At 54.8% G+C, this 114,696-nt stretch carries 103 protein-coding genes and 1 tRNA gene (2 of these 104 cut by a window edge); 47 read left to right on the top strand and 57 right to left on the bottom strand.

Going from position 1 to position 114,696, the window contains the following annotated elements; genetic code table 11:
- A protein-coding gene (locus PYL13_RS13845; protein WP_275641710.1) for a TonB-dependent hemoglobin/transferrin/lactoferrin family receptor crosses the window boundary here: on the top strand, window positions 1-1,823 show its 3' portion. It extends 451 nt beyond the left edge of the window; 1,823 of the gene's 2,274 nt are visible here — the last part of the coding sequence; the start codon falls outside the window, past its left edge; the stop codon is at window positions 1,821-1,823.
- 86 nt (window positions 1,824-1,909) lie between these two features.
- Here the strand turns inward: PYL13_RS13845 and PYL13_RS13840 are convergent, their stop codons facing one another.
- Complete coding sequence (locus PYL13_RS13840) at window positions 1,910-2,749, bottom strand: extensin family protein (protein ID WP_275641709.1); 840 nt, start codon at window positions 2,747-2,749, stop codon at window positions 1,910-1,912.
- A gap of 278 nt (window positions 2,750-3,027) precedes the next feature.
- Here PYL13_RS13840 and PYL13_RS13835 point away from each other — a divergent pair, with 278 nt between their 5' ends.
- From PYL13_RS13835 to queF, 5 genes are all read left to right on the top strand, one after another.
- Window positions 3,028-5,217 carry an anthranilate synthase gene (locus tag PYL13_RS13835; protein ID WP_275641708.1) on the top strand — a complete coding sequence of 730 codons (2,190 nt, stop codon included), beginning with the start codon at window positions 3,028-3,030 and terminating at the stop codon, window positions 5,215-5,217.
- A 72-nt stretch (window positions 5,218-5,289) separates the two neighbouring features.
- Complete coding sequence (locus tag PYL13_RS13830; RefSeq protein ID WP_275641707.1) at window positions 5,290-5,970, top strand: TIGR02117 family protein; 681 nt, start codon at window positions 5,290-5,292, stop codon at window positions 5,968-5,970.
- A gap of 18 nt (window positions 5,971-5,988) precedes the next feature.
- Window positions 5,989-6,402: a glyoxalase superfamily protein gene (locus PYL13_RS13825; RefSeq protein ID WP_275641706.1), complete on the top strand. Its 414-nt coding sequence runs from the start codon at window positions 5,989-5,991 to the stop codon at window positions 6,400-6,402.
- A gap of 136 nt (window positions 6,403-6,538) precedes the next feature.
- Window positions 6,539-7,456, top strand: a complete 918-nt coding sequence (locus PYL13_RS13820) for a cation diffusion facilitator family transporter (RefSeq protein ID WP_275641705.1) — start codon at window positions 6,539-6,541, stop codon at window positions 7,454-7,456.
- Window positions 7,453-7,911: a preQ(1) synthase gene (gene queF / locus PYL13_RS13815; RefSeq protein ID WP_192488385.1), complete on the top strand. Its 459-nt coding sequence runs from the start codon at window positions 7,453-7,455 to the stop codon at window positions 7,909-7,911. The genes PYL13_RS13820 and queF overlap by 4 nt, the downstream gene beginning before the upstream one ends.
- An 18-nt stretch (window positions 7,912-7,929) precedes the next feature.
- Here the strand turns inward: queF and PYL13_RS13810 are convergent, their stop codons facing one another.
- Window positions 7,930-8,697 (bottom strand): DUF2076 domain-containing protein, encoded by a 768-nt coding sequence (locus PYL13_RS13810; RefSeq protein ID WP_275641704.1) that lies wholly within the window; start codon window positions 8,695-8,697, stop codon window positions 7,930-7,932.
- Between the two features lie 97 nt (window positions 8,698-8,794).
- The gene (locus tag PYL13_RS13805) at window positions 8,795-9,370 is read right to left on the bottom strand and encodes a HupE/UreJ family protein (protein WP_275641703.1); all 576 of its coding nucleotides are present in this window, start codon (window positions 9,368-9,370) and stop codon (window positions 8,795-8,797) included.
- Between the two features lie 227 nt (window positions 9,371-9,597).
- Between PYL13_RS13805 and PYL13_RS13800 the strand changes: the two genes are divergently transcribed.
- From PYL13_RS13800 to leuA, 3 genes are all read left to right on the top strand, one after another.
- Entirely contained in the window at window positions 9,598-10,179 is a 582-nt protein-coding gene (locus PYL13_RS13800; protein ID WP_192488388.1) for an ATP-dependent Clp protease proteolytic subunit, read from the top strand.
- Window positions 10,180-10,361: 182 nt separating this feature from the next.
- Window positions 10,362-11,546 (top strand): benzoate/H(+) symporter BenE family transporter, encoded by a 1,185-nt coding sequence (locus PYL13_RS13795; RefSeq protein WP_275641702.1) that lies wholly within the window; start codon window positions 10,362-10,364, stop codon window positions 11,544-11,546.
- Between the two features lie 302 nt (window positions 11,547-11,848).
- Entirely contained in the window at window positions 11,849-13,564 is a 1,716-nt protein-coding gene (gene leuA, locus PYL13_RS13790) for a 2-isopropylmalate synthase (protein ID WP_250981971.1), read from the top strand.
- A 153-nt stretch (window positions 13,565-13,717) separates the two neighbouring features.
- Here leuA and PYL13_RS13785 read toward each other — a convergent pair whose 3' ends face one another.
- Window positions 13,718-14,668, bottom strand: a complete 951-nt coding sequence (locus PYL13_RS13785) for a metallophosphoesterase family protein (RefSeq protein ID WP_275642038.1) — start codon at window positions 14,666-14,668, stop codon at window positions 13,718-13,720.
- A 65-nt stretch (window positions 14,669-14,733) separates the two neighbouring features.
- Here PYL13_RS13785 and PYL13_RS13780 point away from each other — a divergent pair, with 65 nt between their 5' ends.
- A complete protein-coding gene (locus PYL13_RS13780) occupies window positions 14,734-15,222 on the top strand; it encodes an NUDIX domain-containing protein (protein ID WP_275641701.1) in 489 nt (162 codons plus the stop codon).
- Between the two features lie 9 nt (window positions 15,223-15,231).
- Here the strand turns inward: PYL13_RS13780 and PYL13_RS13775 are convergent, their stop codons facing one another.
- Window positions 15,232-16,224, bottom strand: coding sequence for a glutathione S-transferase family protein (locus PYL13_RS13775; RefSeq protein ID WP_275641700.1), 993 nt, complete (start codon window positions 16,222-16,224; stop codon window positions 15,232-15,234).
- A 296-nt stretch (window positions 16,225-16,520) separates the two neighbouring features.
- On the opposite strand from PYL13_RS13775, the gene PYL13_RS13770 reads away from it, so the two are divergent.
- Complete coding sequence (locus PYL13_RS13770; protein ID WP_275641699.1) at window positions 16,521-17,090, top strand: GNAT family N-acetyltransferase; 570 nt, start codon at window positions 16,521-16,523, stop codon at window positions 17,088-17,090.
- Window positions 17,091-17,179: 89 nt separating this feature from the next.
- On the opposite strand, the gene PYL13_RS13765 is transcribed toward PYL13_RS13770, so the two are convergent.
- The 4 genes from PYL13_RS13765 to PYL13_RS13750 are packed head-to-tail and all read right to left on the bottom strand — an operon-like array spanning window position 17,180 to window position 24,015.
- Window positions 17,180-19,249 carry a hypothetical protein gene (locus PYL13_RS13765; protein ID WP_275641698.1) on the bottom strand — a complete coding sequence of 690 codons (2,070 nt, stop codon included), beginning with the start codon at window positions 19,247-19,249 and terminating at the stop codon, window positions 17,180-17,182.
- A 1-nt stretch (window position 19,250) separates the two neighbouring features.
- Window positions 19,251-22,061 carry a DUF4159 domain-containing protein gene (locus PYL13_RS13760; RefSeq protein ID WP_275641697.1) on the bottom strand — a complete coding sequence of 937 codons (2,811 nt, stop codon included), beginning with the start codon at window positions 22,059-22,061 and terminating at the stop codon, window positions 19,251-19,253.
- Window positions 22,058-22,978, bottom strand: a complete 921-nt coding sequence (locus tag PYL13_RS13755) for a DUF58 domain-containing protein (RefSeq protein ID WP_275641696.1) — start codon at window positions 22,976-22,978, stop codon at window positions 22,058-22,060. The genes PYL13_RS13760 and PYL13_RS13755 overlap by 4 nt, the downstream gene beginning before the upstream one ends.
- 26 nt (window positions 22,979-23,004) lie before the next feature.
- Window positions 23,005-24,015: an AAA family ATPase gene (locus tag PYL13_RS13750; RefSeq protein WP_192488397.1), complete on the bottom strand. Its 1,011-nt coding sequence runs from the start codon at window positions 24,013-24,015 to the stop codon at window positions 23,005-23,007.
- A gap of 283 nt (window positions 24,016-24,298) precedes the next feature.
- Here PYL13_RS13750 and PYL13_RS13745 point away from each other — a divergent pair, with 283 nt between their 5' ends.
- From PYL13_RS13745 to PYL13_RS13735, 3 genes are read left to right on the top strand one after another with little or no spacing between them, the layout of a single operon-like run.
- Entirely contained in the window at window positions 24,299-24,922 is a 624-nt protein-coding gene (locus tag PYL13_RS13745; protein ID WP_275641695.1) for a DUF1285 domain-containing protein, read from the top strand.
- Complete coding sequence (locus PYL13_RS13740; RefSeq protein WP_275641694.1) at window positions 24,919-25,551, top strand: CoA pyrophosphatase; 633 nt, start codon at window positions 24,919-24,921, stop codon at window positions 25,549-25,551. Before PYL13_RS13745 ends, PYL13_RS13740 begins: the two co-directional genes overlap by 4 nt.
- Window positions 25,548-26,804: a CCA tRNA nucleotidyltransferase gene (locus PYL13_RS13735; protein WP_275641693.1), complete on the top strand. Its 1,257-nt coding sequence runs from the start codon at window positions 25,548-25,550 to the stop codon at window positions 26,802-26,804. The genes PYL13_RS13740 and PYL13_RS13735 overlap by 4 nt, the downstream gene beginning before the upstream one ends.
- 4 nt (window positions 26,805-26,808) lie before the next feature.
- Here the strand turns inward: PYL13_RS13735 and PYL13_RS13730 are convergent, their stop codons facing one another.
- From PYL13_RS13730 to hemF, 3 genes are all read right to left on the bottom strand, one after another.
- Window positions 26,809-26,994, bottom strand: a complete 186-nt coding sequence (locus tag PYL13_RS13730; protein ID WP_192488401.1) for a DUF1059 domain-containing protein — start codon at window positions 26,992-26,994, stop codon at window positions 26,809-26,811.
- 90 nt (window positions 26,995-27,084) lie between these two features.
- Window positions 27,085-27,360 (bottom strand): hypothetical protein, encoded by a 276-nt coding sequence (locus PYL13_RS13725; protein ID WP_192488402.1) that lies wholly within the window; start codon window positions 27,358-27,360, stop codon window positions 27,085-27,087.
- A 261-nt stretch (window positions 27,361-27,621) separates the two neighbouring features.
- Entirely contained in the window at window positions 27,622-28,533 is a 912-nt protein-coding gene (gene hemF, locus PYL13_RS13720) for an oxygen-dependent coproporphyrinogen oxidase (RefSeq protein WP_250981962.1), read from the bottom strand.
- A gap of 145 nt (window positions 28,534-28,678) precedes the next feature.
- Between hemF and PYL13_RS13715 the strand changes: the two genes are divergently transcribed.
- Window positions 28,679-28,954, top strand: a complete 276-nt coding sequence (locus PYL13_RS13715) for a hypothetical protein (protein WP_192488404.1) — start codon at window positions 28,679-28,681, stop codon at window positions 28,952-28,954.
- Window positions 28,955-28,969: 15 nt separating this feature from the next.
- Here the strand turns inward: PYL13_RS13715 and PYL13_RS13710 are convergent, their stop codons facing one another.
- On the bottom strand, window positions 28,970-29,428 hold the full coding sequence (locus PYL13_RS13710) for a tRNA (cytidine(34)-2'-O)-methyltransferase (RefSeq protein ID WP_250981961.1): 459 nt from the start codon (window positions 29,426-29,428) through the stop codon (window positions 28,970-28,972).
- A gap of 377 nt (window positions 29,429-29,805) precedes the next feature.
- Here PYL13_RS13710 and PYL13_RS13705 point away from each other — a divergent pair, with 377 nt between their 5' ends.
- Together PYL13_RS13705 and PYL13_RS13700 are read left to right on the top strand one after the other, a co-directional pair.
- Window positions 29,806-31,671 (top strand): ABC transporter ATP-binding protein, encoded by a 1,866-nt coding sequence (locus PYL13_RS13705; protein ID WP_259143839.1) that lies wholly within the window; start codon window positions 29,806-29,808, stop codon window positions 31,669-31,671.
- A gap of 107 nt (window positions 31,672-31,778) precedes the next feature.
- Complete coding sequence (locus tag PYL13_RS13700) at window positions 31,779-33,641, top strand: ABC transporter ATP-binding protein (protein WP_275642037.1); 1,863 nt, start codon at window positions 31,779-31,781, stop codon at window positions 33,639-33,641.
- Between the two features lie 19 nt (window positions 33,642-33,660).
- Here the strand turns inward: PYL13_RS13700 and PYL13_RS13695 are convergent, their stop codons facing one another.
- Window positions 33,661-34,593, bottom strand: a complete 933-nt coding sequence (locus tag PYL13_RS13695; RefSeq protein WP_275641692.1) for an endonuclease/exonuclease/phosphatase family protein — start codon at window positions 34,591-34,593, stop codon at window positions 33,661-33,663.
- Window positions 34,594-34,938: 345 nt separating this feature from the next.
- Here PYL13_RS13695 and petA point away from each other — a divergent pair, with 345 nt between their 5' ends.
- From petA to PYL13_RS13670, 5 genes are all read left to right on the top strand, one after another.
- Window positions 34,939-35,517, top strand: a complete 579-nt coding sequence (gene petA, locus PYL13_RS13690) for a ubiquinol-cytochrome c reductase iron-sulfur subunit (RefSeq protein ID WP_192488408.1) — start codon at window positions 34,939-34,941, stop codon at window positions 35,515-35,517.
- 14 nt (window positions 35,518-35,531) lie between these two features.
- Window positions 35,532-36,854 (top strand): cytochrome b, encoded by a 1,323-nt coding sequence (locus tag PYL13_RS13685; protein ID WP_250981958.1) that lies wholly within the window; start codon window positions 35,532-35,534, stop codon window positions 36,852-36,854.
- A gap of 27 nt (window positions 36,855-36,881) precedes the next feature.
- Complete coding sequence (locus PYL13_RS13680) at window positions 36,882-37,742, top strand: cytochrome c1 (RefSeq protein ID WP_275641691.1); 861 nt, start codon at window positions 36,882-36,884, stop codon at window positions 37,740-37,742.
- Window positions 37,743-37,880: 138 nt separating this feature from the next.
- Window positions 37,881-38,270, top strand: coding sequence for a GFA family protein (locus PYL13_RS13675; protein WP_275641690.1), 390 nt, complete (start codon window positions 37,881-37,883; stop codon window positions 38,268-38,270).
- Between the two features lie 112 nt (window positions 38,271-38,382).
- Window positions 38,383-38,925, top strand: coding sequence for an adenine phosphoribosyltransferase (locus PYL13_RS13670; RefSeq protein ID WP_192488412.1), 543 nt, complete (start codon window positions 38,383-38,385; stop codon window positions 38,923-38,925).
- 21 nt (window positions 38,926-38,946) lie between these two features.
- Here PYL13_RS13670 and PYL13_RS13665 read toward each other — a convergent pair whose 3' ends face one another.
- From PYL13_RS13665 to PYL13_RS13655, 3 genes are read right to left on the bottom strand one after another with little or no spacing between them, the layout of a single operon-like run.
- Window positions 38,947-39,564, bottom strand: a complete 618-nt coding sequence (locus PYL13_RS13665; RefSeq protein ID WP_275641689.1) for a class I SAM-dependent methyltransferase — start codon at window positions 39,562-39,564, stop codon at window positions 38,947-38,949.
- 58 nt (window positions 39,565-39,622) lie between these two features.
- Window positions 39,623-40,090 (bottom strand): MaoC family dehydratase, encoded by a 468-nt coding sequence (locus PYL13_RS13660; RefSeq protein ID WP_259143874.1) that lies wholly within the window; start codon window positions 40,088-40,090, stop codon window positions 39,623-39,625.
- Window positions 40,087-40,548 (bottom strand): MaoC family dehydratase, encoded by a 462-nt coding sequence (locus tag PYL13_RS13655; protein ID WP_275641688.1) that lies wholly within the window; start codon window positions 40,546-40,548, stop codon window positions 40,087-40,089. The genes PYL13_RS13660 and PYL13_RS13655 overlap by 4 nt, the downstream gene beginning before the upstream one ends.
- Window positions 40,549-40,765: 217 nt before the next feature.
- On the opposite strand from PYL13_RS13655, the gene PYL13_RS13650 reads away from it, so the two are divergent.
- The gene (locus PYL13_RS13650; RefSeq protein WP_275641687.1) at window positions 40,766-41,860 is read left to right on the top strand and encodes a hypothetical protein; all 1,095 of its coding nucleotides are present in this window, start codon (window positions 40,766-40,768) and stop codon (window positions 41,858-41,860) included.
- An 80-nt stretch (window positions 41,861-41,940) separates the two neighbouring features.
- Here the strand turns inward: PYL13_RS13650 and ychF are convergent, their stop codons facing one another.
- From ychF to PYL13_RS13625, 5 genes are all read right to left on the bottom strand, one after another.
- Window positions 41,941-43,044 (bottom strand): redox-regulated ATPase YchF, encoded by a 1,104-nt coding sequence (gene ychF, locus PYL13_RS13645; protein WP_192488417.1) that lies wholly within the window; start codon window positions 43,042-43,044, stop codon window positions 41,941-41,943.
- Window positions 43,045-43,198: 154 nt separating this feature from the next.
- A complete protein-coding gene (gene pth, locus PYL13_RS13640) occupies window positions 43,199-43,918 on the bottom strand; it encodes an aminoacyl-tRNA hydrolase (RefSeq protein ID WP_192488418.1) in 720 nt (239 codons plus the stop codon).
- A 69-nt stretch (window positions 43,919-43,987) separates the two neighbouring features.
- Window positions 43,988-44,737 (bottom strand): substrate-binding periplasmic protein, encoded by a 750-nt coding sequence (locus PYL13_RS13635; RefSeq protein WP_250981951.1) that lies wholly within the window; start codon window positions 44,735-44,737, stop codon window positions 43,988-43,990.
- A gap of 28 nt (window positions 44,738-44,765) precedes the next feature.
- Window positions 44,766-47,147, bottom strand: a complete 2,382-nt coding sequence (locus PYL13_RS13630; protein ID WP_275641686.1) for an EAL domain-containing protein — start codon at window positions 47,145-47,147, stop codon at window positions 44,766-44,768.
- Between the two features lie 337 nt (window positions 47,148-47,484).
- Entirely contained in the window at window positions 47,485-48,087 is a 603-nt protein-coding gene (locus tag PYL13_RS13625) for a 50S ribosomal protein L25/general stress protein Ctc (protein ID WP_192488420.1), read from the bottom strand.
- 282 nt (window positions 48,088-48,369) lie between these two features.
- Between PYL13_RS13625 and PYL13_RS13620 the strand changes: the two genes are divergently transcribed.
- Window positions 48,370-49,329 (top strand): helix-turn-helix domain-containing protein, encoded by a 960-nt coding sequence (locus PYL13_RS13620; protein ID WP_192488421.1) that lies wholly within the window; start codon window positions 48,370-48,372, stop codon window positions 49,327-49,329.
- 343 nt (window positions 49,330-49,672) lie between these two features.
- Entirely contained in the window at window positions 49,673-51,187 is a 1,515-nt protein-coding gene (gene adh / locus PYL13_RS13615) for an aldehyde dehydrogenase (RefSeq protein ID WP_250981949.1), read from the top strand.
- A 242-nt stretch (window positions 51,188-51,429) separates the two neighbouring features.
- Here the strand turns inward: adh and PYL13_RS13610 are convergent, their stop codons facing one another.
- The 7 genes from PYL13_RS13610 to lgt form a co-directional block, all read right to left on the bottom strand.
- Window positions 51,430-53,700, bottom strand: a complete 2,271-nt coding sequence (locus PYL13_RS13610; RefSeq protein WP_275641685.1) for a methyl-accepting chemotaxis protein — start codon at window positions 53,698-53,700, stop codon at window positions 51,430-51,432.
- A 169-nt stretch (window positions 53,701-53,869) separates the two neighbouring features.
- Window positions 53,870-54,802, bottom strand: a complete 933-nt coding sequence (locus tag PYL13_RS13605) for a ribose-phosphate pyrophosphokinase (protein ID WP_192488423.1) — start codon at window positions 54,800-54,802, stop codon at window positions 53,870-53,872.
- A gap of 208 nt (window positions 54,803-55,010) precedes the next feature.
- A complete protein-coding gene (locus tag PYL13_RS13600) occupies window positions 55,011-55,796 on the bottom strand; it encodes a hypothetical protein (protein ID WP_275641684.1) in 786 nt (261 codons plus the stop codon).
- A gap of 100 nt (window positions 55,797-55,896) precedes the next feature.
- Complete coding sequence (locus PYL13_RS13595; protein ID WP_275641683.1) at window positions 55,897-57,048, bottom strand: M24 family metallopeptidase; 1,152 nt, start codon at window positions 57,046-57,048, stop codon at window positions 55,897-55,899.
- Between the two features lie 2 nt (window positions 57,049-57,050).
- On the bottom strand, window positions 57,051-57,845 hold the full coding sequence (gene pgeF, locus PYL13_RS13590; RefSeq protein WP_275641682.1) for a peptidoglycan editing factor PgeF: 795 nt from the start codon (window positions 57,843-57,845) through the stop codon (window positions 57,051-57,053).
- Between the two features lie 144 nt (window positions 57,846-57,989).
- Window positions 57,990-59,090, bottom strand: a complete 1,101-nt coding sequence (locus PYL13_RS13585; RefSeq protein ID WP_275642036.1) for a class I SAM-dependent methyltransferase — start codon at window positions 59,088-59,090, stop codon at window positions 57,990-57,992.
- Between the two features lie 15 nt (window positions 59,091-59,105).
- Window positions 59,106-59,954, bottom strand: a complete 849-nt coding sequence (gene lgt / locus PYL13_RS13580; protein WP_441296643.1) for a prolipoprotein diacylglyceryl transferase — start codon at window positions 59,952-59,954, stop codon at window positions 59,106-59,108.
- Between the two features lie 237 nt (window positions 59,955-60,191).
- Between lgt and PYL13_RS13575 the strand changes: the two genes are divergently transcribed.
- From PYL13_RS13575 to PYL13_RS13560, 4 genes are all read left to right on the top strand, one after another.
- Window positions 60,192-60,452 (top strand): accessory factor UbiK family protein, encoded by a 261-nt coding sequence (locus tag PYL13_RS13575; protein WP_275641681.1) that lies wholly within the window; start codon window positions 60,192-60,194, stop codon window positions 60,450-60,452.
- A 462-nt stretch (window positions 60,453-60,914) separates the two neighbouring features.
- On the top strand, window positions 60,915-61,415 hold the full coding sequence (locus tag PYL13_RS13570; protein ID WP_192488427.1) for a YbjN domain-containing protein: 501 nt from the start codon (window positions 60,915-60,917) through the stop codon (window positions 61,413-61,415).
- 1 nt (window position 61,416) lies between these two features.
- A complete protein-coding gene (gene proC, locus PYL13_RS13565; RefSeq protein WP_275641680.1) occupies window positions 61,417-62,235 on the top strand; it encodes a pyrroline-5-carboxylate reductase in 819 nt (272 codons plus the stop codon).
- A 74-nt stretch (window positions 62,236-62,309) separates the two neighbouring features.
- The gene (locus tag PYL13_RS13560) at window positions 62,310-62,651 is read left to right on the top strand and encodes a tRNA-binding protein (protein WP_275641679.1); all 342 of its coding nucleotides are present in this window, start codon (window positions 62,310-62,312) and stop codon (window positions 62,649-62,651) included.
- A gap of 66 nt (window positions 62,652-62,717) precedes the next feature.
- On the opposite strand, the gene PYL13_RS13555 is transcribed toward PYL13_RS13560, so the two are convergent.
- The 4 genes from PYL13_RS13555 to PYL13_RS13540 all read right to left on the bottom strand — a co-directional run bounded on the left by PYL13_RS13555 (window position 62,718) and on the right by PYL13_RS13540 (window position 66,226).
- Window positions 62,718-64,097 (bottom strand): ATP-binding protein, encoded by a 1,380-nt coding sequence (locus PYL13_RS13555; protein WP_275642034.1) that lies wholly within the window; start codon window positions 64,095-64,097, stop codon window positions 62,718-62,720.
- Window positions 64,098-64,156: 59 nt separating this feature from the next.
- Window positions 64,157-64,870, bottom strand: coding sequence for a response regulator (locus PYL13_RS13550; protein ID WP_192488430.1), 714 nt, complete (start codon window positions 64,868-64,870; stop codon window positions 64,157-64,159).
- 1 nt (window position 64,871) lies between these two features.
- On the bottom strand, window positions 64,872-65,369 hold the full coding sequence (locus PYL13_RS13545) for a MarR family winged helix-turn-helix transcriptional regulator (RefSeq protein ID WP_192488431.1): 498 nt from the start codon (window positions 65,367-65,369) through the stop codon (window positions 64,872-64,874).
- A 245-nt stretch (window positions 65,370-65,614) separates the two neighbouring features.
- Window positions 65,615-66,226 (bottom strand): DUF1236 domain-containing protein, encoded by a 612-nt coding sequence (locus PYL13_RS13540; protein WP_192488862.1) that lies wholly within the window; start codon window positions 66,224-66,226, stop codon window positions 65,615-65,617.
- 214 nt (window positions 66,227-66,440) lie between these two features.
- Here PYL13_RS13540 and PYL13_RS13535 point away from each other — a divergent pair, with 214 nt between their 5' ends.
- On the top strand, window positions 66,441-67,085 hold the full coding sequence (locus PYL13_RS13535) for an MBL fold metallo-hydrolase (protein WP_259143924.1): 645 nt from the start codon (window positions 66,441-66,443) through the stop codon (window positions 67,083-67,085).
- Window positions 67,086-67,263: 178 nt separating this feature from the next.
- Here the strand turns inward: PYL13_RS13535 and PYL13_RS13530 are convergent, their stop codons facing one another.
- The 5 genes from PYL13_RS13530 to PYL13_RS13510 form a co-directional block, all read right to left on the bottom strand.
- Window positions 67,264-67,479: a cold-shock protein gene (locus PYL13_RS13530; RefSeq protein ID WP_003494703.1), complete on the bottom strand. Its 216-nt coding sequence runs from the start codon at window positions 67,477-67,479 to the stop codon at window positions 67,264-67,266.
- Between the two features lie 447 nt (window positions 67,480-67,926).
- Window positions 67,927-68,823 carry a DMT family transporter gene (locus PYL13_RS13525; RefSeq protein WP_250981941.1) on the bottom strand — a complete coding sequence of 299 codons (897 nt, stop codon included), beginning with the start codon at window positions 68,821-68,823 and terminating at the stop codon, window positions 67,927-67,929.
- A gap of 196 nt (window positions 68,824-69,019) precedes the next feature.
- Window positions 69,020-70,213, bottom strand: coding sequence for a PQQ-dependent sugar dehydrogenase (locus PYL13_RS13520; protein WP_275641678.1), 1,194 nt, complete (start codon window positions 70,211-70,213; stop codon window positions 69,020-69,022).
- Window positions 70,214-70,418: 205 nt separating this feature from the next.
- The gene (locus tag PYL13_RS13515) at window positions 70,419-70,739 is read right to left on the bottom strand and encodes a hypothetical protein (RefSeq protein WP_275641677.1); all 321 of its coding nucleotides are present in this window, start codon (window positions 70,737-70,739) and stop codon (window positions 70,419-70,421) included.
- A 130-nt stretch (window positions 70,740-70,869) separates the two neighbouring features.
- Entirely contained in the window at window positions 70,870-71,793 is a 924-nt protein-coding gene (locus tag PYL13_RS13510) for an EAL domain-containing protein (RefSeq protein WP_275641676.1), read from the bottom strand.
- 254 nt (window positions 71,794-72,047) lie between these two features.
- On the opposite strand from PYL13_RS13510, the gene PYL13_RS13505 reads away from it, so the two are divergent.
- Together PYL13_RS13505 and PYL13_RS13500 are read left to right on the top strand one after the other, a co-directional pair.
- On the top strand, window positions 72,048-73,250 hold the full coding sequence (locus PYL13_RS13505) for a pyridoxal phosphate-dependent aminotransferase (protein WP_192488863.1): 1,203 nt from the start codon (window positions 72,048-72,050) through the stop codon (window positions 73,248-73,250).
- A 206-nt stretch (window positions 73,251-73,456) separates the two neighbouring features.
- Window positions 73,457-73,723: a DUF2188 domain-containing protein gene (locus PYL13_RS13500; RefSeq protein WP_192488437.1), complete on the top strand. Its 267-nt coding sequence runs from the start codon at window positions 73,457-73,459 to the stop codon at window positions 73,721-73,723.
- 47 nt (window positions 73,724-73,770) lie between these two features.
- Here the strand turns inward: PYL13_RS13500 and PYL13_RS13495 are convergent, their stop codons facing one another.
- From PYL13_RS13495 to trxB, 5 genes are all read right to left on the bottom strand, one after another.
- Window positions 73,771-74,712 carry a LysR family transcriptional regulator gene (locus PYL13_RS13495; protein ID WP_250981936.1) on the bottom strand — a complete coding sequence of 314 codons (942 nt, stop codon included), beginning with the start codon at window positions 74,710-74,712 and terminating at the stop codon, window positions 73,771-73,773.
- Between the two features lie 180 nt (window positions 74,713-74,892).
- Window positions 74,893-76,005 (bottom strand): alkene reductase, encoded by a 1,113-nt coding sequence (locus PYL13_RS13490; protein WP_275641675.1) that lies wholly within the window; start codon window positions 76,003-76,005, stop codon window positions 74,893-74,895.
- Between the two features lie 13 nt (window positions 76,006-76,018).
- A complete protein-coding gene (locus PYL13_RS13485; RefSeq protein WP_192488440.1) occupies window positions 76,019-76,312 on the bottom strand; it encodes an ArsR/SmtB family transcription factor in 294 nt (97 codons plus the stop codon).
- 593 nt (window positions 76,313-76,905) lie between these two features.
- Complete coding sequence (locus tag PYL13_RS13480; RefSeq protein ID WP_352230544.1) at window positions 76,906-77,802, bottom strand: LysR family transcriptional regulator VtlR; 897 nt, start codon at window positions 77,800-77,802, stop codon at window positions 76,906-76,908.
- A gap of 29 nt (window positions 77,803-77,831) precedes the next feature.
- Window positions 77,832-78,806, bottom strand: a complete 975-nt coding sequence (gene trxB / locus PYL13_RS13475; protein WP_192488442.1) for a thioredoxin-disulfide reductase — start codon at window positions 78,804-78,806, stop codon at window positions 77,832-77,834.
- A gap of 243 nt (window positions 78,807-79,049) precedes the next feature.
- Here trxB and PYL13_RS13470 point away from each other — a divergent pair, with 243 nt between their 5' ends.
- Window positions 79,050-79,517, top strand: a complete 468-nt coding sequence (locus tag PYL13_RS13470; protein ID WP_275641674.1) for an Lrp/AsnC family transcriptional regulator — start codon at window positions 79,050-79,052, stop codon at window positions 79,515-79,517.
- A gap of 50 nt (window positions 79,518-79,567) precedes the next feature.
- Here PYL13_RS13470 and PYL13_RS13465 read toward each other — a convergent pair whose 3' ends face one another.
- From PYL13_RS13465 to greA, 3 genes are read right to left on the bottom strand one after another with little or no spacing between them, the layout of a single operon-like run.
- The gene (locus PYL13_RS13465; protein ID WP_275641673.1) at window positions 79,568-80,776 is read right to left on the bottom strand and encodes a capsular polysaccharide export protein, LipB/KpsS family; all 1,209 of its coding nucleotides are present in this window, start codon (window positions 80,774-80,776) and stop codon (window positions 79,568-79,570) included.
- Window positions 80,763-81,842 carry a glycosyltransferase family 4 protein gene (locus PYL13_RS13460; protein ID WP_275641672.1) on the bottom strand — a complete coding sequence of 360 codons (1,080 nt, stop codon included), beginning with the start codon at window positions 81,840-81,842 and terminating at the stop codon, window positions 80,763-80,765. Before PYL13_RS13460 ends, PYL13_RS13465 begins: the two co-directional genes overlap by 14 nt.
- A gap of 30 nt (window positions 81,843-81,872) precedes the next feature.
- Window positions 81,873-82,349 carry a transcription elongation factor GreA gene (greA, locus tag PYL13_RS13455; protein WP_192488446.1) on the bottom strand — a complete coding sequence of 159 codons (477 nt, stop codon included), beginning with the start codon at window positions 82,347-82,349 and terminating at the stop codon, window positions 81,873-81,875.
- Between the two features lie 222 nt (window positions 82,350-82,571).
- On the opposite strand from greA, the gene PYL13_RS13450 reads away from it, so the two are divergent.
- Window positions 82,572-83,804 (top strand): putative DNA modification/repair radical SAM protein, encoded by a 1,233-nt coding sequence (locus PYL13_RS13450; RefSeq protein WP_275641671.1) that lies wholly within the window; start codon window positions 82,572-82,574, stop codon window positions 83,802-83,804.
- Window positions 83,804-85,270 carry a UdgX family uracil-DNA binding protein gene (locus tag PYL13_RS13445; RefSeq protein WP_275641670.1) on the top strand — a complete coding sequence of 489 codons (1,467 nt, stop codon included), beginning with the start codon at window positions 83,804-83,806 and terminating at the stop codon, window positions 85,268-85,270. Before PYL13_RS13450 ends, PYL13_RS13445 begins: the two co-directional genes overlap by 1 nt.
- Window positions 85,271-85,277: 7 nt before the next feature.
- Here the strand turns inward: PYL13_RS13445 and PYL13_RS13440 are convergent, their stop codons facing one another.
- The 3 genes from PYL13_RS13440 to carB form a co-directional block, all read right to left on the bottom strand.
- Window positions 85,278-86,822, bottom strand: a complete 1,545-nt coding sequence (locus tag PYL13_RS13440) for an MFS transporter (protein WP_275641669.1) — start codon at window positions 86,820-86,822, stop codon at window positions 85,278-85,280.
- Window positions 86,823-86,942: 120 nt separating this feature from the next.
- The gene (locus PYL13_RS13435; protein ID WP_275641668.1) at window positions 86,943-87,389 is read right to left on the bottom strand and encodes an SRPBCC domain-containing protein; all 447 of its coding nucleotides are present in this window, start codon (window positions 87,387-87,389) and stop codon (window positions 86,943-86,945) included.
- Window positions 87,390-87,478: 89 nt separating this feature from the next.
- Window positions 87,479-90,964, bottom strand: coding sequence for a carbamoyl-phosphate synthase large subunit (carB, locus tag PYL13_RS13430; protein ID WP_259144009.1), 3,486 nt, complete (start codon window positions 90,962-90,964; stop codon window positions 87,479-87,481).
- A gap of 271 nt (window positions 90,965-91,235) precedes the next feature.
- Here carB and ypfJ point away from each other — a divergent pair, with 271 nt between their 5' ends.
- On the top strand, window positions 91,236-92,156 hold the full coding sequence (gene ypfJ, locus PYL13_RS13425; RefSeq protein ID WP_275641667.1) for a KPN_02809 family neutral zinc metallopeptidase: 921 nt from the start codon (window positions 91,236-91,238) through the stop codon (window positions 92,154-92,156).
- A 3-nt stretch (window positions 92,157-92,159) separates the two neighbouring features.
- Here the strand turns inward: ypfJ and PYL13_RS13420 are convergent, their stop codons facing one another.
- The 3 genes from PYL13_RS13420 to mcpU all read right to left on the bottom strand — a co-directional run bounded on the left by PYL13_RS13420 (window position 92,160) and on the right by mcpU (window position 95,508).
- A complete protein-coding gene (locus tag PYL13_RS13420) occupies window positions 92,160-92,621 on the bottom strand; it encodes an SRPBCC family protein (protein WP_275641666.1) in 462 nt (153 codons plus the stop codon).
- A 145-nt stretch (window positions 92,622-92,766) separates the two neighbouring features.
- On the bottom strand, window positions 92,767-93,249 hold the full coding sequence (locus tag PYL13_RS13415; RefSeq protein ID WP_275641665.1) for a DUF2938 domain-containing protein: 483 nt from the start codon (window positions 93,247-93,249) through the stop codon (window positions 92,767-92,769).
- Between the two features lie 168 nt (window positions 93,250-93,417).
- Entirely contained in the window at window positions 93,418-95,508 is a 2,091-nt protein-coding gene (gene mcpU, locus PYL13_RS13410) for a methyl-accepting chemotaxis protein McpU (protein ID WP_275641664.1), read from the bottom strand.
- Between the two features lie 341 nt (window positions 95,509-95,849).
- Between mcpU and PYL13_RS13405 the strand changes: the two genes are divergently transcribed.
- Window positions 95,850-97,250, top strand: a complete 1,401-nt coding sequence (locus PYL13_RS13405) for an MATE family efflux transporter (RefSeq protein WP_275641663.1) — start codon at window positions 95,850-95,852, stop codon at window positions 97,248-97,250.
- Between the two features lie 79 nt (window positions 97,251-97,329).
- Here the strand turns inward: PYL13_RS13405 and carA are convergent, their stop codons facing one another.
- Window positions 97,330-98,535, bottom strand: coding sequence for a glutamine-hydrolyzing carbamoyl-phosphate synthase small subunit (gene carA, locus PYL13_RS13400; protein ID WP_275641662.1), 1,206 nt, complete (start codon window positions 98,533-98,535; stop codon window positions 97,330-97,332).
- Between the two features lie 332 nt (window positions 98,536-98,867).
- On the opposite strand from carA, the gene PYL13_RS13395 reads away from it, so the two are divergent.
- The 4 genes from PYL13_RS13395 to PYL13_RS13380 all read left to right on the top strand — a co-directional run bounded on the left by PYL13_RS13395 (window position 98,868) and on the right by PYL13_RS13380 (window position 105,174).
- A complete protein-coding gene (locus PYL13_RS13395) occupies window positions 98,868-99,317 on the top strand; it encodes a GatB/YqeY domain-containing protein (protein ID WP_192488864.1) in 450 nt (149 codons plus the stop codon).
- A 209-nt stretch (window positions 99,318-99,526) separates the two neighbouring features.
- The gene (dnaG, locus tag PYL13_RS13390; protein ID WP_275641661.1) at window positions 99,527-101,536 is read left to right on the top strand and encodes a DNA primase; all 2,010 of its coding nucleotides are present in this window, start codon (window positions 99,527-99,529) and stop codon (window positions 101,534-101,536) included.
- A 398-nt stretch (window positions 101,537-101,934) separates the two neighbouring features.
- Window positions 101,935-103,983 carry an RNA polymerase sigma factor RpoD gene (gene rpoD, locus PYL13_RS13385; protein WP_192488459.1) on the top strand — a complete coding sequence of 683 codons (2,049 nt, stop codon included), beginning with the start codon at window positions 101,935-101,937 and terminating at the stop codon, window positions 103,981-103,983.
- 159 nt (window positions 103,984-104,142) lie between these two features.
- Window positions 104,143-105,174: a DUF930 domain-containing protein gene (locus PYL13_RS13380; RefSeq protein WP_275641660.1), complete on the top strand. Its 1,032-nt coding sequence runs from the start codon at window positions 104,143-104,145 to the stop codon at window positions 105,172-105,174.
- Window positions 105,175-105,185: 11 nt separating this feature from the next.
- Here the strand turns inward: PYL13_RS13380 and PYL13_RS13375 are convergent, their stop codons facing one another.
- A complete protein-coding gene (locus PYL13_RS13375) occupies window positions 105,186-107,741 on the bottom strand; it encodes an HWE histidine kinase domain-containing protein (protein WP_275641659.1) in 2,556 nt (851 codons plus the stop codon).
- The gene (locus PYL13_RS13370; protein WP_250981920.1) at window positions 107,728-107,940 is read right to left on the bottom strand and encodes a hypothetical protein; all 213 of its coding nucleotides are present in this window, start codon (window positions 107,938-107,940) and stop codon (window positions 107,728-107,730) included. The genes PYL13_RS13375 and PYL13_RS13370 overlap by 14 nt, the downstream gene beginning before the upstream one ends.
- A gap of 85 nt (window positions 107,941-108,025) precedes the next feature.
- Between PYL13_RS13370 and PYL13_RS13365 the strand changes: the two genes are divergently transcribed.
- Both PYL13_RS13365 and PYL13_RS13360 read left to right on the top strand, forming a co-directional pair.
- Complete coding sequence (locus PYL13_RS13365; protein ID WP_275641658.1) at window positions 108,026-108,448, top strand: secondary thiamine-phosphate synthase enzyme YjbQ; 423 nt, start codon at window positions 108,026-108,028, stop codon at window positions 108,446-108,448.
- A gap of 184 nt (window positions 108,449-108,632) precedes the next feature.
- Complete coding sequence (locus tag PYL13_RS13360) at window positions 108,633-108,974, top strand: hypothetical protein (protein ID WP_192488462.1); 342 nt, start codon at window positions 108,633-108,635, stop codon at window positions 108,972-108,974.
- Between the two features lie 166 nt (window positions 108,975-109,140).
- Here PYL13_RS13360 and PYL13_RS13355 read toward each other — a convergent pair.
- A tRNA-Ile gene (locus tag PYL13_RS13355) sits at window positions 109,141-109,216 on the bottom strand.
- A gap of 183 nt (window positions 109,217-109,399) precedes the next feature.
- On the opposite strand from PYL13_RS13355, the gene PYL13_RS13350 reads away from it, so the two are divergent.
- The 3 genes from PYL13_RS13350 to PYL13_RS13340 all read left to right on the top strand — a co-directional run bounded on the left by PYL13_RS13350 (window position 109,400) and on the right by PYL13_RS13340 (window position 111,453).
- Window positions 109,400-110,146 carry an SIMPL domain-containing protein gene (locus tag PYL13_RS13350; RefSeq protein WP_405049365.1) on the top strand — a complete coding sequence of 249 codons (747 nt, stop codon included), beginning with the start codon at window positions 109,400-109,402 and terminating at the stop codon, window positions 110,144-110,146.
- A gap of 206 nt (window positions 110,147-110,352) precedes the next feature.
- Entirely contained in the window at window positions 110,353-110,796 is a 444-nt protein-coding gene (locus PYL13_RS13345; protein ID WP_275641657.1) for a PACE efflux transporter, read from the top strand.
- 93 nt (window positions 110,797-110,889) lie between these two features.
- Window positions 110,890-111,453, top strand: coding sequence for a dual specificity protein phosphatase family protein (locus PYL13_RS13340; protein ID WP_441296642.1), 564 nt, complete (start codon window positions 110,890-110,892; stop codon window positions 111,451-111,453).
- Between the two features lie 64 nt (window positions 111,454-111,517).
- On the opposite strand, the gene PYL13_RS13335 is transcribed toward PYL13_RS13340, so the two are convergent.
- Complete coding sequence (locus PYL13_RS13335) at window positions 111,518-112,765, bottom strand: AGE family epimerase/isomerase (protein WP_275641655.1); 1,248 nt, start codon at window positions 112,763-112,765, stop codon at window positions 111,518-111,520.
- Between the two features lie 183 nt (window positions 112,766-112,948).
- Here PYL13_RS13335 and metH point away from each other — a divergent pair, with 183 nt between their 5' ends.
- A protein-coding gene (metH, locus tag PYL13_RS13330; protein WP_275641654.1) for a methionine synthase crosses the window boundary here: on the top strand, window positions 112,949-114,696 show its 5' portion. The gene runs 2,026 nt beyond the window's last position; 1,748 of the gene's 3,774 nt are visible here — the first part of the coding sequence; it begins with the start codon at window positions 112,949-112,951; its stop codon lies beyond the right edge, outside the window.

Below are 114,696 nucleotides of genomic sequence, written 5' to 3'. Positions count from 1 at the left end.
CCCGCGTCGATGTTTTGCGTGGTTCGGATTCCAGTCGCATTGGCCCTGGTGCTCTTGGTGGTGCTTTGGTGTTGCGGACGCTTGAGCCTGAAGACCTGATTGAAGAGGGTCGCGATTGGGGCGGCGTTGCCAAGCTTACCTATGACAGCGAAGACAGAAGCTTCGGTGGTAATGTCGCCGTCGCCAAAAAAGTACAGAATACGTCTGTCCTTTTCCAAGGTGGCTACAAGAAGGGCCATGAGCGCAGAAATCAGGGTACGGCCGACATTATCGGCGTGAACCGAACCGAGGCAAATCCTGCCGACTACGATCAGTACAACTTGCTTTTCAAGGTTCGTCAGGACTTGGAAGGTGGCCATCGCATAGGTCTGACGGCGGAACGGTTCAATCTCGACACAAAAACCGATCTTAAAACCTTGCAGACCTCTACGTTTACCGCTGGCACTGCCGGGTCAACCAACAGAGTTGGCGACTATTGGGGCTATGACGATACGCGTCGTGATCGCGTCTCGCTGGATTATGAATATGAAGCGCCATCCGCCGATGCGCTGATCGACAGTGCAAATCTGACGCTCTATTGGCAGCAGCTTGCCAAAGACGCTGGCTCCTATGGCCGCCGCAACAACGGCACGAATTATGGTCGTTACAACCAGATGGAAGAAAGCTCCATCGGTTTGACCGGCGGCGCGTTGTCCGAATTCAGCACCGGTAATCTGAACCACGAAGTTCGGTTTGGTGGAAACCTCCAGTTCTTCCAAACGGAACAGTTTATTCGTGTTGTGCCGGTAACGACAGTTGTTTCGCAGTCCGACATCCCAGACGTCGATGGTCGTCGTCTCGGTCTGTATCTTGATGACCGTATCTCCTTCGGAGATTCAGGTTTTGCGCTGACACCCGGCGCTCGCCTGGATTGGTATGACTACGATCCAAAAGCATCCGCAGGCTTTAGCAACAATACTGGCTTCCCTGTCTTCGGTTTGCCGGATGGACAGGATGGCATTCGTATTTCGCCTAAGCTGCTCGCAACGTATCAGCTGACGCCTGAAGTCGAACTGTTTGGCCAGTGGTCTATGGCGTTCCGTCCCCCGACGGTCAATGAACTGTACATTGATTTCCGGAATGGAAGCTTCTACGCGAACGTTGGTAATCCGGACCTCAAGCCTGAAACCTCTCAAGGTTTTGAAATGGGTGCGAGCTATCAGAGTGATGATCTGACGGGTAAGCTCACCCTGTATCACAACATCTATTCGAATTTCATCGATGTGTTTGGGACGCCAGGTGGCGTTGGGCAGCCAACGACCCTCTATACGTGGCGCAACCGAAACAAAGTTGAGATTTCAGGTGTTGAAGTCAGTGCTCGCAAAGACTTCGCAAACGGAATCTTCCTGCATGGTTCGCTTGCCTATTCTTACGGCAAGGACAAGGATACAGGCGAATTCATCCGCACTGTTGCACCGGTCAAATCGGTTCTCGGTATCGGTTATGAACAGGAAACCTGGGGCGCGGATCTCTCGACCATCTTGTCAGGTGGCATGAGAGAAGATGGACGGGTGATACCGATTACTGGTCCAGCATTTGCGTATGACACGTTCGATGCTCCCGGATATGGCATCGTTAATCTGACGGGTTGGTGGGAACCCGAGCAGACCAAGGGCCTGCGCATTCAGGCTGGTGTCTACAACATCTTTGATAAGACCTACTACAATGCTGTAGGTGTCCGTGATGTCAGCACTAGCGGAGCTGCGTCGACGTCCAATCAGCCTGTTGCGTTCTATTCAGAACCAGGTCGTTCATTCAAAATTTCTCTCACCCAGAAATTCTGATCGCAAAAACGGGCGGGGGCCAGGGAAAGAAAGGGCGGTGCGAAAGCGCCGCCCTTTTGTTTGATTGGTTGTGGCAGTCTTTTGCCTTACCGGCAGTAGAGATAATCGCCTTTGCGCTCCAGTACATCGAGATGGAGGTGATCCTGATGGGTCGCGTCGCTGCCGGGCGATAGCACGGTCTTGAAAAACAGGCAGGCGGCCGTGGTGATGGTGCGTTGAAATGCACCTTCAACAGTGCCGTCTTTATCGCGTGGTTTCATGATCAGCGGCTCACCCTTGTCAAAAGCAATGGATGAGACATCGACGGCATTGCCTTTGGCATGTTCGGATATCTTGCCATTTTCAGCGCTGTTGCGGTTTCTGCACACATAGGTGGATGCATTGGCAATTGCGGTGATCTTGCGCTCCGGCATCGACAGTTTTGCCGCTGGCACAAGCATATCCTTTGCCCAGCGGCTGAGAGCAAGCGCGGTTTCGCAGCGCATGGGGCCTGGCGGATCAAGCTTGATGCCCTGTCCTATGGAGGACAACTCAATAGGAGATGCTATGCCACAGCCATTTTCTTCATCCTTGATGGCATCCAGCGTCTTGAACTCAGCACCCAGTGTTTTGAGTTCTGCAAGACAGGCCTGCAATTCCTCAGGGTTTTCCTGCTCTACCGGAATAACGGCTTCCGGTTTTTCCTCAGGTTCTGCTTTTTTGTCTTCAGCTTTGCTTTCGGGTTCAGTGGCAGGTGAGGGCGCTTCCTTGTCCTCCGGCTTGGGTTGAGGTTTTGGCGTTTCTGCCTCAGCTGTGGTTTCCACGGGTTTGGTATCTTCGCTCTGTTCCTGTGCAGGTTTCTGTTGTGGAACGGGAACGGTTTCAGGTGGCTTAGAGGCTGAGATCAGCAGCAGGCTCGCTGCCAGAATAACAAAACGATGAGGCATTTTGCCGGGCACTCCTTCGTATCGGTGAAGGGTCAACGCCTTTGCCGGCATTCCGGTTCACTGCATGCTTGGAAAGCACTTGCCATATGATTTTCTGCACGCTAACAATTGCCGCCATGAACACAACGTCTAAGAACATCGGTAACTGGTGGTGGGGCAGCTAACGCGGCCTTGACCAGTCATGTCTTCAGACGACGACCAAGCCGCCCGAATTCTCAGGCGGCTTTTTTGTTATCTTGCCGCCTGCCATCGGGTCTGAACAAACGGGGAAGTAAGAAATGGTAACGATCATTCAGGATGATGGCAGTGAAATCTACGAGACGAAAGGCGGCGTGAAAGTGACACGCCAGCGTCGTGCCACCGACTATGCTGGTGCAATCGACTCTTATATCGAACGGCTGGACGAACGTCGCGGCGCGGTATTTTCCTCCAACTATGAATATCCCGGTCGTTACACCCGTTGGGACACTGCAATCATCGATCCGCCACTTGGTATTTCCTGCCTCGGGCGCACAATGTGGATCGAAGCCTATAATGGGCGCGGTGAAGTTCTGCTGTCCTTTATTCGTGAAAAACTGGCGGGGACACCGGATCTGACACTCGGTGTATCGTCGGAACGTCGTCTCGATCTGGTGGTCAATGAGCCAGACCGTGTCTTCACTGAAGAAGAGCGCTCAAAAATCCCGACGGTATTTACGGCACTGCGGGCGGTCGTTGACCTGTTCTATTCCAGTGCCGATTCAGCCATCGGCCTGTTTGGCGCCTTCGGTTACGACCTCGCATTCCAGTTTGATGCCATCAAATTGTCGCTGCTGCGATCTGAGGACCAGCGCGACATGGTCTTGTTCCTGCCGGATGAAATTCTGGTCGTTGACCACTATTCCGCCAAGGCATGGATTGACCGGTATGACTTTGAAAAAGCTGGCGTCACAACGACTGGCAAGGCTGAAGACATCGCCCCTGAGCCTTTCAAGCCAACCGACGTTATTCCGCCAAAGGGCGATCATCGCCCGGGTGAATATTCCGAACTGGTGGTCAAGGCCAAGGAAAGCTTCCGTCGTGGTGACCTGTTTGAAGTGGTGCCGGGCCAGAAGTTCATGGAACGTTGCGACAGCAAGCCGTCCGACCTGTCGCGTCGTCTGAAAGCCATCAACCCGTCGCCTTATTCCTTCTTCATCAATCTCGGCCATCAGGAATATCTGATCGGCGCGTCGCCGGAAATGTTCGTTCGCGTATCCGGTCGTCGCATTGAAACCTGCCCGATTTCCGGAACCATCAAGCGTGGTGATGATCCGATTGCTGACTCGGAGCAGATCCTCAAACTGCTCAACTCCAAGAAAGACGAATCCGAGTTGACCATGTGCTCGGACGTTGACCGCAACGACAAGAGCCGCGTTTGTGAACCCGGCTCAGTCAAGGTTATCGGTCGCCGTCAGATTGAGATGTATTCGCGGCTTATTCATACGGTTGACCATATCGAAGGTCGCCTGCGTGACGGCATGGATGCGTTTGACGGCTTCCTCAGCCACGCATGGGCTGTCACGGTTACCGGTGCGCCGAAGTTGTGGGCCATGCGCTTTATCGAAAGCCATGAAAAGAGCCCGCGCGCCTGGTATGGCGGTGCCATCGGCATGGTTGGCTTTAATGGCGACATGAATACCGGTCTTACCCTGCGCACCATTCGTGTGAAGGATGGCATTGCTGAGGTGCGGGCAGGGGCAACACTGCTCAACGATTCCAACCCGCAGGAAGAAGAAGCTGAAACCGAACTGAAGGCGTCGGCAATGATCGCGGCGATCCGTGATGCCAAGGCTGCCAATTCTTCTGCTTCCAAGCGCGATGCTGCCAAGGTCGGCGCCGGTGTAAAAATCCTGCTGGTCGACCACGAAGACAGCTTCGTGCATACGCTGGCCAACTATTTCCGCCAGACAGGAGCCACGGTGTCCACTGTGCGCACGCCAGTGCCAGCAGAAGTTTTTGATCGCTTCGATCCTGATCTGGTTGTGCTGTCGCCCGGCCCGGGCAATCCGAGCGACTTCGATTGCAAGGCAACCATCAAGGCGGCGCGAGCCCGCGACCTGCCAATCTTCGGTGTGTGCCTGGGCTTGCAGGCATTGGCGGAAGCCTATGGCGGCGAGTTGCGGCAACTGGCTGTACCGATGCACGGCAAACCGTCGCGCATTCGCGTCCTTGAGCCAGGCCTGGTGTTCTCAGGTCTTGGCAAGGAAGTCACCGTTGGCCGTTACCATTCGATCTTTGCCGATCCAGCAACCCTGCACCGTGATTTCATCATCACCGCAGAAAGCGAAGATGGCACGATCATGGGTATCGAACATGCCAAGGAGCCGGTTGCTGCCGTCCAGTTCCATCCGGAATCGATCATGACGCTTGGGCAGGATGCTGGCATGCGGATGATCGAGAACGTGGTTGCACATCTGGCGCGCCGGTCGAAAACCAAGGCTGCTTAAGCCAGTTACAGACGGCGGCGTTGACAAAACGCCGCCGTTTTCATTTGCAAACCAGCCGGGTGATACGCAGCCGTGAAATTTCTCAGATATCTCTGTGTTGGTCTGGTTTTGATTGCATTTGCGGTTGCGGCCGGAACAGTGCTGCCACGAGGTCACGCTGATGATATCGCGGCAAATTCACGCCCCATTCTGGTGCTGAAAAATCCCATCCACACGGATATCGCGCTTCCCGTAGATGCTGAGTTGCTGGCGCGTTTTGGTTTCCTGCGCGAGGGTGGTCTCGATATCGATCATCCCGGCCTTCGTTATCTGATTATCGGTTGGGGCGGGCGGTCGTTTTACACGGAAACGCCAACCTGGGCGGATTTGAAGCCTATGCCGGTGTTGAAAAGTTTCACACTCGATCAGTCGGTCATGCATGTCGCGCTTGCCGGCGAAATTCCTCTTACGGACGCGAGTGTTACGGCGCTCAACATTTCCGATAACGGATATCGATCGCTGCTGGGCTTTATCGAGGCCAGTTTTGCCAGGTCACAAGGTAATCCCGTTCCACTCTTGGGAAAATCCTACGGCTCCGACGATGCGTTTTTCGAAGCCAATGGTTATTTCAACGCCTTGCTGGGCTGTAACACCTGGACGGCAGCTGCCTTGCGTGCTGCGGGTATCAAAACCGGATGGTGGACGCCATTGCCGCCCTTGCTGATGACATCATTGCATTTGCATAATGATGTCGCAGCCGCGCCGCCACAGTGATTGGAAAGAGGAAGACCGATGAGCGACATTCGTGATGCCGACCAGCTTGTCATCTCTTTTCAGCGCACTTGCCCGATCATCCGTATTTTTGATGAAGACAAGGCACGAGAATTCTACGTGGACTTCCTCGGTTTTCAGCTTGATTGGGAACACCGCTTTGGCGACAAGTTCCCGCTCTACATGCAGGTATCCCGTGCAGGCCTCGTCCTGCACTTGAGTGGCCATCATGGTGATGCCTCACCCGGCTCCAATACTTTCGTGGTGATGAAAGGTGTTCAGGCCTACCAGAAAGAGCTGATCGCGAAAGATTACACCTATATGAAACCGGGCGTTGAGACCTTGCCTTGGGGATTGCAGATGGAGGTCACTGATCCTTTCAGCAACCGAATACGGTTCTGTGAGCAGGATGTTGGTGGCGAGGCGTCTGTCTAGCGAGACTTGACGTTTTCATACGATTGAACGATAGAACATGAAAATCAGACCGCGTGCACGCTACCCCGTGCGCGCGGTTTGGCGTTTCAGGGGCGAATTTTCTGCAATTCGCTCGCATCTGCACGAGGTTATGATCATGAGTGACGGCAAGGGGCTGGTTCGAACATTGGCGTTTTGGGGCATTCCGCTTTCAATCGGGGTGCTTGGGCTAAAGCTTCTTGCATGGTGGGTAACCGGCTCGGTTGCGCTGTTGTCTGACGGTCTGGAATCGACCGTCAATGTGGTCGCGGCCTTCATTGCCTATTTCGTCATTCGTTATGCGCAAAAGCCGGCCGATGAAGACCACCAGTTCGGCCATCACAAGGCGGAGTATCTTTCCGCGGTGGTGGAGGGCGTGCTGATCGTTCTGGCCGCGCTGCTGATCGTGAAGGAAGCCTGGGCCGGGCTGTTTGAACCACGCCTTCCGGAGGCGCCGGTGCTTGGTCTTGCTATCAACGCTGCTGCCGGTGTCATCAATGCCGTCTGGGCAACCATCCTTATGCGTGTCGGCAAACAGTATCGGTCACCGGCACTGGAAGCAGACGCTCATCACATCATGTCGGATGTGGTGACATCGATCGGCGTTCTCATTGGTCTGGTGCTGGCTATCCTCACCGGTTACGCGATCCTCGATCCTATCCTCGCTATCGTGGTGGCCATCAACATCCTGTTTCAGGGCTGGAAGGTCATTTCAAATTCCATTGGTGGTTTGATGGACCGCGCTGTGACACCGGAAGAGGAAGAGCAGATCAAGGAGGCGATTAGTGCCAATGCCAACGGGTCGGTTGGCGCACATGATTTGCGGACTCGCCGGGCAGGCGCTGCCGCTTTCATCGATTTCCATCTGGTGGTTCCTACCGAGATGAGCGTGGGAAAAGCACATGAAATTTGCGACCGCCTTGAAGATGCCATACGCGCGGTGATACCGGGTGCCAGCCTTGCCATCCACGTAGAACCGGAAGGCGAGAAGGCACACGGCGTCATGGTAAAAGTTCGCAAAGGAGAAAAAATATGACCGATGTTTCAGGTCTGTCTCAGCTCGGCACCAAGGTCGACACTCCGGAAAGCCCAGAAAAGGCCGTGCTGGAAAAGGTGCCAAACGGCAATGCCGGAACCGATTATGTGGTGCGCTTTACGGCGCCTGAGTTCACATCGCTGTGCCCGATGACTGGCCAGCCGGATTTTGCGCATATCGTTATTGATTACATTCCCGGCGATTTTCTGGTGGAATCGAAATCACTGAAGCTGTTTCTGCATTCCTTCCGCAATCATGGTGCATTCCATGAGGATTGCTCGGTCTATATTGCCAAGCGACTTGTCGATCTGCTGCAACCAAAATGGCTGCGCATCGGTGCTTATTGGTATCCGCGTGGTGGCATTCCTATCGATGTGTTCTGGCAGACGGGTGCTGTACCGGAAGGTGTCTGGCTTCCGGATCAGGGCGTGCCGACCTACCGTGGTCGTGGCTGACAATCGAGCAAAATGGGTTCAGGCGAATGAACTGTCGTCGCCTGAATCAAAATCCATGTCTGCACTGTCGTCATCATTGTCGCTGTCGTCATTGGTTTGCTGGATGTCATTACCACTGTTGTCAGCGCCTGCGGTCTGATCTGGCGTGTCGTTGCCGTAGTAATTGTTGACGACGGTTTCTTCGACCGGTGCGTTGCCGGACACGGGCGATCCTAGGCCCAGAGACGACATGTGATTGCCGAAAATCCCGCTCAAGGAGTTGGCGAGCAGCATGCCGCCCGCAACACCTGCTGCCGTGCCTAACGCACCCTGCAGGAAACTGCCACTCGCAGAACGGGCTACGGGTTGCTGGCTCCATGGGCCAGTTGGTTGTTGTGCTTGTGGTTGCTGGCTTTGCGCGCGACCCCACGGACCGGCAGTTGGTGCGGCTGTGTCATTGCGATAGTTTGTCGTCGGTGGTGCGGCGGCTGGGGCAGGGGCTGTTGCCTGTGGTTGACTGGAACCGAATATTGAACTCAGGAAGCCACCTTGCTGGGTGTGGTGCGGACCAGCGTTGCCGGATTCCAGTTGATGAATACGCTCTTCAAGTCGCGCAATATGAGCAGCGGCGGCTTCAAGCCCCTTTTCCTGCACGATGACCGCTTGCGCCAGATAATAGGGAGCGGTTGGCTGATCGCGCACGGCGCGTTCAATCAAGATCTCCGCATCGCTGTCTCGCGGTGTGGATGATGCGGTTCTGACCCTGTCGAACAGGGCGGTCAGCAGTTTGGTTTCTTCCGGCGACATGTATGCCTCCTTACCGAACAAAGAAACGTATCGATAAGGAGGTAGGCGCTAAATCCGACTTTTCAAAGCTGCCGGAGGTTTAAATTTTTGTAATGCTTCAGCCGCCGAAGGCCAGTGTCAAGCCACCAAGTGCCGTGAGCGCGCCGATGATACGGCTGGCGACTGTGCCAAGGCGGCTGACACCGAGACCGGCAGCAATACCAGCCACATGCAGCAGCGCTGTGGCGATAACAAAGCCGACGCCGAATTGAAGTGCGCCGGCACTGCCCAGTTCGCCGCCATGGGCGTGGCCATGGAACAGCGCAAAAATGCCAACCACGGCGGCTGCGGCCGAGACGGGGAAGCGGGCTGCCATGGCAACCAGAAGGCCAAGTGCAATCACGGAGGCGAGAATGGCCGGCTCCACAAATGGCAGATCAATGCCACCAAGTGCCATCATGAAGCCGATTGCCATGGTGCCAACGAAGGCGGATGGAACGACCCAAAGCGCGCGTCCACCAATCTGTGCGGCCCAGATTCCGACGGCAACCATCGCAAGAATGTGGTCGGCACCAAAAAGCGGATGGGAAAAACCGGCCATGAACGAGCCGTGTTCTTCGGGGTTCAGGTGGGCGAAGGCTGGCAGGGTGGTTGCGGCGAGTGCTGCGGCGGCAATTGAAATACGTTTGAACATTGTTCCCTCTCAGTATTTTACGGCATCAAGCCGCTGCGGACGCTCCTCCCAAATCGGCGCAGCGGTATGATTTTAACGATATCGTAAGCGTGAACTTGCTGTCCATGCGCCATTTGCCGGTGTGCTGTTTATTATACAGTTCTGCGCCTTGTCTTTTTCGCTCATTGTTTTACGACACAAATCACACTATGTCCGAAGGACAGACGAATTACGTTGGAGATCCGTGTATGAACGAAGAAGACGACGACAAGAGCAAGGAACTGCCGATCGGTAAGGAAACGGAAGCGAATCTTTTCAAGTCGCGTTCTATCTTCATTTATGGTGGCATTACCCAGGAATTGGCGCAGAAGGTCTGCACGCAGCTCGTGGCACTTGCCGCAGCCAGCGACGAAGACATTCGTGTTTACGTCAATTCTCCTGGCGGTCACGTGGAGTCTGGCGACAGCATCCACGACATGATCAAGTTCATCAAGCCGAAGGTCTGGATCATCGGTACCGGCTGGGTCGCATCGGCTGGCGCACTGATCTATGTTTCTGTGCCGAAAGAACGCCGCCTTTGCCTGCCAAATACCCGTTTCCTGCTTCACCAACCATCTGGTGGCACACGCGGCATGGCATCGGACATCGAAATCCAGGCACGCGAAATCATCAAGATGAACCAGCGCCTGATCAAGATCTTCTCCAAGGCCACCGGCCAGACGGAAGAAAAGATCGCCAAGGACATCGACCGCGATTACTGGCTGTCGGCTGAAGAAGCCAAGGACTACGGTCTGACCAGCCGCATCGTGGAAAACCAGTCCGAACTGTAATCTGTTGGACTGTTGACGTTTTAAAAGCCCGTACTGGTGAAAACCTGTGCGGGCTTTTGTTTTTCTGCGACCCGTAGCTTAGCTTTTGTTTCCGTTTCAGCTGTCGGGCAGGGCTCCCTTGCTTCTCATGCGTTTTTTTGATCTGTGATAGGTACAATCACACGCTGTCCTGAGTCCCTGCCATGTTGAAAGATTTTTCCGTTCAAAGCCTGTTCATGGGCTGCCTTACGGCATTTGTTGGCTTTGCCAGTTCCTTTGCCGTTGTGTTGCAGGGGCTAAAAGGCGTTGGCGCCACGGATTTTGAGGCAGCCTCCGGATTGATGGCGCTTTCCGTGTCGATGGGGTTTTGCGCGATTGCCTTGTCGGTCGCCACCCGATTGCCGGTCAGTATTGCATGGTCGACGCCCGGTGCCGCACTGCTGGCGACGACAGGCGTGGTAGAGGGCGGTTTTTCTGCTGCTGTTGGTGCCTTCATCATCTGTGCCGTGCTGATCATCATTGCGGGTCTTTTCAAGCCGCTCGGCCGCGCTGTGGCATCCATTCCAGCGCCTTTGGCCAATGCCATGTTATCCGGCGTCATCATCGGCCTGTGTTTTGCACCGATCAAGGCCATCGGCTTTAATCCGGCGCTTGGTCTGCCGATCATATTGGCATGGATCGTGGTTGGTGCGTTCAAGCGCCTGTTTGCCGTGCCTGCTGCCCTTCTGGCCTTTGTGCTGGTGATGGTTTTTGGTGTCGATATTCCCGCAGGCGCACTGGACAGCATTTCACAGTCACTGAAACCGCCAATGGAATTTGTAACGCCATCGTTTAATCTGCAGGCCCTGATCTCGATTGCATTGCCGTTGTTCATCGTGACCATGGCATCGCAGAACATTCCGGGGATCGCGGTGTTGAAGGTCAATCATTATGACGCGCAGCCCGGCCCGTTGTTTGCCACGACTGGCTTCTTCTCGCTGCTGTCCGCACCATTTGGCGGCCACGCCGTTAATCTTGCGGCGATTACTGCTGCGATGTGTGCGGGTGAAGATGCCCATGCCGATCCGAAGCGCCGTTACTGGGCGGCGATCATTGGCGGGGTTGGTTATATCATTCTCGGTCTGCTGGCCGGTGTGGTAACCGCCTTTGTGGCGCTCGCTCCACCGATTCTCATTGAGGCGGTGGCCGGACTGGCCCTGGTCGGTGCATTCTCCGGTTCTGCGGTTGCGGCCTTTAGGGAACCTGACACGCGGGAAGCGGCAGCGATCACCTTTCTGATCACTGCCTCAGGCTTGTCGTTCGGCGGCATTTCCGGTGCTTTCTGGGGGCTGATGGCTGGTGGCCTGATGATGGTTTTGACGCGTTTCGTGAAACGAATGAAAAATTAAAGATGCGCTTGCATCAGAATCTTTCGGCAATTATAAGCGAACGCATGATTACTTGCTCCGCGACCTTTTCCGGCATGAATGCGCAGATTTCTGCGAATGCTTGCCCATGCGGTGCACTCTCGCTTCTTAGCCTCGACCTTACACGCGGTTGCCGGGTCCAGTGAGGAGCGCCCGGCGGCCGAAAGCCCGCTGGCGCAAACGCTCCTCATACGAAATTTCTGTACATACTGGATTTTTTGCCCGCTTGAGGGCGCGCATCTAACGTTGGTTCCCAAGCCACGGATGCGCAAGGAGGAAGTAACATGGACTCGAAGATCATCACCAGCGCAAATGGCATGTCTGACGCAGCTGCGAAGTATCGTCCCTATCCAACCATCAATATTCCTGACCGCACGTGGCCATCCAAGACCATTACCAAGGCACCGATCTGGTGTTCGGTTGACCTGCGCGATGGCAATCAGTCGCTGATCAACCCGATGGGACATGATCGCAAGGCGCGCATGTTCAAGCTGTTGCTGGAAATGGGTTTCAAGGAAATCGAAATCGGTTTTCCCTCGGCGTCTCAGACCGACTTCGATTTTGCACGCTGGTGCGTGGAAGAAGCCGGCGTGCCTGACGACGTGTCCTTGCAGGTGCTGGTGCAATGCCGCCCGGAACTGATCACCCGCACGTTTGAATCTTTGGTTGGTGCCAAGAAACCGATCATCCATTTCTACAACTCGACATCGGAATTGCAGCGCCGCGTGGTGTTCGGCAAGGATGTGCATGGCATCAAGCAGATTGCGGTTGATGCCGCCAAGATGATTACTGACATGGCCGAGAAGGCCGGTGGCGGTTACCGTTTTGAATATTCTCCGGAAAGCTTTACCGGCACCGAGCTGGAAGTGGCGCTGGAAATCTGCAACGCGGTGATCGAGGTGGTAAAACCCACCGCTGACAACAAGCTGATTCTGAACCTGCCTTCGACGGTCGAAATGGCAACGCCAAATATTTATGCCGACCAGATCGAATGGATGTGCCGCAACATTGATAACCGCGAAAACGTCATCATTTCCCTGCACCCGCACAATGACCGTGGCACGGGCATCGCGGCAACTGAACTGGGCCTGATGGCTGGCGCTGACCGCGTGGAAGGCACGTTGTTCGGCAATGGCGAGCGCACCGGCAATGTCGACGTGGTGACGCTGGCATTGAACATGTACACCCAGGGCATTGACCCTGAACTGGATTGCCGCGACATCGAACGCATCAAGTCGGTCTATGAGTATTCCAACGAAATGGCGATCCCTGAGCGTCACCCCTATGTTGGTGAACTGGTCTATACTGCGTTCTCCGGCTCGCACCAGGATGCGATCAACAAGGGCATGAAGGCAATCAAGCAGTCCAATACCGGCGTTTGGGAAGTACCTTACCTGCCAATCGATCCGAAGGACGTTGGCCGTTCCTACGAGGCGATCATTCGCATCAACTCACAGTCGGGCAAGGGTGGTATCGCCTACATTCTGCAGCAGGATTACGGCATCAACCTGCCGCGCAATCTGCAGGTGGAGTTCCGCGAGGATATTCAGCGCATTACCGATGAAGAAGGTGTGGAGCTGCCAGCCAAGCGGATCTATGAGCGTTTCATCGAGCGTTACGTGACCCAGCCTGACGCACGTTTGAAATTCGTTGATCATCACACCTATCCTGCCGGCGATTTCAAAGGCGTGCGTGTGGTCGCTGCCGAAATCATGGACCGCGGTGAGGTCAAGCGGATTGAAGGCAAGGGTACCGGTCCGATCGATGGCTTCATCAACGCTTTGTCTGTCTATCTGGGCGTTGACCTGTCGGTAAACGACTATTCCGAACACTCGCTGCAGCATGGTTCCAATGCATCGGCCATCGCCTATGTCGAAGCTGAGTATGATGGCGGCAAGCTCTACGGTGCTGGCGTCAACACCAACATCGTGGCGGCCTCGCTCGAAGCAATTGTTTCGGCTGCCAACCGCGTTCTGCAAGAGCGCGCCAAAAACGCATAAGGCTTTTACGCCTCACATTGCCATGCCCGGTCTTGTCCCGGGTATGGCAAATTGGACTTTGATTTAAGGCGTTGAATCGGCAGCTTAAAGTCAGACATAAAGTTACAGCGCTACGGTCGCTGATCTAAAAATAAACGTTTCGCTGTTTAGAACTTACGCGTCCGGCGGGGGGAAACCTATCACCCGGCCATTTTCATAGAACACCCTGACATCCTCAAATTCGATGGCCGTTGCTGCCTCGTTGAGCGAATGGCGTTCGCAGGTTACGTTCCATGCGCCCTGTTCGCCTGATATGTTGAACAGGTTATAACTGGCGCGTGGTTTTTTCCCGCCGGGACCTTGGGAAGCCGAGGCGATGCCAACCACCGGAATATGGTCCTGCCCATGGTGGGTATTGAGCCAATAGACCGTGTTCAGATGTGTGTGGCCATGCAGCACCAGCTCTGCGCCACCCGTTGAAACGGCGCCGGCGAAACGGCGAATGCCGATCATGCGCTTGTGGGTGGCCGCTGCGCCACGGATTGGCGGATGATGGATCATCAACACACGAAACAGGCCCATCGAGCCCGCCTTTTTCAGCAGTTCAGCTGTCGCACGCGCTTGCCTGCGGCCGAAATAACCGGTCGCTGAAAAGGGCGGGGTGGCAATGGATGTCGAGCAGCCAATCAGGGCGACCGGGCCGCGAACGCGCATATAGGGGAAAATCTTGCGGTCTTCATCCCAGTCTTCGGGGTCGCCATCCCCGCGCACATAGGGGTACCATGCGTTCATGGCCTTGTCGTGCGCACCGGGGACATAGGCATCATGGTTGCCAGGGACGACGGAAACAGACGATGGTTCGCCCACTTCTTCCAGCCAATCGGCGGCTGCGCGAATTTCAATACCGGTCGCAAGGTTGACGAGGTCACCGGTTATCGCCAGATGGTCGGGCTGCTTCGCCTCCAGATCATCGAGCAGTTTTTCCAGCGTATCTGTGAAAAGGTGCTTGCGACGATTGCGATGCCAGTTCACAAATCCTGTAATGCGTTTAGACGCCAGTTCACGGAATGTAAGTTTGGGCAGGGGTCCAAGATGGACATCTGAGATATGCGCGAGTTTGAACATGGTGGCAGACATAACGCATAAGATCATGAAACGGAATTGTTTTTGGCCATGATCGGAAAGGTAGAATGAGCGGAAAAGGTTCCCCCGAAAAACAGAGTTTGTTGACGTGGATTGTGACACGCATCCTGCATGCGGTGTTCCTGGTCACGCGTGGCATGACAATGGGGGTGCGAGCGGCCTGTTTTGACGCACAAGGTCGGGTGTTTCTTGTACGCCATTCCTATTTGCCGGGCTGGTATCTGCCCGGTGGCGGCGTTGAGCGCGGCGAAACAGTGATCGAAGCGCTGCACAAGGAAATTCGCGAGGAGGGCAATCTGACGGCGACCAGCACGCCGGAGATTTTCCATGTCTATTTCAACAACAAGGCCAGCAGGCGCGACCATGTTGTGCTCTACAGGTTGAATGTCGAGCAAACGGCACCACGGCTGGCGGATTGGGAAATCAAGGAAAGCGGTTTTTTTGATCCGGACAATTTGCCCGAGGATGCAACGGCGGCAACGCGCCGCCGTTTGCAGGAATTGAAGGGTGAGATCACTGTCTCGGATTACTGGTAGGCGCGGGGATTAAACCAATTCCTGCCGGTTATGTGCCATTTCAAGATTGATGGCTGGCCCTACAGGTACAATGCCAGTTGGGTTGATCATCGTGTGGCTACGATAATAATGCTCCTTGATATGGCGCATATCGACCGTCTCGGCGACACCCGGTGTCTGATAGAGATCGCGCAGATAACCGCTCACATTGGGATAGTCGGCAATGCGGCGAATGTTGCACTTGAAGTGGCCGACATAAACAGCATCAAACCGCACCAGGGTGGTGAATAACCGCCAGTCAGCCTCGGTCTGGTTTGCGCCAAACAGGAAGCGTTGCTGTTTCAACCGTGCTTCCAGAATATCCAGCGTTTCAAACACCTTGATGGCGTTTTCCTGATAGGCTTCCTGCGTCGTTGCAAAACCGGCCTTGTAAACACCGTTGTTCACGGTGTCGTAGATGAGGGTATTGAGCTCATCGATCTGCTGCTGCAACGCTTGGGGATAAAAGTCTTCTTCCGAACCTGTCAGGCCGTTGAAGGCGCTGTTGAACATGCGGATGATTTCCGCCGATTCATTTGAAACGATGGTGTTATTCTTTTTGTCCCAGAGCACTGGCACGGTGACGCGACCGGAATAGTTTGGATCGGCTTTGACATAGACCTGCCAGAGTGTGGACGAGCCGAACAGATGGTCCTGTGTGGCGCCCGGTGTGCGGTCAGACTCAGGTTTGAACTCCCAACCGTTTTCCAGCATCAGCGGATCGACGACTGAAACGGAAATCAGATCCTCCAGCTTTTTGAGCTTGCGGAAGATCAGCGTGCGATGTGCCCAAGGACAGGCCAGCGATACGTAGAGATGATAGCGGTCTTTTTCCGCCTTGAAGCCACCCTTACCAGATGGGCCGGGCTCGCCGTCTGCGGTAATCCAGTTACGAAACTGTGATGCGCTGCGCTTGAAATGGCCACGGGTTTCCTTTGTGTCATACCATACGTCTTTCCAGACACCTTCCACCAGCATACCCATGGTGCAACCTCCTGTTTCAATTTTTGACTGAGTAAAGAATAGGCTATTTTCTGATGTATTCGATACCCTAATCGTGAACACTGCGTTCTGTGCCGTTCACAATTATGATGGATGCAGGTGTTCAATAAAGGCTGGACGCTCCCCATGAATCCTGATATCAGGCAAAACAAACTTTTAGGGATTGATCGAATTCAATGACTGAACCACGGATGCTCCGACGACGCTGACGCTCTTAAACGCCTCTTGAGGCGTAGCTGTCGCTATTGTCATGTCCGCTTTTTGGTTCGGGTCTTTTAATGTCCAAGCACGATCTGGTCTACCTTACCGAGCACGCATCTCACGATGCTGCCATCGAAATCATCAACGAAGAAGCATTTGGTCCGGGCCGTCACACCCGTGCGGCAGCGCGCATTCGCGAGCAGGGACCTCATGACCGGACCTTGTCATTCATTTGTGCTGACGACGGTGAAACCATTGCCTCCGTGCGGATGACGCCGGTGCTGGCCGGTGGTGTCAAAGGACATATGTTGGGACCACTTGCCGTGCGGCCATCCCACAAGAGCATGGGCATTGGCCGGGAACTGGTGCGGATTGCCATCGAGGCGGCAAAACGCAAGGGTTCGGAAGCTGTTATCCTGATCGGAGACCCACCTTATTACATGCCGCTCGGCTTTGAGAAGGTCAGCTATAAGGCGCTGGATTTTCCGGGGCCTGTTGATCCGAACCGGGTGCTGGTTGTACCCCTTGGCCAAGATATTCATGCGCGGCTGAAGGGCGTGATTGGCTGGCGGCAATGTGAAGCCGTGATGGCAATGCCGGATGCCGAAGAGGATACCTATGAGGAACCTCAAAGGGTTTTTGCCTGAACTTACGTTCTTAACTTGAATGATCCAACAAAAAGACCTGGCAGAGCAATCTGTCAGGTTTTTTTGGGTCGATATTGCTGAAAAAGGTATCAGCGACCTTCACGCCACCACACGGCGGCAAATGCAAACAGCAGCACGCCCAATCCCGCAAAACCGGCAAACAGCGGCAGTGTGTTGACGCCGGTCAGCACAGTTTCATTGGTCATGCTGATCAGCATGCGGTTGTTGTCGGGGACACGCACTTCACCGCGCACAGGCAAAATGTCCGGCAGGGTGAGACGGCCGTCATTGTCGGCAACGCGGTGCACGCTGCCTTTTGTTTCCGCAGCCAGCGGCGCGAGTGTTTCGGTGGTTGAAATCATCGCCTTGAATTCCGGGGCATCAACGGCACCGACATGCACCAAAGTGGTGAATTCGCCATTGGTGATTTCAAACAAGCCGGTTTCGTCCATGCGCTGTTCCAGCTTGTAAAGGCCGGGACCAGCTTCGTTAAACGCCATGGTTTCGGTTTTGCCGGATGGGAACTTGACGGTTGCCTGACCGGGATCATCGCCAATCGTCTGGCGGGTGACCTCGAGTGTGCGGCCATTGGCCCGGCCGGTGAGAGCCTCTTCTTCCAGTTCCGGCTCTTTCATCAGCCAGTGGGCAATGCGCCGGTAAAGCGACACGTGCGGACCGCCACCTTCAAAACCACGCGCCCACAGCCAGCCCTGATCGGACAACAGCATCGCCACACGGCCTTCGCCCTGGCGGTTCAGCACCAGCAGTGGGTCTTGTCCATCGCCCAGCATCACTGTCTGGCCAGCCGGAGGATCAACGCTGACGGTGCGGAACCAGCGACCCCAGGCCGGTGGTTCATCACCAGAGCCTTCAAGGCCGCGCGTGACCGGATGTTTCTTGCCCGCTTCAGACAGGCGAGGGTAGAAGGCGGAATTATGCATCTGGCCGGTCGGATTGGCTGGCAAAACGCTGGCAAGCGGCGTCAGGGCAATGGAGTCCTGTCCGGCATGTTCTGGTCCCGCCGCAATCAGAAGGGCGCCGCCCTTTTCGACATATTGGGCAATATAATCATAATACAGGATCGGCAGCACGCCGCGATGCTGGTAACGGTCGAAAATGATCAGGTCGAAATCCTCGATCTTTTCAACAAAAAGCTCACGGGTCGGGAAGGCAATCAGGGACAACTCGTTGATCGGTGTCCCATCCTGCTTTTCCGGAGGGCGCAGAATGGTAAAATGAACGAGGTCAACCGAAGCGTCGGATTTCAGCAGATTGCGCCATGCGCGTTCCCCGGCATGGGGCTCACCCGAAACCAGGAGCACACGCAGATTCTGGCGAATGCCTTCAATCAGATGCACAGCGCGGTTGTTGGCTGTGGTGACTTCTCCGGGCAGTTCGGCGACCGAGAATTCCATGACGTTGTTGCCACCACGCGGCACCTTGAAATCGAACGGTGTCGGCTGGCCGGGTGTTGCCTGTACCTTTGCCAGTTCCTCGCCATTCATGCGAATGGTAACTTCTGCCGGGCCGCCCTGGCTGCGGCCGTCATCAAACACCCGGAAGGTCAGTTGCTGGTTTTCGTTGACGATGCCGAAGCGCGGTGCACGAACCACCTCGATACGCCGGTCAAATTCGTCCGCCTTGCCGGTGATCAAGCCATGGATCGGTGCTTTGAAACCAAGGTCCTGACCGGGGTTTGGAATGTCATGGATCTGGCCGTCGCTGAGGAAAATGGCACCGCCAACCCGAGATGGTGATACATCTGATATTGCGGAATTGAGCGAGGAAAACAGGCGTGTCGATGGCGTATCGCTGGTGCCATCATCCTGCACCTCGACAATGCGCGGCTCGATGCGCGGGAACCGCGACAGACGATCCTGCAACTGCGCCAGCGCATCATCTGTCATCTTTGTACGCTCCGCCGTATCCTGGCTTTGCGAACGGTCAACGATGACAGGCACAATGGTGGAAAGCTGCTCACGCTCCTCCTGTGTCAGAAGCGGGTTGAGAATGGCAAGCAGCAGGGCGGCAAGCGCAATACCGCGCAGCCATGCGCCGCGCACACCACGCCACAGTCCGAGGACGAATAGCAACAGGGCTGCAACGGCGAGTATGATAATGGCAAACCACGGGAGGAAGGGAGCAAAAGTCAGTGTCATATCATTGCCCCAGTCTTTCCAGCAGGGCAGGCACATGCACCTGATCTGCCTTGTAGTTGCCGGTCAACATATACATCATGATATTCACGCCAGAGCGGAACGCATGTTCACGCTGCACTTCATCCGGAGGCACGGTTGGCAGCGAAGGCGCACCATTGTCGTCGATCGCCCATGCGCCCGCAAAATCATTGCCGGTGATCAGAATAGGTGTCACGCCATCGCCTGACGAAGACAGGCCGGACGTGGTCTTGCCGGAATCCTGGCGGGATTCGACCCATAGCGGGCTGCCGTTGTATCGGCCGGGAAAGTTGGTCAGCAGATAGAACGAACGGGTCAGTACGTGATCTTCCGGTGTTGGTTCCAGCGGTGGGATGTCTATATTGGCGAGAATGGCCTGAAGGCGTTCGCCATTGGCACTGGTACCACCACCATTGCCGAGTGAGGTGAATTGGTCGCGTGTGTCAAACAGCACAGTACCCCCGGCGCGCATATAGGCATCGATTCGGGAAATCGCAGCACTGGATGGCATTGGTGCGGTGGCAGAAATCGGCCAATAGATGATCGGATAGAAGGACAATTCATCCTTTGAAATATCAAGACCAACCGGTGCGCCGGGTTCCAGCGTCGTGCGCCAGGTTAGGAACTCGCTCAAGCCCTGCAGCCCACGTTTTGAGATATCGTCGACATCACTTTCACCCGTGATGACGTAAGCGAGGTGCGTGGTGTCGAGCCGTTCAAAAATCGCTTCATCGCCGGGTTTGGGATCATCTGCACGTGCCGTGTCTGGTGCCAGCAATGATAGTGTTGCCATGAAGGCAAGCATCACGGCGGCAGCCGAGCCTCTAGTACGGGGAAGACGGGCAAAGGCACCATTCATGAATAGCATGATGAGGCTGTCGGCGATCAGCAGCAGGAATGCCGCTATGAACAGAGCGGGGCGCAGGGAGTGGGCTGTTTCGCCGATCAACCCTTCACGCAGCACAGGCAGATTAGCAAGCGAGGCATCCAGCGGCGCAAGTTTTGCACCTGCTGGTAAAAGGTTGAGGGCCACGAAGCCATCCTCTGTGCCGTACAGGCCGGGTGGGGTTTCGAAATTTGCGATCGGCGTCTGGCCGGGCCGGTTTTCCAGCGGTCGTGCCGTCCCGGTTTCCGTGGTCAGTGTGCCATCTGCCATCAGCAGGCGATAAGGGGCAAGGCTGCCAACGGCGCTGCCTTCGGCGGTCGCGCCGGCGGCTTTCGATAGCTGTACAAGGCGACGCAGCATTTCAACGAAATGTCCTGAAATCGGCAGGTCCGACCATGTGGCTTCCGCACTAATGTGGAACAGCACGATGCGGCCAGCGCCGTTTTCACGCATGGTCACCAACGGCGTTCCATCGGCAAGGCTTGCCCATGTCCGTTCGGCGAGATCAGGCGTTGGCTCTGCCAGCACCTGACGTTTGACCAATACGCCGTCGGCTTTCGGCATGCCTGCAAAAGCGCCGAAATTCGGGAAATCAGCAAGCGGCTGTGGTTCTGCCCATGACAGCGCGCCACCCAGCGTGCGCTCGCCCTGGCGAAGGGTTACCGGTACCAGCGGGTCATCGGCTGGGGCTGCCGCAAGGCGCGGACCGGCAAACCGGATCAAGGTACCGCCACGCTGTAACCAGCGTTGCAAAGGTTCATAGGTTTCGGCTGGCAGGCGGCCAATGTCAGCCATGACGATGACGGATGGGTTAGCCTGCAGGATTTCAGGTATGGCAACCGAAAGGTCAGGCTGTCGCTGCTCGATCAGGTCGGCGTAAGGTTGCAGGGCGCGACTGATGTAAAACAATGGCAGCAGCAGCGGCTGGAAGTCGCTGCCGGTATCGCCGGCAAGCAGTGCGACACGGCGACGGCGAAAACCATCATCTAGCAAATGCACGGAACCTGCTGTGGTCAGTCCTTCAATCGAAAGACGGGCAAAGTCGTTACGCAATTCGAAGGGCGCTTCGATGGTGCCGGTGGCCTCATCAGCACCAGCGGCGAAAGCTGCTGTTCCAGTGCCAAGTGTGCGGCCCTGACTATCCTGCGCATTCACCGTCAGATTTTCTGCATCTGTTGTGTTCAGGCGGGCAATGGAAAGCGACATGGAATCGGCGCCGTTGGAAGCGGAGGTAATGGCGGAGATCTGTTTGCCGTCACCTTCGATCAACCGTAGCTCCGAAGGTGAGAGGCTGGCAAGATCAGCCAGTGCGTCCTGATCCGTTGGCGTTGCAATACCATCGGCGACAAAAACTAATGTGCCGGGCGAGGTGCCGTTCAATGCCTCGGTCACGGATTCTGCGGTCTTGAACCGGTCTGGAACCAGGGGCCGCGGTTTTGCAGCGGCCAGTTTTTCGCGAGCCACGGCCGCGGTTGTCGGCACGGCGTCGTTGTTGGTTTCGGCGGTAAAGCTGATCGAAACCGGCACATCGGCACGCTCGGCATCGTCAATGATCGCCGATACGGTCTGCACGCGGCGTTCCCAGTCAATCGATGTTGCCCAGCCATTATCGACCACCAACACCAGGGGACCACCACTGGCCACGGACGTGTTGCGCGGGTTAAGGACGGGATCGGCCAGTGCCAGAATGACCAAGGCCGCCAGAACCATGCGCAGCAAGGTTAGCCACCAGGGACTTTGCGACGGCGTTTCCTCACGTTTCAAAACCGTTGCAAGGATTTTGAGTGGTGGAAAGACCTCGGCCTTTGGGCGTGGCGGTGTCAACCGCAACAGCCACCAGATGGCGGGCAGGGCGGCGAGACCAATGAGAATATAGGGATTGGTGAACAGGAAAGGCAGGGCGCTCATGTACGACCTCCACCTACAGCACCGGCCGGAGAACCGGACAGATACATGTGCATCGTCACCAGCGCTTCGGATGCCAGATGGTCGGTGCGGTGAAACACGAAATTCCAGCCCATGCGACGAAGGGCTGATCCCAACGCATCACGACGGGCAAAATAGGCGCGGGTATAATCCTGCTTGATGGTTTCGGCGCGACCTGACACCAGCTTTTCACCGGTTTCGGGATCGGAAAATTCGGTTCTGCCGCTGTAAGGAAAGGTCTCTTCTGCGGGGTCTGCAATTTCCACCACATGCCCGCGCAAACCGCGGCGTGCTAAGGGCGAAATACGCTCCATCACGTTTGCCGCATCATCCAGGAAGTCGCCGATCAGCACGATATCGCTTGCACCCTTAATCATGTTGGTTTCCGGCAAGCCGCCGGTCATTGGTGCATGCATGAGGGCAGCGGCCAGTCGTTCGGCGGCGTTGCGCGCCGAGACCGGTTCCATGATGCCGGGACAACCGATCCGTTCACCGGAGCGAGCCAGAATTTCCGCCAATGCCAGCATCAGCACCAATGCCCGGCTTTCTTTCGATACCGGCGACAGTGTCGACTTGAACATCATTGATGGTGACAGGTCGGCCCACAACCAGATTGTATGGGCTGCTTCCCATTCCCGGTCGCGGACATAGGTATGATCGTCACGGGCCGAGCGGCGCCAGTCGATGCGCGACAGGCTTTCACCCTCGGCATAGGGGCGGAACTGCCAGAAGTTTTCGCCGATGCCGCGTTTGCGGCGGCCATGCCAGCCGGCAATCACGGTGTTGGCGATGCGTTTGGCTTCCACCATACAATCCGGCACCAGACTTGCGCGCTGGCGCGCGCGCGCCAGAACCTCTGGGCCCGGGGTCTTCTCGACGATCTGACCAATGGATGCCACTTGCGCTCCTTTTCTGCCCTTAAGGGTCAGCCTTTGGCCTGCGCCACAAGTCCTGCAATTACATCACGAACCGACATGCCCTCGGCTCTCGCAGCGAAGGTCAATGCCATGCGGTGTTCCAGTACAGGTTCCGCAAGGGCATAAACATCGTCCAGCGAGGGCGCTAGACGGCCTTCATAGAGCGCACGCGCACGCGCCGTCAGCATCAGCGACTGGCCAGCACGTGGGCCTGGACCCCAGGCAACATTCTTGTCGGTCAGTGCATTGCCGTGACCGGGACGTGCCGAACGCACCAGCGACAGGATGCCATCAACAACCTTGTCGCTGACCGGCATCTGGCGAATGAGGGTCTGGATTTCGATCAGGCGTTCCGCGTCAATCACGCGGCGTGCTTCACCTGATGTGGTGCCGGTGGTGTCAAGCAGGATCTGGCGCTCGGCGGCAAGGTCCGGATAGTCAACATCGACCTGCAGAAGGAAGCGGTCGAGCTGGGCTTCTGGAAGAGGGTAGGTGCCTTCCTGCTCCAGTGGGTTCTGGGTCGCCAGAACGTGGAATGGTTTTGGTAGATCATAACGCTGGCCAGCGACTGTAATGTGGTATTCCTGCATGGATTGCAGCAAAGCGGACTGGGTACGCGGGCTGGCGCGGTTGATTTCGTCGGCCATCAGCAGCTGGGCAAAGACCGGTCCCTTGATGAAACGGAAAGAGCGGCGCCCGCTCTCATCCTGGTCCATCACTTCCGAACCGACAATATCTGACGGCATGAGGTCGGGTGTAAACTGGATACGATTGGCATCAAGGCCAAGTGTCGTGCCGAGCGTCGTCACCAGCTTTGTCTTGGCAAGGCCGGGAACACCGACCAGCAACGCGTGACCGCCGGACAAAATGGCGAGCAGGGTGTTCTGGACGACTTTTTCCTGACCGAAAATGACCTTGGAAACATCTGCCCGGATGGCTGCAATATCTGCCAGCGCCTTTTCGGCTGCCGCAATAATCGCCTTTTCATCGAGGGCTTCGCTGGTGTTCATCATGCCCATGTCGCTCTCCTCAACATTTTCATCGAACCGTTCGGCTCATCCTGCGGTTCCGGCGAATCGTGGCTTTAAATCACGTTTCGGTTCATCATATCCAAGTAACGTGCTGTAAGTCATTGTTTTATCGTATACCGTGACCGCAAAACCGCCGCACGCTGTTACGCGGCATAGTTTAAGACGTTTTCTGCACTGCATATAGCTTATTGCCATCCTGACGGCTGACAAGCATGTTTCAAATGACTATCTCGTTACTCATGTTCCATTACGTGTAAAGCGGGACTCGAATATGGCAAGCGAAACGATAAATTCGGCGAAAGATGCGGCAGGTCTTGCTGCCCTGATTTCTCGCGCAGCTGAGCAAACCGGTGATAAACCGCGTGGGCCGGCCCCAGTCGAGCGCTGGAATCCACCATTTTGTGGTGATCTCGACATGGAAATCAGGGCGGATGGCACCTGGTTTTATATGGGCACGCCCATTGGCCGGGCGCCGCTGGTACGGCTGTTTTCCACTGTTTTGCGAAAAGACGAAGATGGTAAAACATATCTTGTGACGCCTGTGGAAAAAGTCGGCATCAAGGTGGTGGATGCACCATTTCTTGCTGTCGAGATGATGGTGACGAAAGAGGGGGGCAAACAGCAACTGACATTTCGGACCAATGTGGGGGATGTGGTGGCTGTTGGAAAAGATAATCCGCTCCGTTTTGACATACACGGTGAAAATCACGAATTGAAACCCTATCTGCTGGTGCGAGGCCGGCTTGAAGCCCTGGTTTCAAGAGCGGTTATGTATGATCTGGCAGCACTAGGAGAGTCGATGGACATCAACGGTACCGAGATGTTCTGCGTTCGATCAGGTGACGATGTTTTTCCAGTCATGCCGATGAATGAACTGGATATGTTGTCGAAATGAGTGATGTGATGCAGTTTTCCGCGGGCGAATTTCGCCGTCGCGTGATCTCAATGAATGAAGACGCTTTCGAGACGGCGGGTGTGAATGGCGACCACCGTTTGAACCCTGCCGTGCGCTTTTCCATTGATGGCGTCAAACTGAAGGATGCGGCAGTGCTGGTGCCTGTCGTCGACGATGGCAATGAGGCGCGGGTGATTTTTACACAGCGCACGTCGACGCTGCGCAAACATTCCGGGCAGATAGCCTTTCCCGGTGGCGGTATCGATGAAGAAGATGAAAATGCCGAAATTGCTGCGCTGCGGGAGGCTGAAGAAGAAATAGGGCTGCCACGTTCATTTGTCGAGCCGTTGGCCGTTTTACCGGATTACGTGTCCGGCACGGGTTTCCGCATCAAACCTGTTCTGTCTGTTGTAAAACCCGGATTTGATCTGATCCTCAATCCTGCAGAGGTTGATGAGGTCTTTGAAGTACCGCTGTCTTTTCTGATGAATCCCGACAATCACGTGCTTGCCAGCCGTATGTTTCAGGGCCATGAAAGGCACTTCTACGAGATGCCCTATGGCGAACGTTATATTTGGGGCATTACGGCGGGTATCGTCCGCATGATTTATGAAAGGCTATACGCATGAACAGCATTGCCGGGCAGGACTGGTTTTCCAAACCGGCCCTTCAGCGCATTCTTGGTCTGCTGAACGCTGATGGCGGCGAGGCAAGGATTGTCGGGGGCGCAATCCGCAATGCTCTTATGGATATGCCGGTTGGCGATATCGATATTGCCACGACATTGCTGCCGCAGGATGTGGTGGAACGGGCGAAGGATGCGGGAATCAAATCCGTCCCGACAGGCATTGAGCATGGCACCGTCACGCTGGTTCTGGAGGGGGAAGGTTACGAGGTAACCACCCTGCGTCGCGACGTGGCGACTGACGGCCGACGTGCTGATGTTGCCTTCGGCACCGACTGGCAGGTTGATGCCGAGCGCCGAGACCTGACAATCAACGGCCTGTATGCCGATGTCGAAGGCAACATTATCGACCTGATCAATGGTCTGCCAGACATTGAGACTCGAACCGTGCGCTTTATTGGCGATGCGGCAACCCGGGTGGCAGAAGACTATCTGCGTGTACTGCGCTTCTTCCGGTTTTTTGCCTGGTACGGGTCCGGTCGTCCAGACGCGGACGGGCTCCGGGCAAGCGCACGTGCTAAAGATAAGCTGTCGACCCTGTCGGCCGAGCGTGTTTGGAGCGAGTTGAAGAAACTGTTGTCAGCACCCGATCCGTCGCGTTCCCTTTTGTGGATGAGGCAGTCTGGCGTCCTGGCGCAGGTGCTGCCGGAGACGGAAAAGTGGGGCATCGATTCTATCCATGGCCTCGTTGCTGCCGAGCAGTCTTTGAATTGGTCGGTCGACCCGTTGATACGCCTTGCGGCGATTATCCCGCCTGACGTGGCAAGAGTTGAAGCCATGGCCAGCAGGCTGCGGATGTCGAAAAACGAAACCAACCGGCTGTCGTTGTGGGCGGGTGCCCAGACACCGGACGCTACCATGGCAGAAACGGCACTTGATCGTCTACTTTATCGGCAGGGTAAGGATGGGGTAGTGATGCGGCTGAAACTTGCGCTGGCTGCGGCCCGTGCTGATGTGTCGGCGGGTGAAGAGGCGATGCGCAAAGTCGCCCGACTATCGACGCTCAACAATCGAGCAAACGCGTTTGTCAAACCGGCCTTTCCGTTGACCGGTGCCGATGTGCTGGCAGAAGGCGTTGCTGCAGGACCGCGTGTGGGCGAGGTGCTTTCTGCGCTGGAAGACAAGTGGGTTGAGGTCAACTTCTCACTTGACCGGGCGGCACTGACCGCCCGATTGAAAACCATGCTGCAGGATTAAAAAGTCAGGCCGCGTTCGCTTCGCTGCGAATACGCGCCTTGATGTTCTCAACCATGTTTTCACGAATAATCGTTTCACCATGAGCGGTGCGCATGTGCTCAACTGTACGGCGCACCACTTCGGCGTCGTCGTCGGCACGTGTGTGCCATGCGCAACCGGGCACCAGTGTGCCACATTCAAATAGTCGCATTTTGAAACTCCCTGTTCAGAAGGCAGGGAAGAAAGCCAGATTTTTAGCCCTGCCTTTTATGTAACGAGCTGTTACCGGTTATGTTCCGGCTTACTCAGGCATCGCCCAGCATTGGAAAACCGATGGGCTGCACATGGATGATACGCGAGTAAGTCCCTCGTCATCATTTGCCGCCACCAGTGCTTCCGGATTGATGTCGCCGGAAAGGGTGCGTTTAACCTGCTCCACATAGAACGCATGTGGCAGATCACGATCACCGCTTGCGCGGAGTTCCGTCGCAAGACGATCAATCAATTCAGGTGTTTCGATTGAATGTGGTTGGGCTTTGGGGGACGCGGACAACTGCATGCTGTTTGAAGTAATCATGACGATAGCTCCTCCAGTACGTCTGGCTGGAGACTAACACCACTCATGCATTTCATTAACCCCTAATTATAGGGGTTTCGGTGAAATATTCGTGAAGATTAATATTATGACGGCCGCCAAACCAGCGTGCGTCATTTTGGTGCTCCATACAGCTCTGGAGCACTCATAAAGGGTCGATGGACGAGCCTGTTTTTGCTACCCGTTTCAGGTCATTGTTATCGTGGTTTTTTCGCCGACACGCCGGTCGTTTCAGCGAAGATTTTATGGCCAGCGGACGACCGGTGGCAGGGACGACAGGATGGATTCCACATTGCCACCGGTTTTTAGTCCAAAAAGTGTGCCGCGGTCGTAGAGCAGATTGAACTCCACATAACGGCCACGCTGGATCAGCTGCTCGTCACGATCATTTTCCGTCCATGGCGTATTGAAATTGCTGCGTACAATCTTCGGGTAAACCAGATTGAAGGCGCGACCGACATCCTGAACGAAGGCAAAATTAGCATTCCAGTCGCCCTTTTCTTCATCGGGGTGCAGCCAGTCGAAAAAAATGCCGCCGATACCGCGCGCTTCATTGCGATGTTTGACGAAGAAATAGTCTTCGCACCACTTCTTATAATGTGGGTAATCTGCAACCGGATGGCGGCGACAGGTGATTTCCATGGCTTTGTGGAAAAGCTGGCTATCGCCATCTTCCTGCGTGCGGCGGCGTGCCAGCATAGGCGTCAAGTCTGCACCACCACCGAACCAGTGACTGGATGTGACCACCATGCGTGTGTTCATATGGACAGTCGGTACGTTGGGATTGACCGGGTGGGCGATCAGCGAAATGCCGGAGGCCCAGAAGGTTGGATCTTCCTCGGCGCCTGGGATCTGCGAGCGGAAATCTGGCGAAAATTCGCCGTGCACCGTTGAGGTGTGTACGCCGACCTTTTCAAACACGCGGCCTTCCATCATCGACATGCGGCCACCGCCGCCAGCACCGCCTTCGCGCTGCCAGTCCTTGGCGACGAAGTAACCCGGTTCCTGGTCAGAAAGCGGTCCCTGAAGTTCGCGTTCCAGGTTTTCAAAGGATGCGCAGATGGTGTCGCGCAGGCTTTCAAACCAGGCGCGTGCCGCTTCCTTCTTGTCCTCAATGTCTTCTGGCAAGCCCTTGGGCATTTGCGGCCGGTCCATGTCCGCTCTCCTGCATGTTTTGCGCGCGAACGCCTGACGTTGATTCGCCTTTATTGTCGCCGCTTTATCAGGCGCGAGGCTTGCGCACAATTTCGACTCGCCAATCGCCCTTCGCCAGAATATCCTATTGGCAGAGGTGAATGTCATGACGAAATTTACCGGACCACCACCGCTGGACGGCCTAAAACGGCGTATTAACGCCCATCGCAGGGAACAAGCCCTTGTCGGGGAGGGCGCAAAAAAACACGGCATGTTCGTGCGCCAGACATTTTGTCTCACCCGCGAGGACGCTCGCGCCAAGGCGCGTGAATGGTTCGACGCCTTTCCCAAGGCCGCCTACTGGACAGAGGTGGAAAGCTGGCGCCAGCTGGAAGGGGATCGCATCGAATTTACCATGCGCCGCCTGCCGTCTGCCGACTGACCGTCAAAATCAGAATTAAAACCCGACCTGACGCAACACTTCGCCAGTTATCATGGCGGCCGACATGGCAACGTTGATGGAACGTTGACCTTCGATCATCGGAATGATGATGCGTTCATCGGCCTTGTCATGCACATGATCAGGCACCCCGGCACTTTCGCGGCCAAACAACAGAATATCGTCTGGCTTGTATTGGATGTCTGTATAGGGAAGGGCAGCCTTGGTGGAGGCGAGAACCAGACGGCGTCCAGTTGTTGCCCGCCACTCTTCAAAATGTGTCCAGCTGATATGGCGCGTCAAAGCAGCAACGGCCAGATAGTCCATGCCGGCACGTTTGAGATTGCGGTCGGAAATATCAAAACCGGCTGGTTCAATGATGTCAACAGCAATGCCAAGACAGGCGGAAAGTCTCAGGATCGTTCCTGTGTTGCCGGGAATATCGGGTTGATAAAGGGCGATCCTGATGTCGGGCATGTGTTTTCCAATTGCAAGAATTGCGAGGCGGTTACCACGAGAGATTGTGCCTGAAAAGCCACAACCATTCAGTGGGGCAGTGTCATATTGAAGGAGCGTGTCTCGTGGCCCCTAGGCAGACAACGTTTTTTGATCTAAAAGGCGGCATCTTCAACGCCAAAAAGGGAGGTTCACCATGAATATATCTGTTCGCCGTCACCTTCCGTTTCCCGTGGGCTTTCTTCGAGCCTAGGCGTTAACGCGGAACTTACGCGGTTTCTCACTCTTTTCAGTATCGTCATGTGGCTGTCGTGGCCGCATTCCATGATTTTCCCGTTCGCGGTCCCGGTTTTCTCCGTGAGTTCGCATTTCGGGTGCATTTTCTTCGGAGCTTGGCCATGTTCGGCTGGTTTGAAAAACGTCTTGATCCATTTCCCTCTTCGACGCCGGTGGCTCCGGCTCCGAAGTTGCTGCCCTTTCTGTGGCATTATACAAAACCGGCTGCACCCTGGCTGCTGTTGCTTGGCTTGATGTCGATGGGCATCGCCATTGCCGAGGTCATGCTCTACCAGTTTTTGGGTAACATTGTTGACTGGCTAGCAACGGCGAACCGCGAAACATTCCTGCAGGATGAAGGCTGGCATCTGATCGGTATGGCCGCACTTGTGTTGATTGCCCTGCCGCTTATGGGTGCCTTGCACACCATGACCATGCACCAGACCTTGGCTGGTAACTTTGGCATGATCGCCCGCTGGCAGATGCATCGGTTCCTGCTGCGCCACTCCATGACCTTCTTTGCAAACGAGTTTGCAGGACGTGTGTCGACCAAGGTCATGCAGACGGCGCTTGCGATCCGTGAAGTGGCACTCAAGGTCATCGATGTGTTCGTGTATGCGATCAGCTTTGTTGTTTCGATGCTGTTTCTAGTTGCCGCGGCAGACATTCGTCTGGTGCTGCCGCTGCTTGCATGGCTTTGTTTCTACATTCTTATTCTGGTGTATTTCGTTCCAAAACTGGGGCGTTTGGCCAAGGAACAGGCTGATGCGCGTTCGTTGATGACCGGCCGTATCGTCGACAGCTACACCAATATTTCGACGATCAAGCTGTTTTCACATGCTGGACGCGAAGAGGTTTATGCACGTGATGGCATGAACATGTTTCTGGAAACCGTGCATCGCCAGATGCGCAAGATTTCCGGCTTCAACATTCTCATCGATCTCAACAATGCCTTTGTGTTGTTTTCGACCGCCAGTCTCGGCCTTTATTTCTGGCTGAACGGTTCGGTGACGACAGGTGCTGTTGCCGTGGCGATCGGTCTTTCCATGCGCGTCAATGGCATGTCGCAATGGATCATGTGGGAAGTGACATCGCTGTTTGAAAACATCGGTACTGTGTATGACGGCATGGGCATGATGACCAAGGCGCATGATATCGTTGACAAGGCAGATGCGCCTGCATTGGCAGCACCAAAAGGTGCCATCAGCTACGAGCATGTGCAGTTCCATTACGGAAAGGCACGGGCTGAAGGGACAAAGGGCGTTATCGACAACCTGACGCTGGATATTCGTGCCGGTGAAAAGGTTGGTCTTGTCGGTCGTTCCGGCGCCGGTAAAACCACGTTGATGAACCTGCTTCTGCGCTTCTATGATCTTGAAGACGGACGTATAACCATTGACGGACAGGATATCTCCACCGTCTCGCAGGACAGTCTGCGTTCGTTAATCGGTGTGGTGACGCAGGATACCTCGCTTCTTCACCGTTCGATCCGTGACAACATTGCTTACGGTCATCCGGGGGCAACGGATGCGCAGATCATCGAGGCGGCGAAACGCGCCAATGCGTGGGACTTCATCGAAACGCTGGAGGACATGCATGGTCGCACCGGTCTCGATGCGCAGGTGGGTGAGCGTGGTGTCAAGCTTTCGGGCGGTCAGCGGCAGCGTATCGCTATTGCCCGTGTGTTCCTGAAGGATGCTCCGATCCTCATTCTGGACGAGGCGACATCGGCACTCGATTCCGAGGTGGAAGCTGCCATTCAGGAAAACCTGTTTGCCTTGATGCAGGGCAAGACGGTTATTGCGATTGCTCACCGGCTTTCGACACTGACAGAAATGGACCGGCTGATCATTCTGGATCGCGGCCATATCGTTGAGGCTGGATCGCATGGCGAATTGGTTGAAAAAGGCGGCATTTATGCCGACCTTTGGCAACGCCAGTCCGGCGGCTTCATCCAGGACAACGATGACGACGTTGCTGCGGAATAACGGACAAAAGGGCGGGGCATTCCCCCGCCCTTTTGTATTTGATCATTACCAAAATATAAGGTGGCAGGCTGCTTTGCGTCTTCGTGGAAAAGGCCTATATCCGTGACATGGTGATTTCGAAGCTTTTCAACTTTTTCGAGAACTGGATCCAACCTTTCGCCCGAAAGGATGATCTGAGGCCACCTGAAACCACATCCGGTTTTATCTGGTTTTATATTTCGCAGGCCAAGGCACCCTTCATTGCCATGCTGATTCTCGGCGGAATGACCGCGGCCATTGAGGCTGCGTTATTCTGGTTCGTCGGGCGGCTGGTGGATGTGCTTGCCAGTGTCAAACCCGGCGACGGCTGGGCGGGATTATTAAGCCAGCATGGCCCCGAACTTGTCGGCATGCTGGTGTTGATCGCCGTGGTGCGGTTTGTTGTTGCTTTGCTGACTGCGCTGACCGACCAGCAGATTATCACGCCAGGTTTCTACAATCTGGTGCGTTGGCAATCCTACATGCATGTCGCACGGCAATCGCTGAGCTTTTTCCAGAATGACTTTTCCGGACGAATCGTCACCAAGGTCTGGTCGGGCGGGCAGGCGACGGGTGACCTAGTGACGTCGCTGATGGAAAGCGTGTGGTTCGTTGGCATTTATTCCGTTTCGACCCTCGTCCTTATTGGTGGGCTGGATTGGCGTCTGGCGGCGGTAATCTTTGTCTGGGTTGGGGTGTTTTCGCTGCTGGCGCGTTATTTCGTGCCGCGCATCCGCTATCATTCCAAGGAAACGGCCGAAGCGGCCTCGATGCTGAGTGGCCGCATGGTTGACGCCTACAGCAACATTCAGACGCTGCGCCTGTTTGGCCGCGACGATGCCAATGACCGTTACATGCGGCAGGGTTTTGATATTTTTCAGCAGACAACGCTGATGTTCACACGCTTCATCACGGGTGTCAGAGCGTCGATGGCGCTGCTTTCCGGTGTTATGATCACCTCCATGGCGGCTCTGTGTATCGATCTATGGCTGGATGGACGGATCAGCTCTGGTGCGGTTGCGTTCACGCTGGCGCTGGTGCTGCGCCTTAACTTCCTGCTTGGTCGTTTGATGACGCAGTTTAACGGTATCATGCGTAACTTTGGCACCGTGCAGAATGCTGCGGAACTGATTTCCAAACCGATCGATCTTGTCGATGCGCCAAATGCAACCGAGCTTGTGGTGCGTCGTCCTGAAATCCGTTTTGACAACGTCTCCTTCCATTATGGAAACGGAAAGTCAGTGATCGACAAGCTCAACCTTTCGGTTGCAGCGGGTGAGAAGGTTGGCATTGTTGGTCGCTCCGGTGCCGGTAAATCGACACTCGTCAATCTTCTCTTGCGTTTCTACGACATCGAAAGTGGCCGCATCCTTATTGATGGGCAGGACATTTCAGAGGTGACGCAGGAAAGCCTGCGTGCCCATATCGGCATGGTGACGCAGGACACGTCACTGCTGCACCGTTCGATCAGGGAAAACATCATGTTTGGCCGCACCGACGCGACCGAGGCGCAATTGGTGGAGGCTGTACGGCGCGCAAAATCTGATGATTTTGTTGCACGGTTGGAAGATCAGCGTGGACGGCGCGGGTTTGATGCGCATGTCGGTGAACGTGGCGTGAAATTGTCAGGTGGTCAGCGTCAGCGTATCGCCATTGCGCGGGTGATGCTGAAGGATGCACCGATCCTTGTGCTGGATGAAGCGACCTCTGCCCTGGATTCCGAGGTGGAAGCGGCAATCCAGAGCAATCTCGATGATCTGATGCAGGGCAAGACCGTTCTTGCGATTGCCCATCGTCTCTCGACAATTGCGGCGCTCGACCGGCTGATTGTTATGGACAATGGCCGCATCGTGGAGCAGGGCACGCATAACCAGCTTATCGGCCAGGGTGGGCTTTACGCGACACTCTGGCAGCGGCAGTCCGGTGGCTTTCTTGCCGCCGATGTCGGTTGACGACACCTAGTGCCGATTATTATTTTTGAATGATGAATTCTGCCTCGAGGCCAAAATGGTTAGATCCCATGGCATCTGACAGGCGCTTCAGACTGGTCATTGTCGCCGGAGCGCGGGCATAAATATGGTCGATCGGAATGCCGAATTTACCCGCCTCGATCGGCCAAGTCGCCGGTTCGAAGTTCGCGACATGCAGTTTGTTGACCCGCTGAAAACGCAGCATATCCGGCGCGATGCTGGATGAGTTGAAGTCTCCTCCAACAATCAAAGGACCCTTTAAGGCCCTTATGATTCTTGAGGCGGCAAACAGTTCTTCCTCGTGATAATCGTCATAATATGGCTTCGTGACGTGCAAGGCGACCAGATTGATGGTTGTGTCTTGGACCGTAACCCTTGCGACCGCCATGCGATCGCGGCGTAAATCGCTCAAGGTAATGAATTTTGCGCCTTCCAGCGGATATTTTGAAAACACCAGAAGATCGCATGTTTCCGTGTCGACCCTGCACCCCATTCGATAGGGATAGGTTTTCGCAATTCGAGACAGATAAGGTGCAAGTGGTCTGCCTTCCATGACGTATATGACATCGGCGCCGGAATTGGAGAGAAATTCCGCGATGCTTTTGCCATTGCGGTAATTTTCGCCCAAAACATTGAAAGAAATCAGCTTGAAGGGTTGGCCAGCTACGTTTTCGCTGGCCGGCGCAACGAATTCATACCGTAGAACCGCGGCATGCGCGGTGATGGCGATGGCCCAGACAAAAAGAAACAACAGGTAACGGCTTCTCAAAGCGGCAAATAGCACAATGGCTGCGAGTGCGCCGACGATGCCGATGTGAAGCTGGAAGCTGTAGGTGAATGAAAAAAGCCAGTGATCCCTGACGTAACGAAGACTTCCGGCGAAAAGAAATAGGGTCAGTAAAACGGAAAAAATGCAGGTAAGCCGTGTTTTCATCAATCATTCCGAGCCGCAGCGACAAGCGACTGTTGTTAACATGGGGTATGCATGGGCACAATCACAGGCGGAGGAAGTGAAGCGTCTGATTCGCCAGCTGAACACCCGATGTCATGGCATGAGAACGACAGTGGCCTAAATAATGCTCTGTGAGGGTGGAATTACGGCCGTATTGTGGTGTTCCCTCTTGCCAAAGGTTGGGATATTTTGCGATCAAACAATTATGCGTGAATTCGATTGGCGCATATTGGCCAGGACTTTTTGGGATGGAGTTGTCTTGGATCAAATAGCAGTGGGAGGAATCATGCGATTTTCGGCACATTTAGCGCAGAGGATGGTGTAGCGGTGAGCGAACACGTAACAAATAATCATGCGTCGGGTGAACCCACTCGTCGCGATTTTCTTTATCTAGCAACTGGAATGGCGGGTGTTGTCGGGGCTGCGGCTGTTGCATGGCCGTTCATCGACCAGATGCGTCCAGATGCATCGACGTTGGCTCTTGCTTCTATTGATGTTGATGTTTCCAGCCTCGAACCCGGCATGTCGCTCACTGTGAAGTGGCGTGGCAAGCCTGTGTTCATCCGTAACCGTACAGAAAAGGAAATCGAAGAGGCAAAGGCCGTTGCGCTTGCTGACCTCAAGGATCCCGTTGCGCGTAATGCCAACGTTGCTGCCGACGCGCAGGCAACGGATGTTGACCGCTCTGCTGGTGAAGGCAAGGAAAACTGGATCGTGATGATCGGTTCCTGTACCCATCTTGGTTGCGTTCCGCTCGGTCAGGCCGGCGATTTCGGCGGGTGGTTCTGTCCCTGCCATGGTTCTCATTACGATACGGCGGGCCGTATTCGTAAAGGCCCAGCGCCTGAGAACCTGCATATTCCGACGTTTGCTTTTGCATCCGATACCGTCATCAAGATCGGATAAAGGGACAGAATATTATGAGTGGTCATTCCAGTTATCAGCCGTCCACCGGCTTAGAAAGATGGATCGATTCCCGGCTGCCGCTGCCGCGCTTGATCTATGACAGCTTTGTCGCCTATCCGGTTCCGCGCAACCTGAACTATGCCTACACTTTCGGTGCTATGCTTTCGGTTATGCTGATCGTGCAGATCCTGACCGGCGTTGTGCTGGCCATGCATTATGCCGCCGAAACAACGGTTGCCTTTAACTCCGTCGAGAAGATCATGCGTGACGTCAACCACGGTTGGCTTTTGCGTTACATGCACGCCAACGGCGCGTCGTTCTTCTTCATTGCCGTTTATCTCCATATTGCCCGTGGTCTCTATTACGGTTCCTACAAGGCCCCACGCGAAATCCTCTGGATCCTCGGCTGTGTCATCTACCTCCTGATGATGGCAACCGGCTTCATGGGTTACGTTCTGCCTTGGGGTCAGATGTCCTTCTGGGGCGCTACCGTTATCACCGGCTTCTTCACAGCCTTCCCGCTGATCGGTGAATGGTTGCAGCAGTTCCTGCTTGGCGGCTTTGCCGTTGACCAGCCAACGCTGAACCGCTTCTTTGCGCTGCACTATCTGCTGCCGTTCATGATTGCAGGTGTTGTCATACTGCACGTATGGGCACTGCACGTCACCGGCCAGACCAACCCGACCGGTGTTGAAGTCAAGAGCAAGACCGATACGGTTCCGTTTACACCTTATGCAACGCTCAAGGATGCATTCGGCGTTTCCGTCTTCCTGATCGTCTATGCCTGGTTCATCTTCTACATGCCGAACTATCTCGGCCATCCGGACAACTACATTCCCGCTGATGCCCTGAAGACACCGGCACACATCGTTCCAGAATGGTACTACCTACCGTTCTACGCCATGCTGCGTGCGATCACCTTCAATGTCGGCCCGATCGATTCCAAGCTCGGTGGCGTTCTGGTGATGTTCGGTGCGATCATCGTTCTGTTCTTCCTGCCTTGGCTGGATACATCGAAGGTTCGTTCGGCTGTGTACCGTCCCTGGTACAAGATGCTGTTCTGGGTCTTCGTCGTAAACGCCATCTTCCTTGGCTGGCTCGGTTCGCAGCCTGCTGAAGGCAGCGGCTTGATCGGTCTGATCTTCGGTGGCGATCTGAAGGGCAACTATGTTGGCTTCTCTCAGCTGGGTACCCTTTATTATTTCGGTTTCTTCCTGGTGATCATGCCGGTTCTGGGCCTCGTGGAAAAACCACGGCGTATTCCGAATTCGATTACGGAAGCAGTGTTGGAAAAGAGTGGTAAAACCGCTTCCGCTCCAGCGTCTGCCCAGGCGTAACGGTGGCGACAGAGAGGAATTGAAATTATGAAAAAGCTTGTATCAAGCGTTCTGTCGTTGACCTTGACTATCGGACTTGGTGTCGGTGCAGCATTTGCTGCAGAAGAAGGCCATGAAGAGGGGGGGACACCGCATTACCCGATCCATAAGCCGAAGAATCTCGAATGGAGCTTTGCCGGTCCATTCGGCAAATACGATAAGGGACAGCTTCAGCGGGGCCTGAAGGTTTACAAGGAAGTCTGTTCGGCCTGTCATTCGATGAGCCTCGTTTCCTTCCGCACACTGGAAGATCTGGGCTACTCGGATGATCAGATAAAGGCATTTGCTGCCGAGTATGAAGTGCAGGACGGGCCGAACGGTGACGGTGAAATGTTCACCCGCAAGGCTGTTCCATCCGACCACTTCCCATCGCCATACCCGAACCACGAAGCTGCGGCTGCATCGAACAATGGTGCCGCACCGCCTGATATGTCGCTGCTTGCCAAGGCACGCGGTATAACTCGTGGCTTCCCGCTGTTCGTGTTCGACATTTTCACGCAGTATCAGGAAGGTGGCCCGGATTACATCTACTCGCTGCTGACTGGATATGTTGACCCGCCGGAAGGCGTGGAAGTGGCTGAAGGCACCCACTACAACCCATACTTTGCCAATGCTGCTGCCCTTGCCATGGCGCCACCGATCTCTGACGATCAGGTGACCTATGATGATGGTTCGCCTCAGACGCTCGACCAGTATTCCAAGGATGTTTCGGCATTCCTGATGTGGGCTGCAGAGCCGCATCTGGAAGAACGAAAGCGCACCGGTTTCATGGTCATGGTGTTCCTGGCGATCTTTACCGCGCTGATTTACCTGACGAAGAAGTCGGTCTACGCACGCAAAGAACACTAAGCTGAAATAGCTCAGGTTTGGAAATCAAAGCCCCCACGGTCACGCAGACTGAGGGGGCTTTTTGTATTCACCGTTAGTTCATCGGATTTTCATCCGGAATCGGGCAGGGCTTTGCCAAGATTTTTGAGGAGGCTCAACATGACAATAACGTTTCTTGGCGGTTGTCTTTGTGGTGCGGTTCGGTTTGAAGCGCAAGGAGAACCACAAAACCCGCACACGTGCTCCTGCGAGTGGTGCCAGCGTCAATCCGGTGCACCCAGCCTGACATGGGTGGAGTTTGCCAAACGCGACATTCGCTGGACAGGTGAGGCGGGCGAACCGAGACTTTACCGTTCTTCGGATTATTCTTCCCGTACATTTTGCGGTCAATGCGGCAGCACCTTAGGTGCCATTGATGATGCCCCGACCGTGGCGCTGGTGTTCGGCGTCTTCGATGACAAGAGCGATCCTGCCTTGCAGCCGACTGCACATTCCTTCGAAGATCTTTGTCCTGCTTGCGCCAAGGTGCAGGGCATGGCTGCTGAATGAACCGTCTGCAGGGTACCGCTGCTGTTGCAACCCTTTTTAGTTGGTTCAGCCGTTCTGACTTGATAATGTACGAAAAGCTTTTCGATCAATCTCCCATTCAATTGGACATATCATGACTGCTATCGCTTCGGAGCTTTCCGCTGCCATTCGTTCCATTCCCGACTATCCGAAGCCGGGCATCATTTTCCGCGACATTACCACGCTCTTGGGCAATCCGCGGGCTTTCCGTCGTGCTGTAGACGAACTGGTTCAGCCCTATGCCGGCACAAAGATCGACAAGATTGCCGGCATGGAAGCACGCGGTTTTATTCTGGGTGGTGCCGTTGCCCACCAACTGTCTGCCGGGTTCGTGCCGATCCGTAAAAAGGGTAAGCTGCCGCACACGACTGTGCGTGTGGCCTACAGCCTGGAATACGGCGTCGATGAAATGGAAATGCACGTGGATGCAGTGCAGCCCGGCGAAAAGGTCATTCTGGTGGATGATCTGATTGCCACCGGCGGTACGGCTGAAGGCGCGGTCAAGCTGCTGCGCCAGATGGGTGCTGAAATTGTCTCAGCCTGCTTCGTGATCGACCTGCCGGATCTCGGTGGTCGCAAGAAACTTGAAGACCTCGGCGTTGATGTGCGCACACTGGTCGAGTTTTCCGGACACTGATACTTGGCTGCGACTGACCTGTTATATCGATGGGTCAGTCATTTGAAAGGCGAGCCATGTCCAGTTTACGCCGAGCGCCCTGTTTCCGGCCTGAATCGACCCCGTCTCAACACGCCTCAACAGGCTGAACCCGTACTGCTTGGCTCGCGCAATCGTTTCATCCGGGCAGATAGAAAACACCGGCCGATCTACAGACGCTGGTCCATGGCGGAGTGACATGACCATCTTGCCACCTGAGGCGGCCATGCTGCCAAGGCTTTGCATGGCAAGCTGACGATCACGGTGTTCAATATGCTGCCAGACACCACACAGTGTTATCAGGTCAAAACGCCCATAGTTCTGCGCCTTGCTCAGCGTTGGCAGTTTATCGTCAAGCCACTCTATGTTGGGTGAAATGTGTTGGCACATACCGGGCTCGCGCAGTTCTTTCACGGGCTCGACAGCAAGCACTCTATGTCCTGCCGCCGCAAACCATGCGGCGTCTCGTCCTGTGCCTGCACCAATATCTGCAATACGGACAGGCGTTTGCGGCAGAAGGTCAAGCACAGGTGCATAGACCTCCGCACAATCCAGCTCATTGTAACGTGCGATGAACTCCGGCGTCGCGGACTTTGCATAACCTTCCAAAATGTCGCTCATCTGTCCATGTCGCTGATGTTGCCCGGTGCGGTGGTTCTTCTGTCCAATAAACCTGCCGCTATTCGAACTCCAGTACATTGCTCTCAAACGATATGACTGTTTCGCCCTTCTGGTTCACGCCTTCGTTGAAGGTGGTGTTGAGCAAAAGTCCGGGTCGCGAGGCGAGGGGGCGGGTTTCCAGCAACGTGACATAATAGGTTATGTCGTCGCCAGCATAGACCGGGCGTATCCATTTCAGCTTTCGGAAGCCCGGTGAGGGGCCGAGTTTTGGGGGCTCTATTCCCTCTGACTTAAGGCGAATTGTTTCCTTCATCCAGAATGACAGGAATGACTTCATCCAGCTTGAGCCGGTGTGCCAACCCGATGCACAAAGACCTCCAAGCACGGAGTGGCGTGCGGCTTCCGCATCCAGATGAAACGGCTGCGGATCGAATTTCGATGCAAAGCGAATAATATCGTCGGCGGAAAAGTGTAACGTTTCAAGGGTGATACGCGTGCCGATGGGGGAAAGTTCAGCCAGCCTCATGCCACAATGCTCCCTTGATCGCGCATGGCAAACATCACGACATGTTCACCCTGACAGACGATTTCGCCACGCTGGTTGGTCAGCTCATTGCGGAATTTGACAAGACCAATGCCCGGGCGAGATGCCAGCGGTCGGTTTTCAACCACCTTGGAATGTCCAGACAGGATATCTCCCGCCAGAACCGGACGCTTCCAGTCCAGAAACTCGATGCCGGGTGAACCCTGTGATGTGGAGTTGGAAATATAGCTGTCGCACATCATGCGCATCGACAAGGCGCATGTATGCCATCCGGAGGCGGCAAGCCCACCAAGAATGCTGGCACGCCCGGCTTCTTCCGATAGATGCATGGGTTGTGGATCAAATTCTGACGCGAATTCGATAATGTCCTCGGCAGTCACCGTAACCGGGGCAAAGGGGAAAACGCGCTCCGGTGTAAAATCTTCGTAAGTGTAGATCACCTTTAAAACCTCCCATTCTCGCGACGATCATAAAGATATTTTTCCGTTTACGTAAAGGTGAATTTGTCGCCTTTGGAGATGGGGCGGGATGCTCTGGATTGTCACAGGCGAATGCAATAGAGCTTGCAACACTGGGGGAGGGTAAAATGGGGAGCAGCCTAGAAGGCTGATGCTCATTGTTCGATCCCATTCGATATACAAACATTCAGGGTGTACAGTGAACGAGCAAGTTCTCTCAGGTCTCAAGCAGGCCGCAAGCGATGGCATTATCTCTGATGCACAGGCCGATAAGCTTTTGCCATATCTCGTGGCAAAACCGGATGTCAGCACGGTCTTCCGTGATGGCGGCGAGGCTGATAGTCCAGCACATTCGGATACCGAAACACCACGGTTCGTGCGCGGCTTCCACGATATCCTGATTACAATCGGTGTTGTGGTGGTTCTGGCTGGTCTGTGGGGCGTGGCAACGGTCTTTGCGGTGTTGCCTGCGATCATTGTGCTTGCCGAAATTCTCGTGCGTCGCCAGCGGCTTGCCCTGCCGGCCGTGACTCTGACCATAGCGACAGCGATCGCCATGGGTGGCGTGAATGAGTATATCTACAATGCCTTTGTAGCCAATATTCCCGGAGAGGCTGTGCAAGTCTTTCTAATGGTGTTTCTGCTGCCACCGGTCATGGCGATATTCTACTGGCGATACAGGGTGCCGCTGGCATTGGCTGGTCTGTTTGTTGCTGCGGCACTGCTTGCTTTGACGGGCATCTTTGTGGTGATGGAGCAGATTACAGGCTCGGCAGATGTGTTGGTTGAATATCGCCTGCTGTCGCTGATGATTTTCCTGATCGCGGCGCTCAGCCTGTTTGCGCTTGCGATGCGCTATGATCTTTCTGATCGCTATCGTGTCACGCTGCGTTCCGATATTGCGTTCTGGCTGCACCTAGCGACGGCGCCTGCCTTGCTCTATGCGCTGTTGGCATTTGTGTTCATCGGCGCCGGCGGCAGTCTATTCAGTGCAGAGGAAAGCGGGCTCTACGGCAGTGCCGTTCTGGTCGTCTGCGTTGTGGTGATGCTGATGTTGATCGGCATCATTATTGATCGCAGAGCCTTCGTTACCTCGGGTCTTGTGTCGTTGATTGCCACTGTGGTGGCTGTGTTGCGGCAGGGTGAGATCAGTGGCGGTAATGCTGTGTTTGTCGCATTGTTGGCCGTTGGTGTCTTTGTCCTGATCATCGGTATTGGCTGGTCTTCGTTGCGACGTGTCGTCGTCGCGCAATTGCCAGTGGGCCTGCAGGAAAAATTGCCGCCGGTCATCTGATCCAATATCAGCGACATGAAAAAAGCCCGGACCTGTGAGGTACCGGGCTTTCTATTTATGGGACCGAATTCTGTGTTGCCTCAGGTGTTGAAGCGGAAGTGAATCACGTCGCCGTCGTTGACGACATATTCCTTGCCTTCGTCACGGCCCTTGCCAGCTTCCTTGGCGCCGACTTCGCCCTTGAATGCGACATAGTCGTCATAAGCAATGGTGAAGGCGCGGATGAAGCCGCGTTCGAAGTCCGTATGGATGACACCCGCTGCCTGTGGAGCCTTGGTGCCACGAACGATTGTCCAGGCGCGGCATTCCTTCGGACCAACGGTGAAGTAGGTGATCAGGTCGAGCAGGTGGTAACCGGCGCGGATCAGGCGGTCGAGGCCGGCTTCTTCAAGACCAAGTGCCGAGAGGAATTCGTTGGCTTCTTCTTCTGGAAGCTGCGCAACTTCGGATTCGATTGCGGCGGAAATGATGACGCATTCTGCACCCTGTGCCTTTGCCATTTCGGCAACGGCCTTGGTGTGCTCGTTGCCGTCAACCGCGTCGGATTCAGCGACGTTGCAGACGTAGAGAACCGGATGCGAGGTCAGAAGATTGAGGCTCTTCAATACTTCGATTTCATCAGCGGCAAGTGTCTTGAGCAGCAGACGGGCAGGCTTGCCGTCGGTCAAAAGCTTGATGACAGCTTCCATGACCGGCAGCTGCGCCAGCGAATCCTTGTCCTTCAGCGTGGCGCGTTTGCGTGTCTGCTCAACGCGGCGCTCAAGGCTTTCAAGGTCAGCCAGCATGAGTTCGGTTTCAATCGTGTCGGCATCGCCAACCGGATTGATACGGCCTTCAACGTGGGTGATGTCGTCGTCTTCGAAACAACGCAGAACATGCACCACAGCATCCACTTCGCGGATGTTGGCCAGGAACTTGTTGCCAAGGCCTTCGCCCTTCGAGGCGCCACGCACCAGACCGGCAATGTCTACGAAGGAGATACGGGTGGGGATGATTTCCTTGGAGCCGGCAATATCAGCCAGCACCTTCATGCGTGCATCCGGTACAGCAACTTCACCGGTGTTCGGCTCGATGGTGCAGAAAGGATAGTTGGCTGCCTGAGCGGCGGCTGTTTTTGTCAGAGCATTGAAGAGGGTGGACTTACCGACATTTGGCAATCCAACAATACCGCATTTAAAGCCCATGGCTTGAACCTGTCTCTTTAAGAATTCCGTTGTCAGCCTTTTGCTGAAACGGCGGCGCAAGGTCAAGCCTTGTTGCCGCAAACAGGTGAAAGGGCGCTGAATTAGGTTGCGTTAGCAGAGGTTGAGCATCACTGCCGCACCATATGTCGGCAAGTTAGTCTTTCTTGCCGCCGAACATCTTTTTCAGCATTTCCGCCATGGGGCCGGTTTCCGGCAGCTTCATCGGTTGGGCGTGGTTGCGCGCCTGATGAATGTGCGATTTGGCGGCAGGCTTTGCCGGTTTAACTTGTTTCTCTGGTTCTGCCTTGGCTCCGGTTGCCAAGGCCAGCTTGTTCATCAACTGCGAATCTTCGCCTTTGACCAGCATGCTGGCATTGTCGGCAATGGCGTCGATGAGGGGCTCGAGCCAAACCTTGTCAGTCTTGGCAAAATCCCCCAGCACGTGACCATGCACACGGTCCTTGTCGCCGGGATGACCAATGCCAAGCCGCAGGCGTCGGTAATCCTTGCCGCAATGGGCATCAAGTGACTTCAGGCCGTTGTGGCCGCCATGGCCGCCCGCAGTTTTGATGCGCACGCGACCAGCAGGCAGATCGAGTTCATCATGAATGGCGATGATGTTGGATGGGCCAAGCTTGTAAAAGCGCATGGCTTCGCCAACTGCTTCGCCCGACAGGTTCATATAGGTCAGCGGCTTCATCAGCAGGACTTTTTCGCCAGCAATTTCACCTTCGGAAATTTCCGATTTGAATTTTCTGGACCAGGGCGAAAAGGAGGGCAGGCGCTGTAATGCGTCGACAGCCATGAAGCCGATATTGTGCCGGTTTCCAGCATATTGGCTGCCGGGGTTACCAAGGCCAGCGATGATAATCATTGTCGTCTCATATTCCGATGATCACAGGCGACATTTGTGGCCTGAGAAATTAACGCGCTGCGCAACGTCTTAGGGCGTATGCGCAGGAAGATGAAGATCGTTATGAATAATCAGGCCATATTTTTCAAATATCTTGCGCTGCGTCCCATCGGCGATCAGATCATCCAGCCGTTTTTGCATGCGGGCGATGATACTATCAGGTACGGATTTGTTGCAGGCTACGCCGAGGATCTGGTCAGACAGCGTGAAGACTTTTTCGAAATTTGTCGTGCCCTTGGCGATTTTGATGAATGTGCTTTCCGACATGGGCATCATGTCGATGCGTCCGGCAAACAGCTTGTTGAGCGTTAGATTGAAATCGGCGCTCAGTTCGATATTGGGAAAACCGATCTGGCGAAGAACGGTTTCGGTGTAATCGTTGCGTTGAGTACCGATGGTGTATCCGAAACTGTCAGTGATTTTTCCGATACGGATTTTTTTGGCTTTTAGGGCAATCAACACATTACGGTCGGTGTGTAGAGGCACGACCCATTTAAACTTGTGCTCACGTTCTGCGGTTCTGGCCGTGGCGAACACGCAGTGCATGGACTGGGTTTCCGCAAGGGCCAAGGCCCGCGCCCATGGCATGACCGTAACCTTGTAATCCAGTTTTTCCTTTTCCATCATGATTTCCAGCTGTTCCATATATACGCCTCTGGCGTTGCCACTGGCGTCGGTAAAGCTGTAAGGCGGATAGTCTTCGGTGGAAAAGGTGAGGGTATGTGCGTGGGCGTACGTGGAAGAGACGATTAAAAACAAACTGACAAGGATATGTTTCACACCGTTTCCCCCATGCTGATTTTCAGGCCTAAGCACCAATTGCTGGCTTCATAAACGCGTTCTGCGCTGCGAACATCGGCATCAACTGGGCAATTGGCTGCGGTTTGGCAAACAGGTAACCCTGTCCGCAATCCACGCCGATTTCCATCAATAACTCCTGCTGTTCCAGTGTCTCAATGCCCTCGGCGATGACAGAACAGCTCATCTTATGTGAGATTGCACTGATGCCCTCGATCAGCATGTGGCTCTTCTGGCTGATGTCGGACACCGGATCCATGATCGACTTGGTAAACGACTGGTCGATCTTGACGATGTCTACCGGGAAGCGGTTCAGGTAGCTTAGCGACGAATAACCGGTTCCAAAGTCGTCGAGCGCAATACGGCAGCCGAAGTCGTGGATGGTGTTGAGAATGGTTCTGATCTGCGGGTCGTCATTCATTAACACGGCCTCGGTGATTTCAATCACCAGACGGCTGGCCTGAATATTGTAACGGTAGAGAAGGCCGGCAATCCGCGTCGGCAAGCCGGGCTCAAACTGCTGGGCCGAGAAGTTCACCGCGACATAACAATTCGACAGATGCGGAAGCGCGGAAATCTCTGCCAGATTGGCAAGCGAGTGCTCCAGGATCAGGTTGCCAATACGATTTATGGTGCCGGTTTCCTCTGCCACATTGATGATATTGGCGGGAGGAAGAATGCCCTTTGTCGGGTGGTTGAGGCGCATCAACGCTTCAAAGCCGATGGTCTCGCCGCTTTCCAGCCGGACGATTGGCTGCAGATAGGCATCGAACCAGTCATTGGCGATTGCCTGTTCGATATCACTTTCCGTCTCGGCGCGTTCGCGTGCCTTGTCGGTGATGGAAGGGTCAAACATCTGTGCGCCGTTTTTGCCGCCACGCTTGCGCGTATACATCGCCATGTCCGAGTTTTGCAGCAGCTCTGCCGCATTCGAGGCATGGGTTGGATATAGCGCAAGGCCGATGCTGGCGCTGAGGCGCACGATATTGCCGTGGGTGACAAATGGCTGATTGAAGATGTCACTGATCTTTTCACAGAACACTGTCGCACGGTGTTCGGTGTTGTCGCCGGCCAGCAGGATGGCAAACTCGTCGCCGCCAAGACGCGAAGCACTGTCGCTGCCTTCCAGCAGCGGCTTGATGCGGTCCACAAACTCCTGCAGCACCTCGTCGCCAGCGGCGTGGCCCAGACTGTCATTAATGGTCTTGAAGCGATCAAGGTCGATGAACAGGCAGGCGAGTTCCGTCCGATTTTCATCGGCTTCGCGGATTTTTTCATCGAGCATGGCTTCAAAGCCTTGGCGATTGAGAAGGCCGGTAAGGTGGTCGGAAATAGCCTGATGTTTGTTGCGCTTTTCTGATTGGCGCAGTTCGGTCACATCGGTCATAACGCTGAGCGATGCCGTGTGACGGCCAGCCTCAATGGAGCTGAGTGCCTTTTCCTGAATGAGCACGTCCATCGTTTTTCCATCCGCACATTTGAAGCGGATGGTAATGTCGGAGGCGCTCTCAGTGCTTGAACCAGAGAATTTGCGCAGGATGAAGGTCTTGCGGTCCTCATCGGCAACAAGATCGGAAAAATGCGTGCCGATGATGTTTTCACGGTCGTAACCGGTTCTCTGGCTCCAGTAGTCACTGACTGCCGAGATACGGTCTGCCTTGTCGAGTGAAAATAGCATGGCGGGCGTCAGATTGTAGATTTCCGTCGTCCGTTTATGCGCCTTCTTGATCTCGCGCTCTTCCCGCTCAAGCTGGATCTGCATTTCGTTGAAGCTTTTTGCAAGCCGGCCCATTTCATCGCTGGACCGCCAGTCGACGTGGTGACGGGAGCCAAGCTGGCGTGTTGCCTCAATGGCCGCTGTCAGTCGCAACAACGGTTTTATGATCATCAAACGGTTGCCAACGACTGCCGTGACAAAGACCGTCAGGATGGCAAGAATGAAGATCGAGATGAAGGCGACTTCGATGCGGCTGAGCGACGAGAAGATGTTGATCGATGCATAATAGATCGTGACGCTGCCAACCGTCTCAATGCCGTTCAGCGTTTTATAGCTGATGGTGCGGGTAACGGTCTGTGGCTCTTCGGGAACCCCGGTGCCTGCTGTCTGCACCAGATCAAGTTGTCCCGACGTGTCCTTGACGCGTACCATGCGGATAACGGGATCGGAGACCAGTGTTCCGGTGATCTGGTTGATGGTGTCGTCATCCATGTCCCATAATGGACGGCTGAGCGCCTGGGAATTGGCGGCCAGCAGGATTTCAATATGATCACGCTGGTTTTTGATCGCTTCCTGATAGGAAAGGGCGAGCAGTAAAGTAAAAAGCGGCGCGACGACAGCGAGCAACGCTCCCGATACGATCGCGATAAAACGACTTTCTACCGAATGGGTCATGTCAATATATCCAGCCCCCGCAACCCCTTGTAAAACCGGCGTCCCCCACGCCGATCGTTCGCAAGATATAAATATTCACCAAGCATATGCTTAAAAAAGTCTTTCCATCCTCAAGCAATCGCTATGGTGGTCAATTAGTATCTCCAAATATTCAATCATAATTCCACATAATCATTAAATGATGCTGAAATAACTATATTAAAGGTTGATTGAACGCGCTCTGATTGTTTGTTTTTTATGAGCAATATTGGCGTGTATTAGTATTGGGCGCATACGAAAACACCCTGCCTTCGAGTGAAAGCAGGGTGTTCAATCTGTCAGAAACAGATGCGGCCGATTATTCTTCGGATGCAGCTTCTTCTTCAGCAATGCCAGCAGCAGGAGCAACGATCGTTGCAATCGTGAAGTCACGATCAGCAATAACCGTAGTTGCGCCCTTTGGAAGCTTCACAGCAGAGATGTGCAGGCTGTCGCCAACCTTGGCGCCAGCGAGGTCAACCGTGAGGAATTCCGGAATGTCGTTGGCAGGAACGTGCAGTTCAACTTCGTGACGAACGATGTTGAGAACAGCGCCGGTCTTGATCGCGGACTTGTCTTCGTTGATGAAGTGAACCGGAACCTGAACGTTGACGGCAGTGTTGCCAGAAACGCGCAGGAAGTCGACATGCATGGTGAAGTCGCGGACCGGATCAAGCTGGTAAACCTTAGGGAGAACCTTGATCTTCTTGCCATCGACGTCGATGGTTGCAATCGTCGTCATGAAGCCGCCAGCGTGAATACGCTTGGTTACTTCGTTGGTCGAGAGCGCGATAGAAATTGGGGCCTGCTTGTCACCATAGATGACAGCTGGGATCAAACCGTTGCGGCGAAGTTCACGGGAGGACCCCTTACCGACCCGTTCGCGCGCCTCGGCCTTGAGCTCGTAAGTTTCCTTGCTCATGGCTATTCCTTTCGAGGTTGTATGGAGAGTTTCAGTCCACCATTGCAGTCTGAAACTGGAAACATCATAAATGTTTCATCCGCGTTGCCTCCAAGGGTGTCTACACGGACAGCGCGCCTATAGTACAAAGCATGGGGAAACGCAAGCGAAGTGCGGGTTTATTGCGGATTGCCACATATGTTCGCACAGTACAGATGACGTTTGTGTTATAAGATGTATTTTAGCGTTGAAACATAGTTTCCCTGCATGCACCATTCAAAAAAGCTTTGGGAGGAGCGGACAATGCAAAATGCCACAGCTCACGCAGACAGGGTTTATGAAAGTGCGCGCCAGCGTTCTGCGGCGGCAAGTTCACCCATCGTCGCCTCCTGGCGCCGGTGCATGACCATGCACCGGTTAGCGCCGGAAGAAGCCCATAAACCACTGTTCCTTATGGATTCGGAATTTCAGCAAGCGCGTCTGACCTCTGCCGATCTGTTGGTGGAAAGCGCTGACGAGCTCGATCGGATATTTCAGGCGGTCGGCAAGGCGGGCTGCTGCCTGATGTTGACAGATGCTAAGGGCGTTGCCCTAGAGCGGCGCGGTGCAGCCGGTGACGACAAGGAGTTTCGTGAACTGGGCCTGTGGTCCGGTGCGATCTGGAGCGAAGCCAGTGTTGGCACCAACGGTATAGGTACTGCGCTGGCCGATGAGCGTGCGGTTGTCGTTTACCGCGACCAGCATTTCTTCACGTCAAATATCGGCCTTTCCTGCACAACGGCGCCCATTCGCGACCATATGGGGCATATTGCCGGTGCCCTTGATATCTCGACCTGCCGGGATGACGTCAATGAACTGACGGTGTCCATTCTGACGCAAACTGTTCGCGACGCCGCGCAGCGTATCGAGGGTAATCTTTTTCGCCGTGCATTCCCGGAAGCGAGAATCATCATGGTGCCAAATGCCGGTTCGGCGGCGCTTTCACTGATTGCCGTCGATCATGACGACATCATTCTCGGTGCCACTCGTGCGGCACGGCAAATCTTGCGGCTTGATGATGCGCTGATTGCGCAGGGTGTTCCAGCTGTTGATGCTTTGCAGGAGCAACGGGGCGATATGCGGTCAGATTTGCTGGAGGCGGAGAGGGCGGCTGTGCGCCGTGTTCTGTCGCGCGCCAATGGTAATGTGTCTCATGCAGCCAATCTGCTTGGTATCAGCCGCGCCACCTTGCATCGCAAGCTGAAGAAGCTTGAAATTCACTGAGGCATTCGTCTTGCACAGGCGCTAGTTTTTGGTTGTCTGGTGTTGGGCGGGAGGTCGCTGTTTGTATCTTTCTAAGGCTCCTGTGTTTGTGAGCCTTTGAATAACTTTGGCCAGCACCGGCTTTGTTTGCCGGGTTCAAACCGGTTTGAATGGCATGAATGCCGTCGCTGCCAACCATTCGATTTCCGAACACATTTGGTACAATCCAGCATCTGCTATTGTAGCAGATATGAAACAGTGTGCGGTGCCATACGCCGCCTGCACCCTATCGTGCTATGATTTTCAGGCCCATTCTCTCCACATCGGTTTGTGAGAACCGCTTTCATCAGGGAGGATGAACTCAATGAATATTCAGATTCAAAAGATCGCCGACAGCCCGTTTAAAGCAAAATACGGCAACTACGTCGGTGGAAAATGGGTTGAACCCCAATCCGGAAAATACATGGACAATCTCTCGCCCGTCACAGGGCAGAAGATTTGCGAGGTTGCCCGCTCGAATGCTGCGGATATTGAAGTGGCACTTGATGCGGCCCATAAGGCCCGTGCCGCCTGGGGCCGGACAAGTGTTGCCGAGCGTTCCAACATTCTGCTGAAAATTGCACAGCGCATTGAAGACAATCTCGACAAGATTGCTCGCGCTGAAACTTGGGACAACGGCAAGCCGCTTCGTGAAACGATGAATGCCGATATTCCACTGACCATCGACCATTTCCGCTATTTTGCGGGCTGCATTCGGGCGCAGGAAGGCTCAATCGGCCAGATCGACAATGACACGGTTGCCTATCATTTCCATGAGCCACTTGGCGTGGTTGGCCAGATCATTCCATGGAACTTCCCTATCCTGATGGCGGCATGGAAACTTGCTCCGGCATTGGCCGCAGGTAACTGCGTGGTGCTCAAGCCAGCAGAGCAGACACCAGCCTCTATTCTGGTGGTGATGGAACTGATCGAAGATCTGCTGCCACCGGGTGTGATCAACATCGTCAATGGCCTGGGTACGGAAGCTGGCAAGCCGCTGGCCCAAAGCAATCGCATCGCCAAAATCGCATTTACCGGTTCCACCTCGGTGGGCAAGGAAATCATGCGTTATGCGGCTGACAACGTCACCAACATCACACTCGAACTGGGTGGCAAGTCACCAAATATCTTCTTCGCCGATGTGATGAATGAAGACGATGCGTTCCTCGACAAGGCGCTGGAAGGGTTTGCATTCTTTGCGCTTAATCAGGGCGAAGTCTGCACTTGCCCATCCCGCGCTCTGGTGCACGAATCGATCTATGACCGCTTCATGGAAAAAGCCGTCAAACGTGTTGAGGCCATCAGCCAGAACGACCCGCTTGACCCATCGACGATGATCGGTGCGCAGGCGTCTCAGGAGCAGTTCGATAAGATCATGAGTTATCTCGAGATCGGCCGTAAGGAAGGCGCCAAGGTGCTGACCGGTGGTGACAAGAAGTCTCTGCCTGGCAACCTCAAGGATGGCTATTACATTCAGCCAACGATCTTTGAAGGCAACAACAAGATGCGGGTGTTCCAGGAAGAAATCTTCGGACCGGTCGTATCGGTGACCACCTTCAAGACTGTGGAAGAGGCAATCGAGATTGCCAATGACACAGTCTATGGTCTGGGTGCCGGTGTGTGGAGCCGTGATACCAATCTCGCATACCGCGCTGGCCGTGGCATCGAGGCTGGCCGCGTCTGGACCAATTGCTACCATGCCTATCCGGCAGGCGCGGCATTTGGTGGCTACAAGCAATCCGGTATCGGTCGTGAAACCCACAAGATGATGCTCGACCACTATCAGCAGACCAAGAACCTTCTGGTCTCCTACAGCCCGAACAAGCTTGGGTTCTTCTAAGGCCCGAAGACCAGAAGCACGTTGCGTCGCCTTAAGGTTACGCAACCTGCAGAATATCCTCCCCGGAAGCCGGTGGTGTCCCTGCCGGCGTGCTGCCGGAGATTGCGGTCTCCGGCAGCCCGGTCCAGAAGACGTTTCGCCCTTTGCAAGGCGCGATCTGGAATGAGGGCAAAAATGACGCCTGAAACAAAAAGGCCGGAGTGGAAGCTCCGGCCTTTCTCATTCTTGATCTTTGTTATGGCTTATGCCGCGTAGCGGTTTTCCGCCTGTATCTGGCGACGCACCGAGAACTGGCTGATCTGCGCATTGAGGCTGTCTGCCTCACTGGCCAGAGCAAAGGCGGAGGCGGTGGTTTCCTCGACCATTGCCGCGTTCTGCTGGGTGACCTGATCCAGCGAGTTGACCGATGCATTGATCTCACCAAGACGCAGCGACTGGTCACGCGATGCGGTGGCAATGGCCCCAATATGATCATTGACCGAGCGAATGCGGCCCTGAATGTGCTCCAGGCTTTCACCGGTTTTCAGAACCAGCGCTACACCACCTTCAACGTCCTGCGCGGAGGCTGCAATTAATTGCGAGATATCGCGTGCTGCAGCCGCTGATTTCTGCGCCAGTTCACGCACTTCTTGGGCAACGACCGCAAAGCCCTTGCCCGCTTCACCGGCGCGCGCGGCCTCCACACCGGCATTGAGGGCCAGAAGGTTGGTCTGGAAAGCGATCTGGTCGATCACATCAATGATCTGACGGATCTTAGACGACGAGGATTCGATGCGTTCCATCGCGACGATGGCTTCACGGACCACCTCGGTCGACTTCTGCGCGCCATCCATCGTTTCTGCGGTTGCCTGAACGGCAATGTTGCAACGGCTCAGCGCGTCATTGACGGTCTGGGTCATATCACCCAGTGCAGCAGCGGCTTCTTCCAGGGCTGCTGCCTGACGTTCTGTTCTGTGCGACAAGTCCTGTGAAGCGCTTTTCAACTCGCCGGAACCTGCGTGAATGGTGTTTGCGCTGCTGCCGATATTGGCAATGGTCGCTTCCAGCCCTGCAACCGAGTTGTTGAAGTCAACACGCAGGTGGTCGAGAGACGGAACGAACGGGCGGTCGATACGCAGATCGAGTTTGCCGTTGGAGAGGTTTGCAAGACCGGTGGCCAGAGCCGACACCGCGTCTTCCAATTCCTTGGCGCTGCGTGCCTTTTCCGTTTCGCGCTGCTGGCGCTCTTCATCCAGCTCTTCGCTCTTGCGGGCGGAATCTTCTTCCATGCGTTCTTTTTCGATCAGGCCCTGGCGGAAAGATTCCAGTGCTTTGGCCATGACGCCGATTTCATCGCCACGGGAAACCGCTTTGATGTCAATGGACTTGTCGCCTTCGTTCAGGCGGTTCATCAGCTTTGCCAGTTCCGTTAGCGGCTTGGTCAGGCCCGAGGACACTAGAATGCCGATCAGGGTCATGATGCCGAGCACGGCAAGCGTGGCAATGAACGCTGAGAAGGCGAGGTTGTTGGCAGATGCCAGTACCTTGCTTTCAGCCTGGCCGGTGGCAAGCAGATGCTTCTCACCAAAAATCGTAACCGGAGCGTATGCAAAGAAGGTGCGGTTGCTGCCGCTGTCGGCAAAAACTGAACCGGTCTGGCCACTTGCGGCGGCGGCGATCAGTTCCTGTGGCACCGGCGCGTTTGCACCACCGGAGACAACGCCGGAGCGGAAGGCGCCCTTTTCATTCAGCAGGAATGCATCGTCAATCGATGTGCCGATGCCCTCTGGCGTGACGACAGAGGCAACGCGGTCTGCCGATACGCGGATGATGATGACGCCTTTGCGCAGCACCTGGCCCCAGGACGAAATGGCAAGTGGCATCCCGATGTAAGTGGAGGCCTCTGCACCTGTGCCGTTGAATGTGCCTCTGTGGACAACACCGTCCTGTCCGGCAGCGATACGGTCATGCAATTCCTTAATCGCTTCATTCCCTGGTTCGGAAATATTGGTCAGGAAGTTGCTTTCCTTGGCGACGGAGTAGATGATGAGGCCATTCTTGTCGACGACGTAGATGTCGCTGACACGCGCATTGCGCCAGTTGCTGGCAATTGTTCCGTTGATGGTGGCGTGCTGAATGCCGTAGAGCAGCTTCAGCTTTTCACCATCGAATGCGACGCGCTGTTCAACAGGAATATCGGTGCGGCGGAAGGATTTGATGACTTCATCACGCTCGGTTGCGATGATGTTGGTCATTGTTTCTGTTGCCTGGGCAAGGGCACTGTTCTGTGCAATCTCGGCCAGGGTCTGCTCCACGCGGTCTGTGTAGGCCGAAAGCTGCTTTGCCTGATTTTGCTCAACGGTTTCAAGGCGCAATTTGCTTGCGTCAATCAGACCGGCCTTGCCTGTTTGATAGGACAACAGGCCGACAGAAAGGCATGAAACCAGCGTTGCTCCCGTTACCAAAGCCGCAAATTTTGTCTTGATAGACAAGGAACTGCGCTTGGCAACCTCCCGCGATGTGCCAACAGGCATGAACTTACCCCCTCCAGTGAGAACACGATTGGGGAAAGTCTTCGCAGCAATTGCTTTCGAGGGCGTTAAATATCGCTATATTGTATGATAATTATTCGCTTTTTACGGGAAGGTGCGCGTATTACGCGCACCTTCCTGAGGTCGGATAGACCAACCGCTTTTGCGAATATCAGTCAAACAGACCGGATACGGACTGTTCCTGTGCGGTTCTGTTGATAGCTTCACCCAACAGGTTGGCCGTCGACACAACACGAATGTTGTGAGCGGACTGCACGGACGTGGTTGGCTGAATGCTATCAGTTATGACGAGCTCACGCAGTTTGGAAGAGGCGATACGCGCCACTGCGCCGCCTGATAGAACGCCGTGCGTGATGTAAGCTGTAACGCTTGTTGCACCGTTCTTGAGCAGAGCTTCAGCGGCGTTGCACAGCGTGCCGCCGGAATCAACGATGTCGTCTATGAGGATGCAATCCTTGCCATTGACGTCACCAATAACGTTCATGACTTCGGATTCACCTGGACGGTCACGGCGCTTGTCAACGATTGCTAGCAGACAGTCGAGACGCTTGGCCAGCGAGCGGGCACGAACAACGCCGCCAACGTCTGGAGATACGACCATGACGTTTTTCAGGTCATAGTGTTCTTTCACATCGCGAGCGAGGATTGGAACAGCAAACAGATTGTCCGTCGGTATATCGAAGAAGCCCTGAATCTGACCAGCGTGCAGGTCCAGCGTCAAAACGCGGTCGGCGCCAGCCTCGGTGATGAGGTTTGCCACCAGCTTTGCCGAGATCGGTGTGCGGGGCCCCGCTTTACGATCCTGACGCGCATAGCCGAAGTAGGGGAGAACGGCAGTGATGCGCTTTGCGGAGGACCGGCGCATCGCGTCGATCATGATCAGCAGTTCCATCAGGTGATCGTTCGCCGGGAACGATGTCGACTGAACGATGAACACGTCTTCACCGCGAACATTCTCGCTGATTTCGACGAAAATTTCCTGGTCAGCAAACCGCCTTACAGTGGCATTTCCGAGAGGAACATTAAGATACTTGCAGATCGCTTCGGCGAGATGCCGGTTCGAATTGCCTGCGAAAACCTTCATTGCGGCCCGCCTGTTACCATGCCATCGCGTGAGAGATCATAAGGATATACCTCGTGACCGGTGCGTTATTCAAGGGAAGGGACACCCGGCTCTAAAACGCCGCCGGACATGCCTTATTGCCATGCGCGCCTTAATAGCGCCGTTGGTCGTGAATGCAAGGGGTGAAGCGGATTTGCTCACGTTTTTCATGAATTCTTTTTGACAAAACTCACCCAGCGTTCGCATTGCGCCATGCCATGTACTCGTTAAGCGTTCTATTGGCGATGGATTCCATCGCGGCTGGTGTTACCGCCGCCCAAGGATCACTGCCTCTGCCAGACACACTTTCCTGTCCCTGCAGACGGTGCAGACGCGCGCCATTGTTATCCAGCACATCCCACACAAAGACGATCGTCACTTTGCCGCCATCCGGGAAGGCGGAGAAGTAACCTTTGAGAATATGGTCGCTTGCCGTGTCGTTGGAACTACGGATCGTCAAGCCTTTGGCGCGGGCTTCTGCACCGAGTTGCCGTGACAGCGGTGTGACGGCCTGAACCGGCGCGCCGATGATGGGCAAAAAACGAATGCTGCCGGACGATGACGCGGGTGCCAGCGACGCGCTCTGCTGCTGGCGCTCCTGTTGTTGCAGTGTTGGTTGCAACTGCTGTTGTTGCTGAGCAGGCGGCTGTGACGCTACCGGCTGCTGATAGTCCTGATATTGCCCGGCACCGTTAGACAGGGCGTGCGCCTGCGCATCCAGCGTGTTTTGTGGACGGTAGGTCTGCCGTTGCGGCGGCTGGTAAGCCGTCTGGGTGTCTGCGGCAGCAGAGGCGCGATCGAGATCGTTTTGCGTCAAGGGAGTGGACGATGGCTGCAGGCCTTCTCCAATGCCGACCTGTGGCGTGAGTGCATCGGACGTGTTGCAGGCTGCAAGAGCGAATGTAAGGCCGGGAATGGCCAACATGGTCGTCAGCCGCCTCATACGCGGTTTTTCCTCATCGTCAGTCTCCGTCATCTTTGCCTTGCCGGATATCGGTGAGGATATCGCAACGAAGCACATCTGCCCGGCGGCAATGTATGGGCGTCAAGCCGGTTATGTCAAATCAACGGTTCTCTCAGACTGCAATCAAAGCCAGCGTATGGCGCGACAGCGAGACGGGGGCATCCGTTGTCGTCAGATAGGTCTGGCCGAGGGTCATGGCGATGCCGCTATCGGAATCCATGATGATCATATGCACGAACAGGGTCATGTCAGGCAGGATTTCCTGGGTGTTGCCGGCATGGAACATCTGGTGTTCCATCCACGAGGGCGAAAAACGTGCGCCGAGCGAATAACCGCAAGCGTTGAGGCGGTGCCGTGTCAGTCCACGCTCATCCATGATCCGGGCATGAGTATCGAACACATCGCCAAATGTCTTGCCCGGCCTCAGGACCTCTTCGATGGCAATGATATTCTCGTGGGAGGCGTTGTAGAGCTCCTTCTGACGGAAGTCTGGCGTGCCGATGACGACGGTGCGCATCATCGCAGCGTGGTAATGTGCGCTTACTCCGGCCCATTCCAGTGTCAGCTGGTCTTTTTCCTCCAGAGTACGGCGGCCGGCCTTGTAACGGCAAAGAAGGGCGTCCTGTCCGGACCCGATAATGAATTCGTTGGCGGGGTAATCGCCGCCGCCGGCAAAGACGGCACCCTGCATGGCAGCCAGAATATCGGCCTCGCTACCACCGGCGCGGATCAGCGGAAGGGCAGCATCCAGCGCATCATCCGCCAGTTCGCCAGCGCGTTTGGCGTACACAATTTCCTCGGCGCTTTTGACAAGACGCAGTGCGCTGACCAGATAGGACGCGTCGCTGATCTGGCAGAAGGTGGCCAGCTGGTTATCAAGCAGCTTTGCGACGCGGCCGGTCATGCCATGGGTGTCATATTCAATGCCAACCTTGGCGCCGAGCAGATCCATTTCGCTCAGCAGGTTTTTCAGGTCCAGCGTCGGATCGGCGTTCAGCCTGTCCACCCATATGGTAATGTTCTCAATATTGGAGGTTTGACGGGCCTGCCGCAGATCCGCTGAGCGCGTCAACAGCGTCATGGTTCCATCGGACTTCACAATCAGTGTCTGGAAAAAGCAGTAGCCGAATGTGTCATAGCCGGTCAGCCAATACATGCTTTCCTGCGCAAACAACAAAAGCGCATCGAGATTTTCCGCCTTCATCCGCTCGATCAGGCGGGTGCGGCGGCTTTCGAATTCTCCTGTCGTGAAGTGCAGTGCCATGATTAGCTCTCCGTGATTGCAATTGCGGAAATCTGCCGACCGTAATCCGGCTCGGCGGCATGTGTCGTGCGGCGATAGGAGAAGAACAGCTCCTTATCGGGGTAGGTGCAGATGTCGAGGGAGTGCGCCTTTACGCCAGCGTTCAACAACCGGTCTACCGTCAGTCGCTGCAGGTCGAACATCGCGTGGCCGGGTTTGTCGGAGGCGTTGAAATAGGTCTGGTAGGCGGGATCGTAGCTCAGGAACCGATCAATGAATTCTGGCCCGACCTCATAGTTTTTCTGGCTGATCGACGGGCCAAGGCAGGCGATGATGTGTTCACGCCGTGCACCAAGGTCGACCATGGCTTCGATGGTGTTTTCCAGCACGCCGCCAAGTGCACCTTTCCAGCCAGCATGAGCCGCCCCGATAACGCCAGCTTCGGGATCGGAAAACAGGATAGGGCCACAATCGGCGCTCAATACACCAAGCACGATACCAGGTGTTCTGGTGACCAGCGCGTCGCATTGCGGACGTTCGCCATCGAAATGGCTGTCGACGGTTGTCACATCTGGGGAGTGAACCTGATGGACGGTTGCAAGCCGTTCCAGTGGCAGGCCAAACCAGTTTGCGACACGAGTACGGTTTTCAATCACGGCTTCCTGATCGTCCTGCGAGCCGAGTCCGACATTCAATCCCCGATAGATACCATGTGAAACCCCGCCTTGCCGGGTGAAAAAACCATGGCGTATGGCGCCATTTGAACCTGATGAGAGCAGGGTGCTTTCTATCGGCAGAGGCATGTGCTCATCCTGCATGATATCGGGTTTCCTTGATTGAATGCGATTGAAACGGGACGGGATGACCCCGTGATGACAAAACTCCCTGAATTCACCCTGGCAGGTGCCCGTGCAGTTTTACTGCTTCGTTTTGACGATGTTGAACAGCGTGAGCGTTCCCTGTCAATCCACCGCGCGGAATGGAAGCAGATGAAGGTTCGGACTTGAAATGGCAAGTACCTTGAACAGTTCCCCCATTCGTCCTGCACCTTCACCGGCCAGACGCGATACGGATTCCGTGATTGCCTGAGCCTGTTCTGGTGTTGCATTGCGGGCCAGGGCCGAGGCGCGTTCCGCCAATCCAAGCCCGTACAGAAAGTCACCCTGGTGCAGGCAGCCATTGATATGTACGCCGAGATCGCGCGCCGTTTGTGCAAGATGCTGGAAATCGACATGGCTTGTCAGGTCGGCTTCGCCGGGGTGATCAAGCGGCGGATCGAACTCATGCATGCGCAGCGCCTGCAATGTGTCGCCAAAACCGGTCACAAGGTGGCCGTAGTCGATGATCAGTGCCGTACCGTTTTCGCTTTTCAATCGATCGCAGATGGTAATCATCACGCTTTCGCGTGCAGGCGAGTATTCGAAAATAGTGCCGACAGGCTCTTTCTCTGGTGCAGGCGGTAGCAGGTCCGGATCAATGCCAGCTGCACCTGTGGTGAATGCCAGATTGTCGTCAGCATCCAGCCCGACAAGTCTTTCGCGGAAGCCGTGGCCTGTCTTAATGAACTGTCGGATCGGAATGGCGTCGAACAATTCATTAGCTGCAATCAACGTGAAGCCCGCCGGTACTTCATCAAAACTGCTGTGCCAGCTGACCTTGCCACCATGGGCCTGCAACGTCTGTTGCTGGATTTCGGTCAGCCTCGGGCTGGTTTCCACCAGGTGCACGGTGCAGGTTTCGTAAAGCGGCGGGGCGATGCGGGAGATCACGCGCAACATATCTGCCATCATGGTGCCGCGTCCGGGACCGATTTCAATCAGCCGCGTATTGGCAGGTGTTCCATGCCGCTGCCAGGCATGCACCATAAAGACGCCGAGCATTTCTCCAAAAAGCTGGCTGATCTCCGGGGCGGTGACGAAGTCGCCGGTCGGACCAAACGGCTCACGGGTCTTGTAATAGCCGTATTGCGGGTCGGCCAGGCACAGCGAAAAATAATCCGTTACACTCAACGGACCGCTTATGCGGATCATGGACTTCAGGCGCTCTGCGAGTTGCGTCATCAGTTATGCCTTTCCGCTTCACACGTTGGCCGGTGCCAGACGTGCGCGCAAGATGGCCCAGATGCCGAGTGCCACCATGGGTGTGGAAAGAACCATGCCCATGGTCAACCAGTTCCCTGCGAGATAACCGAGTTGTGCATCTGGCTCGCGGAAGAACTCCACGAGGATACGCGACAGGCCGTAACCGGTGACAAAGATGCCTGTGACAATGCCAGGTCGTTTCAGGGCTTTGAAAACGTGGATGGCAACCACCAGCACGATAAACAGCACCAGACCCTCCAGAGCCGCTTCATAAAGCTGGCTTGGATGGCGCGCAAAGGGTCCGCCGGTCGGAAAAACGACGGCCCAGGGAGCGTCGCTCAACCGACCCCACAATTCGCCATTGATAAAGTTCGCTATGCGTCCGAAGAACAGTCCGATTGGTGCTGCGGCAGCAATGATGTCAAACATGCTCCAGACCGGGATTTTGTTGCGGCGTGCAAACAGGAACATGGCAATGGTTGTGCCGGTCAGGCCGCCATGGAAGGACATGCCGCCATTCCATATCTCGAAAGCGCGCAAGGGATTGGCTGCAACTGACGGAAAATCATAGACCAATATGTATCCGACGCGTCCGCCAAGCACGATGCCCGCCGTTGCCCAGACTATGAAGTCATCAAGGTGGGCGACGGTGATGGGCGAGGTGTCGCCGGGCCACAAAGTGTTTTTCCGGGTGAGGTGACGCGCATAAAGCCAGCCAAGCATTATGCCAACGACATAAGCCAGTCCATACCAGTGAATGGCCAAAGGCCCGATGGAGATGGCGATCGGGTCGATTTGCGGAAAAGGCATGATCGAAAGTGATGTCGCGGCTGGATACAAACTCATGTCCCATCAATTTGTTATTGTGCGGCAGATTTCCTGCATGGAAGTGCATTTATCTGCCGGGAGCCGGAAGATGGCGATTGAATAGGAACGGGTCAAGGCGATTTTTGGGCACAGGTTTTCCCTGATATGCAACCGTGCCGCTGCTTTCGATTTTACTTGCATAGAGGCATGGGAGTGCCTACCTGAAATTCATGGTTTTTGCTGGCCGTTACGGCCCGGAAGGAAGGATGTTTCGTCATGAGTAAAGGACCGAATCGTATTGTGGATGAATTCGCTAAGCTGGTGACGGATGCGGCAGGTGCCGCACAGAGCGTGCGCAAGGAAGTCGAGACCGCGTTTCACGCACAGGCAGACCGCTGGTTGAGTGGTCTTGATCTGGTCAAGCGCGAAGAGTTTGAGGTCGTGCGCGAGATGGCGATCAAGGCGCGCGACGAAAATGACGCTTTGCAGGCGCGCATCGAGGCGCTTGAGGCGAAAATCGCAGAGCTGTCCAAATAATCCTGTCGGGTCATTACCCGTTGATTCTGTTGAATGCCGGGCCGGTTTGGTCCGGCATTTTTGATTCCTGGGCCTCGTGCGGAGATGTCCACAGGCCGGTTTGGGCGTTCGAATCTGTTATTTGGCGTCAATAGATAAAAAAATCTGAAAATTTTCCGGTCTGTGGACATTGGCGAAAAGTTCAATCGCCAGAGTCGGTTATGACTCTGAACTGATATCGCGTCACAACTTCTATCCACTGCCTATTCCGCAAATTAGCAAAGGAGGGGGTGGCAGCCGGACTCGGTCGTTATACACTGATTTTAAATGATGATTCGAAACGAACCTGGTAAGCTCCAGACAGGGTGACTGCGTTATTCTGGCGGCTCGGGCAATCGTCCCAAATGTTGTGTCGGGTGTATGTGTGAGTTTTGTTCCTTGTGTACGAAACTGCGCAATCCATTCCGGTTGAGAAGGTGCCGTATGAGCCTAGTGGAAATTGAAGCTGAACGTCAGACGAACCCGGTTGATATGATCGAGTTCGTCGCCTCCTTGAACGACTGGTCGTTCGAGCGATCCGGTGAAGACGAGATTGCCATGACGGTGGAAGGACGCTGGACTGATTATCACGTCTCGTTCTCGTGGATGGAACAGTTTGAAGCGCTGCATCTTGCCTGCGCTTTCGACATCAAGGTGCCAGAGAGACGGATCAACGAAGTCATTCGTTTGCTGTCGCTCGTCAACGGACAAACGTTGATGGGGCACTTTGATCTGTGGCGTCAGGAAGATGTCGTGATCTTCCGTCAGTCACTGTTGCTTGCCGGCGGTGCAGAGCCAACCAACCAGCAGGTTGAAGTGCTGCTTTCCAGCGCGCTTGACGCTTGCGAAGCCTACTTCCAGGCATTCCAGTTTGTTGTGTGGTCCGGCATGGACGCAAAACAGGCCATGGATGTGGCCCTGTTCGAGACGGTTGGAGAAGCCTGATATGGTCACGACGGCAGGCAGGCCTCTCGTTCTTGTTGGAGCTGGCAATATGGGTGGCGCTATGCTGTCCGGCTGGCTCAAGAAGGGTGTTGCTGGCGCGTCCGTCGTTGTTCTCGATCCCAACCCATCCGATGCCATGAAACGGATGATTGCCGAGGCGGGGGCGACCCACTCGGTTACCCCACCTGATGGCATGACGGCTGGCATCGTGTTTCTTGCGGTCAAGCCGCAACTGATGGATACGGTTCTGCCATCGATCAAGAAGTTGGTTGGCAGCGATACGGTTATCGTGTCGATCGCGGCTGGTAAAACACTGAGCTATCTTGAGACGCAGCTGGGTGCCGCCGCCATGGTGCGTGCCATGCCCAATACACCGGCCATGGTTGGTCGCGGCGTCACAGGCGCTTATGCCAATGCTGCCGTCAGCGAAGAGCAGCGCACTCAGGTTCACAATCTTCTCAAAGTCAGTGGCCCTGTTGAATGGGTTGCTGGCGAGGGCGATATCGATGCCGTCACCGCCGTTTCCGGCAGTGGTCCGGCTTATGTCTTTTATCTCGTGGAATGCATGGCGGAGGCTGGTCGAAAACTTGGCCTGCCTGCGGACCTCGCTATGCGACTTGCGCGAGAGACTGTCGCGGGGGCTGGTGAACTGCTTCATCAGTCCCCCGAACACGCGTCTCGCCTAAGACAGAATGTGACATCGCCCGGCGGTACGACCGCCGCCGCCTTGTCGGTGCTGATGGCGCCGGAGGGCATGCAGCCGCTTTTTGACGAAGCTATCGCTGCGGCCCGTAAACGGGCAGAAGAACTGGCCAACTGAAGCGGGGCCCTTGCCCTGTCATTTTCGGGTTGGGGTTGCTTCATTTCACTGCGCAGAATTGTGGGTAGGATTTCATGTCTCAAGAGATAAACTACGCTGACTTTGAAAAGGTCGATATCCGCGTTGGAACGATCATTGAGGCAGAGCCTTTTCCTGAAGCACGCAAACCAGCTTTCAAACTCAAGATAGATTTTGGTGCCGAGATCGGCGTCAAGAAATCATCGGCACAGATCACCGTGCATTATACTCTTGAGAACCTTGTCGGCCAACAGGTGTTGGCGGTTGTGAATTTCCCGCCGCGTCAGATCGGTCCTGTGCGTTCCGAAGTTCTAACGCTCGGCTTTGCTGATGCCAATGGGGACATCGTTCTGGCGGCGGTTGAGCAGCCGGTGCCGAATGGCCAGAAGATGTGCTGAGACGCACGTCTCTGCACACAAACCTCTTATTCGTCCCGTGTCCAAGATTGCATACTGCTGTGTGTGTTAAGCTGGGATTCTGACGACAACACGAAGTCCGCCGAGCGGGCTGTTATCCAGCGCCACCTCACCACCATGGCTGATGGCAATATCCTTGACGATTGACAGACCAAGGCCGGTTCCTGATGAATTGAGGTTGCGGGCCTCATCCAGCCGGAAGAAGGGCTTGAACACGTCTTCGCGCAGTTCTTCCGGAATACCGGGACCATCATCATCAAATGTCAGAATAACGGATTTGGGTGCGTGGCGCACATCGACATGTAGCGTATTGGCATAACGCTGGGCATTGCCGGCAATGTTGCCGATAAGCCTTGCAAAGGCGTTGGGCCGGGCTGCGATCACATCACTTCCGTAGATATTGTAGGTCATGACCTTGTCGTGCAAATCGAAATCAATACGCAGTTTTTCCAGAACCTGTGAGATGGCCAGTTTGCCTATATCTTCTTCTGCGCCATCCCGGGCGAAGGTGAGGTAGGCTTCCAGCATCGACTGCATGTCATCGACATCACGGTCCAGTTCTTCGAGCCCGGCACTTTCGCCTGCCAGCGCCAACTGCAGCTTAAAGCGCGTCAGAATGGTGCGAAGGTCATGACTGACGCCATTCAGCATCGCCGTTCGTTGCTCAAGCTGTCTTTCAATACGTTCCCGCATCAGAATGAAGGCCAGACCGGCGCGGCGTACCTCATCGGCACCGCGTGGTGTGTACTGCATGATCTTCTGACCCTTGCCGAAGCTTTCTGCAGCCTGCGCCAGCGACAGGATCGGCCGAATTTGACCACGCAGGAACAGGACGGAAATGCCGACCAGAACCAGCGAGGCGCCAACCATCCAGACAATGAAGATATGCGTGTTGGAGGCGTAGGCCTGGTTGCGGCGGGTGAAGACACGCAAGGTGTGGTCTTCAAGCTGGATACGGATTTCGACCAGTGATCCGTTGCCATAGGTGTCGATCCAGAACGGCTTGCCGATCTGCAATGTGATCTGGTCTTCCAGAATATTGTCGAGAATGGAGAAGTATTGCCGGGGAAGCGGGGCGGGCAGTTCCTGTTTCGGTTCGATGTAGATGCTGAGATCCAGCTTCTCACGGGCAATCCGCACAATGCGTGCCTCATCGGCCTCGTCTTCTTCCGTCTCCAGAATTTCGATAATGGCGGCGATATCGCGCGTGACCCCGGCAGACAAGCGCTCGGTTACCATTTGCCAGTGACGTTCCATCACAAGGGTGACGACAACAGCCTGCAGCAATATCATCGGCAAGATGATGATCAGCAGAGAACGGGTGTAAAGCCCTGTGGGTAGCCAGTGCCGCAGCCAGCGGGCTGCAAAACGCCACCACGACCAGATGTTGCTGTTCTGAATCTTGTTCATGAAATCAAGGCTCGCCATGGTCGTCATAACCTTTCCGGCGTTCAGATAGTGCCTGCGTTTTGGGCTGGCTGGTTATATCAATCGATGCTCAAACGGTAACCGATGCCTCGTACCGTCTGCAAATAGACGGGGTTTGCCGGGTCATCCTCGATCTTGCGGCGCAGACGGTTGATCTGCACGTCGATGGTGCGTTCTCCAACATCGGCATCGGTGTCTACCAACTCGTGGCGTGGAATGGTTTCACCAGACCGCAGGGCGAACAGCAGCATGATGTCCTGCTCACGATCGGTAAGCCTTATCGTCTCCGGTCCCTTGCGCAGTTCCTTTCGCGGAATGGAGAAGCTGTAAGGACCAAACATCACCTGTTCGATTTTGGGTGTGTCCGGCGATGCATTGCGGCGCAGGATGTTGTTGATACGCAGCACCAGTTCGCGCGGGTCAAAAGGCTTTGCAAGGTAATCGTCCGCACCGGCCTCAAGTCCGGCAATACGAGCGTCCGCCTCAGACCGTGCGGTCAGCAGGATGACCGGCACGGATTTGTTTTCGTTGAGCGAGCGGGTGAGGGACAGGCCGTTTTCACCCGGCATCATCACGTCGAGGATCAACAGGTCGAAACGAATGCCTTCCATCTTGCGACGGGCTTCGGCCGCATCCGCTGCAACGGTGACGCGGTATCCCTTTTCGCCAAGGAAACGCTGGAGCAGTTCACGAATGCGGGCGTCATCATCGACAATCAGCAAATGTGCTGCATCGTCTGCTGCTGGTTGCTGCTTCTGCTCAGCCTTCGGCATGTCATTCCTCCGCTGCTGTCGGCGCTGGTGTCCGCATGCGTTTCAGAAACTCACGTATGAAGGTGCGTGCTTCCGGTTTCATACCATCAAGCGCATGGTCAATGCGACGGGATTGTGGTTCGCTGAGTGCCAGGGCTAGTTCGCGCCCGGTCAGTGTCGGATAAAGCCTGCGCTGGCGACGATCTTCCGGGCCCGTCATCTGACGAATATAACCGTCGTCGATCAATTGCTTGAGAACGCGCGCCAGGCTCTGTTTGGTGATCTGCAACGTGTCGAGAAGATCTGCCACGGTCATTCCCGGATGGCGGCTGACGAAATATACGACACGGTGATGGGCGCGTCCGTAATCCAGCTTTTCCAGAATAGCGTCAGGGTCAGACACGAAGTCCCTGTAGGCAAAAAACAAAGCCTCGATTGTTTCAAAATCGATTTTGCCTTCATCCACACTTGGAAGTTTATGAAGTTCCTTGGCGGCTTTTTTCAGCGACTGCGGTGGCACCGTATTTCCTTACATGTCCGGTCTTTCGAATCCCGGCAGATACTAACTGAAATTCGATGTTTGCGGGAGGATGCAATCAATCATTTTGTGTTGCCGTGCATAATATGCGGTTGCAACCACATCAATCTGTAAAGACAACTTTCAGTGACGGTTTCTGTGAGATGCCAGCCTTCTAGGTCCTATGGTTAAATGAAAAAAGAGCGCGATCTCTCGCGCTCCATTTCCAGCCAGAAATGCCGTGGCGTTTATTGATAAATATACACGATGCGGCGGCTTTCAGGCTCTACCAGTACGGGTACATTGTTTACGCGCACATAACGGTACTGGTAATCCGGGATGGCGATCAGCGGTGCTTCGGCCGGAACCGCGCTGCCGATGACAACGTCACCTTGGACCTCAACTTCCTGCGCAGGGTTCTGGTCGATGTAGGTGATGATGTTTTCTGGTGGTGTTATCGCATCGATATCCTCGACGCGACCCAGCTTCTCGTCACCTGGACCTGGCTGTGGCACGTTAATGCTGCCAGTTTTCTCAAAAGCGACAACTGGAACATCTAGTTCGGACATATGCTGCTCCAGCACGACTGGTGAACCTTCGTACATTACGTTGAGCTGTTCAGCGTATACCCAGCCGCGCATGCCGTTAATGTCCATGCGGCACCAGCTACTGCCTTCGAGGCATCCGTCGAGAACGCCGCTGCTGCCACGGGTGGCAAGGCCAACTTCTTCATATTCTTCGCCGGGGCCGGAACGCACCGAAATATCATCGGCGGTGGTGGCAACCATTGCGGCACTGGCTCCACCTGCCATCAGCGCCAAAAAGCTGCCGGCGATGAGTAGTTTGAGCTTATGCGTCATCATTATCACTCCGTTTATGACTGGGAATAGAACGCCTTTCCGCTGGGCCTGTTCCTGAAACTCGCGCATTTTTTCAGTAAGTTTCTGTTTTAGCGGCATTCTTTTTGTCTACTCAAAAGAGCTTGATGGTGGTTGTTGCAGCTACTGGATTGTGTGCTGGAGCGACCCTCCGTATACAAAGGCACCACCTGACCCAGAACCTTTGGAGATGATCATGGGAAAACTTCAGGCCGGGATTATTCCGGTGACGCCGTTTCAGCAAAACTGCACCATTCTGTTTGATGCGGACACCAAAGAGGGCGTGATTGTCGATCCGGGTGGTGATGTTGACGTTATTGTTCAGACCATCGAAGAAAACGGCATCAAGCTCAAGGAAATCTGGCTGACACATGGTCATCTCGATCATGCTGGTGGTGCCAAGGAGCTGAAAGAAAAACTGTCGCTCGATATTGTCGGTCCCCACAAGGACGATCTTCCGCTGCTCGAGCGCATTGAAACGCAGGCCGAGAAATACGGCATTGAAGGCCTGCAGAATGTCATCCCTGATCGCTGGCTGGAAGAGGGGCAGACTGTTTCGTTCGGCGAGCATGTATTTGAGGTCTACCACACGCCGGGCCACGCGCCGGGGCATGTGATTTATTACAACCGTGCGCAGGGCTTTGCCCATGTGGGTGATGTGCTGTTTGCCGGTTCTGTCGGACGCACCGATTTGCCCGGTGGCAACCATGATCAGTTGATGGCATCCATTCGTGACAAGCTGTTTCCGCTGGGCGATGAGGTCGGCTTTATCTGTGGCCACGGACCAGGTGGCCGTATCGGTGAAGAGCGCCGTACAAACCCTTACCTGCGCGGTCTTTGAAACACCCCATCACGCTTTCCGAAAACCGGTTGCGGTTTTCGGAAAGCGGCTGCTGAACAGGGGCGTTATAGGACACTGATGTCTGCGTAGATGTTAAAGCGCAGGTCGCCAAATGCTCGCATAAAAAAACCCGGCATTCCTGCCGGGCTTCAACTGGACGGGAAAGTCGTCCTTTGGCTCAGCCAGCAATCTGAAGATTGACTGCTTTTGGGCCTTTGCCGCGACGATCAGGTTCCGTGTCGAAGCTCACTTTCTGGTTTTCTGAAAGACCGGACAGGCCGGAAGCCTGTACAGCAGAGATGTGTACAAAGATATCAGCGCCACCATTGTCTGGCTTGATGAAGCCGAAGCCTTTGTCTGTGTTGAAGAATTTTACGGTGCCAGTCTCGGCCATGCATCAGGTCCTTTTCGCTCTGCCTGTGTTCAGCGTCAGGCAGCATTTCAGTTTTGCCCAAAGGGCGTACGGCAGGCAGTTCTTGAATGGTGAGAAAAGGGACCTCCTTACTCACGAGAAATATATTTGAAGGTTTTCGTCCTTTAATTATTCCCCGTCCGGAGTTTTGACGCCTCCGGTTCGCATATTATTTAGGTCTTCCCATGCTCGCAAATTGCCCGAACCGCAACAGAGTGCTGTGTTTATAGAAAATTGGCAAGCAAAAGTTTTTATCCGTTGTTTATTCGGATAGCTGTCATCTTATGGCTATGAATCACCGTGTGAGGCTTTTTTTCTATGTTTACGCTAACATCGGAAAAAGCATCGCGCCGTTCGGGATTTTTTATTATTTTACGCGCAAAAAGCGTAGTTTTTGGCGAAAAATCGAAAAAAATTAAAAATACACTTTTATTGCGTGTATACCGCCGACCTTTGTCGGGTGAACTCCGGTACAAGCTCCACAAGCAGTATGGTTACGAAGATCAGCGCGCATCCAATGTAACCAATGCCGCTCAAGGTTTCACCCAAAAACGCTGCTGCAAACATGGCGGCAAACAGTGCTTCTGATGACAGGAAGATCGCGGCCTGCGGAGCCGTCGTATAACGCTGTCCGATAACCTGCAGCACAAAGGCAAGGCCTGACGATACCAGGCCGACATAGAGGATTTCACGCCATGCGTTGGAAATGGCGTTGAGCGAGAAGGGCTCCATAACGGTTGCCATCAAGCAGCATAATATGGAGCACACGGCAAACTGGACGCAGGAGAGGGCAAGCGGTCGATTGCTCGTAGTGACGAACCGTCCTGCCAGCGTGATCTGGATTGCCCAGAAGAAGGCGCAGATAATCGAGAAGATATCGCCGCCATTCAACTTGCTGAAGGTGCCGCCGGATAACAGGAAAATCCCGCCCAACATCATCAGCGCGCCGGGCCAGACAATCCAGTGCGGAAAACGGCGATAGACAACAACAGCGATCACCGGAACGAAGATCACGTAAAGGCCGGTCAGAAAGCCACTATTGGTAACCGTTGTTGTCACAAGGCCAATCTGCTGTGTAATGGCGCCACCGAGCAATGCGAGACCGACCAGGCCGAAGCCGGAAAGCTCCTTGCCGGTTGGCAGGCTTTTCATCTTGCGAGCTTCCATCAACGCAAACGGCAGCACAGCCAGCGCCGCAATGCCAAACCGCAGGCCGACGAACCAGAAAGGTCCGATATTCTGCATGGCAGTTGATTGTGCAACAAAACCGCCACCCCAAATGGCAGCCGCAAGAAGCAGAATAAGATTGGCCTGAACGCGCGTCATGATTGCCCAAACGATCCATAAGTGCGGGGAACCTGATAACGGTATTCAGCACATATATATTGCAGATCTGTGATTGTGATGGCTTGGCTCTATCAGGTCACAGAACGTCCGGCAAGCTGCCCTGATCGCTTTGATGTGGGGGCTTTCAACACGTTGCGTTTAATTGTGACACGCAACGTGCTGATTGTCTCAAAGCTCAGGAGGCGTTGGCGCGTGATACTCTTAAAAGAGAACCGTTGCTGTCATCGGTTAAGATGAGAAGCGCGCCATCGGGGGCAACGACAACGTCACGCATACGGCCGTAATCGCCTTTCAGCATACGTTCTTCCGAGGCTATCTTGCCGCTTTCATCTCGCTCCAGCCGCACAAGCAACTGATATTTCAATGCGGTGACAAACAGGCTGCCATCCCATTCCGGGAACATGGCGCCGTGATAAACGGCAATGGCGCCGGGTGCGATCGAGGGATCCCAATAATAGTCAGGCTGTATCATACCTTCCTGTGCGGTCCCTCCAGGGAAGTCCTGACCGGAATAATGTTTGCCATAGGAAATGACAGGCCAACCGAAATTGCCACCGGGTTGCGGGATGTTGATTTCATCGCCGCCGCGGGCACCATGTTCTACCGTGAACAGGGTGCCGTCTTTGGTGTCGAAAGCCAATCCTTGCGGGTTACGATGGCCAATGGACCAGACTTCTGGCGCACCTTCACCATTTACAGCGTAAGGGTTGTCTGCGGGGATCTTACCATCTTTCTCGATACGCAAGATCTTGCCAGCATGGTCCTTGGGATCCTGAGCGCGATCACCATCACCCCGGTCGCCAATGCCGAAGAACAATTTGCCATCGCTGGAGATTGCGATCCGTGAACCAAAATGCTGGCCGGTGCCGGTAAAGCGGTTCATTGCAAATAGACGTTCAGCGCCCTCAAGGCGTGAATTGTCTGGCGCCAGTTTTGCACGAAACACAGCCGTGCCGCGTCCGCCATCACCATTGATGGAGGCTGTGAAATAAAGCGTTCTGTTTTCAGCAAATTTCGGATCAAGCGCGATGTCGAGCAATCCACCTTGGCCGCCAGCCGATATCGCCGGCAGGCCAGCAAGTGGTGCAGACGGTTTGCCGTCCTTGATGATCCTCATGCGACCGGCACGTTCAGTGACGATATAAGAGCCATCCGGCAACACTTCGACCGACCAGGGATTTTCCAGACCGGATGCCACAATCTGTACCGCAATGTCGGCTTTTTCGGTTTTTTCCTGTCTTACATCGTCAGCCGCATAAGAAAAGTTGGGCAGCAGCAGGGAGGCGCTCGCAATCAGAGCAGCCAGAGGGAGGTGGTGCGCTGTGAATTTACCCAGTGTCGCGGAGGGGCGATGGCGGCTTTCCGTCATGGATTATCTCCGTTCAGAGCGTAACCCGTGGCAGGAATATAAGGACCGGCCAAGATTATGCATCAAAGTAAAATCTGGAGCGCCGGTCTTTCGTTCGATAATTCGAATTGCGCCCTGTGGTGTGGTGCCGGGCTAAATGTGCATTGCTTGTTAAAGGTTTCAACCTTTTGGTGTTCACGACTTGCTGATCGACAGAGTTTTTAGATCAGGTGCGGCCATTGACATGGTCTTTGGCAACGTCCTTCAGGCTTCTGCGTGCCAAGGCTGCCGTTCCGCTCATCATCAGCAGGAAAGAAGCAACAAGACATGCCATCAGCACAACACGGTCATTGAGGCCCTCAGACAGCGCCACTGCGCTTGATGGAACGGACTTTATGACCATCGATATTTCGGAGGCGTAGGCAGAGGTGGCAAGGCCAGCTGCCATGGTGACGATAACCGTCAGGGCTGCAATTGCCATCCACAACGAAAACAATGTTCTGCGTGTTCTTACGCGCTGTGCTGTCTCTTGATCTTCAATGAACATGTTTCGATTCCCTCTGTCTTATGAAGGGAATAAAGGCTGTGATGTGGACTGCTTGGCGACCGAATTTGGACTTTAACCCGCAATTATCATGGTCATATTGTGGCAAGCGGATTTTGCCCGCAAAATGCGGTCAATTCTTGCGTTTTCCAAAGGCCCTGGTAGGTCGCAGAATGCGACTTTCCACAGGTGTAACGTCCCGGTAGAGGTGCTGCTGAACCTGGTCGACACCGGAGTAGATGATCCGGCCGTGTTCATCGAGTTCGGGGAAACGCTCGTCAAAGGTGGTTGGTGCAAGCTCGGGGCGGGCCAGTGCATATCCCTGCATTAAGTTTACGCCGAGATCACCACAGAGTTCGACTTGCCAGTTTTCTTCCAATGCTTCGAAAACCGGCTCTATGCCGTCGTCCATGAACTGTCTGACGATGACCCGCAGCAGTGCGGCACCCGCCGAGTTGCTCATGAAGTCGCGCACCCAACTGGCTTCAAACTTCACATAGTCCGGCTTGACCAGTTTCACGCGCTCAATATCGGAATCGCCAGCGCCATAATCATCAATGGCAACGCGAAAACCAATAGCATGCATATGACTGGCGAAATCGGCGATCAGCTGGGTGTCCTCAGCCTTCTTGTCGGAGAACTCGCACACGATGCGATCAGGCGTCATGCCAGCCTCATGGGCGGCAAGGCGCATGCGTTCTACTTCCTGACGCATCTTTCCCGGTGTGCGGAAAAGGCCGGGATGAAAGTTGACGAAGATACGCGCCTTGCTGCGATCAAGATATCCTGTGTTGAGGATGTGCAGGGTCCGCAGCAGACTGTCGATCGCTTCGATATCAACCGGGTTCACCGAGGGGAAAAACTCGGCAGGCGATACCGCTTCGTCAGCCTTGTAGGGACGCACAAGACCCTCAAAGGAATCGATGTTCAATCGCCCGTTCCCCAACCGCCGGAAAATTGGCTGGAGCGCGGATTTCAGCACGAAGGGACCGTAGACTGTTGTCCAGGTGCCATCCGGTTCTTTGGCAAGATTCGAGAAAATGCTCTTTGGGGTCATCGGCCGCTACAATATCAGTTAATATTCGCTTCCGCGCTGGATCGTATATACGATATCGCTAAAGCGTTACCTTGCCGTTAAGCATCCAAAAAACAGCGATGCCATTATGGGCCAAGGGACCGAAAAATGACGTCAACCTGTCATATTGCGGTGCTTTTGCGCTTGAAAGCAGGGCAGTCTTTCGACATAGAACATGCCGCAGACGGTGACTTGAAGAGCCTCTGCCGATGTCAACTTCAATAGGACCGATAAAAATGGCCTTCCTTGCCGACATTCTCTCCCGTGTAAAGCCATCCGCAACCATCGCAGTTTCTCAGAAAGCTCGTGAGCTTAAAGCTCAGGGTCGCGACGTTATTGGTCTTGGCGCAGGCGAGCCGGATTTCGATACGCCCGACAATATCAAGGAAGCTGCCATCGACGCGATTAAACGCGGCGAAACCAAATACACGCCAGTTTCGGGTATTCCTGAACTGCGCAAGGCAATTGCCGAAAAGTTCAAGCGCGAAAACGGTCTTGACTACAAGCCAGAGCAGACAATCGTTGGTACCGGTGGAAAGCAGATTCTTTTCAACGCATTCATGGCGACGCTTAACGCTGGTGATGAAGTTGTTATCCCTGCACCTTACTGGGTCAGCTACCCGGAAATGGTTTCCATTTGCGGCGGTACACCGGTTTTCGTCAGCACCACGCTGGAAGACAATTTCAAGCTGAAGCCTGAAGCACTGGAAAAGGCGATCACGCCAAAGACCAAGTGGTTCATTTTCAACTCACCATCCAACCCTTCGGGCGCTGCTTACAGCCAGGCTGAGCTGAAGGCTCTGACCGACGTGCTGGTCAAGCATCCGCATGTCTGGGTTCTGACCGACGACATGTATGAGCACTTGACCTATGGTGACTTCAAGTTCGTCACACCGGTTGAAGTTGAGCCTTCGCTCTACGACCGCACTCTGACCATGAACGGCGTTTCCAAGGCCTATGCCATGACCGGCTGGCGCATTGGTTACGCTGCAGGTCCACTGCAGCTGATCAAGGCCATGGACATGATCCAGGGCCAGCAGACCTCCGGTGCGACATCCATTGCACAGTGGGCGGCTGTTGAGGCGCTCAACGGTACGCAGGATTTCATTCCGGCCAACAAGAAGATCTTCGAAGGCCGTCGTGATCTCGTGGTTTCGATGCTCAACCAAGCCAAGGGCATCAATTGCCCGTCGCCTGAGGGTGCATTCTACGTTTACCCGTCCTGTGCTGGCCTGATTGGCAAGACCGCACCGTCGGGCAAGGTTCTCGAGACCGATGAGGATTTCGTGTCCGAACTTCTGGAAACGGAAGGCGTTGCCGTGGTTCACGGTTCGGCCTTTGGTCTTGGCCCGAACTTTCGCATTTCCTACGCAACGTCGGAAGCGCTTCTCGAAGAAGCGTGCAAGCGCATTCAACGTTTCTGCGCAGCCTGCAAGTAATTCTGTCTGATATCAAGGAAAAGCCCGGCCTTCGTGCCGGGCTTTTTCGTTTGTTATGTGATGTACATCAAGCGATGTTTGCACTTTTTGCTTTTTAATAGGATAGTATCGTCCCAAGGACACATGCCGCCATGCCGCGACGCCATGTCCTTTGTATCATCCTCGCGGCCAGCGACATGTCCTTCAAAAAACAGGAGGAAATGCGCATGACAAAAGTGGTGTACGAGATTGTGCCGCATGATGGCGGTTGGGCTTACAGGATGAATGGTGCCTGGTCTGAAGCCTTTCCAAGCCATGCCGATGCGTTGGCTGCCGTCAACATCGTGGTGCAGGAGCAGCAGGTTGGTGGCGAAGATGAAGAAATCAGCTACCAGGATGAGCGCGGACGCTGGCATGAGGAATACAGCAATGGCGGCGACCGGCCAGAGGCTGTCATTGTGGACGAAACCGTACCCACTATGCCCAATTCGTGATGCTGCCTGCCTGTAATGAGCAGGGTGGTGTTGGTTTGCGGTATTGTTCAGGGCTTATGTGTCAGTGCCTCTGGGTCCATTTGTTTCAGATGGCCCTTCAACCCGTCGACAAGAGCGCTGAAAACGGCGCGACACTTGGGTGATGTTCTTAGGTTCTCGTGCATCGCAACCCAGGTGTACAGCGGAATTTCGATGGCAGGCAAAATGCGCACCAGATTGTCCTCCCTGTTGGCAATGCCGATCTGACAGACGCCAATGCCTGCACCTGCACGGATCATCGACAGCTGCGCCAGATTGCTGTCCGCCCTTATTGAAAAGCCGATTGCCTCCGCATCGGGAATACTGGGATTGTCCTTGCGCATCTTTTGCAGCAAGCCGCGGATGAAAGGCGTTTTCCGGTCAAAACCAATCAGATGATGACTGTTGAGATCCTGTTTTTCCTGCGGTGTACCCGCCTTGGCAAGATAGGATTTGTGGGCGTGAAAACCCAGCCGCATATTGCCGACATAACGGATGACAAGTGCTTCCTGCAGCGGTTCAGTCATGCGAACGGCAATATCCGCCTCGCGACGCAGCAGGTCTTCTATTGTGTCGGAAAGCGATAGTTCGATTTCCAGCTTCGGATATTTTTCCTGAAGGCCCGCGATGATATCGGGCAAAATTTCAACGCCGATAATATCGGCGGCGCTGATACGGACTGAACCCTCAACCTTGCCGACCTCACCTGATGCTGCGCGCAACAGTGCCGATGCGGTCGCCGCAAGGTTTTCGGCGTAAGGTCGAAGGGCCAGCGCTGCTTCCGTCGGCATCAGGCCGTGGGGAGAGCGGATAAAAAGCTGGTAGCCGAGCGTTTCTTCGAGCGCGCCAATATGGCGACCGGCGGTTGGTTGGGTGATGCCCAGTTCACGGGCGGCAGCGGACAAAGAACCGTCACGCAAGACACTCAGGAATGTGCGGTAAAAATCCCAACTTGGCTCGATGCTGTTCATAAAAATCCGTATGGAGATGCAAGGAAATTAGTCAATTTCGTATAGCTGGATTTCTACAATCATTCCAGTTTCGAAACGGAATTGTGATCACTTGGTGCTTTGGCTGGGACGGCGTAATTCGGAGATTGATTCAAAGACACTGCGCAATCGGTTGATTGCGCAGTGGCATTTATGTACCGCTCAGGCGAGGGCAGGGTAGTCGGTGTAACCTTCAGCGCCACCGCCGTAAAGTTTTTCTGGCTGCAAGGCGTTGAGCTCAGCATTCTCCTTGAGGCGACGCACCAGGTCCGGGTTGGCGATGAACGGACGGCCAAAGGCGATGGCATCTGCCTTGCCGTTGGCAACCGCGTCAATTGCGGTTTCGCGGGTGTAACCGTTGTTGGCTATCCAAAGACCCTTGCCACCAGCGTTGACGTAGGCGGCTCTCAGCGCGTCATAGTCAAATGGGTTGCCGCTATCGGACAGATCGCGTGGACCGCCTGTAGCGCCTTCCACGACGTGAATAAAGGACAGGCCGCGGCCGCCAAGCTGCTTTACGACATATTCATAGAGCGGTTGTGGGGCAGGTTCGGCGATGTCGTTTGCCGGGGTGACTGGTGACAGGCGAATGCCAGTGCGTCCAGCACCGATTTCCCTGGCAGCCGTATCAACTACCTCGAGGAGGAAGCGGCTGCGGTTCTCAATCGATCCGCCGTACTCGTCGGTGCGCTGATTGGTACTGGATTTCAGGAACTGTTCGATGAGGTAGCCGTTGGCTGCATGGATTTCGACGCCGTCAAAACCTGCGTCAATAGCAAAGCGGGCAGCCTTGCGGTAATCCTCGAGGATGGCTGTTATGTCGGATTTGTCCAACTCCCGGGGGGCGGACGTCTCGGCAAAGGCGCCGGTGCCATCTTCATTGATGATGTAAGTTTTGGACTTGGCGATAATGGCGGAAGGGGCGACCGGCTGGCCTTCCTGCGGCTGCAGCGAGGTGTGCGAGATGCGGCCGACATGCCAGATCTGGGCAACAATCTTGCCGCCTTCTTCATGCACGGCATCCGTTACCTTTTTCCAGCCTGCCAAGGCTTCCGGCTTGTAGAGGCCTGGAACGTGGGCATAACCCTGACCCTGCTGGGTAATTGCGGTACCTTCGCTGACAATCAGGCCGGCTGTAGCGCGCTGGCGATAATAGGTGACATTGAGATCATTCGGGAATTCACCCGGCGAACGGTTGCGTGTCAGTGGTGCCATCACGACACGGTTTGCGAGGGTAATATCTCCGGCCTGTGCTGGATCAAACAGATTGCTCATGTTGCTCAACTTTCTACAAATTTTCATTCAGATATTGTTGAAATGCCGCAATGGTCTCTTCATTGCGCTCGTAAAAAATCCACTGCCCAACCTTGCGGGATTTGATGAGTTCTGCCGCCTGCAGGGTGGCAAGGTGGGTTGATACAGTTGATTGCGACAGGCCGCTGACTTCGAACTGTCTGGCGCAAACGCCCATGCTAAAGGGATGCTCCTGGCCACAAAAATGGTTTTCCGGGTCTTTAAGCCAGATCAGAAACTTCAACCGCACAGGATGCGATAGAGCTTTCAGCACATCCTCATGGTTCATGGGTCTATCCTCATATTTGCGTTGATCGATATGTGTATCGACGTTTATCGATATTCAAGATCGACGCCGTAAAAAAATTCACGCGGAAAAACGCGCAAAAAAATAGGCCGCCAGATTTCTCCGCGGCCGTAAGTTTGAAGGTTAAAAACCTCCAGAGGGGAACAGCTAGTGCACTGGAAAATTCATCAGCGCATCAGCTAATCCACATATGGGAGTTGTGTTGCTCAATCACAAGGGATGATTTTCTAATAAAACGCGATTTTTTCGAAAATGGGTAAAAAAAGAGGGCCGCCGGATTGCTCCAGGGCCCTTATAAGTGTGAAGGTTAAAAAACCTCCAGAGGGGAACAGCTAATGCGGTGGAACTGGGAGGAAAGCCACCGTGTGCACTAGCTGTGAGCGATATGGTGCTTTTTTGTGCATACAGCAACTCTTTTTTGTGCAGGTCAGGCATGCGTCTAGCGCATCGCTCAAGAACTTTGTCTTATTTCTGTGCAAATCTCGCCTGTCAAACGACAGGCGATTCTCTTGATTTGCGATATAACTAGTTGTTTTTGTTGAGTTTAGGTTAGGCGGTGCGGATTTTGGGCAGAATCAGAAATTCCAGTTGCGCGCCTTGGCGACAATGAAATCACGGAAAGCCTTAAGCTTTGCGGCATTCTTCATTTCGTCCGGATAGCAGAAGTAGGTATCGAAAGATGGAATATCTGCGCTGATCGGTAGCTGGATCAGACCGGGGTCACGGCCAACAATGTAGTCGGGCAAGCAGGCAATGCCGATGCCGAGTAGGCATGCACGTTTGATCGACGTCTGGCTGTTGATCTGCAGGTGCGGTGTGCGGGCATTGTCCGACGAGCGTCCGGCATATTCCAGCCAGTTGACGTCCAGCAGGTAGTTTGGCGCCGGTTCACCGAACGAAATGATGTGGTGGTTGTCCAGATCCTCGATCGACTGTGGCTCGCCATAGCGGTTGATATAGGACGGGGCTGCGTACACATGCATGTGCACGGTGAACAGCTTGCGTTGGATAAGGTCAGACTGCTGTGGTTGGCGAAGGCGAATTGCGCAGTCAGCATGGCGCATGTTCACGTCCAGCTCCTCGTTGTCGAGGATAAGCTGGATGGACATTTCAGGGTAGAGTTGCAGAAATTCCTGAATTTTGTCGGTCAACCAACCCTGGCCAAGGCCCACTGTCGTTGTGACACGCAGTTTGCCGCTTGGCTTCTCGGTTGTCTCCGTCAGCTGCATCTTGACGGTTTCAAGCTTCAGCAGAACATCATGGGCGGTGCGGTAGAGCAATTCGCCTTGCTCTGTCAGGATGAGACCGCGCGCATGGCGGTGGAACAGCTTGACGCCGACATCCTGCTCCAGCGCGCTGACTTGCCGGCTAATGGCCGACTGGGACAGGTGAAGTTTATCGGCCGCGTGTGTGAACGAGCCAGCTTCCGCTGCCGCATGGAAAATGCGCAGTTTATCCCAGTCTAATGGCATGCCCATGCTGTTCCCTTATCGTTGTTATCTTATTCGGCCGCTATTGCTGCGGGTTGGTGTCCTGCCAGGAAACGTTCGGCCTCCAGTGCTGCCATGCATCCCATGCCAGCTGCGGTGATTGCCTGTCTGTAGGTATCGTCGGTGACGTCGCCTGCAGCAAAAATGCCGTCAACATTGGTCGCTGTGGAATCCGGTGCAGTCCACATGTAGCCATTTGGCTTAAGACGCAGCTTGTCCTTGAACAGTTCAACCGCTGGCGCATGGCCAATCGCCACGAAGACGCCGTGCGTTTCGACTTCGGTGATCGCGCCGGTGCGTGTGTCCTTGAGCTTTGCGCCTGTCACAGATGGTGGCATTGGCGGCTTTGCTGGTGTGCCAACGATTTCCTCAACGGCAGTGTTCCAGAGAACCTTGACGTTTTCCTTGGCGAACAAGCGCTCCTGCAGAATCTTTTCAGACCGGAAGGAATCGCGGCGGTGAACGACCGTGACGGTCTTGGCAATGTTGGACAGATAAAGCGCTTCTTCAACGGCAGAGTTGCCGCCGCCGACCACGATCACGTCCTTGTTGCGGTAGAAGAAACCATCGCAGGTCGCACATGCAGAAACGCCGAAGCCCTGGAAGTGCTGTTCGCTTTCCAAACCAAGCCATTTTGCCTTGGCGCCGGTTGCAATGATCAGCGTGTCAGCGGTCCACACGGTGCCGGAATCTGTCTTCACGACAAATGGGCGGGTGGTGGTTTCTACTTCAGTCACCAGATCGTTGACGATTTCTGCGCCGACATGGGTTGCCTGCTTCAGCATCTGGTCCATCAGCCATGGACCCTGGATCGGATCGGCGTAACCAGGATAGTTTTCCACATCGGTGGTGATCATCAGCTGGCCACCCTGTTCCATACCGGCAATAAGGACAGGCTCGAGCATGGCACGCGCTGCATAAATGGCAGCTGTGTAACCTGCTGGGCCGGAACCGATGATAAGAACTTTGCTGTGGCGCGCGGACATTATTTGACTTCCTTTCGATGCGGTTCGGGATGAAGCAGGTGCAATGGACGCAAATGCTAAAACGCCGCCGCCTGTTTTGCCCCGTATTTAAGGGCGTACAGTACCGATATTCAAGGGCAGCCGTGCTTTACCAACAGGGCAGTTATGCAGTTATGTAATTTTATGACTTGTTTGCCTCACATTCTTGCGAATCTTGGCGTCAGGAGTAGAAGGAATGAAAACCATTACCACGGGAGATAGCCGGTGACTCGCGTAGAACTCGATGCCATCGATCTTAAAATTCTGCGAGAGTTGCAGCGAGACGGTCGTATGACCAATGTCGATCTGGCCGAGAAGGTCGGGATCTCCGCGCCGCCATGCCTGCGTCGCGTCAGAAAGCTGGAGGAGTGCGGCGTGATCGAAGGGTATCACGCCATGCTCAATGCCCCCAAGCTTGGCTTTGATCTTGTTGCTTTCTGCATGGTTGGCCTGAAGCGCCAGTCGGAAGCCAACCTCAAGGCGTTTGCTGCGGCGACAGATCGCTGGCAGCTTGTACGTCAGGCCTGGATGGTCTCTGGCGAAAGTGATTTTTTGCTACACTGTGTGGCGGAGAACCTGACACAGTTTCAAGACTTCGTAATCGAAGTGCTGACGGCTGACGAAAATGTCGACACGGTCAGAACCATGCTGACCATTCGTCAGGTCAAGCGTATCGGTCTGGTCGAAGTCTAAGACAGGTTAAACTCTCCCGATAGCGGTTGTCGTTGTCGGGAGATGTTTTTTCAGAGCGTGCTAAGGCTGGATTGTTGCAGGCCGTTATATTCGGCCAGCAGACGCGAATGTGTGTCTTCGCCACGGCCCCGTTTTCTGATTCTCTCGATCAGATCAGCGTCTACAGCCTTGAAGCTGCCAGGCAGCAGGAAAATATTATAGACATAACGCAGGAACAATTGTCTGAGCGTCTCATTGGGCTGCCATTCATTGAGCGCAGTTATAGCCTGCTGCAAACGTTCAAGCGAACGCGCCGAGATGACCAGTTCCGCCATCTCATAGGGCGCGTCACCCAGCACGATGACCTTTTTGCCGATAGCCAGACCTTCAAGCCCGACGGTCGAATTGATGGTGATGACGGCTGATGAACCCTCAATCAACTTGCGGGTTTCGTTGTGGTTGGCAAAAATAATACGCGGATGCGGCTCGATGTGCTTCTGGATGGAAAGCGGGAAGCTTGGGTGTTCCTTGATGACGAAATGTCTGTCGGGCATTCTTTCCGCCAGTTGATACAGCACCTCATAGAAGTGCTTCATGTCCCTTATCCACGGCGAATAAGCCAGGATCTGCATGTCGCTTGGGACTTGGAAGGGCACGAATATATAATCAGCCGGCAGGTTGGTCAGTTCTTCACCCTTTTGTTTGCTGCTGCGTTTCACTAGCGTCTGCGGCAAATCCCCGGTGTTATGGCTTGCAGCCCAGTAATAAAAGGCAGGATCTCTTGGCAATGTGCTGCCGAAATTGATACCTTTGGTGTCGCACTGGATGGTATCGGGGAAAAAGCCGTTTTCCATCATCACCATTGGACGTGACCGCTGGATGGCTGCTTCCATCAATAGGGACGCCGGCATCATGAAACCGTTGAAAATCAGAGCACTTGCGTCGGGGTAAGCGTTCAGCCGGTCTTCAATCAAAATGGCCGACAGGCGTGATCTGATGGCAGTGGTTGCCCGGTAAAAGGCAACGGACAGCGGGTTTGAATACAGCAAGGGCAGCCGGATTTGGCGTCGTAACAGATTATGCTCGATGCTGGGGCGGATATCGATCGAACATCCCTTGTCGCTGAACAGGCGGCCCAGTTCACCAACGCCATGGCTGCGGATAAACTCCTTCAAACCGTCTGTCAGTTTGAAGGGGGCGCAGTCCATGCCCGAGCCGAGGACGGCCTTGAGGGGTTCGTAATTGTTTCGCTGAGAATATATGAACTCAACGTCTGTCATTGGGATGTCCGCCTTGTTGGGCTACGCGCTCGTAAATCTTTTGCAGCGCACGTGCCTCACCCTGAAGTTCGAAAGTGTTAAGCATGTGGCTACGTCCTGTCTCTCCCCATTCCAAGGTTTCGGCAGGGTTCTCAAGACGATTTTTTATAGCGTTGCGAAGGGCATCGCCATCACCGGCGGCAACAACAGTGCCTGTTTCACCCGCCAGCACCATTTCAGCATAGGCACCGGCATCGCTGGTGACCACAGCTGTTTGTGATGACATCGCTTCAAGTGGCGTCAGGCCAAAACCTTCATTGCGGGAAGGGGCGACATACAGTGTCAACCGACGGTACCACGGCTTGATGTCATCGACCTCGCCGAGAAAGACGATGCGTTTTGAAAGTCCGGCAGCATCGATATCTGCTTTCAGCTTGTCGGCAAAGGACTTGTGTTCCGGGGTGACACGGCCGCTAATGACCGCAGTCCAATCTGGATAGGACGGAAGCAGCGCAATCATCGCCTGCACGAAAAGATCGGTGCCTTTTTGATGGCGTACGCGGCCAAAACAGCCCACGAGATATTTTCCAGGCAGGCCGGTTGCTTCTATCGTGTCGTCTTTGCTTTTCGGCGGATGGAAAAGTTCGGTATCCACGCCATGCATGATGACAGTATGCGGTACTTCAAGGAACGAGCCGGACTTGGCGCTCGTTGCAACAACCTCATCCATCTGGGCAATGAGCTTTCGAGTATAGGCTGAATGCTTGCGTTGTGCAGCAGAGGTGAAAACCAGTTTCACCTTCATACGCAGGACATCACGCATGAAAATGCCCGGCAGCATTTCCAGATTGCGCCGAGCATGCCAGACGCGCGGGCCACCACCGGGAGCCTGTTGCCACAGGCGCCACAAATCCCGAAACCGGATATGTGGCAGGTTGTCTGGCAGACCGGGGCCTAAGGTTGCCACCTTTTGCCCCAGCCTGTTTTGAACCGGTACCAGTTGAATGATCGTCGACGTGACGCCGGATAAACGTTTTTTGAAATTCGGGGCAATGACCCGAATGTCCTTTAATTCGACTTGTGTCACGTCTTGCTCCGAAAAAAATGAATGTAGTTATTACATCCAGTTTACGGAGAGGATTTCATAACCCTTGGCGCCGCCGGGTGCGTTGACTTCGATGCTGTCGCCAACTTCCTTGCCGATCAGCGCGCGCGCAATCGGGGAGGAGATGGAGATACGGCCGGCCTTGACGTCCGCTTCCTGGTCGCCAACGATCTGGTATGTTCTTTCTTCGTCGGTGTCCTCGTCAATCAGCTTGACGGTCGCGCCGAACTTGATCTTGGAACCTGACATTTTGGACAGATCGATGATCTCAGCACGAGCTGTCAGGTCTTCCAGTTCGGAAATGCGACCTTCATTGTGGCTCTGTGCTTCCTTGGCAGCATGGTACTCGGCGTTTTCGGACAAATCGCCATGGGCACGTGCTTCCGAGATAGCCTCGATGATGCGTGGGCGTTCTTCCTGTTGACGCCAGCGCAGCTCCTCCTGCAACTTGGTGTAACCGCCTTGAGTCATCGGTACTTTCTCTACCATTTCTTATTCCTTCGCATTCCATCTGCTTCACGCAGACACAAAAAGAAACAGGTTCCGAAGTAAAACTTCGGAACCATGCCCAAAAACAACAATTCCGACCACTATATCAGAAGACCACCTCAAATTGCCAGAAGATTTGACGCTTACATATTTTGTGAGGATTTCGAGCAGTTTCCGATGTGGAAATTGACAAATTCAAAAAGAACATATAGTGAACATTGTATGGGAAAGTCAATTAAAGAGCGACTCGCGGTTCTCTCTGATGCTGCGAAATATGACGCGTCGTGTGCTTCCAGCGGAACCACAAAACGAAACTCGGCAGCGAGTGGCGGGCTGGGTTCGACTGAGGGATCCGGCATTTGTCATGCCTATGCGCCGGACGGTCGCTGCATATCGCTGCTAAAAATCCTGCTGACCAATTTCTGCATCTATGACTGCGCCTATTGCATCAACCGTTCGTCGAGCAATGTCGAGCGCGCCCGCTTTACTGTGGAGGAAGTGGTATGGCTGACGCTGGAATTTTACCGGCGTAATTACATAGAAGGTCTTTTTCTATCCTCAGGCATTATCCGGTCTTCCGATCACACGATGGAGGAACTGGTTCGGGTCGCGCGGGAACTGCGTGTAACGCACGGTTTTCGGGGTTACATTCATCTCAAATCCATTCCCGAAGCGTCAGCCCATCTGGTGGAGGAGGCGGGACTTTATGCCGATCGCCTGTCGATCAATATTGAATTGCCAACCGACAGCGGTATCGGCCGTTTTGCGCCAGAAAAACAGCCCGGCAATATCAGGAAATCGATGGCCGATATCCGACTGAAAATCGAGGAAGCGGGCGAGCCGACCTTGAAGACGAAGCGCGTCAAAAAATTCGCGCCCGCTGGTCAAAGCACGCAGATGATAGTCGGTGCAGACGGCGCAAATGACAGCACGATCCTGTCCACCAGCGCACGGCTCTACGGCAGCTACGGTTTGAGGCGTGTCTATTATTCCGCCTTCAGCCCGATACCGGATTCGTCAAAAAATCTGCCGTTGATCAAACCGCCGTTGATGCGGGAGCATCGGCTTTATCAGGCTGACTGGCTTTATCGCTTTTATGGTTTTGATCTCGGCGAGATAACCTCCACACAAAAGGACGGCATGCTGGATCTCGATATCGATCCGAAGCTCGCCTGGGCACTGGCCAACCGGCAGAGCTTTCCTGTGAATGTGAATACAGCAGACAGGGAAATGCTGCTGCGTGTTCCGGGTTTTGGAACCAAGACGGTCAATTCCGTGCTGTCATCGCGCCGTTTCCGGCGGCTGCGTCTGGAGGATCTTGCCCGGTTTGGCGTGTCGATTAAAAAGGTCAAAGCCTTTGTAGTGACCGAGGGTTGGACGCCGGGCAAATTGACGGAACGGCCGGATTTACGCGCCATGTTTGCACCGCAGCCAGAACAGCTGACGTTGCTGTAATGTACCGGATTTCGCTGGAGGGCCGGGGAGATTTTGGCGAGTGGCGAGATGCGGCACGGGCCTACCTTGCGGCAAAAATTCCTCCGCATGACATAGACTGGCGCTTACGCGACGAGAGCGCTGGCCTGTTTGGTTTTGAGGACGACTCTGCACTGCCAGCAGCAAAAGGTGATGCCCCTGTCAGTGTTCCCGCAGCCTTCATGCCATTGGCGCAAGCGATAATCTGTCACAGTGACCCGTCTCGTTTTGCGTTGCTTTATCGGCTGTTGTGGCGGCTGTCCGATGACCGAACATTGTTGCAACTCAAGGCCGACCCGGATGTGACCCGCGCCCGCAACATGGAAAAATCGGTGCGCCGCGACAGCCACAAGATGACGGCCTTTGTTCGGTTCAAGGAAGTACCTTTGCCGGAGGGCATTGCGGGACGGCGGCGGTTTATTGCCTGGTTCGAGCCAGATCATTTCATTGTCGAGCGCAAGGCGGATTTTTTTCAGCGGCGATTTACAGATATGGATTGGGTGATTGCTACACCGAAAGGTTCTGCGCGTTGGGATGGAGAGAAGCTCGAGACGTCGCGAATTGCAGCGGAAAAGCCGGATCTAACCGATGAAACCGATGAGCTTTGGCGAACCTATTATGCCAATATTTTCAATCCGGCACGGTTGAAGATAAAGGCGATGACGGCGGAAATGCCGAAAAAATACTGGAAGAACCTGCCGGAAGCCGACCTTATTCCGGAGCTTATTTTGGGTGCAGAGGCGCGTGTACTGGAAATGGCGGCAAAGGCCGCAACCGAACCGCAGCTGTTTCATCATCGCATTCAGGCCATGGCGGAAAACCGACCGGCACCTGCTTTGCCTGATGCCGATACGCTCGAGGGTTTGAAACATGAAGCGCGCAGTTGCACGCTCTGTCCGTTGCACTGCACTGCCACGCAGACGGTGTTTGGTGAGGGGCCATCCCGTGCGGATGTGATGATCGTTGGTGAACAGCCGGGTGATCATGAAGATCTGGCTGGTCGGCCGTTTGTCGGTCCGGCTGGCAAGGTGTTTAATGAGGTCGTGTCGCAGAGCGGAATGGATCGCTCTAAATTTTACGTCACCAACGCCGTCAAACATTTCAAATATGAACCGCGTGGCAAGCTCCGTATTCATAAAAGGCCAGATGTTATGGAGATTGAACATTGCCGATGGTGGCTGACCCGCGAGATCGATCTGGTTCAGCCGAAACTGATCGTTGCCATGGGGGCGACAGCGGTTTTTGCGCTGACAGGTATCAAAGGTAAATTGTCTGAGCTACGCGGCAAACCTATGCCAATGCAGGGCGACAGGCTGTTATTCGTCACGGTGCATCCATCCTACCTGCTGCGTATTCCCGATGAAGGCAAAAAGGCCGAGGAAATGCGCCTGTTTCTTGAGGATATGGCGACGGTCAGGAAAATGGCCGAGGAAATCTGTGTCAATTGAGGTTCGCTCAATGCGAACCGACAGCACTTTCATCGATATGGGCCTTGGCATAGACCTTTCGCGCAATAACGGCCAGCAGGAGCAGGATTACGGACGCGAGAAGACAGCAGGCGGCAAAGCCGGTTGAGAAACCCTGCTTGGCGGGTTCGAGCCAAGACGGATCGGCTGTGCCGCCGAGAGCCTTTGCCGTTTCCACGGCTCCTGCCAGTGTTGCCGACACGGCTGTCGCCTGTGTTTGGTCAAGTCCGGTCAGATCAACGCCTGACATTGTCATGCGGTAAAACACGGTGCCGAGACTGCCAAGCAATGCAACGCCTAAAGCACCACCAAATTCAGAGCTGGTTTCGGAAATGGCCGATGCTGACCCGGCACGCTCCGGCGGCGCTGTGCCAACGATCAACCCGGTGGTGGTGAGAATGACAGGCACGAAACCGAGGCCGATCAACATGCTGGCAAACAGGATGCCGAGCAGACTTTCATAATAGGCGGCAATAGCCATGACTGTGGTGCCGACAACATTGACCATTAGACCCATCAACACGGTTTTGACCGGGCCGAAATGGTTGGTGAAGCGATACGCCTGAAACGACATGATGGTGAAAACTGATGCCGAAGGAATAGACCACAGGGCTGCCTGCAACGGTGTGAGGCCGATGACCAGCTGCAGGAACAAATTTTGATAAAGGAACGTGCCGAATACAAAGAAGACGCCAGCCAGATTGACCATTAATGATGCTGTAAACGCCGGAATGCGGAACAGTTTGAGATCAATCAGCGGGTGGCTAAGGCGTTGTTGACGGCGCATAAAAAACACGCCAACCAACAGGCCAATTGCGACGGGCAACAACTGGATGAGTGCAAAACCATCTGCCGCCATGTGTTTGAAACCGTAGATGATTGGCAGCACGGTTGCGAGTGATAAAAGAACGCTAGGAAGATCAATGCCTTCCGCCTCATCGTTCTTGTATTCCGGTAAAATGAACGGTGCGATGATCAGTAGAAACAACATCACCGGGATGTTGATCAGAAATACTGATCCCCAATGAAAATACTCCAACAACAAACCGCCGATTAGCGGGCCTATCAGGCCGCCAAGTGCAAATGCAGATCCCCAGATGCTGATGGCGCGGTTTCGCTCGGCCTCGTTCTTGAAGATATTGACGATGAGCGACAGGGTGGATGGCGCAACGGTGGCACCGGCAATGCCCTGCAGCGCCCGCGATATGATCAACTGTTGGGCTGTGTCGGAAAAGGCGGCCAGCGCTGAGGCCACACCAAATGCAAATGCGCCGATCAGCAGCAGTTTGCGACGACCGATCCGGTCGCCCAATGTGCCCATGGTCACCAGAAAACCAGCGACCATGAAGCCATAGATATCGTTGATCCACAGCAGCTCAGTGGCATTCGGATCAAGGTCTGCGACGATTGCCGGCATTGCCAGAAACAGCACCGACAGATCCATGGAATAGATCAGGCAGGCAATCGACAGGACACAGAGGCCGATCCATTCACGCTTGCTGGCGTGATCCTGCACTGATGGTGTGTCCGTCATGTCGTTCCTCCCGCATTGGCGAGAGATTTTCCTGAAATTGCAAAATTGGCAAGTATCAAACTCGGGCTAGTACCTTCGCCCGTTCAGTCCGACTACAATGCTGTGACGATATCATGGAGATTATCGATCTTGCGAAATCTGCAGCAAAAGATCTTCCAGCCGGTCGAAATTCTGTTCATTGGCAGCGGCAATGAACTTCTTCAGCTCGAGGTTTTCTTCTGTCGCATCGAACAACATACGCCAGTTGAGCTGGGTGCCGCCAACCTGCTCTGTGAAGTCTATTTCCATGGTGTAGACGTGGATCGGTTCGTGATGTTCAAAGACAATACGCTCCGGCACGATGACTTCCCGAAAGGTAGAGACATTGTGAAAATCGGTGCCGTTGGAGGCTGTCATGGTAATCTGCCATGTGCCGCCGGGTCTGAAATCGAATGTACCGATGCGGTTGGTAAAACCATCTGGTCCCCACCACTGTGATAGCATTTCGGCGTTGGAGAAAGTGCGAAACAGTGTGTCGCGATCCACGCTGAACAAGCGTTCGTTCAGAACTTCCATCTTGTCGGTCATGTCGATCCTCGCACTCATCGGTTTTCAAATTGCGGGCAAAAGAAAACCGGCCAACATTGATGTTGGCCGGTTGATGGTATCACAAAGGATCAGAAGTAGCTTTGCAGCGGTCTGACTTCCAGGTTGCCGGCCTTCAGCGCCTTTATGGCGAGGGCTGCGGCCTCTGCACCAGCCATAGTGGTGTAGTAAGGCACTTTCTGCATCAGCGTTGCGCGACGCAACGATTTGCTGTCGGAGATCGCCTTGTTGCTGTCGGTGGTGTTGATGACCAGCTGGACCTGACGGTTACGGATGGCGTCTTCGATGTGCGGACGACCTTCCTGAACCTTGTTGATCTTTTCGGCTTCAATACCCTGTTCTGCGAGGAAACGCTGGGTGCCGCCGGTTGCGAGAACCTTGAAACCGATTTCCACGAGAATGCGGATGGCTGGCAGAACACGTTCCTTGTCTTCGTCACGAACCGATACGAACACGGCGCCTGAGCGAGGCAGATCCACACCAGCACCAAGCTGCGCCTTGGCAAAGGCCAGTGCGAAGTCGGTGTCGAGGCCGATGACTTCACCGGTCGAGCGCATTTCAGGTCCGAGCAGGATGTCGACGCCAGGGAAACGAGCAAACGGGAAGACGGCTTCCTTAACGGCAATGTGCTTCAGGTTGCGTGGATCTGGCTTTTCGCCGTAGGCCGCAATCGCTGCATCAAGCTTTTCGCCGGTCATGACGCGGGCCGCGATCTTGGCAATCGGTGCGCCGATGGTCTTGGCAACGAATGGCACGGTACGCGATGCGCGTGGGTTGACTTCGAGAACGTAGATCGTGCCGTCCTTGATGGCGTATTGCACGTTCATCAGGCCGCCAACATTCAATGCCTTGGCAAGAGCCGTGGTCTGACGTTCCAGCTCGTCAACGATTTCGTTCGACAGCGAACGAACTGGCAGCGAGCAGGCGGAGTCACCGGAGTGGATGCCGGCTTCTTCGATATGCTCCATGATGCCCGATACGAAGACGTTTTCGCCATCGCACAGTGCATCCACGTCCACTTCAACCGCGTTGGTCAGGTAGCTATCGAACAATAGCGGGTTCTTGCCGAGCAGCGTGTTGATCTGGCCGGTCTTATCGTTCGGGTAACGCTGCTTGATGTCTTCAGGTACGAGGCCTGGAACCGTGTCGAGCAGGTAAGCCTGCAACTGGCTTTCCGAATGAATGATCTGCATGGCGCGGCCACCCAGAACGTAGGATGGACGAACAACCAGCGGGAAGCCGATTTCAGAGGCAACCAGACGCGCCTGCTCAACCGAGTAAGCGATACCGTTGTTTGGCTGGGCGAGGTCCAGCTTCATCAACAGCTTTTGGAAGCGGTCACGGTCTTCTGCAAGGTCGATCATGTCAGGCGCCGTGCCGAGGATCGGGATACCGTTCTTTTCAAGCGCTTCAGCCAGCTTCAGCGGCGTCTGGCCGCCGAACTGCACGATAACGCCAACCAACTCACCCTTTTCCTGCTCGGCGCGCATGATTTCGATCACGTCTTCCGCAGTCAGCGGCTCGAAATACAGGCGGTCGGAGGTGTCGTAGTCGGTCGACACGGTTTCCGGGTTGCAGTTGATCATGATGGCTTCGAAGCCTGCATCCTTCAGTGCGAAGGCGGCATGGCAGCAGCAATAGTCGAATTCGATGCCCTGGCCGATACGGTTAGGACCGCCGCCGAGGATGACGACCTTCTTGCGGTCGGACACTTCTGCTTCCGAGCGCAGCGCACCAACGAATGGCGCTTCATAGGTCGAATACATGTATGCGGTTGGCGAAGCGAATTCAGCAGCGCAGGTGTCGATGCGCTTGAAGACCGGGCGTACGTTGAGGCTGTTGCGAAGCTCGGCAACTTCCTTTGGACGTTTGTTGGTCAGGCTGGCAAGACGGGCGTCGGAGAAGCCCATGGCCTTCACCGCGCGCAGGTTTTCAGCGTCGGTCGGCAGACCATGTTCGCGGATGCGGGCCTCGGTGTCGACGATCGCCTTGAACTGCGCGATGAACCATGGGTCGATCTTGCTGTTTTCGTGCACTTCTTCTTCGGACATGCCCATACGCAGAGCCTGGGCAACCATGCGGAGACGATCTGGTGTCGGTGTGCCAATAGCGGCGCGAATGGCGTTCTTGGAGCCTTCGCCTTCTTCGTAGCCTGGGATTTCGATTTCATCGAGACCCGTCAGGCCGGTTTCCATGCCGCGCAGCGCCTTCTGCAGCGATTCTGCAAATGTACGGCCAATCGCCATGACTTCACCAACCGACTTCATGGCCGTGGTGAGGATTGGCGACGCGCCTGGGAACTTTTCAAAGGCAAAACGCGGAATCTTGGTGACGACGTAGTCGATCGATGGTTCGAACGAGGCCGGGGTTGCACCACCGGTGATGTCGTTGTCCAGTTCGTCCAGCGTGTAACCGATGGCGAGCTTTGCAGCGACCTTGGCGATCGGGAAGCCGGTAGCCTTGGAGGCCAGCGCAGACGAACGCGACACGCGTGGGTTCATTTCGATGACGACCAGGCGGCCGTCCTTCGGGTTAACCGCGAACTGAACGTTCGAGCCGCCTGTTTCCACACCGATTTCGCGCAATACCGCGATCGATGCATTGCGCATCATCTGGTATTCCTTGTCCGTCAGCGTCAGGGCCGGAGCCACGGTGATGCTATCGCCGGTGTGAACGCCCATCGGGTCGATGTTTTCAATCGAGCAGATGATGATGCAGTTGTCCGCCTTGTCGCGGACCACTTCCATTTCATATTCTTTCCAACCAAGTACGGATTCTTCGATCAGTACTTCGGTGGTTGGCGATGCATCGAGACCGCCGCCGATGATTTCAAAGAATTCCGAGCGGTTGTAAGCAATACCGCCGCCGGTGCCACCCATGGTGAAGGATGGGCGAATGATGGCGGGCAGGCCAACAACATCAATTGCCTGTGCGGCAATGGCCATTGCGTGGCTGATGTAGCGCTGCTTGCGATCTGTTTCTCCCAGGTTCCACTGGTTTTCCAGATCGTCGAGTGCCTTGTCCAGATCAGAACCGGAAAGCTTGGCCTTCAGTTCTGCACGGGCAGCTTCGTGTTTCTTGCGGTCGGCGTCCTTGATCTCGGTGGCATTGGCCAGCATCGAGCGCGGTGTTTCAAGGCCGATCTTTGCCATGGCTTCGCGGAACAGGGCGCGGTCTTCAGCCTTGTCGATTGCCTCAGGCTTTGCGCCGATCATTTCGACATTGTAGCGGTCCAGAACACCCATGCGCTTGAGAGAGAGCGCGGTGTTGAGAGCCGTTTGACCACCCATGGTCGGCAGAAGCGCGTCTGGGCGCTCCTTGGCGATGATCTTGGCCACGACTTCGGGAGTGATTGGCTCAACGTAAGTGGCGTCTGCAAGACCCGGATCCGTCATGATCGTGGCCGGGTTGGAGTTGACGAGGATGACGCGGTAGCCTTCCTCTTTCAGCGCCTTACACGCCTGCGTGCCGGAATAGTCAAATTCGCAAGCCTGACCGATAACAATCGGTCCCGCGCCGATAATTAGGATGGACTTGATATCTTGGCGCTTCGGCATGGCTCTCGTTCCGCTTCTCGTGTTGCGCAAAAAACGGCCATGGTGAAGGTTCACCGGCCGGGGCGCGCAATTTCAAATATTTTCAGGCTAGAAGCGGCTTATAGGCAAATGTTTTAACGAACGGAACCCCGAAAGTTTAAAAATCGACAGGAAATATGCATTCGCATATCTGACATGCATTTCATGGAGCAACTTCATTTCCATGATCTCAATTCGCTGATACAACACAAGACATATATTAGCGTTATTTTCTGTCGGGAGATAAACGACCATGGAATGGAAAGGGCGCCGTCAGTCTGACAACGTCGAAGACAAACGTGATATGTCAGCAGGTCGGGGCGGTTTGGGCAATGATCCTTTCAGCCGCACCGGGTTTCGAATTCCTTCGGGCGGCAGGCGCACTGGTGGTGGAATCGGTATAGGCGGCCTTCTGGTCATCCTTCTCGTCAGCTGGTTTCTCGGCATCAACCCGCTTACCCTGCTGTCTGGCGGTGACGGCATGATGGGGGATAGCTCATCGCAGCAGACCGGCACCCGTCCGCAGGGCAATTCCACCGACGACACAACGGCTTTTGTCCGCGTGGTGCTGGCTGAAACCGAAAATACCTGGAGCGGCATTTTCAAGTCTGCGGGTCAGACCTATCAGGAACCGACACTGGTGCTGTTTTCCGGTCAGGTGTCTTCGGCTTGCGGATATGCGTCTGCGGCAACTGGCCCGTTCTATTGCCCGGGGGATCGCCAGGTTTATCTCGACACCACGTTCTTCCGTGAACTGGACCAGCGTTTTGGCGCTGCCGGCGACTTTGCGCAGGCCTATGTGATTGCACATGAGGTCGGCCATCACGTGCAGAACCTTACCGGTGTGTTGCCGGAGTTCAACCGTCGTCGCCAGTCGATGAGCCAGGTGGACGCCAATCGCATGTCGGTGCGGGTTGAGTTGCAGGCCGATTGCTACGCCGGTATCTGGGCAAAATTCACCGAGCAGGAAGGTATTCTCGATACCGGAGACCTCGAAGAAGCGCTCAATGCTGCCCATCAGATCGGTGACGATACACTGCAAAAGCAGTCGCAAGGTTATGTTGTGCCCGACAGTTTCAACCACGGCACATCGCAACAGCGCATGACATGGTTCAAGCGTGGTTACGACACTGGTCGCGTTGCTGACTGTGATACGTTCAACACCAATATCTGACGGTCATTTATACATGCCTTCGCGCAGATTGATGCCGTATTCCAGATAGGCTTTCAGGGCGCACAGCATTTGTGACCACCCCTGACAATTGCCATAGGATGCTTTCAACCCGGCTGGCGTTTCGCGCCAGCCGTTTTCGGTAATGCTGACAAGCGTTCGGTCATCACCGATCGGTTCAAAGCTGATGGTCACCGTGGTTTTGTAACTGCCTGCCTCGTAGGTGCCCTCTTCATTGGCCTGCCATTGCAGGATGATTTGCCTGTCCTGCTCGGCTTTGATGACCTCAACGGGAAATGCGCCGGGAAAATCGTGAAAATCCCACCTGACGGTGGTGCCGGTTTCAAGCCTGCCCTTGGCGCCACCGGTTGTGAAATAACCGGACAATTTCTTTGGATCGGCAACTGCCTCGAAAACCTCATGAAGCGGTTTTGATATTCTTGCGGACACTGTGAATGTCAGTTCCATTCTATCCTCCCGGGTAGACAGGCATTTTGCTGCAAACTCGTGAGGTGTCACTGGAGTTGCACTGAAGGCATAGGTGTCGACGGGATGATCGCGTAAAATAACTGAACCGGCACATCCAGTTCAGTTTGACGGGCCAGAGGTGTGATTACGCGGCAAGCAGCAGGGCTGACAAAAACATGCCGAGCGCAAAAATAGTATGGGCGACGAGATTCAACACGCGCACTTTGGTCGGGTTTGGAGTTTTGGAGGCGGCCCATCCGAGGCCGAGGCCCGGTTGAAGCAGAAACCAGCCAGCACCAACGGTAACAATGCCGACGATCCACGGCTGGATGAAGTGCGGCTCAGCGAACCATAGTGGTGTCACCACCAACGCCAGAATGATGCCATAGAGAACGCCAATGGCGTAATGCATGAACCAGCCAAGCGCCACTTCGTTTTTGTAAGGTGTCGCATTGGCGATGCTGTCGTGAAAAACCTTGCCCTTGGGCAGGTGCCAGAACCAGCGACCGGGAGGTCCCCAATTCGGAGCGGGCTGCTTGAAGACGAAATGGAGAATATAGGCCCAGATATCCATGAGGATGGTTCCGCCTATGCCCATGACCACGCCGCGCCAAATAATCTCCGACATTCCCGCTCTCCCGACTCTCTATGTCGTCTGGCAAGGTGTCGGCTTTTTTAGGGTTCGGCAAGTGCAGTTTGGAGGCTTTGCAGCTCCCGGTCATGATCTTTGAGACGAGGGTAGGAGAGCGCATAAAAAGAAGGACGTGGCCGCTTTGGGCGGCCACGTTTTGTCTGATCAGGCTGCGCGGCTGTAAGACTTGTGTTGTGTCTGCTGCATGCCCAGTCTGAACTGCGCCAACAGCTCATTGAGCGATGCCGCTTCCGAGGCAAGGCCGTGGCTGGCGGCGGTCTGTTCTTCGACCATGGCGGCATTCTGCTGTGTGCCCTGGTCGATGGTGTTGATGGCGGTGTTGATTTCCGACAGGCCGGTCGATTGTTCGCGGGTGGCAATGACAATCGCATTGATATGGAGGTTGATTTCCTGCACCTGCGTAACGATGGCTTCCAGTGCCTTGCCGGCATTATCAACCAGCGTCACACCTTCCTGTACCTGAGCGGTCGAGGTGCTGATCAGCGCCTTGATTTCCTTCGCGGCCGTCGCAGAGCGCTGCGCCAGCTCACGCACTTCCTGCGCAACTACCGCAAAACCCTTGCCGGCTTCACCAGCACGGGCTGCTTCCACGCCGGCGTTCAGTGCCAGCAGGTTGGTCTGGAAGGCAATCTCGTCGATGACGCCGATGATCTTGGAAATCTCGGTCGAAGAATGTTCGATGCCTTCCATGGCGCGCACGGCGTCATTAACGACGTGGCCGGACTGTTCAGCATTGTTGCGGGTGCGGTCAACCAGTTTGCCAACTTCTTCGGCGCGCTGGGCAGCATCCTTGACGGTGGTTGTGATTTCCTCAAGGGCTGCTGCGGTTTGTTCAACAGACGCTGCCTGCTGTTCGGTGCGGCGGGCAAGGTCATCAGCCGAGTGGCGGATTTCCGTTGCACCGGCATCGATGGCGCGGGCATTCTGGCCAACATTGGTCAGAGCATCGTTGAGCTTGGTGATGGAGTTGTTGAAGTCTTCACGCAGACGGTCAACACGCGCAACGAATGGTGTCGAAATGCGGTATTGCAGATCGCCATTGGAGAGATGTTCAAGGCCCTTTGCCAGTGCATCAACGGCAAACTGAATGTCGGCACTGTCCTTGGCTGCAGTTCTTTCGCGCAGGTCGCGTTCTTGTTCGGACAGTGAACGGGATTCAGAGGCTTCGGTTTCCAGGCGCTGTCTTTCCAGTGCGTTGGTCCGGAACACGGCAACGGCTGCGGCCATCGAACCGATCTGGTCGGTGCGGTCCTGACCGGGAATGGTGATGGAAAGGTGGCCGGAGGCCAGGTTCTGCATGGCAGCGGTCATCTGTGTCACCGGCGTGATCACCAGTCGGCCAAGCAGGAAGGCGAGGAAACCGATCATGCTGATAACTGCAAGGGTGGTGGCAATGATTGCGGCGACACGGAACTGTGAAATCGAGGCGTAAGCAACGCCGCTATCCACAACAAAGCCGACATACCATTCAACAGACGGCAGGCCGGTGACTGGAATGAAGCTGGTGAGCTTGGCTTTGCCGTCGATTGCCGTTTCAGTGATTGTTGAGGCAATACTTGGCGTTGCTGTCGGGAACAGGTCGGTCAGCGTCTTGTTGACGAAGTTCGCGTCCGGGTGAATGAGTATCTTGCCATCCTTGCTGACCAGGAAGGCGTAACCGTCGGTGCCGACTTCAACCGACTTGATCATCGTCACCAGCGAGTTAAGCGAGAAGTCGCTGCCGGTCACACCAGCCAATTGGCCGTTGATCATGACAGGCGAGGCGGCAGTGATAATCAGGCCGCCTGTTGAGGCGTCGGAATATGGCTCTGTCAGCACGGTCTTCTGCGCTTTCACGGCATCCTGGTACCATGGGCGGGTCCGTGGATCATATCCTTCTGGCAAAGGCAGTCTCGGCCATGTTGTGAACACGCCGGTCGCGCTGTCGCCAAAATAGGTCGACATGAACTGGCCGGTCAGGACATCATTTTGCAGCACGTTCAGCTTGGCATCTTCGTCCGGTGCTTTGGCCATGGCTTTGGTGACGACATCGGTCAACATCACGCGGCCGTTCAGCCAGTTAGCGATGCTTTGCGCCGCCTGTTTGCCGGCGGCGTCAATGTTGCGGGCAACGGAAGTCGTCGTGGCTTCCCGTTGCAGCGCGTCGATATAGACGGAAAAACCGGCAAAAGCCGTCACGACAACGAGCGACGCAGCGATAATAATGCGCGTCATAAGGCTAGATTTAATAGACAAGCGCAGCTTCCCTTATAGGTATTCGCGACTTTTGGCCGGATGAACGGACCGAATTCGGAGGGGGAGACAATCATGCCGGGTAACGGCGTTGTATACACGCATCATGCGGGCCAGTTATATGTGGCTGTTTTAGCTTTTGCGTTATTTCAAAACTGTAAATGTAGTTTGACTGTAGCGTGAAATTATTTGCGAACACTCAAGACTGCTTGTCGTTTTGATTTTTGCCAGTTTTTTGTGCATTTGCATTGCTTGGTTGCATCGGTACGCCGAATATTTTATGGATTAGGCCAACGCCGTTTCCCGTTTCCGTGGAAGCGGCTTTTGTTTTGAGAAGGTGCCGCATGTCCTCGTCCGTTGTTTCAGGCAGTGTTCAAACCGGCGCGCAATCCTGGTCATCCCATCTGAGAGCCACGCTTGCGCTGGGTATCCCATTGATTGGCGCGCAGCTCGCGCAGTTGGGCATTCACACGACGGATATGGTGATTGTCGGTCAGCTTGGCGCTGAAAAACTGGCAGCCATGGTTCTGGCCGGACAGTTCTTCTTTGTGCTGTTTATCTTCGGTTCCGGTTTCTCGATTGCCGTTGTGCCAATGATTGCGCAGGCTTTCGGTCGTGGTGACGTACGTTCAACGCGCCGCTCGCTGCGCATGGGCATGTGGGTTGCCATCGTCTACTGGCTTTTGGTGCTGCCATTCTTCATGAATGCAGAGCGTATCCTGCTTGGTTTCGGTCAGAATGCCGAAGTGGCAAGGCTGGCGGGGGATTATCTCGGCATCACCAAGTACGGCCTTCTGCCGGGTCTTTTATTTTACGTGATGCGCGGTCTGGTCAGCGCCGTCGGCAAGGCCAGCGTCGTTCTTTACATCACCATCCTGACGCTCGTGGTGAATGGTATCCTCGCTTACGGTCTGGTGCTCGGGCATTTCGGCTTTCCTGCGCTTGGCATGAACGGTGCCGCAATCGTCGCCGTCATCGTGCAGACCCTCAGCTTCGTCTGCTTGGCTGCGTTTGTGCAAAGCCGCGAGGAAATGCGTCAATACGAGGTCTTTGTTCGTTTCTGGCGGCCGGACTGGCAGGCGCTGCTTGAAGTGCTGCGTCTTGGTTTGCCAATCAGCGTCACCATTCTGGCCGAGGTGTCGCTGTTCAGTGCCGCGTCCATTTTGATGGGGCAGATCGGAACAACAGAGCTTGCTGCCCACGGTATCGCGCTGCAACTGGCCTCGATTGCCTTCATGATCCCGCTTGGTCTGTCGCAGGCAGCAACGGTGCGGGTCGGTATTGCTTACGGGCAGGGGGACTATCCCAATCTGGTTCGAGCAGCGATCATGGTCAGTGCACTGGCCTGCATCATTGCCATTGCTGGCGGCGTTCTGTTTGCCGCATCACCGCAATATCTCAGCCGCTGGTTCCTCAATGAACACCTGCCGAATGTGCCTGCGGTTCTCGACTATGCAGCGAAGCTGGTGATCATTGCCGGTATTTTCCAGCTGATGGATGGGTTGCAGGCAATTGCCAGCGGCCTTCTGCGCGGCCTGAAAGATGCACGCGTGCCGATGATCATGGCGCTGATTTCCTATTGGCCGGTCGGCTTCCTGCTGGCCTGGGTTCTCGGTTTCCCGCTGGGGCTTGGCGGCGAGGGCGTTTGGTACGGCATTCTTGTTGGCCTGACCGTAGCTTCCATTACCCTGTCATGGCGTTTCATCGCGCTGGTGCAGCGGCAGAAACAGGCCATTGCCGTCTGAGACATCTTGAAATGTTACATAAAGAAAGGCCCGCGTGACGCGGGCCTTTTTTATATCTGTTGATTTTTAGAGAGTCGTATCAACGCTCTGCCAGAGCGGCTTCACCCTTTTTCTCGCGAACGAGATTGACGAAGCGGCGGAACAGGTAGTGGCTGTCCTGCGGGCCAGGGGAGGCTTCCGGGTGGTGCTGTACCGAGAACACCGGCTTGCCGACAACGCGCAGGCCGCAGTTCGTGCCGTCGAACAGCGAAATATGAGTCTCTTCAACGCCTTCCGGCAGCGACTTCGTGTCGACTGCAAAGCCGTGGTTCATGGACACGATTTCCACCTTGCCGGTGGTGAAGTCCTTGACCGGGTGGTTGGCGCCGTGGTGGCCCTGATGCATCTTTTCAGTCTTTGCACCAAGCGCCAGACCAAGCATCTGGTGGCCGAGGCAGATGCCGAAAAGCGGCAGCTCGGACTTGATCAAATCCTGAATGACAGGAACGGCATATTCTCCGGTCGCAGCCGGGTCGCCAGGACCGTTGGACAGGAACACACCGTCGGGCTTCAGAGCCAGAATGTCTTCGGCAGAGGTCTTGGCAGGAACGACAGTGACCTTGCAGTCAAGGCCGGCAAACAGGCGCAGGATGTTACGCTTTACGCCGAAGTCAACGCAGACGACGTGGTACTTGGCATCAGCTTCGCCGAGCGTCCCGTAACCTTCGTTCCATACCCAAGGTGTCTCGGTCCAGACGGAAGACTGACCGGAAGTAGCTTCAATGGCGAGGTCGAGACCAACCAGACCGCTCCATGCCTTGGCTTCGGCCTTCAGCGCGTCGATATCGAAAATGCCGTTCGGGTCGTGGGCGATGACGGCGTTTGGTGCACCGTTCTCACGGATCCATGCAGTCAGTGCGCGTGTGTCGATGCCGCACAGGCCGATGATGCCACGGGCCTTCAGCCACGCATCGAGATGCTTGGCGGCGCGGTAGTTGGACGGGTCGGTGATGTCGGCCTTGAAGATAACGCCAACCGCACCGCGGCGTGCCGCCGGTGTCAGGTCTTCGATGTCTTCATCATTGGTGCCGACGTTGCCGATATGCGGGAAGGTGAACGTAACAATCTGGCCAAGGTAGGACGGATCTGTGAGGATTTCCTCGTAACCGGTCAGTGCCGTGTTGAAGCAGACTTCGGCCTGAACCTTGCCAGTTGCGCCGATGCCAAAGCCTTCAATGACTGTGCCGTCGGCAAGAACGAGCATGGCAGTTGGTTTGCGGGTGGTCCATGGAGTTGTTGCGGTCATATCGTTCCGTTTCCGCCCTCGCGCAACCGCTCACCTCTTGAAAGGTGACGGATCAAGGGCCATCTCTGGTCGCAGGCAAGGGCGCGCGAAATCCTCGCGACAGTACCCTTGATTAAAATCTCGTGCAGGTGCCGGAAAATAGACAAAGCGACGCTGGCGGTCAACCATAGCCTTGTGGATTACGTGGAATTAAAGCCCATGAAATTCAACGGGTTGTGTAATTGATTTGCGGGGTGTTGTTCGCTCGTCTAAGAGAACGCCAAAAATAACACGGAAAAGCGGCCTGACGAGACAGGCAAAACAACGCTTTTCGAAGGAGAATTGAGACCATGATGCGCGATATTTTCGCAAATGAGCTGAAAGAATCGCTGAAGGCAAGGGATGCGCGCCGCACTGGCACCATTCGGCTTATCCAGACGGCGATCAAGGACCGTGATATCGCCAACCGTGGCGTCGGCAAAGACCCGGTCTCGGATGACGAAATCATGCAGATACTCACCAAGATGATCAAGCAGCGTGACGAGTCTGCCACCATTTATGATGGCGCCAACCGTCCCGAGCTTGCTACGCAGGAGCGTGAGGAAATTGAGGTTATTCGCGGTTTCATGCCGGAGCAGATTCCGGAAGAAAAAGTGCGTGAGCTTTGCCAATCTGTGATCAGCGAAACCGGTGCAGCCGGTCTGCGTGACATGGGCAAGTGCATGAACGTTCTGAAGGAAAAATATCCGGGCCAGATCGATTTTGCCAAGGCATCCGGCATGGTCAAGGATTTGCTGAAGTAATTTCAGCCAAAAATGTTATTGTGAAAGGCAGGGTATGTGCCCTGCCTTTTTTATTTCCTTCCAGCAGCGTCTCTACCCAAGGAAATCTGCACCGTTATTTCCCTTGGTCCGAAGGAAATGTATCCCCTGTGAATAGTGGGCATTACCTTTCGCCATTGTTGGTATAATTTCCTTAACGCGCTTATATGGAAGGCTTGCCGAGGTTTCAGATGCGCTTTTCGAATTCCTTTCTCGATGAAATACGCGACCGCGTTAACATCTCTGATGTTATCGGGCGGCGCGTGACGTGGGACAGGAAGAAGAGCAATCCGTCGCGCGGTGACTTCTGGGCCTGCTGCCCGTTCCATGGTGAAAAAAGCCCAAGCTTCCATTGCGAGGATCGCAAGGGCCGCTACCACTGCTTTGGCTGTGGCGTGTCCGGTGACCATTTCCGTTTTCTGACCGATCTGGATGGTCTCAATTTCCCCGAGGCCGTGCAACAGATTGCCGATATGGCAGGTGTTGCCATGCCGCAGCCGGATGTGCAGGCTGAGCGGCGCGAACGTGAGCGAGCCTCACTGCAAGACGTCATGGAAATGGCGACCGTGTTCTTTCAGGACCAGTTGCAGACCGCAGCTGGCGCCAAGGCGAGAGCCTATCTGCGCGACCGTGGACTGACAGGCCGTACCATTGAAACTTTTCGGCTGGGTTTTGCCCCGGAAGGGCGCAATACACTGAAGGAATATCTGGCTGGCAAAGGTGTCGGCAAGGATCAGATGGAGGCCTGCGGCCTCGTGGTGCATGAAAACGTGCCGGTGTCCTATGACCGGTTTCGCGATCGCATCATGTTCCCGATCCTGTCATCACGCGAGAAGGTGATTGCCTTTGGTGGTCGTGCCATGTCGCAGGATGCCTTGGCCAAATACCTGAACTCCAATGAGACCGAGCTCTTTCACAAGGGCAATGTGCTTTACAATTTCGCCAGAGCCAGACGCGCCAGCCAGACACCGGGACAACAGTCCGGTGGAACTGTGATTGCCGTTGAAGGGTATATGGACGTTATCGCGTTGCATCAGGCCGGTATTGAAAATGCCGTTGCACCGCTTGGCACCGCGTTGACTGAAAATCAGCTTGAACTTCTCTGGAAAATGTCGCCGCAGCCGGTGTTGTGCTTCGATGGTGATGGCGCCGGTATCCGTGCTGCCAACCGCGCTGCAGATTTGGCGTTGCCGCATATCAAGCCGGGACGTTCGGTCAGTTTCGCACTGTTGCCCGATGGCAAGGACCCGGATGATCTGGTGCGTCACGAGGGGCGGGCACCTTTCGACCGCGTCATGGCAGAGGCCAAGCCGCTGGCAGCGATGATCTGGAGCCGTGAGACGGCAGCCATGAGCTTCGATACGCCGGAAAAGCGGGCCGAACTTGAAAATCGCCTGAAACAGATCGTGACTGTCATTGCCGACGAAAGCGTGCGTCGCCACTATCAGCAGGACATGCGCGACCGGTTGAACGGCTTTTTCCAGCCGCAGTTCCAGCGTGGCCCATCGCAGGGTGGGCAGATGCGCCGTAATGGCGCACAGTCACGTACAGGTGCTGGCGGGCGTGCTGCTGGGGCTGGTGGTGCAGGACGTGGCGGTGCGGCGTCTTCCAGCTTCTCCGATCGCCTTGTGCAGTCAGGCCTGGTCAAGGGATATCAGGCAACGCCTGCGCTGCGCGAAAGCGTGCTGGCCATTACAATCGTCAATCATCCGGTGCTGCTGCTGGAGGAATATGACGAGATTGCCGCCATTGATTATGAAAACCGTGATTTGCAGCGGCTTTGGTCGCAGGTTTTGACCTACGCGGCTGAAAGTGCAGAGCGCCTGTCACGCGAAGGCATGATGGAGCGGCTTGAGGGCCAAGGCTTCGGTGTGTTGCTGAAGGCGATGGAACAACAGGTCCGCAATGCGCGTCTCTGGACGGCGACCGTCGATGCTGCACCTGAAGATGCGCGCGAAGGTTATAATCAGGCGCTGGCCTTGCATAAACGCACCAAAGTGCTGCGTTGGCAGAAAATAGAACAACAGCGTGAGATTGCCGAAGCAACCGAAGCCGGCGATGGTGATCGCGTTGTTCAATTGATGCGGGCGCTTAACGAGGTTCAGCTCGAAATCACCCGAATGGAGAACCAGGAAGCGATTATTGATGGTTTCGGTGTGATGTCCGGACGGGTGAAGGGACCGGCATTTGGACGCAGTTGATAAGAGACAGGCCTTGAGTTCTTCTCTGGGGCTTGTTTTAACCCTTCTGTTTCCTAAATAGTGGATAAGTCGGTGACTGCCCGTAAAATGCCTTGTTATTATCGGCTTTTTTGACTTTTCGTGGTCTGTTGTGCCGGAAAGGCTTGACTGGATGAGAAATAGCGGGAATCACCAATTCAGGTAAATAAGGTGGAATGGCCCTTGGTGGATCAGAACGGCATTAGCGAGCACTTCTGCATGCGAACGCATTGTTTGGTGCTGACGGCCGTCGTGGTTAATCGGCAATTAAATATCATTCCGTTAGGTGTGTGACAGTGATTCGCTTCACACCTGATGCCTAGCAAGGCAACAGGTATGGAGCGAACGGCATGTTAGCGTCAGGGAAAGCGACGAGATAGATGGCAACCAAAGTCAAAGAAAACGAAGAAGCAGAAAACGAACGCGACGGTGCGACGGACGGTCCGCTTCTCGATCTTTCCGATGACGCGGTCAAAAAAATGATCAAGGCCGCGAAGAAGCGCGGCTATGTCACGATGGATGAGCTGAACTCTGTTCTGCCTTCCGAAGAGGTGACGTCGGAGCAGATCGAAGACACGATGGCAATGTTGTCCGATATGGGCATCAATGTTGTCGAGGATGAAGAAGCCGAAGAAGCCAGCAACAATGATGAGGACGGCGATACCGAAGCGGAGGAATCCGAAGGCGGTGAGCTGAGCACGTCCAGCGGCACGGCACTGGCCACGGCGAAGAAGAAAGAACCGACCGATCGTACAGACGATCCGGTGCGCATGTATCTGCGCGAAATGGGTTCGGTAGAGCTTCTGTCTCGCGAAGGCGAAATTGCCATTGCCAAGCGCATTGAAGCTGGCCGCGAAACAATGATCTCCGGTCTCTGTGAGAGCCCGTTGACGTTCCAGGCGCTGATTATCTGGCGCGATGAACTCAACGAAGGCACAACACTGCTGCGCGAAATCATCGACCTCGAAACGACCTATTCCGGTCCTGAGGCGAAGGCTGCCCCGCAGTTCCAGAGCCCTGAAAAGATCGAGGCTGACCGCAAGGCTGCCGAAGAAAAAGAAAAGACCCGTCGTGCACGCGTCAGCGATGATGATGTGACCAATGTTGGCGGTGAAGGCCTGCCACTCGAGGAAGAAGAAGAGGACGATGACGAATCGAACCTTTCTCTTGCTGCGATGGAAGCTGAACTGCGTCCGCAGGTCATGGAAACGCTCGATACGATTGCTGACACCTACAAGAAGCTGCGCAAGCTTCAGGACCAGCAGGTTGAGGCACGCCTGGCCTGTACGGGCACCCTGTCCAGCGGGCAGGAACGTCGTTACAAGGAACTGAAGGATCAGTTGATCACGGCCGTTAAGTCGCTGTCTCTGAACCAGAACCGCGTCGACAGCCTCGTTGAGCAGCTTTACGACATTTCCAAGCGTCTGATGCAGAACGAGGGTCGTCTGCTGCGTCTGGCTGAATCCTACGGCGTGAAGCGTGACAGCTTCCTTGAGCAGTATCACGGTGCCGAACTTGATCCGAACTGGATGAAGTCGATTGCCAACCTTGTTGCAAAGGGCTGGAAGGACTTCGCACGCGAAGAGAACCAGACAATCCGTGATATCCGTCTGGAAATCCAGAATCTGGCCACCGAAACCGGCATTTCCATTGCCGAGTTCCGCCGCATTGTGTCGATGGTGCAGAAGGGTGAGCGCGAAGCGCGTATCGCCAAGAAGGAAATGGTTGAGGCCAACCTGCGTCTCGTTATTTCCATCGCCAAGAAGTACACAAACCGTGGTCTGCAGTTCCTCGACCTTATTCAGGAAGGCAACATCGGCCTGATGAAGGCGGTGGACAAGTTCGAATATCGCCGTGGTTACAAGTTCTCGACCTATGCGACATGGTGGATTCGTCAGGCGATTACCCGCTCGATTGCCGACCAGGCGCGTACCATCCGTATTCCGGTGCACATGATCGAAACGATCAACAAGATCGTTCGTACATCGCGCCAGATGCTGCATGAAATTGGTCGCGAGCCGACACCGGAAGAATTGGCTGAAAAGCTGGCCATGCCGCTTGAAAAGGTGCGCAAGGTTCTGAAAATCGCCAAGGAGCCGATTTCGCTCGAAACGCCAGTGGGTGACGAAGAAGATTCGCATCTGGGTGACTTCATCGAAGATAAGAACGCGCTTCTGCCTATCGATGCTGCCATTCAGGCCAACCTGCGTGAAACAACCACGCGCGTTCTGGCGTCCCTGACACCCCGTGAAGAGCGCGTTCTGCGTATGCGTTTTGGCATCGGCATGAACACAGACCACACTCTGGAAGAGGTTGGTCAGCAGTTCTCGGTGACACGCGAACGTATTCGTCAGATTGAAGCCAAGGCGCTTCGCAAGCTCAAGCACCCAAGCCGTTCGCGCAAGCTGCGTTCGTTCCTGGATAGCTAAAAGCAAAATATCGCACTTTGAAAAACCGGCCCTTGTGGCCGGTTTTTTGTTGCGCGCTTTCACGCTTATGTGAGGCAAAGTGCGAATGGGTGGAACGCACGGTATATTGTACGAGATGCCGTCGCACTTTGGCTTTGTTTGCATTATTGATGTTGTGCGATGCAGAAGATTCCGGACAAACAATGGTGGCAAAAAGGATGGACGATCCCGGTATCGGTCGTACTGCACCTTGCTATTGTTGGTGCGTTCTTTTTGCAGTTTCCGGATTTCCCGACCGAGATGGCGGAGCCTGAAAGCATTAGTGTCGATCTGGTGCCGCCAGAGCCAGAACCACCACCGCCGCCACCTGAGCCTGAAAAGGAACCGGAAAAGCCGGAACAACCCGCTGCACCACCACCTCCGCCTCCGCCGCCTGCCGAAGAGGCTACGCAAAAAATGCCAGCGGCCACAATGCCAGCAATCGCAATCCGCCCTGAACCTCAGAAGGACGATGGCGTGGATAATCCCGGCACTAGTCCCGAAGACGACGCTTCCGTCGCTGAAGACCCTACGGAGCTGGAGGAAAAGCCAACCGAGACGGTAACCAAGCCAAGCGAGAAGCCGGTAGAGAATGCCGAAGTGGAAACGGCCTCGGCTGCTGCCGAGGACAACCCGCCGCCAACCGCTGCCGATGGTGAGTTGGCACCGCCTGATCCTGTCAAAACCGAACCTGCTGAAAAGCCGTTAGAGGCCAAACCGGAGGAAAAACCTGTCGAGGAAAAGCCGGTAGAGGAAAAGGCAGCACAGGCACCGAAGACCGATGCGCCAAAGAAATTAAAGAGCGCCAAAAAGCTTTTATCAAATCGGGTGATTGATAATCCCGGCATGCGTTCCATGCTGGGCGATTTGCCACCCAAACGCCGCATCGTGCAAATGTGCAGCATTGAGGCGTTGGCGCAGATACGTCAGGTGCGCTCTGGCTCCAGTGGACCGGATGGCATTGTGCCATTTTCGGATAAGGGTGGCCTGATTTCCGGCAATGTGCTTGATGCGAGTGGTGGTGCCTTTAACGTTGGCAACCGCTGGTACGATGTCACATTCCGTTGCGAGGTAGACCTCGATAACTTCAACGTCACATCGTTCCAGTATGAGATTGGCAAGGCGGCAGTGCCGCAGGCCGATGTCGTGAAACGTGGTTTCCCAGTGCCTTAAAACCGGTACAATCAGGCAGTTTCCGCTTTTTGCGACAGTCTGCCAATTTCTGACATGAGGGCATCTTCATCATAAGGTTTTCGGATAACTGGCACATTGGTCAGTTCTGCCGGTACGGCCAGGCTATCAGAATAACCGGTCGCAAACATGAATGGAATCTTGCGTCTCAAGAGTTCCTGGGCGACCGGAATGGATGTGTCCGAGCCAAGATTGATATCCAAAATGGCGACATCCGGTGAGAAGCTTTTCAGCTTTTCCAGTGCCATGCCGGAGGATGTCGCTGTTTCAACGCCGAAGATACCATTGTCTTCCAGCATATTTTCAACATCCATAGCAATCAGCATCTGGTCTTCAACGAGGAGCACTTTCAACGGTTCACCCTTTTTATGATGGTGTGATGGGGCAGTGTTTTTGGTTTCGCTCGCAACCGGAGCGACGATCTTGGACGATGATATATGGCGGGCAGGCAGCAGCATCTGCACCTGCAAACCATCCAGCAAATAGGTTGTCGTACTTTTACCGCCGAGGTCGTAGGGAATGCTGCGATTGATCAGTGCCGTGCCAAACCCCGTGCGTGACGGCGCAATCATCGGCGTACGCAGCACTTCGCGCCATTCCAAAGCGCAGTCGCCCACCTCGTTCAGCTTCCAGCTGACGGACAATTGTCCGCCGCTGTGGGCGAGGGCGCCATATTTCGCAGCATTGGTGGCCAGTTCGTGGAGGACCAGCGCCATGACGGAGAAGGCGCGCGAATCGAGAATGATATGCGGGCCGTCCAGGCTGATTGTGCCTTCACCAGCGCTATGGGGTGTCAGCTCGGCGTCCAGAAGGTCTTTGAGGGCACCACCGCCATCACCACGAATGATCTGGTCATGGGCGAATGACAGTGCCTGTATACGACCTTTCAGCGAGGTGATGTAGTCCTCCAGTGTGCGACCTTGCTGTTTCGGATTGCCCACCAGTGACTTGATGATCGCCAGCACGTTTTTGACGCGGTGGTTCAGCTCCTCGTTCAGCATGCGCTGACGCACCTCGGCGCGTTTGCGCTCGCCTGCCATCAGTTCGCTGTGGTGAAAGGCGATTTCCATCAGTGCAACACGTGCGGCTTCGGCAATCTGCCGGTCGGCTTCAGTCCACGGTTGCGCCTGCATCTCCACGGTTTCTTTCCAGATGGCGAAGCTCTTGCGCGGGGTCAGGCGGTCGCCCAAAGGACCTGTTTCATAGGATTTTTCCGGATTTCCTCCCCAGTTCAAAGTCTGGATCAGTTCCTTGCGGAAAAACAGCAAATATTTTTCTTCGACCTGCGAAAGAGGAATGGCAAGCATTCCGGCTGCAACATTGCTGTAAGCTGCCGCTTCCGGATGCTGTTGCGACAGGCAATGACCTGCCCAGATTTTGGCGCCTTCGACCATTGAGGTCGTGAACATGATGAGCCCCGGGATAGCATCTTCTGGCGGTGTAGAGCCCTGGCTGTACCACTTGCCCTTCAACCAAAGCCCAACGCCATCACATGGCATCAACCGGGTGAAGTCATGGAAACTCTCGACGAGAAGTTGCTCAATATCTGTGTGGTGGGCTGCAACACGCAAAAACGTATCGAGTGCAGCATGTGCCTGATTAGCAGTGTCCAGTTTGCGCTTCTGTTTCAGGGCCTGGAGATGCAGGGAGAAAAACTCACCAAACATTTCTGCAGCGATACGACCTGGCAGCGACAGCATGCGAGGCGAGTAGTGGTGGCAGGCAATAAGGCCCCAGAGCACACCATCAACAATGATGGAGATCGACATGGAGGCCGACACACCCATGTTACGCAGGTATTCCAGGTGAATGGGCGAAACGCTGCGCAAATGGGCAAATGAGAGATCGAGCGGTTCTCCGGAAGCATCAAGAACGGGGATTATCGCAACCCGATCGCCGTTGGCATTGGAGATGATGCGCAAGGTGTTTTTCAGGTAAAGCGCGCGAGCCTGCTGGGGAATGTCGCTGGCGGGGAAATATTGCCCAAGAAAACTTTCCAGCTCGCGTTCTTTCGCCTCGGAGATGACTTTGCCCGCGCCGTCGTCTTCAAAACGGTAGATCATTACGCGGTCATAACCGAGCGTGGCTTTTACCAGCTTGGCGGCCCGCTCTACAAATATTTCGATGTTATTGAGCGACTTGATCCGCTCGATCATCCGCTGTGCCAAGTGCAAGGGATGGACTTCATCGCTGGCCGGCTCCAGTTCGATGATTGTAGTAGATTTGTGCCGATGCACGGAAATGTCGAAAATCAGGCCATCTTTGATTTTGACGCCCGGCAGTACTGCCGGTCTTTCGCTGCGGTTCATAATGGTCAGCGCGTTGCGTAGATCATGCACCGCCTGATCGCCCAGAATGCTTTCAATCGGTTTGCCGTTCAGGTTCTCAGTTTCACGCAGCATTTCACCACAGTTTTCCGAGTGGCGAATGATGGTGTGCATGGTTTTGTCACAGGCGATCAGACAACCATGGGGCTGTACGAAGCCAGGTATATGGATTGGTTCCTTGTCGCAATTGGTCAGATTGACCTGTTTATCAGGGATATTCATATGCCATACTTTCAAAACGAACCGGAACTGAAGCAATCACGCTGCCGTACGGATATACAGTCGCAATTGATGACTTTTGATGAATTATCAGCGGGAAACGATTGAAGATGGCGTCGGTGCCAAGCGACATAGAAGACTGCCTTCGGTCAAGATTCGATTGTGTTGGGGCAAAAATTCGGTCCAAGATTTCAGTCGTCACGCGTTTGTCCCGTTATTGAAATTGCCCCTTATGGCCATCAACATTTCCGAAGCATTTAAGTTCCATTTTAGAACAGGAAAAATACATGCCGCAGAAAACCATAGTGATCTCAACCAAAGGGCAGGGGCTTTACGAATTTACTCGTGAGGCGGCGTCTTTTATACGGGACTGTGGCGGTGAGGACGGGCTGTTGACGCTGTTCGTTCGCCATACATCCTGTTCTCTGCTGATTCAAGAAAATGCCGATCCGGATGTGCAGCGAGATTTGCGGGAGTTTTTTGCCCGCCTTGTTCCCCCATCAAACGACCCTTCCATGCGTTGGGTTGTTCATACGATGGAGGGGCCTGATGATATGCCTGCCCACATCAAATCAGCACTGACACAGGTGTCCATCGGTATCCCCGTGTCAGCAGGTCGAATGGCGTTGGGAACATGGCAGGGCATCCATCTTTTCGAGCATCGAGACCAGTCTCACCGGCGTGAAATCGTACTTCACCTATCGCCGTGACTTTTTATTTTTATATGAAAATCAATCCTTTATTTCGAATTTTCGTCCGAGTTAATCATAATGAACTATAGCTGAACGGACGGTTCTGAATCCGTTCAGCCTGATCTTTCTATGTTCTCTTCAACCGCTTGGGAAATGCGGGATCGTTATTGGTCCAACCCTCAAGGAAATTGGAGAAAACACAATGTTGAATAGTTTTGCAAAAGCCGGTCTGGCAGCACTCATCGCTCTTGGTGGTTTCTCTGCGACCGCGTCGACAGCTTCTGCCGGTGGTCCGGAAATTCGTTTCGGTATCTACAACGGCGGTGGCCACGGTGGTGGTCATGGCTGGCAGCGTGAGCGCGATCGTCGACGCGACAATTGCTCCCCTTGGTTTGCAGAAGAAAAGGCAAGCCGCATGGGCTTGCGCCGCGCCCGCGTTGTTGACGTTTCGCCGCGTCGCGTTGTTGTCGCCGGTTTTGACCGCCACGGCCGTGACCGCGTTATCTTCGCCAATCAGCGTGGTTGCCCGGTTATCCGCCGCTAATCATTTCACAGCATCAGCCGTCTGGTCCACCCGCCCTTGACGGCCTGAAAGGAACGCCTCTTGCTTTGCTCTCACGGGCAGGCACGGGGCGTTTCAACAAATCAGCCCGCAACTTTCCGCACCCCCGTTTCGAGAATACGTGATATTGAAGTGTTCTGGAGAAAGTTGGTGGGCCTGGAGAGACTCGAACTCCCAACCAAGCGGTTATGAGCCGCCGGCTCTAACCATTGAGCTACAGGCCCACTGAGCAACAAGTGCTCATGTACGCCGGATGCAATGGATCATGTCGGCGCAAAAATGGCTCTAAACCAATTTGCGGGAACCTACAAGCCATTGCCGTAAAGGCTTCACAATCTATTGCCACAGGATAATGATGCGCTCAAACTTGCAACGATTTGGTGCATCCAATAATGAGGAGACATTCCATGATTGCTAAAAATGCCCGTACTGCTTTGATTCTGGCGGCATTCACGACCTTTTCGACACTGCCCATGGGTGCAAGTGTTGCCTTTGCGCAGGCCTCCACACCACGCGAGGCAGTTATCAATGTTTCGGGCGAAGGCCAGGCGGCAATTGTGCCTGACATGGCGATTCTCTCCTTCAGCGTTGTTAAGCAGGCTGACACTGCCGCGGCAGCTCTTGATGCCAACAGCAAGGCACTGGCCGAAGTCTTGAAAGCGCTGAAGGCCGACAAGATTGACGACAAGGATCTGCAGACCAGCAACTTCTCCATTCAGCCGCTCTACAAGCAGGTTGAGCCAAAGGATGGCGTTTATGTTGCGCCTGAGATCATCGGTTATCAGGTTAGCAACGGCCTGACGGTGCGGGTGCGCGATTTGGCGAAGCTTGGCGGCATCATGGATACCTCTGTCAAGCTTGGTATCAATCAGGGTGGCGATATCAGCTTCACCAATGACAAGCCGGATGCGACGGTTGAGGAGGCACGCAAGGCAGCCGTTGCCAATGCGGTTGAAAAAGCCAAGACCCTTGCTGCAGCCGCTGGCGTAAAGCTTGGCCGTATCATTGAAATCAATGAAAACATGCCACGCCCGATGGCGCAGCCAATGGTGCGCGCAGCCATGATGAAAGAAATGGATGCGGGCGTACCGATCGCGGCTGGTGAAAACACCTATACCGTGACTGTAAACCTGACATTTGCGCTGGAACAGTAATCTTTTTGCGGCGAGGGGCAGCGGTTTGCCGTTGCCCTTTGTCTGTTCGTGGCGCTGTTTGTCCCGCGCTTGTCTCAGACCCTTCGCAAAAGAAAAGCAGTTGCATTTACGACATCATGTCCTATTTAGGGCACAAGAGAGGACGGCCTCCCCCATAACGGGAACATTGATCGGGACGACCCGGTACCACCCGCAGGGGGAATATCATGCGCTCCGTTCGCGATAGAATCCGTCACGCTATCAGTTTTGAAATCATTGGTCTTTTGCTGGTTACGCCTTTGGGCGCGGTGGTGTTCAACAAACCGATTGAAGACATTGGCGTTATTGCAGTTGTCGGTGCAACGCTCGCCACCCTGTGGAATTACGTTTACAATCTGTCCTTTGACATATTGATGACGCGCCGGCGCGGCACCACCGAAAAGACCATTCCTATCCGTGTACTGCATACGGTGCTGTTTGAGGCCGGTCTGCTTGTGGTGCTGTTGCCGTTCATTGCGACATATCTCGGCATCACCCTCTGGGCAGCGTTTGTCATGGATGCGGCTTTCGCACTGTTTTATATGGTCTATGCCTTTGTTTTCAACTGGGGTTATGACCGCGTTTTCCCACTGCCCGAGTGGAGCCAAGGTGAAAACATCACGCAATCGTGACGCCTCTACGCCTGTGAATGCAACCATGGCTTACTTGTTTTATCGCCTGTGCGCTGACAAGTAAGTGCCATTGTTGCGTGCGTATATGAGTGTATGTTTGTGCGAATTTTGAAAATAGCAAAGATTGCGGCTGTTTGCCTGGTCGCATTGCCTGTTTTGACCGGCGCCCATATGGGCATCAATCAGTTGATCGGGAATTTCCATGAAGTGCTGCCGGGTGAGCTTTACCGCTCGGCGCAGCCAAGCGGTAAGGACATAACGTCCTATGCTGAAACCTACGGCATCAAGACCATCATCAATCTGAGGGATGAGAAACGTGAGGCCTGGTACAACGCCGAAAGCGAAGCGGCCAAGGCACACGGTATTCGTCTGGTCGATTTTCCGCTCAGTTCCAAGGAAAAGCTGACGCAGGATGATTCTGAGCTTCTGGTCGAGATCATGAAAAATGCCGAAAAGCCCATTCTCATCCATTGTGAGCATGGCGCCAACCGCACCGGGCTGGTGTCTGCCATGTATGTTGGCGCTGTGGCCAAAAAAAGCGAGATGTTTTCCGAATTCCAGCTGTCACCTTATTACGGCCATGTGCCGATCCCTGGCATTGGTCGTTATGCGATGTACGAATCCTGGGATGAATTTGAAGAAAGCATCGGGTTTTAAATCTTACTCATAAAAAAGTGCCGCGTTTCTAAGGAACGCGGCACTTTTGTCATCCGGAATCAATTCAGAACCGGGCACCTTTCTCGGTGATAACCTTGGTCAGGCTGCCATCGGCTGGGAACAGCGGAATGAGGCAGGCCTGCAGCGCGTGGTAAATGTCGCCTTTGCCGGGGAACAGTGTATTGGCAGGAAGGAGGTTTTCGGTCAGTTCCTCATGCCAGCCGCCATTTTTGTGGTCGATGAAGCGATTGGAAATGGTGCTCCAGATCTTGCGATAGCTGTCCTCGTAAAACGCGTCAGCCGGCAGATTTTCATTGAGGAAGTGGGCAGCACCGGCTGCCTCACACATTGGCCACCAGAGCTTTTCCGTCTTGGCGGGAACATTGTCCCAGTCCAGCGTATAGAAGAAGCCACCTTGTTGTCTGTCCCAGCCAAGAGCCATGGACTGCACGAACAGGGATTGGGCTGCAAGCGGCATCCAGTCGTGTTTGCGGTCCCCCAGCACCCATAATTGCAGGATGAGGCGTGCCCATTCCAGCCAGTGGCCGGGTGTGGAGCCAGAAGGACGGAACATTTCGTTGCCGCGATAATCCTTGTTCAGCGTCCAGTTATCATCGAAATGCTCAGGCACGCGGAAATCCAACGCGCGCGCGCAGCGGTTGATGATGAGGTCGGCAATGCGCTCGGCCTTGTCGAGATAGCTGCGTTCGCCGGTCACCTCATAGGCCGCCATCAGCGCTTCGGTCAGGTGCATGTTGGAGTTCTGGCCGCGATAGGCTTCGATAGGTGACCAGTCGCGATTGAATTCCTCATTGATAGCGCCGTGGTTTTCTTCCCAGAAGCGGTTCTGCAAAACCTCGGTCACATCGGCGAGCATGGCATCTGCCAGCGGGTGGCCGACCACCTTGGCGGAGGAAGCGGCCAGCAGTACGAATGCGTGGCCGTAACCCTGCTTGCTCGAATCGACCGGACCGTTGTCATCGACCTGCCAGAAATAACCGCCATGTTGGGTGTCGCGGTGGTTCTGCCAGAGATAGGTCATGCCATGGTCGATGATATCGCCGCAGCCGGGGCGACCGAGCAAATGGCCAATGGCGAAACAATGCACCATGCGGGCAGAGGCGTGAATGCCGCGAACCGGGTTTTCCGGCTGCAAAGGCGCACCACTGGCGTTCAGATCGAAGAAACCACCCTTGGGATTGACGGCGCGATATTGAAAGAAATCATACAATCCATCCGCCTGTTTCAACAGCCATTGCCTGTGCAGGGGCAGGGTGCTCCAGTTCGCAGAGAGTGTTTCGGCCTTCGGCATTGTCTTCCTCCATGTTGGGGAAAGCTATATCTGCTCATCTATTGGCTGTCACGCAGAAGAGCATTCTCTTATGATGCGACATCATGTGAAACCATAGCTATGCCTTGAAGATATATTGACATAAACATATCTTTATGTGAGTTGATGCTTGCGATACCGCAAGCTGGAATGAGGAGAGTGCCCGTGTTTGACGAAGTGTTCGGCGCAGAAGGTGGTCGCCAGGATGGCGCAGAAATTCTGAAAGCCCTTCAACAGGCAGCGCGTGAGCGTATCCTCATCCTTGATGGTGCCATGGGCACGCAGATCCAGGGGCTGGGATTTGAGGAAGACGACTTCCGTGGCCACCGGTTCATTGGTTGCGCCTGCCATCAGAAGGGAAATAACGACCTTCTTATTCTGACCCAGCCAAGTGCGATTGAAGACATTCATTATCGCTACGCGATTGCCGGTGCCGATATTCTGGAAACCAATACCTTCTCGTCAACCAGCATCGCGCAGGCTGACTACGAGATGGAAGGTGCTGTTTATGACCTGAACCGTGAAGGTGCAGCCATCGTGCGCCGTGCGGCGCAGCGCGCCGAACGCGAAGATGGCAAGCGTCGTTTCGTGGCTGGTGCCATCGGCCCGACCAACCGTACCGCATCCATTTCCCCTGATGTGAACAATCCCGGTTATCGTGCCGTGACCTTCGATGATCTGCGTCTTGCCTATGGCGAGCAGATCGATGGTCTGATCGATGGTGGTTCTGACATCATCCTGATTGAAACGATCTTCGACACGCTGAACGCGAAGGCGGCGATCTTTGCCTGCCAGGAGCGTTTTGCTGCCAAGGGCATTTATCTGCCGGTGATGATATCAGGTACGATCACCGACCTTTCGGGCCGCACGCTGTCAGGGCAGACGCCATCGGCGTTCTGGAACTCGGTGCGTCACGCAAATCCCTTCACCATCGGCCTGAACTGCGCGCTTGGTGCCAACGCCATGCGCCCGCATTTGCAGGAACTGTCTGACGTTGCTGATACCTTCATCTGCGCCTATCCGAATGCTGGCCTGCCAAACGAATTTGGCCAATATGACGAAACGCCTGAGATGATGGCAAAGCAGGTTGAAGGTTTTGCACGCGACGGTCTGGTCAATATTGTCGGCGGTTGCTGTGGTTCGACGCCTGACCATATCCGCGCCATTGCCGAGGCCGTAAAGGGCCACAAGCCGCGCCAGGTGCCTGAGCACAGGTCCTTCATGTCGCTGTCTGGCCTTGAGCCTTTCGTGCTGACCAAGGACATTCCCTTCGTCAACGTCGGTGAACGTACCAACGTGACCGGCTCTGCCCGTTTCCGCAAACTGATTACCGCTGGTGATTATACGGCTGCACTTGCCGTTGCCCGCGATCAAGTGGAGAACGGTGCGCAGGTCATCGACATCAACATGGATGAAGGCCTGATCGACAGCCAGAAGGCCATGGTCGAGTTCCTGAACCTGATTGCTGCCGAACCGGATATTGCCCGCGTTCCTGTCATGATCGATTCGTCGAAATTCGAGATCATCGAAGCTGGTCTGAAGTGCGTTCAGGGCAAGTCCATCGTCAACTCCATCTCGCTGAAGGAAGGCGAGGAGAAGTTTCTCGAGCAGGCACGGTTGGTGCGCAATTACGGTGCTGCCGTAGTTGTTATGGCGTTTGACGAAGTTGGCCAGGCCGATACCTATCAGCGCAAGGTCGAGATTTGCAGCCGTGCTTACAAGTTGCTGACCGAAAAGGCTGGTCTGCTGCCGGAAGACATCATCTTCGATCCGAACGTGTTTGCGGTGGCAACCGGTATTGAAGAGCACAATAATTACGGTGTCGACTTCATTCAGGCGACAGAGACCATCCGCAAGACCATGCCGCTGACACATATCTCCGGCGGTGTTTCCAACCTGTCCTTCTCGTTCCG

This window comes from Agrobacterium sp. Azo12 (assembly GCF_029193765.2).
GTDB lineage: Bacteria > Pseudomonadota > Alphaproteobacteria > Rhizobiales > Rhizobiaceae > Agrobacterium.
Note: the sequence above shows the minus strand (reverse complement) of the source record. Positions and strands in the feature narration are given on the sequence as shown.

Excerpts from the sequence above, each read along its gene's own strand:
- PYL13_RS13840 (WP_275641709.1), bottom strand. The coding sequence starts at position 2,749 with ATGCCTCATCGTTTTGTTATTCTGGCAGCGAGCCTGCTGCTGATCTCA.
- PYL13_RS13835 (WP_275641708.1), top strand. The coding sequence starts at position 3,028 with ATGGTAACGATCATTCAGGATGATGGCAGTGAAATCTACGAGACGAAA.
- PYL13_RS13825 (WP_275641706.1), top strand. The coding sequence starts at position 5,989 with ATGAGCGACATTCGTGATGCCGACCAGCTTGTCATCTCTTTTCAGCGC.
- PYL13_RS13820 (WP_275641705.1), top strand. The coding sequence starts at position 6,539 with ATGAGTGACGGCAAGGGGCTGGTTCGAACATTGGCGTTTTGGGGCATT.
- queF (WP_192488385.1), top strand. The coding sequence starts at position 7,453 with ATGACCGATGTTTCAGGTCTGTCTCAGCTCGGCACCAAGGTCGACACT.
- PYL13_RS13810 (WP_275641704.1), bottom strand. The coding sequence starts at position 8,697 with ATGTCGCCGGAAGAAACCAAACTGCTGACCGCCCTGTTCGACAGGGTC.
- PYL13_RS13805 (WP_275641703.1), bottom strand. The coding sequence starts at position 9,370 with ATGTTCAAACGTATTTCAATTGCCGCCGCAGCACTCGCCGCAACCACC.
- PYL13_RS13800 (WP_192488388.1), top strand. The coding sequence starts at position 9,598 with ATGAACGAAGAAGACGACGACAAGAGCAAGGAACTGCCGATCGGTAAG.
- PYL13_RS13795 (WP_275641702.1), top strand. The coding sequence starts at position 10,362 with ATGTTGAAAGATTTTTCCGTTCAAAGCCTGTTCATGGGCTGCCTTACG.
- leuA (WP_250981971.1), top strand. The coding sequence starts at position 11,849 with ATGGACTCGAAGATCATCACCAGCGCAAATGGCATGTCTGACGCAGCT.
- PYL13_RS13785 (WP_275642038.1), bottom strand. The coding sequence starts at position 14,668 with ATGTTCAAACTCGCGCATATCTCAGATGTCCATCTTGGACCCCTGCCC.
- PYL13_RS13780 (WP_275641701.1), top strand. The coding sequence starts at position 14,734 with ATGAGCGGAAAAGGTTCCCCCGAAAAACAGAGTTTGTTGACGTGGATT.
- PYL13_RS13775 (WP_275641700.1), bottom strand. The coding sequence starts at position 16,224 with ATGGGTATGCTGGTGGAAGGTGTCTGGAAAGACGTATGGTATGACACA.
- PYL13_RS13770 (WP_275641699.1), top strand. The coding sequence starts at position 16,521 with ATGTCCAAGCACGATCTGGTCTACCTTACCGAGCACGCATCTCACGAT.
- PYL13_RS13765 (WP_275641698.1), bottom strand. The coding sequence starts at position 19,249 with ATGACACTGACTTTTGCTCCCTTCCTCCCGTGGTTTGCCATTATCATA.
- PYL13_RS13760 (WP_275641697.1), bottom strand. The coding sequence starts at position 22,061 with ATGAGCGCCCTGCCTTTCCTGTTCACCAATCCCTATATTCTCATTGGT.
- PYL13_RS13750 (WP_192488397.1), bottom strand. The coding sequence starts at position 24,015 with ATGGGCATGATGAACACCAGCGAAGCCCTCGATGAAAAGGCGATTATT.
- PYL13_RS13745 (WP_275641695.1), top strand. The coding sequence starts at position 24,299 with ATGGCAAGCGAAACGATAAATTCGGCGAAAGATGCGGCAGGTCTTGCT.
- PYL13_RS13740 (WP_275641694.1), top strand. The coding sequence starts at position 24,919 with ATGAGTGATGTGATGCAGTTTTCCGCGGGCGAATTTCGCCGTCGCGTG.
- PYL13_RS13735 (WP_275641693.1), top strand. The coding sequence starts at position 25,548 with ATGAACAGCATTGCCGGGCAGGACTGGTTTTCCAAACCGGCCCTTCAG.
- PYL13_RS13730 (WP_192488401.1), bottom strand. The coding sequence starts at position 26,994 with ATGCGACTATTTGAATGTGGCACACTGGTGCCCGGTTGCGCATGGCAC.
- PYL13_RS13725 (WP_192488402.1), bottom strand. The coding sequence starts at position 27,360 with ATGATTACTTCAAACAGCATGCAGTTGTCCGCGTCCCCCAAAGCCCAA.
- hemF (WP_250981962.1), bottom strand. The coding sequence starts at position 28,533 with ATGGACCGGCCGCAAATGCCCAAGGGCTTGCCAGAAGACATTGAGGAC.
- PYL13_RS13715 (WP_192488404.1), top strand. The coding sequence starts at position 28,679 with ATGACGAAATTTACCGGACCACCACCGCTGGACGGCCTAAAACGGCGT.
- PYL13_RS13710 (WP_250981961.1), bottom strand. The coding sequence starts at position 29,428 with ATGCCCGACATCAGGATCGCCCTTTATCAACCCGATATTCCCGGCAAC.
- PYL13_RS13705 (WP_259143839.1), top strand. The coding sequence starts at position 29,806 with ATGTTCGGCTGGTTTGAAAAACGTCTTGATCCATTTCCCTCTTCGACG.
- PYL13_RS13700 (WP_275642037.1), top strand. The coding sequence starts at position 31,779 with ATGGTGATTTCGAAGCTTTTCAACTTTTTCGAGAACTGGATCCAACCT.
- PYL13_RS13695 (WP_275641692.1), bottom strand. The coding sequence starts at position 34,593 with ATGAAAACACGGCTTACCTGCATTTTTTCCGTTTTACTGACCCTATTT.
- PYL13_RS13685 (WP_250981958.1), top strand. The coding sequence starts at position 35,532 with ATGAGTGGTCATTCCAGTTATCAGCCGTCCACCGGCTTAGAAAGATGG.
- PYL13_RS13680 (WP_275641691.1), top strand. The coding sequence starts at position 36,882 with ATGAAAAAGCTTGTATCAAGCGTTCTGTCGTTGACCTTGACTATCGGA.
- PYL13_RS13675 (WP_275641690.1), top strand. The coding sequence starts at position 37,881 with ATGACAATAACGTTTCTTGGCGGTTGTCTTTGTGGTGCGGTTCGGTTT.
- PYL13_RS13670 (WP_192488412.1), top strand. The coding sequence starts at position 38,383 with ATGACTGCTATCGCTTCGGAGCTTTCCGCTGCCATTCGTTCCATTCCC.
- PYL13_RS13665 (WP_275641689.1), bottom strand. The coding sequence starts at position 39,564 with ATGAGCGACATTTTGGAAGGTTATGCAAAGTCCGCGACGCCGGAGTTC.
- PYL13_RS13660 (WP_259143874.1), bottom strand. The coding sequence starts at position 40,090 with ATGAGGCTGGCTGAACTTTCCCCCATCGGCACGCGTATCACCCTTGAA.
- ychF (WP_192488417.1), bottom strand. The coding sequence starts at position 43,044 with ATGGGCTTTAAATGCGGTATTGTTGGATTGCCAAATGTCGGTAAGTCC.
- pth (WP_192488418.1), bottom strand. The coding sequence starts at position 43,918 with ATGATTATCATCGCTGGCCTTGGTAACCCCGGCAGCCAATATGCTGGA.
- PYL13_RS13630 (WP_275641686.1), bottom strand. The coding sequence starts at position 47,147 with ATGACCCATTCGGTAGAAAGTCGTTTTATCGCGATCGTATCGGGAGCG.
- PYL13_RS13625 (WP_192488420.1), bottom strand. The coding sequence starts at position 48,087 with ATGAGCAAGGAAACTTACGAGCTCAAGGCCGAGGCGCGCGAACGGGTC.
- PYL13_RS13620 (WP_192488421.1), top strand. The coding sequence starts at position 48,370 with ATGCAAAATGCCACAGCTCACGCAGACAGGGTTTATGAAAGTGCGCGC.
- adh (WP_250981949.1), top strand. The coding sequence starts at position 49,673 with ATGAATATTCAGATTCAAAAGATCGCCGACAGCCCGTTTAAAGCAAAA.
- PYL13_RS13610 (WP_275641685.1), bottom strand. The coding sequence starts at position 53,700 with ATGCCTGTTGGCACATCGCGGGAGGTTGCCAAGCGCAGTTCCTTGTCT.
- PYL13_RS13605 (WP_192488423.1), bottom strand. The coding sequence starts at position 54,802 with ATGAAGGTTTTCGCAGGCAATTCGAACCGGCATCTCGCCGAAGCGATC.
- PYL13_RS13600 (WP_275641684.1), bottom strand. The coding sequence starts at position 55,796 with ATGACGGAGACTGACGATGAGGAAAAACCGCGTATGAGGCGGCTGACG.
- PYL13_RS13595 (WP_275641683.1), bottom strand. The coding sequence starts at position 57,048 with ATGGCACTGCACTTCACGACAGGAGAATTCGAAAGCCGCCGCACCCGC.
- pgeF (WP_275641682.1), bottom strand. The coding sequence starts at position 57,845 with ATGCAGGATGAGCACATGCCTCTGCCGATAGAAAGCACCCTGCTCTCA.
- lgt (WP_441296643.1), bottom strand. The coding sequence starts at position 59,954 with ATGAGTTTGTATCCAGCCGCGACATCACTTTCGATCATGCCTTTTCCG.
- PYL13_RS13575 (WP_275641681.1), top strand. The coding sequence starts at position 60,192 with ATGAGTAAAGGACCGAATCGTATTGTGGATGAATTCGCTAAGCTGGTG.
- PYL13_RS13570 (WP_192488427.1), top strand. The coding sequence starts at position 60,915 with ATGAGCCTAGTGGAAATTGAAGCTGAACGTCAGACGAACCCGGTTGAT.
- proC (WP_275641680.1), top strand. The coding sequence starts at position 61,417 with ATGGTCACGACGGCAGGCAGGCCTCTCGTTCTTGTTGGAGCTGGCAAT.
- PYL13_RS13560 (WP_275641679.1), top strand. The coding sequence starts at position 62,310 with ATGTCTCAAGAGATAAACTACGCTGACTTTGAAAAGGTCGATATCCGC.
- PYL13_RS13555 (WP_275642034.1), bottom strand. The coding sequence starts at position 64,097 with ATGGCGAGCCTTGATTTCATGAACAAGATTCAGAACAGCAACATCTGG.
- PYL13_RS13550 (WP_192488430.1), bottom strand. The coding sequence starts at position 64,870 with ATGCCGAAGGCTGAGCAGAAGCAGCAACCAGCAGCAGACGATGCAGCA.
- PYL13_RS13540 (WP_192488862.1), bottom strand. The coding sequence starts at position 66,226 with ATGACGCATAAGCTCAAACTACTCATCGCCGGCAGCTTTTTGGCGCTG.
- PYL13_RS13535 (WP_259143924.1), top strand. The coding sequence starts at position 66,441 with ATGGGAAAACTTCAGGCCGGGATTATTCCGGTGACGCCGTTTCAGCAA.
- PYL13_RS13530 (WP_003494703.1), bottom strand. The coding sequence starts at position 67,479 with ATGGCCGAGACTGGCACCGTAAAATTCTTCAACACAGACAAAGGCTTC.
- PYL13_RS13525 (WP_250981941.1), bottom strand. The coding sequence starts at position 68,823 with ATGACGCGCGTTCAGGCCAATCTTATTCTGCTTCTTGCGGCTGCCATT.
- PYL13_RS13520 (WP_275641678.1), bottom strand. The coding sequence starts at position 70,213 with ATGACGGAAAGCCGCCATCGCCCCTCCGCGACACTGGGTAAATTCACA.
- PYL13_RS13515 (WP_275641677.1), bottom strand. The coding sequence starts at position 70,739 with ATGTTCATTGAAGATCAAGAGACAGCACAGCGCGTAAGAACACGCAGA.
- PYL13_RS13510 (WP_275641676.1), bottom strand. The coding sequence starts at position 71,793 with ATGACCCCAAAGAGCATTTTCTCGAATCTTGCCAAAGAACCGGATGGC.
- PYL13_RS13505 (WP_192488863.1), top strand. The coding sequence starts at position 72,048 with ATGGCCTTCCTTGCCGACATTCTCTCCCGTGTAAAGCCATCCGCAACC.
- PYL13_RS13500 (WP_192488437.1), top strand. The coding sequence starts at position 73,457 with ATGACAAAAGTGGTGTACGAGATTGTGCCGCATGATGGCGGTTGGGCT.
- PYL13_RS13495 (WP_250981936.1), bottom strand. The coding sequence starts at position 74,712 with ATGAACAGCATCGAGCCAAGTTGGGATTTTTACCGCACATTCCTGAGT.
- PYL13_RS13490 (WP_275641675.1), bottom strand. The coding sequence starts at position 76,005 with ATGAGCAATCTGTTTGATCCAGCACAGGCCGGAGATATTACCCTCGCA.
- PYL13_RS13485 (WP_192488440.1), bottom strand. The coding sequence starts at position 76,312 with ATGAACCATGAGGATGTGCTGAAAGCTCTATCGCATCCTGTGCGGTTG.
- PYL13_RS13480 (WP_352230544.1), bottom strand. The coding sequence starts at position 77,802 with ATGCCATTAGACTGGGATAAACTGCGCATTTTCCATGCGGCAGCGGAA.
- trxB (WP_192488442.1), bottom strand. The coding sequence starts at position 78,806 with ATGTCCGCGCGCCACAGCAAAGTTCTTATCATCGGTTCCGGCCCAGCA.
- PYL13_RS13465 (WP_275641673.1), bottom strand. The coding sequence starts at position 80,776 with ATGACAGACGTTGAGTTCATATATTCTCAGCGAAACAATTACGAACCC.
- greA (WP_192488446.1), bottom strand. The coding sequence starts at position 82,349 with ATGGTAGAGAAAGTACCGATGACTCAAGGCGGTTACACCAAGTTGCAG.
- PYL13_RS13450 (WP_275641671.1), top strand. The coding sequence starts at position 82,572 with ATGGGAAAGTCAATTAAAGAGCGACTCGCGGTTCTCTCTGATGCTGCG.
- PYL13_RS13445 (WP_275641670.1), top strand. The coding sequence starts at position 83,804 with ATGTACCGGATTTCGCTGGAGGGCCGGGGAGATTTTGGCGAGTGGCGA.
- PYL13_RS13440 (WP_275641669.1), bottom strand. The coding sequence starts at position 86,822 with ATGACGGACACACCATCAGTGCAGGATCACGCCAGCAAGCGTGAATGG.
- PYL13_RS13435 (WP_275641668.1), bottom strand. The coding sequence starts at position 87,389 with ATGACCGACAAGATGGAAGTTCTGAACGAACGCTTGTTCAGCGTGGAT.
- carB (WP_259144009.1), bottom strand. The coding sequence starts at position 90,964 with ATGCCGAAGCGCCAAGATATCAAGTCCATCCTAATTATCGGCGCGGGA.
- ypfJ (WP_275641667.1), top strand. The coding sequence starts at position 91,236 with ATGGAATGGAAAGGGCGCCGTCAGTCTGACAACGTCGAAGACAAACGT.
- PYL13_RS13420 (WP_275641666.1), bottom strand. The coding sequence starts at position 92,621 with ATGGAACTGACATTCACAGTGTCCGCAAGAATATCAAAACCGCTTCAT.
- PYL13_RS13415 (WP_275641665.1), bottom strand. The coding sequence starts at position 93,249 with ATGTCGGAGATTATTTGGCGCGGCGTGGTCATGGGCATAGGCGGAACC.
- PYL13_RS13405 (WP_275641663.1), top strand. The coding sequence starts at position 95,850 with ATGTCCTCGTCCGTTGTTTCAGGCAGTGTTCAAACCGGCGCGCAATCC.
- carA (WP_275641662.1), bottom strand. The coding sequence starts at position 98,535 with ATGACCGCAACAACTCCATGGACCACCCGCAAACCAACTGCCATGCTC.
- PYL13_RS13395 (WP_192488864.1), top strand. The coding sequence starts at position 98,868 with ATGCGCGATATTTTCGCAAATGAGCTGAAAGAATCGCTGAAGGCAAGG.
- dnaG (WP_275641661.1), top strand. The coding sequence starts at position 99,527 with ATGCGCTTTTCGAATTCCTTTCTCGATGAAATACGCGACCGCGTTAAC.
- rpoD (WP_192488459.1), top strand. The coding sequence starts at position 101,935 with ATGGCAACCAAAGTCAAAGAAAACGAAGAAGCAGAAAACGAACGCGAC.
- PYL13_RS13380 (WP_275641660.1), top strand. The coding sequence starts at position 104,143 with ATGCAGAAGATTCCGGACAAACAATGGTGGCAAAAAGGATGGACGATC.
- PYL13_RS13375 (WP_275641659.1), bottom strand. The coding sequence starts at position 107,741 with ATGAATATCCCTGATAAACAGGTCAATCTGACCAATTGCGACAAGGAA.
- PYL13_RS13365 (WP_275641658.1), top strand. The coding sequence starts at position 108,026 with ATGCCGCAGAAAACCATAGTGATCTCAACCAAAGGGCAGGGGCTTTAC.
- PYL13_RS13360 (WP_192488462.1), top strand. The coding sequence starts at position 108,633 with ATGTTGAATAGTTTTGCAAAAGCCGGTCTGGCAGCACTCATCGCTCTT.
- PYL13_RS13350 (WP_405049365.1), top strand. The coding sequence starts at position 109,400 with ATGATTGCTAAAAATGCCCGTACTGCTTTGATTCTGGCGGCATTCACG.
- PYL13_RS13345 (WP_275641657.1), top strand. The coding sequence starts at position 110,353 with ATGCGCTCCGTTCGCGATAGAATCCGTCACGCTATCAGTTTTGAAATC.
- PYL13_RS13340 (WP_441296642.1), top strand. The coding sequence starts at position 110,890 with ATGTTTGTGCGAATTTTGAAAATAGCAAAGATTGCGGCTGTTTGCCTG.
- PYL13_RS13335 (WP_275641655.1), bottom strand. The coding sequence starts at position 112,765 with ATGCCGAAGGCCGAAACACTCTCTGCGAACTGGAGCACCCTGCCCCTG.